At 54.2% G+C, this 114,770-nt stretch carries 109 protein-coding genes, 1 other RNA gene and 1 riboswitch (2 of these 111 only partly in view); of the genes, 38 read left to right on the forward strand and 72 right to left on the reverse strand.

Annotation, left to right across the window (positions count from 1 at the left end; genetic code table 11):
• Both P8S54_RS03895 and P8S54_RS03900 read left to right on the forward strand, forming a co-directional pair.
• Nucleotides 1-335, forward strand: partial view of an agmatine deiminase family protein gene (locus P8S54_RS03895; protein ID WP_281443308.1) — the end only. It extends 736 nt beyond the left edge of the window; 335 of the gene's 1,071 nt are visible here — the last part of the coding sequence; the start codon falls outside the window, past its left edge; the stop codon is at nt 333-335.
• 9 nt (nt 336-344) lie between these two features.
• Entirely contained in the window at nt 345-1,247 is a 903-nt protein-coding gene (locus P8S54_RS03900) for a carbon-nitrogen hydrolase (protein ID WP_281443309.1), read from the forward strand.
• Nucleotides 1,248-1,332: 85 nt separating this feature from the next.
• On the opposite strand, the gene P8S54_RS03905 is transcribed toward P8S54_RS03900, so the two are convergent.
• The 4 genes from P8S54_RS03905 to P8S54_RS03920 form a co-directional block, all read right to left on the reverse strand.
• Nucleotides 1,333-2,289: a Nudix family hydrolase gene (locus P8S54_RS03905; protein ID WP_281443310.1), complete on the reverse strand. Its 957-nt coding sequence runs from the start codon at nt 2,287-2,289 to the stop codon at nt 1,333-1,335.
• Between the two features lie 78 nt (nt 2,290-2,367).
• Nucleotides 2,368-3,597, reverse strand: a complete 1,230-nt coding sequence (gene argJ, locus P8S54_RS03910; RefSeq protein ID WP_281443311.1) for a bifunctional glutamate N-acetyltransferase/amino-acid acetyltransferase ArgJ — start codon at nt 3,595-3,597, stop codon at nt 2,368-2,370.
• Nucleotides 3,598-3,635: 38 nt separating this feature from the next.
• Nucleotides 3,636-6,368 carry a preprotein translocase subunit SecA gene (gene secA, locus P8S54_RS03915; protein WP_281443312.1) on the reverse strand — a complete coding sequence of 911 codons (2,733 nt, stop codon included), beginning with the start codon at nt 6,366-6,368 and terminating at the stop codon, nt 3,636-3,638.
• Between the two features lie 69 nt (nt 6,369-6,437).
• Entirely contained in the window at nt 6,438-6,806 is a 369-nt protein-coding gene (locus tag P8S54_RS03920; RefSeq protein ID WP_009099260.1) for a hypothetical protein, read from the reverse strand.
• Nucleotides 6,807-6,929: 123 nt separating this feature from the next.
• Here P8S54_RS03920 and P8S54_RS03925 point away from each other — a divergent pair, with 123 nt between their 5' ends.
• Complete coding sequence (locus P8S54_RS03925) at nt 6,930-7,403, forward strand: DciA family protein (protein ID WP_281443313.1); 474 nt, start codon at nt 6,930-6,932, stop codon at nt 7,401-7,403.
• Nucleotides 7,404-7,502: 99 nt separating this feature from the next.
• On the opposite strand, the gene lpxC is transcribed toward P8S54_RS03925, so the two are convergent.
• The 17 genes from lpxC to rsmI form a co-directional block, all read right to left on the reverse strand.
• The gene (gene lpxC, locus P8S54_RS03930; protein ID WP_281443314.1) at nt 7,503-8,414 is read right to left on the reverse strand and encodes a UDP-3-O-acyl-N-acetylglucosamine deacetylase; all 912 of its coding nucleotides are present in this window, start codon (nt 8,412-8,414) and stop codon (nt 7,503-7,505) included.
• A 156-nt stretch (nt 8,415-8,570) separates the two neighbouring features.
• Nucleotides 8,571-9,746 carry a cell division protein FtsZ gene (gene ftsZ / locus P8S54_RS03935; RefSeq protein WP_281443315.1) on the reverse strand — a complete coding sequence of 392 codons (1,176 nt, stop codon included), beginning with the start codon at nt 9,744-9,746 and terminating at the stop codon, nt 8,571-8,573.
• A gap of 34 nt (nt 9,747-9,780) precedes the next feature.
• The gene (gene ftsA / locus P8S54_RS03940) at nt 9,781-11,070 is read right to left on the reverse strand and encodes a cell division protein FtsA (protein WP_009100088.1); all 1,290 of its coding nucleotides are present in this window, start codon (nt 11,068-11,070) and stop codon (nt 9,781-9,783) included.
• 313 nt (nt 11,071-11,383) lie between these two features.
• Complete coding sequence (locus tag P8S54_RS03945) at nt 11,384-12,097, reverse strand: cell division protein FtsQ/DivIB (protein ID WP_281443316.1); 714 nt, start codon at nt 12,095-12,097, stop codon at nt 11,384-11,386.
• A 10-nt stretch (nt 12,098-12,107) separates the two neighbouring features.
• Nucleotides 12,108-13,049 carry a D-alanine--D-alanine ligase gene (locus P8S54_RS03950; RefSeq protein WP_281443317.1) on the reverse strand — a complete coding sequence of 314 codons (942 nt, stop codon included), beginning with the start codon at nt 13,047-13,049 and terminating at the stop codon, nt 12,108-12,110.
• Entirely contained in the window at nt 13,046-14,458 is a 1,413-nt protein-coding gene (gene murC, locus P8S54_RS03955; RefSeq protein ID WP_281444060.1) for a UDP-N-acetylmuramate--L-alanine ligase, read from the reverse strand. Before murC ends, P8S54_RS03950 begins: the two co-directional genes overlap by 4 nt.
• A gap of 53 nt (nt 14,459-14,511) precedes the next feature.
• A complete protein-coding gene (gene murG / locus P8S54_RS03960) occupies nt 14,512-15,609 on the reverse strand; it encodes an undecaprenyldiphospho-muramoylpentapeptide beta-N-acetylglucosaminyltransferase (protein WP_281443318.1) in 1,098 nt (365 codons plus the stop codon).
• Between the two features lie 18 nt (nt 15,610-15,627).
• Nucleotides 15,628-16,809 (reverse strand): putative lipid II flippase FtsW, encoded by a 1,182-nt coding sequence (ftsW, locus tag P8S54_RS03965; protein ID WP_009100078.1) that lies wholly within the window; start codon nt 16,807-16,809, stop codon nt 15,628-15,630.
• Complete coding sequence (murD, locus tag P8S54_RS03970; RefSeq protein WP_281443319.1) at nt 16,806-18,185, reverse strand: UDP-N-acetylmuramoyl-L-alanine--D-glutamate ligase; 1,380 nt, start codon at nt 18,183-18,185, stop codon at nt 16,806-16,808. The genes ftsW and murD overlap by 4 nt, the downstream gene beginning before the upstream one ends.
• 54 nt (nt 18,186-18,239) lie before the next feature.
• A complete protein-coding gene (mraY, locus tag P8S54_RS03975) occupies nt 18,240-19,322 on the reverse strand; it encodes a phospho-N-acetylmuramoyl-pentapeptide-transferase (protein ID WP_009100075.1) in 1,083 nt (360 codons plus the stop codon).
• A 14-nt stretch (nt 19,323-19,336) separates the two neighbouring features.
• A complete protein-coding gene (gene murF, locus P8S54_RS03980) occupies nt 19,337-20,686 on the reverse strand; it encodes a UDP-N-acetylmuramoyl-tripeptide--D-alanyl-D-alanine ligase (RefSeq protein ID WP_281443320.1) in 1,350 nt (449 codons plus the stop codon).
• A complete protein-coding gene (locus P8S54_RS03985) occupies nt 20,683-22,197 on the reverse strand; it encodes a UDP-N-acetylmuramoyl-L-alanyl-D-glutamate--2,6-diaminopimelate ligase (RefSeq protein ID WP_281443321.1) in 1,515 nt (504 codons plus the stop codon). Before P8S54_RS03985 ends, murF begins: the two co-directional genes overlap by 4 nt.
• Nucleotides 22,198-22,213: 16 nt before the next feature.
• Entirely contained in the window at nt 22,214-23,920 is a 1,707-nt protein-coding gene (locus P8S54_RS03990; RefSeq protein ID WP_281443322.1) for a penicillin-binding protein 2, read from the reverse strand.
• The gene (gene ftsL / locus P8S54_RS03995) at nt 23,917-24,252 is read right to left on the reverse strand and encodes a cell division protein FtsL (protein ID WP_009100067.1); all 336 of its coding nucleotides are present in this window, start codon (nt 24,250-24,252) and stop codon (nt 23,917-23,919) included. The genes P8S54_RS03990 and ftsL overlap by 4 nt, the downstream gene beginning before the upstream one ends.
• 14 nt (nt 24,253-24,266) lie before the next feature.
• The gene (gene rsmH, locus P8S54_RS04000) at nt 24,267-25,223 is read right to left on the reverse strand and encodes a 16S rRNA (cytosine(1402)-N(4))-methyltransferase RsmH (protein WP_281443323.1); all 957 of its coding nucleotides are present in this window, start codon (nt 25,221-25,223) and stop codon (nt 24,267-24,269) included.
• A gap of 53 nt (nt 25,224-25,276) precedes the next feature.
• Nucleotides 25,277-25,648: RNase P RNA component class A (gene rnpB, locus P8S54_RS04005), an RNA gene on the reverse strand.
• 32 nt (nt 25,649-25,680) lie between these two features.
• Nucleotides 25,681-26,538, reverse strand: a complete 858-nt coding sequence (gene rsmI / locus P8S54_RS04010; RefSeq protein ID WP_281443324.1) for a 16S rRNA (cytidine(1402)-2'-O)-methyltransferase — start codon at nt 26,536-26,538, stop codon at nt 25,681-25,683.
• A 113-nt stretch (nt 26,539-26,651) separates the two neighbouring features.
• Between rsmI and P8S54_RS04015 the strand changes: the two genes are divergently transcribed.
• Genes P8S54_RS04015 through P8S54_RS04030 form a run of 4 tightly spaced genes read left to right on the forward strand, consistent with a single transcriptional unit; the run spans nt 26,652 to nt 29,752 of the window.
• Nucleotides 26,652-28,157 carry a penicillin-binding protein activator gene (locus P8S54_RS04015; RefSeq protein ID WP_281443325.1) on the forward strand — a complete coding sequence of 502 codons (1,506 nt, stop codon included), beginning with the start codon at nt 26,652-26,654 and terminating at the stop codon, nt 28,155-28,157.
• Nucleotides 28,147-28,518 carry a YraN family protein gene (locus P8S54_RS04020; RefSeq protein ID WP_009100060.1) on the forward strand — a complete coding sequence of 124 codons (372 nt, stop codon included), beginning with the start codon at nt 28,147-28,149 and terminating at the stop codon, nt 28,516-28,518. Before P8S54_RS04015 ends, P8S54_RS04020 begins: the two co-directional genes overlap by 11 nt.
• Before the next feature lie 22 nt (nt 28,519-28,540).
• Nucleotides 28,541-29,134, forward strand: a complete 594-nt coding sequence (locus tag P8S54_RS04025) for a phosphoheptose isomerase (RefSeq protein ID WP_009100058.1) — start codon at nt 28,541-28,543, stop codon at nt 29,132-29,134.
• A gap of 45 nt (nt 29,135-29,179) precedes the next feature.
• The gene (locus tag P8S54_RS04030; RefSeq protein WP_009100057.1) at nt 29,180-29,752 is read left to right on the forward strand and encodes a BON domain-containing protein; all 573 of its coding nucleotides are present in this window, start codon (nt 29,180-29,182) and stop codon (nt 29,750-29,752) included.
• Between the two features lie 104 nt (nt 29,753-29,856).
• On the opposite strand, the gene P8S54_RS04035 is transcribed toward P8S54_RS04030, so the two are convergent.
• From P8S54_RS04035 to zapE, 8 genes are all read right to left on the reverse strand, one after another.
• Nucleotides 29,857-30,360 carry a ClpXP protease specificity-enhancing factor gene (locus P8S54_RS04035; protein WP_009100055.1) on the reverse strand — a complete coding sequence of 168 codons (504 nt, stop codon included), beginning with the start codon at nt 30,358-30,360 and terminating at the stop codon, nt 29,857-29,859.
• Nucleotides 30,361-30,421: 61 nt separating this feature from the next.
• A complete protein-coding gene (gene sspA, locus P8S54_RS04040) occupies nt 30,422-31,048 on the reverse strand; it encodes a stringent starvation protein SspA (protein ID WP_009100052.1) in 627 nt (208 codons plus the stop codon).
• 150 nt (nt 31,049-31,198) lie between these two features.
• The gene (locus P8S54_RS04045; RefSeq protein WP_281443326.1) at nt 31,199-31,966 is read right to left on the reverse strand and encodes a cytochrome c1; all 768 of its coding nucleotides are present in this window, start codon (nt 31,964-31,966) and stop codon (nt 31,199-31,201) included.
• Nucleotides 31,966-33,225: a cytochrome bc complex cytochrome b subunit gene (locus P8S54_RS04050; protein ID WP_009100048.1), complete on the reverse strand. Its 1,260-nt coding sequence runs from the start codon at nt 33,223-33,225 to the stop codon at nt 31,966-31,968. Before P8S54_RS04050 ends, P8S54_RS04045 begins: the two co-directional genes overlap by 1 nt.
• The gene (gene petA / locus P8S54_RS04055) at nt 33,225-33,815 is read right to left on the reverse strand and encodes a ubiquinol-cytochrome c reductase iron-sulfur subunit (protein WP_009100046.1); all 591 of its coding nucleotides are present in this window, start codon (nt 33,813-33,815) and stop codon (nt 33,225-33,227) included. The genes P8S54_RS04050 and petA overlap by 1 nt, the downstream gene beginning before the upstream one ends.
• Nucleotides 33,816-34,023: 208 nt before the next feature.
• A complete protein-coding gene (gene rpsI / locus P8S54_RS04060) occupies nt 34,024-34,413 on the reverse strand; it encodes a 30S ribosomal protein S9 (protein ID WP_009100044.1) in 390 nt (129 codons plus the stop codon).
• Nucleotides 34,414-34,426: 13 nt separating this feature from the next.
• A complete protein-coding gene (gene rplM / locus P8S54_RS04065) occupies nt 34,427-34,855 on the reverse strand; it encodes a 50S ribosomal protein L13 (protein ID WP_009100042.1) in 429 nt (142 codons plus the stop codon).
• 248 nt (nt 34,856-35,103) lie between these two features.
• On the reverse strand, nt 35,104-36,285 hold the full coding sequence (zapE, locus tag P8S54_RS04070; RefSeq protein ID WP_281443327.1) for a cell division protein ZapE: 1,182 nt from the start codon (nt 36,283-36,285) through the stop codon (nt 35,104-35,106).
• Between the two features lie 217 nt (nt 36,286-36,502).
• On the opposite strand from zapE, the gene P8S54_RS04075 reads away from it, so the two are divergent.
• Nucleotides 36,503-36,958, forward strand: a complete 456-nt coding sequence (locus P8S54_RS04075) for a DUF1043 family protein (protein WP_281443328.1) — start codon at nt 36,503-36,505, stop codon at nt 36,956-36,958.
• A gap of 112 nt (nt 36,959-37,070) precedes the next feature.
• On the opposite strand, the gene P8S54_RS04080 is transcribed toward P8S54_RS04075, so the two are convergent.
• Nucleotides 37,071-37,832, reverse strand: coding sequence for a Nif3-like dinuclear metal center hexameric protein (locus P8S54_RS04080; RefSeq protein WP_281443329.1), 762 nt, complete (start codon nt 37,830-37,832; stop codon nt 37,071-37,073).
• Nucleotides 37,833-37,970: 138 nt separating this feature from the next.
• On the opposite strand from P8S54_RS04080, the gene P8S54_RS04085 reads away from it, so the two are divergent.
• The gene (locus tag P8S54_RS04085; RefSeq protein ID WP_281443330.1) at nt 37,971-39,215 is read left to right on the forward strand and encodes a Do family serine endopeptidase; all 1,245 of its coding nucleotides are present in this window, start codon (nt 37,971-37,973) and stop codon (nt 39,213-39,215) included.
• A gap of 23 nt (nt 39,216-39,238) precedes the next feature.
• On the opposite strand, the gene hisD is transcribed toward P8S54_RS04085, so the two are convergent.
• The 9 genes from hisD to P8S54_RS04130 form a co-directional block, all read right to left on the reverse strand.
• On the reverse strand, nt 39,239-40,555 hold the full coding sequence (gene hisD / locus P8S54_RS04090) for a histidinol dehydrogenase (RefSeq protein ID WP_281443331.1): 1,317 nt from the start codon (nt 40,553-40,555) through the stop codon (nt 39,239-39,241).
• A 13-nt stretch (nt 40,556-40,568) separates the two neighbouring features.
• Nucleotides 40,569-41,222, reverse strand: coding sequence for an ATP phosphoribosyltransferase (hisG, locus tag P8S54_RS04095; RefSeq protein ID WP_009100028.1), 654 nt, complete (start codon nt 41,220-41,222; stop codon nt 40,569-40,571).
• A gap of 28 nt (nt 41,223-41,250) precedes the next feature.
• Complete coding sequence (murA, locus tag P8S54_RS04100) at nt 41,251-42,513, reverse strand: UDP-N-acetylglucosamine 1-carboxyvinyltransferase (protein ID WP_281443332.1); 1,263 nt, start codon at nt 42,511-42,513, stop codon at nt 41,251-41,253.
• Nucleotides 42,514-42,524: 11 nt separating this feature from the next.
• Nucleotides 42,525-42,776, reverse strand: coding sequence for a BolA family protein (locus P8S54_RS04105; RefSeq protein ID WP_281443333.1), 252 nt, complete (start codon nt 42,774-42,776; stop codon nt 42,525-42,527).
• 86 nt (nt 42,777-42,862) lie between these two features.
• The gene (locus P8S54_RS04110; protein ID WP_281443334.1) at nt 42,863-43,201 is read right to left on the reverse strand and encodes an STAS domain-containing protein; all 339 of its coding nucleotides are present in this window, start codon (nt 43,199-43,201) and stop codon (nt 42,863-42,865) included.
• Nucleotides 43,198-43,857 carry an ABC transporter substrate-binding protein gene (locus P8S54_RS04115; protein ID WP_281443335.1) on the reverse strand — a complete coding sequence of 220 codons (660 nt, stop codon included), beginning with the start codon at nt 43,855-43,857 and terminating at the stop codon, nt 43,198-43,200. The genes P8S54_RS04110 and P8S54_RS04115 overlap by 4 nt, the downstream gene beginning before the upstream one ends.
• 67 nt (nt 43,858-43,924) lie before the next feature.
• Nucleotides 43,925-44,389 (reverse strand): outer membrane lipid asymmetry maintenance protein MlaD, encoded by a 465-nt coding sequence (gene mlaD / locus P8S54_RS04120; protein WP_009100017.1) that lies wholly within the window; start codon nt 44,387-44,389, stop codon nt 43,925-43,927.
• Nucleotides 44,390-44,405: 16 nt separating this feature from the next.
• Nucleotides 44,406-45,206, reverse strand: coding sequence for a lipid asymmetry maintenance ABC transporter permease subunit MlaE (mlaE, locus tag P8S54_RS04125; protein ID WP_009100015.1), 801 nt, complete (start codon nt 45,204-45,206; stop codon nt 44,406-44,408).
• Nucleotides 45,207-46,028, reverse strand: coding sequence for an ATP-binding cassette domain-containing protein (locus tag P8S54_RS04130; protein ID WP_281443336.1), 822 nt, complete (start codon nt 46,026-46,028; stop codon nt 45,207-45,209).
• Between the two features lie 305 nt (nt 46,029-46,333).
• On the opposite strand from P8S54_RS04130, the gene P8S54_RS04135 reads away from it, so the two are divergent.
• From P8S54_RS04135 to P8S54_RS04180, 10 genes are all read left to right on the forward strand, one after another.
• Entirely contained in the window at nt 46,334-47,320 is a 987-nt protein-coding gene (locus tag P8S54_RS04135) for a KpsF/GutQ family sugar-phosphate isomerase (RefSeq protein ID WP_009100012.1), read from the forward strand.
• A 29-nt stretch (nt 47,321-47,349) separates the two neighbouring features.
• Nucleotides 47,350-47,892: an HAD hydrolase family protein gene (locus P8S54_RS04140; protein ID WP_009100010.1), complete on the forward strand. Its 543-nt coding sequence runs from the start codon at nt 47,350-47,352 to the stop codon at nt 47,890-47,892.
• On the forward strand, nt 47,892-48,464 hold the full coding sequence (lptC, locus tag P8S54_RS04145) for an LPS export ABC transporter periplasmic protein LptC (protein ID WP_281443337.1): 573 nt from the start codon (nt 47,892-47,894) through the stop codon (nt 48,462-48,464). The genes P8S54_RS04140 and lptC overlap by 1 nt, the downstream gene beginning before the upstream one ends.
• 8 nt (nt 48,465-48,472) lie before the next feature.
• Nucleotides 48,473-48,964, forward strand: coding sequence for a lipopolysaccharide transport periplasmic protein LptA (lptA, locus tag P8S54_RS04150; RefSeq protein ID WP_281443338.1), 492 nt, complete (start codon nt 48,473-48,475; stop codon nt 48,962-48,964).
• A gap of 11 nt (nt 48,965-48,975) precedes the next feature.
• The gene (gene lptB / locus P8S54_RS04155) at nt 48,976-49,743 is read left to right on the forward strand and encodes an LPS export ABC transporter ATP-binding protein (RefSeq protein WP_281443339.1); all 768 of its coding nucleotides are present in this window, start codon (nt 48,976-48,978) and stop codon (nt 49,741-49,743) included.
• A 105-nt stretch (nt 49,744-49,848) separates the two neighbouring features.
• Nucleotides 49,849-51,264, forward strand: coding sequence for an RNA polymerase factor sigma-54 (locus tag P8S54_RS04160; protein ID WP_281443340.1), 1,416 nt, complete (start codon nt 49,849-49,851; stop codon nt 51,262-51,264).
• An 87-nt stretch (nt 51,265-51,351) separates the two neighbouring features.
• On the forward strand, nt 51,352-51,660 hold the full coding sequence (raiA, locus tag P8S54_RS04165) for a ribosome-associated translation inhibitor RaiA (protein ID WP_009100000.1): 309 nt from the start codon (nt 51,352-51,354) through the stop codon (nt 51,658-51,660).
• A gap of 4 nt (nt 51,661-51,664) precedes the next feature.
• On the forward strand, nt 51,665-52,135 hold the full coding sequence (gene ptsN / locus P8S54_RS04170) for a PTS IIA-like nitrogen regulatory protein PtsN (RefSeq protein WP_281443341.1): 471 nt from the start codon (nt 51,665-51,667) through the stop codon (nt 52,133-52,135).
• 77 nt (nt 52,136-52,212) lie between these two features.
• Entirely contained in the window at nt 52,213-53,130 is a 918-nt protein-coding gene (gene rapZ, locus P8S54_RS04175; protein WP_281443342.1) for an RNase adapter RapZ, read from the forward strand.
• 61 nt (nt 53,131-53,191) lie between these two features.
• Nucleotides 53,192-53,461 (forward strand): HPr family phosphocarrier protein, encoded by a 270-nt coding sequence (locus P8S54_RS04180; protein ID WP_009099995.1) that lies wholly within the window; start codon nt 53,192-53,194, stop codon nt 53,459-53,461.
• A 40-nt stretch (nt 53,462-53,501) separates the two neighbouring features.
• Here P8S54_RS04180 and pmbA read toward each other — a convergent pair whose 3' ends face one another.
• The gene (gene pmbA, locus P8S54_RS04185) at nt 53,502-54,842 is read right to left on the reverse strand and encodes a metalloprotease PmbA (RefSeq protein ID WP_281443343.1); all 1,341 of its coding nucleotides are present in this window, start codon (nt 54,840-54,842) and stop codon (nt 53,502-53,504) included.
• A 97-nt stretch (nt 54,843-54,939) separates the two neighbouring features.
• On the opposite strand from pmbA, the gene yjgA reads away from it, so the two are divergent.
• Nucleotides 54,940-55,461 carry a ribosome biogenesis factor YjgA gene (gene yjgA / locus P8S54_RS04190; protein WP_009099990.1) on the forward strand — a complete coding sequence of 174 codons (522 nt, stop codon included), beginning with the start codon at nt 54,940-54,942 and terminating at the stop codon, nt 55,459-55,461.
• A gap of 7 nt (nt 55,462-55,468) precedes the next feature.
• Here yjgA and tldD read toward each other — a convergent pair whose 3' ends face one another.
• The 7 genes from tldD to P8S54_RS04225 all read right to left on the reverse strand — a co-directional run bounded on the left by tldD (nt 55,469) and on the right by P8S54_RS04225 (nt 65,512).
• Nucleotides 55,469-56,923 carry a metalloprotease TldD gene (gene tldD, locus P8S54_RS04195; RefSeq protein WP_281443344.1) on the reverse strand — a complete coding sequence of 485 codons (1,455 nt, stop codon included), beginning with the start codon at nt 56,921-56,923 and terminating at the stop codon, nt 55,469-55,471.
• Nucleotides 56,920-60,780 carry an AsmA-like C-terminal region-containing protein gene (locus P8S54_RS04200; RefSeq protein WP_281443345.1) on the reverse strand — a complete coding sequence of 1,287 codons (3,861 nt, stop codon included), beginning with the start codon at nt 60,778-60,780 and terminating at the stop codon, nt 56,920-56,922. Before P8S54_RS04200 ends, tldD begins: the two co-directional genes overlap by 4 nt.
• Nucleotides 60,780-62,243, reverse strand: a complete 1,464-nt coding sequence (gene rng, locus P8S54_RS04205; protein WP_009099987.1) for a ribonuclease G — start codon at nt 62,241-62,243, stop codon at nt 60,780-60,782. Before rng ends, P8S54_RS04200 begins: the two co-directional genes overlap by 1 nt.
• A 57-nt stretch (nt 62,244-62,300) precedes the next feature.
• A complete protein-coding gene (locus P8S54_RS04210; protein ID WP_281443346.1) occupies nt 62,301-62,939 on the reverse strand; it encodes a Maf family protein in 639 nt (212 codons plus the stop codon).
• A gap of 82 nt (nt 62,940-63,021) precedes the next feature.
• Nucleotides 63,022-63,510 carry a rod shape-determining protein MreD gene (gene mreD / locus P8S54_RS04215; RefSeq protein WP_009099982.1) on the reverse strand — a complete coding sequence of 163 codons (489 nt, stop codon included), beginning with the start codon at nt 63,508-63,510 and terminating at the stop codon, nt 63,022-63,024.
• Nucleotides 63,510-64,451: a rod shape-determining protein MreC gene (gene mreC, locus P8S54_RS04220; protein ID WP_281443347.1), complete on the reverse strand. Its 942-nt coding sequence runs from the start codon at nt 64,449-64,451 to the stop codon at nt 63,510-63,512. The genes mreD and mreC overlap by 1 nt, the downstream gene beginning before the upstream one ends.
• A 23-nt stretch (nt 64,452-64,474) precedes the next feature.
• The gene (locus tag P8S54_RS04225; RefSeq protein ID WP_009099980.1) at nt 64,475-65,512 is read right to left on the reverse strand and encodes a rod shape-determining protein; all 1,038 of its coding nucleotides are present in this window, start codon (nt 65,510-65,512) and stop codon (nt 64,475-64,477) included.
• A gap of 229 nt (nt 65,513-65,741) precedes the next feature.
• Here P8S54_RS04225 and gatC point away from each other — a divergent pair, with 229 nt between their 5' ends.
• The 3 genes from gatC (at nt 65,742) to gatB (ending at nt 69,037) form a co-directional block, all read left to right on the forward strand.
• Nucleotides 65,742-66,029, forward strand: a complete 288-nt coding sequence (gene gatC / locus P8S54_RS04230; protein ID WP_009099979.1) for an Asp-tRNA(Asn)/Glu-tRNA(Gln) amidotransferase subunit GatC — start codon at nt 65,742-65,744, stop codon at nt 66,027-66,029.
• A 93-nt stretch (nt 66,030-66,122) separates the two neighbouring features.
• Nucleotides 66,123-67,583, forward strand: a complete 1,461-nt coding sequence (gene gatA / locus P8S54_RS04235; protein ID WP_281443348.1) for an Asp-tRNA(Asn)/Glu-tRNA(Gln) amidotransferase subunit GatA — start codon at nt 66,123-66,125, stop codon at nt 67,581-67,583.
• Nucleotides 67,583-69,037, forward strand: a complete 1,455-nt coding sequence (gene gatB / locus P8S54_RS04240) for an Asp-tRNA(Asn)/Glu-tRNA(Gln) amidotransferase subunit GatB (protein ID WP_009099976.1) — start codon at nt 67,583-67,585, stop codon at nt 69,035-69,037. The genes gatA and gatB overlap by 1 nt, the downstream gene beginning before the upstream one ends.
• 91 nt (nt 69,038-69,128) lie before the next feature.
• Here the strand turns inward: gatB and sixA are convergent, their stop codons facing one another.
• The 4 genes from sixA to P8S54_RS04260 form a co-directional block, all read right to left on the reverse strand.
• Nucleotides 69,129-69,623, reverse strand: a complete 495-nt coding sequence (gene sixA, locus P8S54_RS04245; protein WP_281443349.1) for a phosphohistidine phosphatase SixA — start codon at nt 69,621-69,623, stop codon at nt 69,129-69,131.
• The gene (locus P8S54_RS04250) at nt 69,616-70,683 is read right to left on the reverse strand and encodes an NAD(P)H-dependent glycerol-3-phosphate dehydrogenase (protein WP_281443350.1); all 1,068 of its coding nucleotides are present in this window, start codon (nt 70,681-70,683) and stop codon (nt 69,616-69,618) included. The genes sixA and P8S54_RS04250 overlap by 8 nt, the downstream gene beginning before the upstream one ends.
• 99 nt (nt 70,684-70,782) lie before the next feature.
• Nucleotides 70,783-72,687, reverse strand: a complete 1,905-nt coding sequence (htpG, locus tag P8S54_RS04255) for a molecular chaperone HtpG (protein ID WP_281443351.1) — start codon at nt 72,685-72,687, stop codon at nt 70,783-70,785.
• Between the two features lie 100 nt (nt 72,688-72,787).
• A complete protein-coding gene (locus P8S54_RS04260) occupies nt 72,788-73,135 on the reverse strand; it encodes a YkvA family protein (RefSeq protein ID WP_281443352.1) in 348 nt (115 codons plus the stop codon).
• Nucleotides 73,136-73,235: 100 nt separating this feature from the next.
• Between P8S54_RS04260 and P8S54_RS04265 the strand changes: the two genes are divergently transcribed.
• Nucleotides 73,236-75,185 (forward strand): transglycosylase SLT domain-containing protein, encoded by a 1,950-nt coding sequence (locus tag P8S54_RS04265; RefSeq protein ID WP_281443353.1) that lies wholly within the window; start codon nt 73,236-73,238, stop codon nt 75,183-75,185.
• Nucleotides 75,186-75,222: 37 nt separating this feature from the next.
• On the opposite strand, the gene P8S54_RS04270 is transcribed toward P8S54_RS04265, so the two are convergent.
• Entirely contained in the window at nt 75,223-75,879 is a 657-nt protein-coding gene (locus tag P8S54_RS04270) for a LysE family translocator (RefSeq protein WP_281444061.1), read from the reverse strand.
• Between the two features lie 134 nt (nt 75,880-76,013).
• Here P8S54_RS04270 and P8S54_RS04275 point away from each other — a divergent pair, with 134 nt between their 5' ends.
• On the forward strand, nt 76,014-76,217 hold the full coding sequence (locus tag P8S54_RS04275) for a cold-shock protein (protein WP_009099969.1): 204 nt from the start codon (nt 76,014-76,016) through the stop codon (nt 76,215-76,217).
• A 135-nt stretch (nt 76,218-76,352) separates the two neighbouring features.
• Here the strand turns inward: P8S54_RS04275 and P8S54_RS04280 are convergent, their stop codons facing one another.
• The 4 genes from P8S54_RS04280 to P8S54_RS04295 all read right to left on the reverse strand — a co-directional run bounded on the left by P8S54_RS04280 (nt 76,353) and on the right by P8S54_RS04295 (nt 81,453).
• Nucleotides 76,353-77,192, reverse strand: a complete 840-nt coding sequence (locus tag P8S54_RS04280; protein WP_281443354.1) for a hypothetical protein — start codon at nt 77,190-77,192, stop codon at nt 76,353-76,355.
• Between the two features lie 65 nt (nt 77,193-77,257).
• Nucleotides 77,258-78,217 carry a lipid kinase YegS gene (yegS, locus tag P8S54_RS04285; RefSeq protein ID WP_281443355.1) on the reverse strand — a complete coding sequence of 320 codons (960 nt, stop codon included), beginning with the start codon at nt 78,215-78,217 and terminating at the stop codon, nt 77,258-77,260.
• Between the two features lie 39 nt (nt 78,218-78,256).
• Entirely contained in the window at nt 78,257-80,887 is a 2,631-nt protein-coding gene (pepN, locus tag P8S54_RS04290; RefSeq protein ID WP_281443356.1) for an aminopeptidase N, read from the reverse strand.
• A gap of 80 nt (nt 80,888-80,967) precedes the next feature.
• Nucleotides 80,968-81,453: a YajQ family cyclic di-GMP-binding protein gene (locus tag P8S54_RS04295; RefSeq protein WP_009099961.1), complete on the reverse strand. Its 486-nt coding sequence runs from the start codon at nt 81,451-81,453 to the stop codon at nt 80,968-80,970.
• A 211-nt stretch (nt 81,454-81,664) separates the two neighbouring features.
• On the opposite strand from P8S54_RS04295, the gene cobO reads away from it, so the two are divergent.
• Complete coding sequence (gene cobO, locus P8S54_RS04300) at nt 81,665-82,264, forward strand: cob(I)yrinic acid a,c-diamide adenosyltransferase (RefSeq protein WP_009099959.1); 600 nt, start codon at nt 81,665-81,667, stop codon at nt 82,262-82,264.
• A gap of 105 nt (nt 82,265-82,369) precedes the next feature.
• On the opposite strand, the gene P8S54_RS04305 is transcribed toward cobO, so the two are convergent.
• From P8S54_RS04305 to P8S54_RS04355, 11 genes are all read right to left on the reverse strand, one after another.
• Nucleotides 82,370-83,665: an adenylosuccinate synthase gene (locus P8S54_RS04305; RefSeq protein ID WP_009099957.1), complete on the reverse strand. Its 1,296-nt coding sequence runs from the start codon at nt 83,663-83,665 to the stop codon at nt 82,370-82,372.
• A complete protein-coding gene (locus P8S54_RS04310) occupies nt 83,665-84,858 on the reverse strand; it encodes an ATP phosphoribosyltransferase regulatory subunit (protein ID WP_009099956.1) in 1,194 nt (397 codons plus the stop codon). The genes P8S54_RS04305 and P8S54_RS04310 overlap by 1 nt, the downstream gene beginning before the upstream one ends.
• Before the next feature lie 199 nt (nt 84,859-85,057).
• The gene (hflC, locus tag P8S54_RS04315; protein ID WP_009099954.1) at nt 85,058-85,942 is read right to left on the reverse strand and encodes a protease modulator HflC; all 885 of its coding nucleotides are present in this window, start codon (nt 85,940-85,942) and stop codon (nt 85,058-85,060) included.
• Entirely contained in the window at nt 85,943-87,217 is a 1,275-nt protein-coding gene (gene hflK, locus P8S54_RS04320; protein ID WP_009099952.1) for an FtsH protease activity modulator HflK, read from the reverse strand.
• Between the two features lie 164 nt (nt 87,218-87,381).
• Nucleotides 87,382-88,692, reverse strand: a complete 1,311-nt coding sequence (gene hflX / locus P8S54_RS04325) for a ribosome rescue GTPase HflX (RefSeq protein WP_281443357.1) — start codon at nt 88,690-88,692, stop codon at nt 87,382-87,384.
• A gap of 36 nt (nt 88,693-88,728) precedes the next feature.
• Nucleotides 88,729-88,977, reverse strand: coding sequence for an RNA chaperone Hfq (gene hfq, locus P8S54_RS04330; protein ID WP_009099947.1), 249 nt, complete (start codon nt 88,975-88,977; stop codon nt 88,729-88,731).
• Nucleotides 88,978-89,114: 137 nt separating this feature from the next.
• The gene (miaA, locus tag P8S54_RS04335) at nt 89,115-90,053 is read right to left on the reverse strand and encodes a tRNA (adenosine(37)-N6)-dimethylallyltransferase MiaA (RefSeq protein WP_281443358.1); all 939 of its coding nucleotides are present in this window, start codon (nt 90,051-90,053) and stop codon (nt 89,115-89,117) included.
• A gap of 37 nt (nt 90,054-90,090) precedes the next feature.
• Nucleotides 90,091-92,007, reverse strand: a complete 1,917-nt coding sequence (gene mutL / locus P8S54_RS04340; protein ID WP_281444062.1) for a DNA mismatch repair endonuclease MutL — start codon at nt 92,005-92,007, stop codon at nt 90,091-90,093.
• A 46-nt stretch (nt 92,008-92,053) separates the two neighbouring features.
• On the reverse strand, nt 92,054-93,532 hold the full coding sequence (locus P8S54_RS04345) for an N-acetylmuramoyl-L-alanine amidase (protein WP_281443359.1): 1,479 nt from the start codon (nt 93,530-93,532) through the stop codon (nt 92,054-92,056).
• Nucleotides 93,523-94,020 (reverse strand): tRNA (adenosine(37)-N6)-threonylcarbamoyltransferase complex ATPase subunit type 1 TsaE, encoded by a 498-nt coding sequence (tsaE, locus tag P8S54_RS04350; protein ID WP_281443360.1) that lies wholly within the window; start codon nt 94,018-94,020, stop codon nt 93,523-93,525. The genes P8S54_RS04345 and tsaE overlap by 10 nt, the downstream gene beginning before the upstream one ends.
• An 11-nt stretch (nt 94,021-94,031) precedes the next feature.
• Nucleotides 94,032-95,525 (reverse strand): NAD(P)H-hydrate dehydratase, encoded by a 1,494-nt coding sequence (locus P8S54_RS04355; RefSeq protein WP_281443361.1) that lies wholly within the window; start codon nt 95,523-95,525, stop codon nt 94,032-94,034.
• 140 nt (nt 95,526-95,665) lie between these two features.
• On the opposite strand from P8S54_RS04355, the gene queG reads away from it, so the two are divergent.
• Nucleotides 95,666-96,778: a tRNA epoxyqueuosine(34) reductase QueG gene (gene queG, locus P8S54_RS04360; RefSeq protein WP_281443362.1), complete on the forward strand. Its 1,113-nt coding sequence runs from the start codon at nt 95,666-95,668 to the stop codon at nt 96,776-96,778.
• Between the two features lie 5 nt (nt 96,779-96,783).
• Here the strand turns inward: queG and orn are convergent, their stop codons facing one another.
• Nucleotides 96,784-97,377: an oligoribonuclease gene (gene orn / locus P8S54_RS04365; RefSeq protein ID WP_281443363.1), complete on the reverse strand. Its 594-nt coding sequence runs from the start codon at nt 97,375-97,377 to the stop codon at nt 96,784-96,786.
• A 146-nt stretch (nt 97,378-97,523) separates the two neighbouring features.
• On the opposite strand from orn, the gene rsgA reads away from it, so the two are divergent.
• The 3 genes from rsgA to asd all read left to right on the forward strand — a co-directional run bounded on the left by rsgA (nt 97,524) and on the right by asd (nt 100,294).
• Entirely contained in the window at nt 97,524-98,543 is a 1,020-nt protein-coding gene (gene rsgA / locus P8S54_RS04370) for a small ribosomal subunit biogenesis GTPase RsgA (protein WP_281443364.1), read from the forward strand.
• Between the two features lie 64 nt (nt 98,544-98,607).
• Complete coding sequence (locus P8S54_RS04375; protein WP_281443365.1) at nt 98,608-99,450, forward strand: sulfurtransferase; 843 nt, start codon at nt 98,608-98,610, stop codon at nt 99,448-99,450.
• A 10-nt stretch (nt 99,451-99,460) separates the two neighbouring features.
• Nucleotides 99,461-100,294 (forward strand): archaetidylserine decarboxylase, encoded by an 834-nt coding sequence (gene asd, locus P8S54_RS04380; protein WP_281443366.1) that lies wholly within the window; start codon nt 99,461-99,463, stop codon nt 100,292-100,294.
• Between the two features lie 3 nt (nt 100,295-100,297).
• Here the strand turns inward: asd and epmA are convergent, their stop codons facing one another.
• Together epmA and efp are read right to left on the reverse strand one after the other, a co-directional pair.
• The gene (gene epmA, locus P8S54_RS04385) at nt 100,298-101,278 is read right to left on the reverse strand and encodes an EF-P lysine aminoacylase EpmA (protein ID WP_281443367.1); all 981 of its coding nucleotides are present in this window, start codon (nt 101,276-101,278) and stop codon (nt 100,298-100,300) included.
• Nucleotides 101,279-101,378: 100 nt separating this feature from the next.
• Nucleotides 101,379-101,945, reverse strand: coding sequence for an elongation factor P (gene efp / locus P8S54_RS04390; protein WP_009099922.1), 567 nt, complete (start codon nt 101,943-101,945; stop codon nt 101,379-101,381).
• A 151-nt stretch (nt 101,946-102,096) separates the two neighbouring features.
• On the opposite strand from efp, the gene epmB reads away from it, so the two are divergent.
• The 8 genes from epmB to atzF all read left to right on the forward strand — a co-directional run bounded on the left by epmB (nt 102,097) and on the right by atzF (nt 113,244).
• Complete coding sequence (epmB, locus tag P8S54_RS04395) at nt 102,097-103,119, forward strand: EF-P beta-lysylation protein EpmB (RefSeq protein WP_281443368.1); 1,023 nt, start codon at nt 102,097-102,099, stop codon at nt 103,117-103,119.
• A gap of 237 nt (nt 103,120-103,356) precedes the next feature.
• Nucleotides 103,357-103,476: riboswitch (guanidine-I (ykkC/yxkD leader) on the forward strand.
• A 57-nt stretch (nt 103,477-103,533) separates the two neighbouring features.
• Nucleotides 103,534-104,622 (forward strand): putative urea ABC transporter substrate-binding protein, encoded by a 1,089-nt coding sequence (locus tag P8S54_RS04400; protein WP_281443369.1) that lies wholly within the window; start codon nt 103,534-103,536, stop codon nt 104,620-104,622.
• Between the two features lie 57 nt (nt 104,623-104,679).
• Nucleotides 104,680-105,507, forward strand: a complete 828-nt coding sequence (locus P8S54_RS04405; RefSeq protein WP_281443370.1) for an ABC transporter permease subunit — start codon at nt 104,680-104,682, stop codon at nt 105,505-105,507.
• Nucleotides 105,504-106,298: an ABC transporter ATP-binding protein gene (locus P8S54_RS04410; protein ID WP_281443371.1), complete on the forward strand. Its 795-nt coding sequence runs from the start codon at nt 105,504-105,506 to the stop codon at nt 106,296-106,298. The genes P8S54_RS04405 and P8S54_RS04410 overlap by 4 nt, the downstream gene beginning before the upstream one ends.
• Nucleotides 106,295-107,032: an urea amidolyase associated protein UAAP1 gene (locus tag P8S54_RS04415; protein ID WP_281443372.1), complete on the forward strand. Its 738-nt coding sequence runs from the start codon at nt 106,295-106,297 to the stop codon at nt 107,030-107,032. Before P8S54_RS04410 ends, P8S54_RS04415 begins: the two co-directional genes overlap by 4 nt.
• 12 nt (nt 107,033-107,044) lie before the next feature.
• Nucleotides 107,045-107,683, forward strand: a complete 639-nt coding sequence (locus P8S54_RS04420; RefSeq protein ID WP_281443373.1) for an urea amidolyase associated protein UAAP2 — start codon at nt 107,045-107,047, stop codon at nt 107,681-107,683.
• A 75-nt stretch (nt 107,684-107,758) separates the two neighbouring features.
• The gene (gene uca / locus P8S54_RS04425) at nt 107,759-111,385 is read left to right on the forward strand and encodes an urea carboxylase (RefSeq protein ID WP_281443374.1); all 3,627 of its coding nucleotides are present in this window, start codon (nt 107,759-107,761) and stop codon (nt 111,383-111,385) included.
• A 41-nt stretch (nt 111,386-111,426) separates the two neighbouring features.
• Nucleotides 111,427-113,244, forward strand: coding sequence for an allophanate hydrolase (gene atzF, locus P8S54_RS04430; protein ID WP_281443375.1), 1,818 nt, complete (start codon nt 111,427-111,429; stop codon nt 113,242-113,244).
• Here the strand turns inward: atzF and P8S54_RS04435 are convergent.
• Both P8S54_RS04435 and leuA read right to left on the reverse strand, forming a co-directional pair.
• Complete coding sequence (locus tag P8S54_RS04435; protein WP_281443376.1) at nt 113,241-114,359, reverse strand: hypothetical protein; 1,119 nt, start codon at nt 114,357-114,359, stop codon at nt 113,241-113,243. The two genes, atzF and P8S54_RS04435, sit on opposite strands and share 4 nt — an antisense overlap.
• A 35-nt stretch (nt 114,360-114,394) precedes the next feature.
• On the reverse strand, nt 114,395-114,770 hold the 3' portion of the coding sequence (gene leuA / locus P8S54_RS04440) for a 2-isopropylmalate synthase (protein WP_281443377.1). It continues 1,331 nt past the right edge of the window; the window shows 376 of its 1,707 coding nt (coding positions 1,332-1,707); its start codon lies off the right edge, out of view; the stop codon is at nt 114,395-114,397.

Consider the following 114,770-nt stretch of genomic DNA (forward strand, 5'->3'; position numbering starts at 1 on the left):
CGATGGAGCAGGAGCTTAAGGCATTTCGTCAACGCAACGGCGCGCCTTATAACCTTGTCCCTTTACCCTGGCCGCAAGCATGTTTTGACCCGGATGATGGCCATCGTTTACCGGCGACCTACGCTAACTTTTTAATCATCAATCAGGCCGTTTTGGTACCTACTTACGGCGACCCCGCCGATATGGTCGCGCTACAGGCGCTAACCCAGGCATTCCCTGACCACACGCTGATACCCATTGAGTGCGCAAGCGTGATTCGTCAGCATGGCAGCCTGCACTGCTTAACCATGCAACTGCCGAAAGGCACCCTTACTCCAGTCACCCTTGAATCGTAAGGAGCTATTATGACGCATACGCTTATCGTGGGTGTCGTCCAACAGCCCGCGTGGCCTGATAAAGCACGCAGCCTTGCCACAAGCGAAGCGGGTATCCGCGACGCTGTTGCGCAAGGTGCCCAGTTAGTGCTGCTACAAGAGCTTCACGCTACCCACTATTTTTGCCAATACGAAGACCCAGCACTGTTTGACTTGGCCGAGCCGCTTGATGGGCCGACGGGTCAACGCTTAGCGGCGCTGGCGAAAGAGCTGGATATTGTGCTGGTGGGTTCGCTGTTTGAGCGTCGCGCACCTGGGCTATATCACAATACCGCAGTGGTCTACGATCGTGCCCAAGGGCGCGTTGGTCAGTATCGCAAGATGCATATACCCGATGACCCAGCATTTTATGAAAAATTCTACTTCACCCCAGGTGATGTAGACGACGCCCGGGGAGAGGGTTTCACCCCTATCGACACCTCGGTTGGCCGGTTGGGCGTTCTGGTGTGCTGGGACCAATGGTACCCGGAAGCCGCTCGTTTAATGGCACTAGCAGGTGCAGATTTGCTGCTCTACCCCACGGCTATTGGCTGGGACCCTAACGATGACGACGCGGAAAAAGCCCGCCAGAAAGACGCTTGGACCCTTATCCAGCGAGCACATGGTGTCGCTAACGGCTTGCCGGTATTAGTCGCTAACCGAGTAGGCTTTGAAGCTGATCAATCGGGTGTTGGTGACGGTATTGCGTTTTGGGGTGGCAGCTTTGTATGCGGCCCCCAAGGGGAACTACTGGCCCACGCGGGCGAAGACACCCAACAGCTCGTGGTCGAGATTAATATGGCACGCAGCGAGCATACCCGTCGCATTTGGCCCTACCTGCGCGACCGCAGGATCGACGCTTACGGGGATTTAACCCGCCGCTACCGCGACTAGCACAGCGTTTCCCTAGGCTAAGAAAAACGCCTGCTCCATCTCTGGAGCAGGCGTTTTGTTTAGCTAACCCATTAGAAAGGTTAGCTTATTTCCAAAAATCACGAATCGAGGCAATCCCTTGGGCACCTACAGCGCGGGCGTGGTTAGCATCAAAGCGCGTCATGCCGCCCAGCGCAAACACCGGCATGCCCGCGCGCTCAACGAGCTGCTGGAAATCGTGCCAGCCGAGGGGCGCCACTTCAGGGTGCGAGGGCGTGGTGCGCAGCGGCGAAAGGGTTACGAAGTCGCAGCCTAGCACCGCCGCTTTAGAGAGCTGCGCCTGATCGTGGGTCGAGGCCGAGAGCCACTTGCTCTCGGCTATCGGTCGACGATCAATATTCATTAAACGCTCACTGGTCAAGTGAATGCCATCGGCGTCCACCTCATCAAGGAGCGCGGGGTCCGCATTAAGCACAAGACGGGCACCGTGCTGACGGCAAAGCGCTAAGGCACGTTCTGCCCGTGCAAGGTAAGCGCCTGTATCTAGCTCCTTGGCACGCAGCTGAACAAGGCGTATGCCATCTTCTCGTAGTGCCCGCTCTAGAAGGGCCTCAAAGCGCTCTTCATCTGCCTCTTCACCGGTAATTAAATAGTCAGTGGGCAGCATGACTGCCCGTAAAATCGGCAGATTAGCCGCAGGGAAGGGATAGTTTGCCAACTCCTCCATGGGTACCCAGCGCACCGCCTGACCTTCGCGCCCAAAGGGTTCGCCAGCAAACTCCTGAACTTGCCAAACATCCAGCAGGATATGCTTATCAGGGTACTCGTGGTGAATACGAATCAGCGGCCGAGCGCGTACAATTTCAACGCCTAGCTCTTCATGTAACTCACGTTTAAGCCCTTCCAGCCCCGTTTCATAGGGCGCCAGCTTGCCGCCGGGAAATTCCCACAGCCCGCCGTGATCGACGTTTGAAGGCCGACGCGCTATTAACACTTGCTTTTGATCGGCGCTAATCATTGCAGCCGCCGCGACATGAACTCGTCGTTTTACCATTACACTCATTACGTCTTATCCACTTTGTACGCGCCGCCCTCATTAAAGACGGCGCTTTATCACTGCATTAGCACCCTACTACTGAGGCTAGCTGCGGTAATCTGCGTTGATGGTCACATACTCATGAGAAAGATCCGAGGTCCATACAGTGGCACTCTCTGCTCCCCGCCCTAAGTTAATCCGGATAGTAATTTCATCCTGCGCCATCACCGCACTACCTGCTGCCTCTGTGTAGCTGGCCGCACGACCGCCGCTCTCAACCAGCCGCACATCATCAAGGTCAATTACAACACGGTTAACATCAAACGCGTCTATGGGAGCCCGGCCTACTGCAGCTAAAATACGCCCCCAGTTAGCATCCGAGGCATACAACGCTGTTTTGACCAGCGGTGAGTGCGCAACGGTAAACGCCACGTCCAGTGCTTCTTGACGGGTCGCAGCATCGTTAACCTGCAGTGTGATGAACTTTGTCGCCCCTTCCCCATCGCGAATAATTGCCTGGGCAAGCTCAGTCATCACACGCTGTAGCGCGTTACGAAATACCGCAATCTGCTCATCGCTTTCGATACGCGCACCGCTGCCTGTCGCCGCTAGCATGCAGGCATCATTGGTCGACGTATCGCTATCAACGGTAATACAGTTAAACGAACGATCAACAGTTTCGCGCAGCAGTGTTTCGAGAAGCGTTTGCTCTATAGCGGCATCGGTAACCACAAAGCCCAGCATGGTAGCCATATTGGGCTTAATCATGCCGGAACCTTTGGTAATGCCGTTAATCGTGACCTGCTGCTGACCAATGGCCACCGATACCGTAGCACCTTTCGCACGGGTGTCCGTGGTTAGTATCCCTTCCCCTGCGTGCTGCCATGCGAGGCTAGAGTCAGCCAGTGAACTGACAGCAGTTGGCAGACCTGCCAACAAACGCTCCATGGGCAGCGGCTCACCAATCACCCCTGTTGAGAAAGGCAGTACCTGGCTTTCTGCCACACCCAACTGGGATGCTAAAGCGGCGCAGCTTGCATAGGCATCCTGCAAGCCCGTTTCACCCGTTCCAGCATTGGCGTTACCGGTATTAATTAGCCAGTAACGTGGCGCGATGCCTTCACTTAAACAGCGCGCTATATGTGCTTTAGCCACCGATACAGGTGCTGCACAAAATGCATTTCGAGTAAAAACCCCAGCGACAGTGGCGGACTCAGGCAGCTCAATTACCACCGTGTCACGGCGATCAGGTTTCTTAATACCCGCCATTGCAGTGCCTAGGCGCACCCCCTTTATAGGGGGTAGCTCAGGAAAGGGAACGTTTCCCACCGCCATAATTTTCTCCTTCACATTAGCTCAAGAGCGCTGAGCGATTAGCTTAACTTACCGCAGCACTGCTTATATTTTTTGCCTGAACCACAGCTACATGGGTCGTTGCGACCCACTTTGGGCCCTTCCCGACGCAGCGGGCGGCCGTCAGCACCAGGTAGCTCCTGAGCGCTCTCGCTATTTTGCGCGGCAGGTTCGTCGTGTCGGCTATCTGCGGTCGCTTTTTCACGGGCTAACTCTTCACGGCGCTTCTGTTCTAGGGCATCAACCTCTTCAGGCTGGCGCACCTGTACATGGCTTAGAATGCGCGTGACGTCTGCTTTTATGTTGGTTAGCAGGTTTTGGAACAGCTCAAACGATTCACGTTTGTACTCCTGCTTGGGATTCTTCTGAGCGTAGCCGCGCAGGTGGATACCGCGGCGCAAATGATCCATCGACTGAAGATGCTCTTTCCAGCGAGTATCCAGCACCTGCAGCATCACCTGCTTCTCAAAGCGACGAATCAACGCAGCGCCTGCTGCCTCAACTTTGGCTTCATAAGCTTCGCGGTGCATAGCTTGCAGGCGTTCACGGAGAATCTCTTCGCTGAGTCGCTCATCTTCTGCTGACCACTGCACCACAGGTGCGTCAAGGTTAAACTCTGTCTTCAGGTGCGCTTCTAAACCCGGCAGATCCCACTGCTCCACCAAACTTTGCGGCGGCACAAAATCGCTGATCGCTTCTTCCATGACCTCTTCACGAATACCCAGCACTGCATCAGAGATATCATCAGACGCCAGAACTTCATTACGCTGATCATATATGACACGACGCTGGTCGTTGGCCACATCATCGTATTCAAGCAGCTGCTTACGAATGTCGAAGTTACGCCCTTCCACCTTTTTCTGAGCGCGCTCAACGGCGTTGGAAACCATTTTATGCTCAATGGCTTCACCCCGTTCTAAGCCCAGCGCCTGCATCAACCGCTTAACGCGATCAGAGCCAAACAACCGCATCAGGCTATCTTCCAAGGAGAGGAAGAAACGTGTGGAGCCAGGGTCACCCTGACGACCGGCGCGGCCACGCAGCTGATTGTCAATGCGGCGTGATTCGTGACGCTCGGAACCTACTACGTGCAAACCGCCCGCTTGTAAGACGCCATCATGGCGCTTTTGCCACTCAGCTTTTAATGCGTCAATTTGTTCCTGGGTGGGGTTTTGCAGCTTCGCCGCCTCTGCTTCCCAGTTACCCCCCAGCATAATATCGGTACCGCGCCCGGCCATGTTGGTGGCAATGGTAATCGCCCCTGGACGCCCTGCCTGGGCAATAATTTCCGCTTCGCTCTGGTGCTGCTTGGCGTTCAAGACATTAAATTTCAGCCCCGCCTCGCGCATTAAGCGGGCAAGAAACTCAGAGGTTTCAATTGAAGCGGTACCTACCAGTACAGGCCGACCGGCTTCTGTTTCGGCTTTAACATCCTTAATAATGGCTTCGTACTTCTCTTCCGCACTAAGGAAGACCAAATCATTCAGATCTTTCCGAGCTAGCACACGATTAGTCGGAATCACTATCACGTCTAGGCCATAGATCTGACGGAATTCAAAGGCTTCTGTATCAGCCGTACCCGTCATACCCGCCAATTTTTCATAAAGGCGGAAATAGTTCTGGAAGGTAGTGGATGCAAGCGTTTGGCTTTCGCGCTGAACGGTAACGCCCTCTTTGGCTTCAACGGCCTGGTGAAGCCCCTCAGACCAGCGGCGACCCGGCATTGTACGACCGGTATGCTCATCAACAATAACGACTTGGTCTTCAGCGACAATATAATCAACGTCGGGGTGATAAAGGTGGCGGGCCCTTAGGGCAGAGTGCATGTGCTGTAAAAGATTAAGATTTTGCGCAGCGTAGAGTGAGTCCTCTTCACCCAGTAGCCCCTCTGCACGCATCAAGGCTTCTACTTTGTTATGGCCCTGTTCGGTGAGCTCAACCTGTTTTTGCTTCTCATCCAGCAGGAAATCGCCGGTTACAGTGGCCTCTTCATCTTCTAAGACCTCGCCTTTTTCCAACTGCTGGGCAAGACGGTTTACGATGCCATAAAGGTCGGTATTTTCATCGACCGCGCCAGAAATGATCAGCGGTGTACGCGCCTCATCAATGAGGATTGAGTCAACCTCGTCGACAATGGCGTAATGCAGGCCGCGCTGCACTTTATCCTCAAGCGCGAACGCCATGTTGTCGCGCAGGTAATCAAAACCAAACTCATTGTTGGTGCCGTAGGTGATGTCGCACTGGTAGGCATGACGCTTCTCTTCACCACTTTGACCAGCAAAAATCACGCCGATGGAGAGGCCCAAAAACTCATACAACGGACGCATCCACTCAGCATCCCGGCGCGCCAGGTAATCATTCACGGTAACAACGTGCACACCCTTCTCAGGTAGCGCGTTTAAATAAACCGCCAGGGTCGCTACCAGCGTTTTACCCTCGCCAGTTTTCATTTCCGCAATGCGCCCGCGGTGCAGTGTCAAACCACCGACCATTTGCACATCAAAATGACGCATGCCCATTACCCGCTTACTCGCTTCACGCACTACCGCAAAGGCCTCGGGCAACAGGCTGTCGAGCGTTTCACCATCGCTTAGCCGTTGGCGTAGATGCGCTGTTTTACCCTGCAGATCGGCATCGCTTAATCCTTCCAACTCCGGTTCTAACTTATTCACACTAAGCACATTTTTCTGCATGCGCTTTACTTCGCGATCGTTTTTAGAGCCGACTACTTTACGTAACAAATTATTAATCATGAAAGTTCCAAATCATCATGAGCGCCCTACACCCAGGCGCCCTTTTTATATAAGGCAAATAAATTAGTTCTAACGTAGGAAGGAGTAAAAAGGAGGGCCGCGCTGGGTAAGCACATCTTTAGCCGCCACTAGGCGGCGCTTCACCACCGGTAATAAACGAGTGCGCGCAGGTAGTCGTGTTAACTGGCGAGTAAGGGTGCTAGCCCAGTAGCGCAGCGCGCGACGCTTTTTGGCAATCCACCTAGATTGTGCGCGTAAAATAGCTGGCACCCAAAAGCAGATACTGACGCTACGCTCACTGCCACGAAACGCATCTGCCGAGTGTAAACTTGCAGGCAACAAGCAACTTACCAGAAGCCCAGCCAACCACCAGCGCGCTAGGCCATGTCGGCGCTGCCGCCGTGGCGAAGCGGTTAAGATATCTGGCGTTAACGACATGCTGTGGGCTAGCTCCTGGGCGTGTTAGGCTCTTCTGATCGGCGCTCGATCAAGTAGACTATTAATGGTCGCCCACTATGGGCTGCCAACGGTTTAGATTAAGAGATCACGGGAATTAAGCGTATGAGTATAAAGGTTAAGCGATCTCACGCACAGCCCATCACCCAACTGCTGTCTAAGTCTGGCGATGTTGGGCAACTAATGCGTCAGTCTCGCTTAATTGACCAAGCACAGCGGCACTTACGCGCTCACCTACCCGAAGAAATGCGTGAGCATATTTTCGTAGGCGGGTTTCGTGATGGGCGCTTAACGCTGATTAGCGGCCAAGCCAGCTGGCTAACGTGGCTTCGCTACGAGCAACGTCATCTACTTACCCTGCTCCACCAGTTACCTGGGTTTGAAAGCGTCAGCGCTTTTACTTTAAAAGTGCGCCCTGTACGGCCAGTAGAGAGCCCCAAACGCTATACGCGATCGCTCTCCAACAGCGCCGGAAAAACCTTAGCTGAGTGTGCTAAAGATACCGACAACCCAGCGCTCAAAAAAGCACTAGAGCGCCTAGCCTCCCACGCCCCACACCACTCTGAACCTGAAAACTAAAATGCATACCCGAAATGCATAAAGCACCGCCTAAGCGGTGCTTTATAAGATGGGGCACACATCAGATTTTTCAACCAACCATGCGTTCCACACGATTTACTATGCCATGGCAGGCGCCGCGTAGGAGATAGGCGCAACGGCTTTCTCTTCTTCGAACGTCACAATCTCATAGGCATCAGGCTGTGCCATTAGCTCACGGCAAAGCTGATTATTAAGGGCATGACCCGACTTTATGCCACGGAACTCACCAATCAGGCTATAGCCTAGCTGGTAAAGGTCGCCAATAGCGTCAAGCACCTTATGTTTGACGAACTCGTCTTCATAACGTAGCCCGCCTTCATTAACAATACGGTAGTCGTCAACCACGATAGCATTATCAAGACTGCCGCCGAGGGCTAGATTGTTAGAGCGCAAAAACTCTAAATCGCGCATAAAGCCAAAAGTTCGCGCGCGGGAGACTTCTTTAACAAACGACGTGGTCGAGAAATCAATAAGCGCAGTTTGCTTTTGCTGATCAAATACGGGGTGGTCAAAATCGATGGCAAACGCAACTTTGAAGCCCTGATGCGGCAGAAAAACGGCCTCTTTATCGCCATCGCTCACCGCGACGCGACGCTTAATGCGAATAAACTTCTTAGGCGCATCCTGCTCAAGAATGCCCGCCGATTGGATCAGAAAAACAAATGGACTAGCACTGCCGTCCATAATGGGCACTTCAGGAGCACTAACGTCTACATATGCGTTGTCGATACCCAATCCCGCAAAAGCTGACATTAGATGTTCAACCGTTGCCACTTTTACACCTTCGTTAGAAAGCGCGGTGCACAGCGTTGTATCTTCGACCAACTCTGCGCGAGCGGGCACATGCACCGCGGGATCTAAATCGGTTCTGACGAACACAATACCCGTATTTACCGGCGCCGGACGCAAAGCCAAGTGGACTTTTTTGCCTGAGTGCAGACCCACTCCAGTGGCGCGGATGACGTTTTGTAGTGTGCGTTGTCTGATCATGGGCAGTGGTCGAGCTCTAATGTCGGCGGTTATCGGCTCAAAAAAAAGCAAATACCGCAAAAGGAAAGTTATCAAACAGTGTTCACTTTAACAGCAAACAAGCGCTTTAACCAATAAAACTCTCGTTTGCTGTAGCAGCGATACATTCAGTGCGGCTTAATCCGCCTGACGGCGCAAAAAAGCAGGGATGTCCAGATAATCGTCTGCTTCTGAGGCGCGACGCTTTTCTGGCCGAGGCTTAGCAGCCGGTGCAGGTGCTTCGGCGCGAGCCGTCGCCTGCTGACGCATAACGGTTGGTTGCTGGAGCTTGCGGTAATCAGATGATTCAGCTGCTGAGCGACGTGCAGGCTCACGCGTGGCCGCCTTTGCCTTGCTGCCATCCAAGCCAGCTGCAACAACCGTTACCCGCAGCTCATCAGACATTTCCATATCAATGGAGGTCCCGACGACGATAGTGGCTTCCTGTGAAGCAAACTCTTGAACGGTAGCCCCTACATCGTTGAACTCACCAATCGATAAGTCAGGGCCTGCCGTAATATTTACCAGGATGCCGCGAGCGCCGTGCAGATCGATATCTTCCAGCAACGGGCTACGGATAGCTTTTTCAGCCGCTTCACGCGCACGGTTTTCACCGGTAGCACCGCCGGTACCCATCATCGCCATGCCCATTTCAGACATAACAGTACGCACGTCAGCGAAATCGACGTTAATGATACCCGGGCTGGTAATCAGTTCGGCAATACCTTGTACCGCGCCCAGCAATACATCGTTGGCGGCACTAAACGCGGTGAGCAGTGTGGCATTTTTACCGAGCACTGAAAGTAGTTTTTCGTTAGGAATAGTGATTAGTGAGTCAACGTGCTCGGAGAGCTCTTTCATGCCCTCTTCTGCCGCGCGCATTCGCTTAGGCCCTTCAAACGGGAAGGGGCGGGTCACCACAGCCACCGTCAAAATGCCCAGCTCTTTGGCCACCTGAGCAACGACCGGTGCCCCGCCAGTACCTGTACCACCACCCATGCCAGCGGTAATGAACACCATATCAGCGCCATTTAACAGCTCAGCAATTCGGTCTCGATCTTCCATGGCAGCTTGGCGCCCAACCTCTGGATTGGCGCCAGCGCCTAACCCTTTGGTTATTTCACTACCAAGCTGCAAAACCGTTTTTGCGGATACGCGTTTAAGCGCCTGGGCATCGGTATTGGCGCAAATAAACTCTACGCCTTCGATGTTGCTCTCGACCATGTGGTTGACAGCATTACCGCCGCCGCCGCCAACGCCGACCACTTTGATGACCGCACTGCTCGAGGGTGCGTTATCTACCAATTCGAACATAAGCCCCGTCTCCTGAACCGCGCTTGCGGCCCTGTCAGAAATTTCCTTTGAACCAGCCTTTAATTTTCGCCAGCGCTGGATTGCCTTCCTTGCTATCACGCCGGGCAAGCTCGTTACGCCCTTTGTGCGCGGCAACGACTCCCCCATGGCTTTCTAGGCCTTGCCCATGTCGCATTTCCTGCAAGGCATAATGCAGCAAGCCAACGCCCGTTGCATAAATAGGATTACGCACCACGTCCGCCAGCCCCCTCACATTTTGCGGGCAGGCAATACGAACCGGCATATGAAAAATCTCTTCTGCTAGTTCGCTAACGCCTTCCATGCGCGAGGTGCCACCGGTAAGCACAACCCCTGCGGCCACCATGTCTTCATAACCACTACGGCGTAATTCGTCTCTTACCAGTGTAAAGAGTTCTTCGTAGCGCGGCTCTACCACTTCGGCTAATGCCTGGCGTGATAAATCTCGCGATGGACGATCCCCTACACTGGGTACTTTAATCATTTCATCACTTGCTGCGAGGTGAGTCAGCGCGCAGGCGTATTTTACTTTGATTTCTTCAGCATGCTGGGTAGGCGTACGCAGCGCCATTGCGATGTCATTAGTGACTTGATCACCGGCAATGGGTATCACGGCAGTATGGCGAATTGCCCCTTCGGTAAATATAGCCATATCAGTGGTACCACCGCCAATATCGACCATACAAACGCCCAGTTCGCGCTCATCTTCAGTGAGCACTGCCATACTGGAAGCAAGCTGCTCAAGAATAATGGCATCAACATCTAGGCCACAACGGCGCACACATTTTTCAATGTTTTGCACCGCGTTTAATGCAGCAGTGACAAGATGCACCTGCGCCTCTAACCGAACGCCCGACATACCCAGCGGTTCACGGATGCCACCTTGCGCATCGATTGAGAATTCTTGAGGCAGAACATGTAATACCCGCTGCCCTTCCGAGACAGCTCTGGCGCGAGCTGAGTCAATCACACGCTCAATATCCGATGGCGTTACTTCACGCTCTTTGATGGCTACCACGCCATCTGAGTTCATCGAACTAATATGGCTACCGGCAACGCCAACATAGACAGAATGAATATCGCAGCCAGCCATCAACTCAGCTTCCTCAACGGCTCGTTGAATAGACTGGACCGTTGATTCAATATTAATGACTACGCCGCGTTTCATACCACGCGATGGATGAGAACCGATTCCCGCAATTTCGATCCCGCCATCATCGGTGGGTTGACCGACTATCGCGACGACCTTGGACGTTCCAATGTCCAGCCCGACAACCATATTGGATGCATTGGGTGAGCCTGCCATGAGTCGGAAAATCTCCTTATCGTAATTTGAAAAGTCGTCTTATTAATGGATGACGCTAGCTCGGCAAAGATTCCAATGGGCGTCAACCAAAACAGTGTTAAATGTTGATCGATAAAATGCAGCTAAAAAGCCAAAAGGAATAAATAAAACCCACAAAATTACCGATAGGGACATAGTATAGAAACAATAGTCGCAATACGACTAGTCCATGCCCACGATAATGGGCTTAACGGGCAATTAAAACCCTATCAGTGAGTTTCAGCGTTGGTAACCGCTCACATTTACCTGCTTTTTGCACATTGTAGACAGCCTATTACTCTGCATTATCTTCAAAATCGCTCTCGCCATGCCAAGCTACAGCGACGCCATTAGGGTAACGCAGGTCGATATAACGAATATGTTCGCTAAGCTGGGATAACTCCCGCTGCCAGGAGGCAGATAAGCGCGCCAGGCGTACTTCATGCTGACGCCTGCCCAACATCACCCACGCCCCATTATCTAACTGTAATCGCCACGCCCCTCGTGGCTCCAAACGTAGTTGCGCCAGCGATAGTGATAAGTTCGCAAAATGCGGGGTTAGCCGATGATAAAAAGTAAGCACCTCTTCACTGCTGCCTACCGGGCCCGCAAGATCGGGCAACCCTGAAGGAGCTGTCAGCGGGGCAAACGCAAAGGGTTCCCCCTGAGGATTAAGCAAAAAATCGTCATTCCAGCGAGCCACCGGCACTTGTTCAACCAGTTCAAAAACCAACGCATTGGGCCACTCTCGGGAAATACGCACTTCGTTTAGCCAGCCAATGGTTAGGGCACGACTGCGAAGATCGCCCAAATCGGCGGACAGCCATGTGGAGTTTTGCACAAGCGGCGCTAACTGGGTGCGTAAGTAATCAGCACTGACATAGTCCCACTCCCCCCGAATCGAGACCCGCTCGATAGGGCGGTCTAGCCAGAGCCAAAGCGCGCGACTGCCAGCGCCAAGTAAGAGCGCCAGCAGAATGATACCTAACCACGCATTACGCCTTTTCATAAGGCCATCTTCATGATGAGCTCTGTTTGCCGGCAGTCTGCAGTATCTGCACTACCAGCTGATCAAAACCAATCCCAGCATGCGCAGCCGCCTGAGGTACCAAACTATGGTCGGTCATTCCTGGCACGGTATTGACCTCGATTAGCCAGAATTTGCCATCAGCATCCCTCATAACATCGACACGCCCCCAGCCCTCTCCACCAATGGCTGCAAATGCTTGTTGGCAAAGCGATGCTAGCGCTTGTTCATCCTGGGCTTCTAAACCACAAGGAAGATGATACTGGGTAGTATTGGCAATGTATTTAGCCTCGTAATCATAAAAACCTCCCGGCACCTCGACGCGTATCGCAGGGAGTACTTCATCACCCAGCAGTGCAACGGTGTACTCTTCACCGACAATAAACCGCTCCGCCATGACGCGGGCATCGTACTTGGCTGCAGCATGGTAGGCTGACACCAAGTCTTCTTGGCTTTTAACGATACTGATACCCAGCGTGGAGCCTTCGTGGACGGGCTTTACCATCATCGGCAGCCCTAACTGGGTGACCACCGACGCCCAATTTGACTCAGCATTCAACATAATGCTTTCTGGTGTTGGCAAACCCACCGCTTGCCAAACCTGCTTGGTGCGCTGTTTATCCATACCCAGAGCGGAGGCTAAAACACCGCTGCCAGTGTAAGGGATATTTAAAAGTTCCAGCGCTCCCTGGAAAGTACCATCCTCACCACCACGACCGTGCAGAGCAACAAATACAGCCGTGGGAGCCAATTGTTCAAGGCCAACTAAGCCATTTTCTCGCAGGTCGTAGCCGATTGCCTGAATCCCTTGCCGCTTCAAGGCATCCAAAATAGCGGCACCGCTTTTAAGCGATACTTCACGCTCGGCGGATCGTCCACCGTAGACCACAACCACCCGCGCTAAGCGATCTGCCTGGGATACTTGGGCACTCATAGCTCAACCTCGTCCAACACCAGTTTGGCCTGCGCTAAACGCAGCGATATGCCGCCCACGTCGCCAGCCCCTTGGGTAATTAAAATATCGTCCGGACGCAATACATTGCCCAGCAACGCAGGAAGCTCTTGCTTGTGTTCTACAAACAGCGGGTCAACATCGCCACGTTGGCGGATAGAGCCGGCTAACGTGCGCCCTTCGGCTCCTGGGATTACCGCTTCACCAGCGCTATACACGTCCAGCAAAATAAGTGTGTCCACTTGCGAGAGCACCCTAACAAAATCTTCATAGAGATCGCGGGTACGGCTATAGCGATGTGGCTGGTATAGCATGACCAAGCGGCGCTTCGGCCAGCCAGCGCGAACAGCCTGAATAACCATATCCACTTCACGGGGATGGTGCCCATAGTCATCTACCAGCATGACTTCGCCGGTGCTCTTAGGCGTCGGGAAATGACCATGGACTTGAAAGCGCCTACCCACCCCGGCAAAACTGGCAAGGCCACGCAAGATAGCCTCATCGCTAACACCCGCATCAGTGGCGACCACAATGGCCGCCATGGCGTTTAATGCGTTATGCCGACCTGGCATGGCCAGCCGAACAGCTAGCGGTGCCGCGCCACCTGGCCGCAAAGCAGTAAATGACACTTCACCGGCCTGCTGGCTAAAATCAACAATGCGGTAATCGGCATCGCTATCAAACCCGTAGGTCACAAACTGTCGCTTCACCCTTTCAAGCAGGCCGCGCACATGCGGGTCATCTATACAGAGCACAGCTAGCCCATAAAACGGCAAGTTGTGCAAAAACTCGATAAAGGTATTTTTCAGCCGCTCAAAGTCGCCGCCATAAGTAGCCATATGATCAGCATCGATATTGGTAACAATCGACACCATCGGCTGCAGGTGTAAAAACGACGCGTCTGATTCATCGGCTTCAGCGACCAGGTAATCTCCCTCTCCCAGACGCGCATTAGCACCTGCACTGGTGAGCTTTCCGCCGATAACGAAGGTTGGATCTAAGCCACCTTCCGCCAGCAGCGTGGCAGTAAGGCTTGTGGTGGTAGTTTTTCCATGAGTCCCCGCCACAGCAATGCCATGACGAAAGCGCATAAGCTCAGCCAGCATCTCTGCACGACGAACCACGGGCACACGGTGCTCATGGGCCCAGCGAATTTCGGGATTGGTTTCGTCAACTGCGCTAGACACTACAACAACGTCAGCACCTTGGACATTCTCTTCGGCATGCCCAATCGCCACACACACACCGCACTGACGCAAGCGCTCTACCACAGTAGACGCTTTCACATCACTGCCGCTGACGCTATACCCTTGGTTTGCCAACACTTCTGCAATACCACACATGCCTGCGCCACCGATGCCCACAAAATGCAGCCGCTTAATGCGGCGCATACCTGGACCGCTTGGGCGAACATCTCGTAAAGACGTACTCTTAGCTATATCGGTCACGCAGTTTCTCCTTGATTTACTAACGACAGACAGCCATCTGTTAAGCGCCGAGTGGCATCCAAATAAGCAGCCTGACGGGCTTTGGAGGCCATCTCTGCTAACCTGTCTGGGGTTAATAATTCATTTAAATAGTCAGTTAAGCGCTGTGGCGTGAGGTCTGCCTGCACAACACAAACGGCAGCCCCCGCCTTCACCAAAACCTCAGCATTGACACGCTGGTGATCGTCAACAGCAAAAGGAAACGGCACTAAAAGGGCAGGCTTTGCAGACGCTGCAAGCTCTGCAACCGTGAGCGCACCTGCTCGACAAACCACAAGATCAGCCCACTCATAGGCCGCTGCCATATCATCAATAAACGGACTTACTTCTGCTTCGACGCCCTGTTCGGCGTATGCTTTTGCCGTAAGCTCATCGCGCTCCTTACCCGCTTGATGGCGCACGTTTGGGCGCAACTCTGGCGCCATCGCAGCCAATGCCGACGGCAATCGCTCATTTAGCGCCACGGCACCCAGCGACCCCCCGACCACCAGTAAGCGAAGCGGCCGGGCACTCATGGTGGCAGCAGCGCGGGGTTGCTCTCCTATGACAGCAATATCCTCCCGCACTGGGTTGCCGATCACCTCAGCACGGGGCCCAAACGCCTCAGCGAAAGCCGCATAGGTGCGCGTTGCCAAGCGGGAAAGAACCCGATTGGTCAAACCAGCAACAGCATTTTGCTCATGAATCACTAACGGAACGCGAGACAACCATGCAGCAAGCCCGCCTGGCCCGCTAGCAAAACCGCCCAACCCAACCACCACATGGGGCTTAAAGCTATTTATTACACGGCGCGCCTGCATTACAGCCCGCGAGAGATTAAGCGGTGCTTTTAGCCAACCACTTGCCCCGTTACCACGCAACCCGCTAATAGCAATCGTGTGCAGCCGAATACCCGCTTCGGGAACTAGGCGATTCTCGATGCCTCTAGGGCTACCTAACCACTCAACGTCAACATCATGGGCTTGTAATGCACGAGCCAACGAGAGCGCGGGGATAACATGGCCTCCGGTTCCCCCAGCCATAATTAAAATGCGCCGACGTGAATTCGTTGTCACACACCACTCCTTAAATAATTACGATAACCGTGGTTCATGACGAGGCTTGTAAGGCGTAGGCGTACGGCGCGGTCGATGACGTGTTTCCGCATCCACTCTAAGCAGCAACCCCACCATTAGGCCGGTAACCAATAAACTTGAGCCGCCATAGCTAATCAGCGGAAGCGTTAAGCCTTTGGTGGGTAGTAACCCAGCACTGACCGCCATGTTAATAAAGGCTTGCGCAGCAATAATAAAACCGATGCCATAGCTAACGTAGGCACCAAACATATGACCTGCCAGCTCTGCTCGGCGTGCAATCCACATCGTCCGAGTAATAAAGACCGTGAACAGCAGCACAACAATAATGGCACCAATCATGCCCAGCTCTTCTGCGACCACAGCAAAAATAAAGTCAGTATGCGCTTCTGGCAAATAGTGAAGCTTTTGAACGCTATTACCTAACCCCGTCCCGGTAACATGCCCTCGACCAAACGCAATGAGCGCCTGAGTTAGCTGATAACCAGTGGCAAACTGGTCAGCCCAGGGGTCTAAAAAACTTGTCCAGCGGGCTAAACGATAAGGCTCCATCACCACCATCATGACAGCGCCTGATGCCAATACGCCGCCACTGCCCAACAACAGCGTCAGCGATGCGCCGCTCATCATTAGCATGCCAATAACACAGACGGTGTAAACCACCATGCCACCAAAATCAGGCGCCAAAAAAAGCAGCCCCGCTGGTATTGCCAAGACGGCTAACGGGCGCCACATACTAAAAGCGCGCTGACGAAGTTCGTAGGTAAAGCGCGACATGAACGCCGCCATATAAAAAATCAGGCCCAGTTTGGCAAACTCGGAAACCTGTAAGCTTGGCAGCGGCCCAGGTAATGAAATCCAGCGCTTACTGCCATTGACCTCTTGGCCGATAATAAGCACTAAAACAAGCATAAAAATACTGGCGAGCAGTAGTAGCGCCGCATTTTGGCGCCAAACCTCCAGCGGCACGCTAATCATAACCAGGCATGCCAGTATGGATATCACTAAGAAAATACCGTGCTGGCGAGAGTAGTAATAGCTGTTTTCCAATAAGCCTATGGAAGCGGAGCTAACCATGACCCACCCCAGCCCCGCCAGCCCAATGACCGATATGATGAGCCAAATATCGCAGGGGTAGTGGCGCGTGGTTAGCGATTCCCGCAGACGCTCTAGCCGACTCATGGGTTCACCTCAACCTGCCTGCCTGCTAACCAGCCCCGAAATGCATCGCCGCGTTCTTGGTAGTTGGCAAATTGGTCAAGGCTTGCACAGGCGGGGGAAAGCAACACGCAATCACCTGGCTGGGCTATTTGCCAAGCAGCCTCCATAGCCTGGAACAAATTATTGACCTGACGAACGTTATTAGAGGCAGAGAGCGCAGCAGATAAACGTGGCGCATCTTCACCAAACAGCAATACCGCCCTGGCACACCCTGCTAGAGGCGCCGCCAGTGGTGTAAAGTCTGCGCCTTTGCCAACACCACCGGCCAATAAAATCAGCTTTCCTGTCAGCGTCGCACTAATGCCGTTGATCGCAGCAAGGGTGGCACCTACGTTGGTGCCTTTTGAATCGTTTACCCACGTCACCCCGTTGATGTTAGCCACAGTCTCACTGCGATGGGCTAACCCTTTAAATGCACAAAGCGCTTCACACATTGACTGCTTGCTAAAGCCAAGCGCTCTGCCCATTGCCAACGCAGCCAAAGCATTCATATAGTTATGCTGACCTGCAACGGTTAGTGCGTCGGCGCGGAGCCATGGGTCACTTCCTTGAACGAGCATGAAGTGCCCATCTATATTTACCAGCCCCCACTCATCTCCTTTCGGCGGCGCTGAGGTGAAGCTTTCCAGGCTTGCGACTTCATCTTGTGGCCAAGTAAGAGGGTCATCGGCATTGATAATGGCGTGCTTCGCACCTAAGAAGATCCGCTGTTTAGCGGCCTGATAGCCCGCCATATCACCATGGCGATCCAAATGATCTTCACAAATATTTAAAAAGGCTGCTGAGGCAGCGCCTAAATAGGGCGTGGTTTCCAACTGAAAGCTGGAAAGCTCCAAAATATAGAGATCGGCATCAGGGTGTTCCGCCAACAAGTCCAGAGCAGGCGTTCCTAAATTACCTCCAACCGCTGCATATACACCCGAGCAGGCGGCCATCTCGCCTAACAGAGTGGTTACCGTAGATTTCGCATTAGAGCCAGTAATCGCGGCGACTGGGGCGTTAACAGCACGGGCAAAAAGGGCGATCTCACCTATCAACACTGGCTCATCGGTAGCTGTGTTACGGCGCGTCAATAACCCCTCAAGGCCAGGTGTACGGGGGTCTACCCCTGGGCTTATTACCACTTCATGGACATGAGTAAAATCGATAGCGGTTAGAGGGCCGCAGTGCACTGTGATGCCTGGGTGAGCAGCATAAAAGTCATCCAACCCCGGTGGGGCTTTACGGGTATCAGCCACCATAAAGGGGGTATTGTTACGCGCTAGATGGCGGCAGATAGCCCGCCCTGATATTCCCAGGCCAACCACGACGGTCATTCCATGTGCTACTTGCACCATTGATCTGGCTCCTTTACACATCACGCCATTAGCACTCTGTTACTACTCGACTCATCAACGGACTTTCAGCGTGGCTAAACCGAGCAGTACCAGCACAACGGTGATAATCCAGAAGCGCACAATAACCCGGGGCTCTGGCCAACCTTTAAGCTCATAGTGGTGATGCAGCGGCGCCATGCGGAAAATACGCCTGCCTGTCATTTTATAGGAAGCAACCTGGAGAATGACCGATACCGTTTCCAGTACAAAAATCCCGCCCATAATGAACAAGATGATTTCTTGGCGAACAATTACCGCCACCACACCCAACGCTGCACCAAGGGCTAGTGCACCAACATCCCCCATAAATACTTGGGCGGGATAGGTGTTAAACCATAAGAACCCTAACCCTGCGCCTGCGATAGTGGCGCAAAATATTGCCAGTTCGCCGGTGCCATTAATAAAGGGAATATGGAGATAGTTGGCAAACACCGCATTACCACTGGCATAGGCAAACACGGCAAGCCCCATGGCCACCAGCACCGTTGGCATAATGGCCAGGCCATCTAGGCCGTCTGTCAGGTTAACTGCATTAGAGCTACCCACAATCACAAAGTAGGTCAGCACGATGTAGAACACACCCAGAGGGAGGGCAACATCTTTAAAGAGGGGCACTAGCAGACTGGTTTCCACTGGCGTTGACGCCGTGACGTAAAGCACGATAGCAGCGCCCAAGCCGACGACCGATTGCCAAAAATATTTCCACCGTGCAGGCAGGCCTCTGGGATTTTTTTCAACCACTTTACGGTAGTCGTCCACCCAGCCAATCGCACCGAAGCCCAGGGTTACTGCCAACACCACCCACACATAATGGTTGGTTAAATCTCCCCACATTAGTGTGCTGATCGCGATGGCAAGCAAAATCATGGCGCCACCCATGGTGGGCGTACCTGCCTTAGAAAGATGCGACTGAGGGCCATCATCGCGAACCGCTTGCCCGATCTGACCTTCTACTAATCGTCGAATGACCCACGGCCCTAGCCATAGGCAAAGCATCAAGGAAGTCAGTGCGGCCAAAATAACGCGTAACGTAAGGTAGTTAAAAACCTGAAAAGCAGTTTGATATTGGGCTAAAAAATTCGCCAGGTGAAGTAACATGAACGGCGTTTACCTTATTTATCCGAACGCAGCGCGGCGATGACATTTTCCATGCCCGCGCTCCGCGACCCTTTCACCAGCAGCGTGGTGTCAGGCGGCAACGTATTAATAATATGACGCACAAGCGTCTCGTGGTCGTCAAAATGCAGCCCGCGACCAAAGGCCTCACTGGCTGAACGCGCGGCATCACCGTACGTCAGCAGCGTTTCGATGCCAAGCGAGGCAGCAAAGCGGCCAATCTCAGCATGCAGTGTTTCAGATGCCTGCCCAAGCTCCCCCATCGCCCCCAGAGCACACCAACGCGGAGCAGGAAAGCTTGCCAGCGTCTCTAATGCCGCTTTAACCGCACCAGGGTTGGCGTTGTACGTGTCATCTAGCAGCGTGGCATTACGTAAACCCGGCACACTGCTCAAGCGCCCTGGCAGGCAGGGCAAGCGCGACAGGCCCGACACCACTTTTGCTGGCGCCACGCCAACCATAAGTGCCGCAGCGGCGGCCGCTAGGGCATTGCTAACATTGTGCTTACCCATCAGCGGCAAACAGACATTACCAAGCGCCTGCCCTTGATAAACAAGCGTGAAAGCATACCGCCCCTGTGGGTCACAGGAAAGGGCATCGGCGTACACATCTGCATGACTGTCCCAGCCGTAGCTGATAACGCGACGCGGGGCAGCGCAAGCTGCCCAAAAAGCGAAATAGCGATCTTCTCTATTGAGCACTGCCACGCCGTTGGCGCTTAAGCCCGATAAAATTTCACTTTTCGCCTGGGCAATCTGGCCCATACCGCCAAATTCGCCTACATGGGCTCCGGTCACATTCGTAATAATGGCAACATCAGGCGCCGTTAGTTGGCTGGTCCAGGCAATTTCACCTAGATGGTTCGCCCCAAGCTCCACAACTGCCGCCTGGTGAGCCGGAGTAAGCCGCAATAGCGTCAACGGCACACCAAAATCGTTATTTAAGTTGCCCTCTGTTGCCAGCACTTCGCCCAGAGGCGCTAACAGCGCAGCGGCCATCTCTTTGACGGTCGTTTTACCACTATTACCCGTCACTGCGACGACAGGCAGCTGATAGCGATGACGCCATGCCCGCGCCAGCAGACCTAGCCCCAGGCGGGTATCAGCACACACTAATTGCGGTAAAGCGCTGCTCGCCGCTTGCTCTACTAACGCGGCCGCCGCACCCTGCGCGTACGCTTGCTCAAGAAACTCATGGCCATCAAAACGAGGCCCTTTGAGTGCGACAAACAAGCAGCCCGGCACAATCTGGCGAGTATCCGTCACCACCGCAGTTAGCGGTAGCTCGGGCGACGATGGCGGCAAAAGATTAAGTGCCGCCGCAACATCCCCCAGCGCCCAACTCACTGCCCAGCACCGCTGGCCGCTAAATCTTTTAACGCCAAAGCTTTTATCACCTGCTCTTCATCTTGATAAGCATGGCGAACTCCCGCTATTTCCTGATAGGCCTCGTGACCTTTACCTGCTAACAGCACCACATCCTGCGGACCTGCCTGCTGAATTACATGGGCAATGGCTGCGCGGCGATCACCCTGCTCGGTAAAAGGGGTATCCGGTGAGAGGCCCGTAATAATTTGGCGGCGAATTTCCTCGGCAGACTCAAAGCGGGGATTATCGTCGGTGATGACGATATGGTCTGCGATGCGCTCGGCAACCGCAGCCATTTCAGCACGCTTGCCCGCATCACGATCGCCACCGCAACCAAAAAGACACCACAACTTGCCTTCGCTTCCGCCTAGGTGCGCTTTAAGTGCGTCCAGTGCATTGTGCAGGGCATCGGGGGTGTGGGCATAATCGATCACGACACTTGGCCCGCCAACTGCTCGATAGAGTTCCATTCGCCCTGGTACTGGTGCGAGCGTTGACGCCACTTCAAACAAGCGATCAAGCGACTCCCCTAAGCCATAGAGCACAGCCATTGCCAACAGCACGTTGTCTAAGTTAAAGCGCCCCATGAGACTAAGATCAAGGGCCTTTTCACCCTCAGGCGTAGCAATGAGCGCTTGCTGCCCATGCTCATGGGGATGCCAATCAAGTACACGTAGCGTCACTGCCTCATCACGACCCGCAGCCAGTACACGCACGTTACTCTCGCACCCTGCTAGCATCAGGCGTGCTAAAGGATCATCGGCGTTTACCACGGCAAGCGTTAGCTCGGCGCGGCGAAAAAGCTTGGCTTTAGCTGCGGCGTACGCGGCCATACTGCCGTGATAATCCAGGTGATCGCGGGTTAGATTGGTAAAAACGCCTACATCAACATTAACCGCCTCTAATCGATATTGATCCAATGCATGGGAGGAAGCTTCAAGCGCAACGCGCTTCACCCCTTGCCGCACTAAATCGCCTAAAATATGCTGAAGTGCCAGAGGGCCAGGCGTCGTAAGCCCGCTTTCTGCTAATTGACCAGGGCGGCCAACGCCTAAAGTGCCGACAACCCCAGCGGGCGTGTTTAACAATTCGCTCAAGGCCGCAATATAGTGGGTAACTGAGCTTTTACCGTTAGTGCCAGTAACCGCAATGACTTGTAAATCGTTAGGCACCTCAAACAGCGCCTTGCCTAACTCACCAAGGCGCAAAGAGAGATGTGGCAAGTAGAGCACGCGGTCCTCTAAGGTGACGCTGCTCTGCTTGGTGTGCGCCAATACTAACGATGCGCCGGACTCAAGCGCATGCTCAATAAATGCTCGTCCATCCTGCTGGCTTCCCGGCACTGCCACAAACACATCACCGGCTTTCAGCTGGCGGGAATCCGTTATTAAATGAAATTTTTCAGGCAATCGCGCCTCAATCTCAGGCAATACGGCACTCGGCCACACCTGTTTTAATGCCCGCCATAAATTGTCTGGGTGCAACGTCATGCAATCTCCTTCAACGCTATTCGACCTCATGATCAGGCGGTACGTCCAGCAACCGCAACGCATTGCCCGTTACACTTGAAAATACCGGTGCTGCCACTGCTCCACCGTAAAAATCACCTGCCTTGGGGTGGTCGATCATCACCACGGTAACAATACGCGGGTCTGAAATCGGCGCAATGCCTGCAAAGACACTGCGATAGGCATCGGCAATATAGCCCTGCTGACCCGTTTTGCGCACCGTGCCAGTTTTGCCGCCCACACGATATCCTTCAACTCGTGCGCGACGGCCGCCCGAGTAGGCACCTACCGACGTCTCTAAAACGTCTAAAAGGTCATTCGCCACACTAGGTGAAATAGCAGGAATTCCTTGGGGAGGCTCTGACAGCCTTAACAATGAAGGGGGTAAACGCTCTCCACCATTCGCCAGAGCTGTATAGGCGCTGGCTAGCTGTAGTGCTGATGTCGAAAGCCCGTAGCCATAGGATAATGCGGCCCGCTCGCTACGCGACCAGCGAACCGGCGCGGGCAAGCTACCCGTCGACTCGCCTGGAAAGCCAGTGCCGGGGCTTTGCCCCAAGCCTAGCTGGTTATACTTTTCCCAAATGGCCGTATCGCTCAACTGAAGCGCCAGACGAGACATACCAATATTGGACGATTTCTCTAAAATCCCAGCCAGATCCAGGTCGCCGTAGTTACGAAAATCGCGGATGGTAAACTGGTCGATTCGCATCCAACCCGGCGAGGTGTCAACAACTACATCTCGGTCCACTAGCCCGCTTTCCAGAATAGCCGCCATCGCTAGCGGCTTCATGACCGAACCGGGTTCGAACACGTCCACTAACGCCTGATTCCGCAAACCTCGGGGGTCGAGCCCTGCCCGGTTGTTAGGGTTGTAAGAAGGCAAATTCGCCATCGCCAACACTTCACCTGTGCGGGCATCGAGCATCACCAGCACACCACCATCCGCCTCATGTTCGGCAACAGCGGCACGCAACTCTCGATACGCCATATACTGGATGCGCTGATCAATCGCGAGCGTTAGCTCACCACCTGGTTGGGCATCACGAATCACCCCAAGCTCACGCACCAGCCGCCCCCTGCGGTCTTTAATTACCCGACGCTGGCCCGGACGCCCAGCTAAATAAGGCTGATAGGCAAGCTCCAAACCCTCCTGGCCAACGTCATCTACGTTGGTAACACCCAACACTTGAGCGGCCACTTCGCCGGCGGGATAGTAGCGTTTATATTCCCGCTGGGGATAAACCCCTGGCGTTCGCAGATCAAGAATGCGCTGCGCCGCTTCTGGCGTCATTTGGCGGCGCAGATACATAAACTCTCGGCTGCTAAAGCGTGCTACCCGAGACTCAAAGTCATCCGGCGTCCACCCTAGCGCCTGGGCCAGCATAAAGCGCTGAATGCCATCACTGGGCAATTCTTGGGGGTTAGCCCAAAGCGTGACGACGGGCGTCGAGATAGCCAGGGGCTCGCCATTGCGGTCGGTAATCATCCCCCGGTGGGAAGGAATTGCCTCATGACGCAGGGTGCGTGCATCCCCCTGACTCTGAAGGAAAGGACGGTCGATAACTTGCAGAAGCGTAATTCGCCCGATCAGAATACTCGACGCTAAAATCACGATAATCAATATGAATAGGAAACGCCCGCCAGCCAGTGGAGGCGCAACCGGCAGTTGCCGGGACATCCCACCCCGCCGCTGCCGATTCATGGCCGGATGACCTCGACATCATTTACATCGGGAATACGCATATCTAGCCGTTCCGTGGCAATTTGTTCGATCCGCGCTGGGGTTGACCAAGCGCCCTCTTCAAGCAGCAGCTGCCCCCACTCCGTTTGCAGCTGGTTTTTCTCCTGCTCCAGCTGTTGAAGTTGAGCAAACTGAACCCTCGTCATATGTGTGGTCGTCACGACAGCTAGCCCCGTCGCCATACAGCATAGGAACAGTACGCCGATAACAAGTGGCCACAAGCGCATACGCAGCTTGAATGGCCATTCAGTGCGTAACGTTGAGACCCAATGCTGAATCCGATCCATGCTCATGAATACATCCGTGATCACATCCGTTTGCGGGCGGCTCGCATCACAGCGCTACGTGCTCGAGGATTGGCATCTACCTCAGCATCACTTGGCCTTACGCCTTTGCCTAGCGCCTCAAGACGGCGATTTAACTGGTCATCGCGGATGGGGACTCCTCGCGGCAAATGGGTATCTCCCCGCACGTGGTGGCGAATAAACCGCTTAACCCGACGATCTTCTAAAGAGTGAAAACTAATCACGACCAAGTGTCCGCCGGGAGCTAGCGCTTCAAGCGCCGCGTCAAGCGCCGCGTCAAGCTGTTCCAACTCGCCGTTTAAATAAATACGCAGACCTTGAAACGCTTTCGTCGCAGGATGCCGGCCCTTCTCCCAGGCTGGGTGGGCGGTTTTAAGCACCTCAGCTAAATCCACGGTGTGGGTAAACGGCGTTTCGCTCCGCCGCGTAACCACCGCACGGGCTAAACGTTTGGCGTAGCGCTCTTCGCCAAATGTTTTAAAGACATGGGCTATATCGGCTTCGCGGGCACGCGCTAAAAACTCAGCGGCACTCTGCCCTTTGGTAGGATCCATGCGCATATCCAGCGGGCCGTTGCGCATAAAGCTGAAACCCCGTTCCGGATCATCCAGTTGCGGCGATGAGACCCCCACATCCAGCAGTACGCCCGACAACTTGCCGTGCAGCCCTTGTTCTTGGGCAAACTCAGCTAAACGCGAAAACTCACGCTGGGTAATTTGAAAGCGGGAATCGTCAATATCAGCGGCAGCAGCAATGGCCTGTGGATCACGATCCATGGCCATTAAGCGCCCCTGCTCGCTTAACCGCGAAAGAATAACGCGAGAGTGCCCACCGCGACCAAAAGTGCCGTCTATATAGATACCGTCGGGGTCGTGAACTAGCGCATCAACCGCCCCTTCTAACAACACGCTGGTATGGCGAAAGCTAGGAGCGACCTGGTCAGCGTCAGGAGAAGGCATGTTACTCTCACACAAAATTTAGGAGGGTGTGCTGAGCACACCCTTTAATGGAAATGGGGAGTCGGCCGATAAGCCGGGTTCTGTCGTGGACAGTCATTCCTCTAGGCGCTACGTCACCGCAGCGCTCAAGCAACCTACCCGGACCCAGCGCGGGCCACGCCATTGGGTCCCTATTTGGTCTTGCTCCGAGTGGGGTTTACCATGCCACGCACTGTTGCCAGGCGCGCGGTGCGCTCTTACCGCACCCTTTCACCCTTACCGGCCCCTGAGGTTTATGTCAGAGGCTTAGGCGGTCTACTCTCTGCTGCACTTTCCGTCGGCTTACACCGCCCAGGCGTTACCTGGCACTCTGCCCTATGGAGCCCGGACTTTCCTCCCCTAATAGCCCTTACGGGAATATTAGCGGCGACTGTCTGGCCAACTCCGGCGGCAAGCATAACAGCGCCATGCGTTTGCCTCAATGCTCACCTTTAATTGCTTGTAATCTGGCATACCACTCTTGCTTACGCCCACCTAACATTCTGGCTGCAACCGCTGCTCCTTGCTTAACCCCCACCCCTTCCGCCAACAGCGATTTGAGCAACTCATCTGCATGAATCGCTTGATGATCGCCCAGCGCCACCGCCGGTGCCCCGGAGATAATCACCACAAACTCTCCCCTTGCCTGATTGGGGTCGTCCGTCAAACAGTGAATCAACTCTTCAGGTGAACCATGAAGAAATGTTTCAAATGTTTTGGTTAGCTCCCTGGCCAACACGACGTTTCGCGCAGGCATTTGCTCTCGCAACGCCTCTAGTGTGTGCAAGATGCGGTGAGGCGACTCATAAAACACCAACGTCTCTTCCCGCGCCTCCCACTGCTCTAATGCCTGGCGGCGCGCTCCTGGTTTAGCGGGCAAAAAACCACCAAACGTGAACCGATCAGTGGGCAAGCCCGCTCCCGATAGAGCGGTAACCAGGGCACACGCACCAGGCAACGGCACTATTTTGCGCCCTCGTGCGCGCAGCTCTCTTACCAACACAAAGCCCGGGTCGCTAATTAACGGCGTACCTGCATCACTGATCAGCGCAATATCCTCGCCTGCCTGAAGAAAGGCATCCAGCGTATCTACTCGCCGCGCTTCATTATGATCATGCAGTGACAGCATTGGTTTATTAACCCCAAGATGGGCTAGCAGGCGCCCGCTATGCCGCGTGTCCTCGGCGGCAACCCGCGATACCTGCGCTAATACCCGGGCAGCTCGTGGCGTTAAGTCTTCCAAATTCCCAATTGGGGTAGCAACCACGTACAATGTACCCGGATCTTGGTGTGTCATCGTGACTCCCGATTTGTTAATGGCTTGCCCTGGCGACGCGCTATGCTGATGCAATGGCCTATTCACCTGCTTGCTGAGCGGCGACAGCGCAAATGGAAACTAAGGAAGGATACATGAAACAGTCATTACGTGGCTTACTCGCCACTGCCTTCATGGCACTTCTCATCACAGGGTGTGCCATGCAGCCGCCCAGCGTGGTAGATCGAGTACCCGACCAGGATGCTAACCGCTTACTTAGCCAAGCTGAACAGCAAGCTCCTGAACAAGCGGCACAAACACGCTTAGAAGCAGCAAACATACTTGCCCAGCAGGGACAACGCGAAAACGCGTTTGAGGCGGCAGATTCAATTGATGAAAGCCTGCTTTCTGATACAGATAGAGTTCGCTGGGCAATGCTTTACTCTGAACTTGCCCGCGGCTTAGACAACCCTCGCGCAGTGCTACGTGCAACGCAGGTGCTTGATGATGAGCTGCCGATGCAGGCCAATCAGCAAGAAACACTGGCTGAACGCCAGCAATGGGCACGAGAAGCACTTGATCAACCGGGCGTTTCGACTGTTTTAATACCCGAACTTGAAGGTGCCAACATTCAGCGTATTCTCGTCGCGCTGCCGGAATCTGGCCCACTAAGCAGCGTTGCCTCCACGATCGCCACCGCTATGCGTAACCATAACGAGATTCGTGGTAACGGCGTACAGCTTAGCTTTCTAGATACCTCCCAATACTCGCTGGATGAGATTTACAGCCGTGCCGCGCAGATGAATGCACAACTGGTTATTGGCCCGCTCGACAAAGACCAGGTTACCCAGCTTGAGCAGCGCGACAGCGTACCAATGCCCACCCTAGCGCTGAACTATGGCAATAGCGATCGTAACCGTGCCAGCCGCCTGCTCCAATACGGTTTATCCGCTGAAGATGAAGCACGCCAAGCCGCTCGACGTGCCTATCAAGACGGCCACCGCCAAATGTCCGTTATGGTGCCAGACAACGACTGGGGTCGACGTGTAGGGGAAGCCTTTTGGAACGAATACCACCGCCAAGGGGGCGAAGTCACTAACGCAGTACGTTACAACCCCAGCAGCTCTGTTTCTAACGCTGTCCAAACCGCACTTAATGTGAGTGGTGAGCGCGCACGCCTTGGCAACATTGATGCACTGTTTTTATTAGCACTACCTGATTACGCACGGCAAGTACCTCCCACGATGGATTATTACTACGCGCCAAACCTACCCATTTATGCAACATCGCACCTGCATGAAGGACGTCGGCAAATACGCCTGGATCAAGACCTTAACGATGTGATGTTTATGGATATTCCTTGGCAAATTCCTGACGCAGCCGTTGGCGGCGAGGAAGTCTTACCCTTCTACAGCACCTATCAGCGTCTTCGCGATGAAACCGATGCTTCTTCGTTTCGCCTAATGGCGATGGGCGTTGATGCCCTTGAACTTGCCACACGCTTATCGGATCTTTCATCCCTTGAGGGGCTGAGTGGAAGCACTGGCACGCTCCGCCTCGCCGATGATGGCCGCATATACCGCGAACTACCCTGGGCGAAGTTCCAGAACGGCACTCCTTCGCCGATTTTGATTCCTGGCCTGATAGGAAATGACGAATAACGCTCGCACAGCCCGATTCCGCGGCGCAGCCATTGAGCAACTTGCTGCTCAATGGCTGCAACAACATGGCTTAATACTGGTTGCCAGTAACCATCATGTTAAGGGTGGCGAACTGGATCTGGTGATGATGGATCAAGACACTCTAGTCTTCGTTGAAGTTAAACACCGAACCACAACCCGCTACGGCCACCCCTTAGAAACAGTTAATGCACAAAAGCGGCAGCGACTGATCCGCGCAGCCAGTTTATATATTGCTCGATACGCTGTTTCCAGCCCTTGCCGCTTTGATATTCTAGCGATTGTTGGCACGCCACCCTCTCTTGAGTTTCACTGGGAAAAAGCAGCCTTCGACGCTTACTGACTCTTTTAACTAGGAAGCCCTAATGGACTTTCAATCACGCATACTCGACCATTTCAATGCCAGCATTGATACTAAGACTTACGCCAGTGAAGTGCTGCCGCCTTTCATCGAGGTCGCCAGTCAAATGATGGTGCAGTGCTTGGTCAACGAAGGAAAAATCCTTGCATGCGGCAATGGCGGGAGTGCGGGAGATAGCCAGCACTTCTCCTCCGAACTACTTAACCGCTTCGAACGTGAGCGCCCTAGCCTTCCGGCCCTAGCCCTAACGACAGACACCTCAACACTTACCTCTATTGCTAACGATTACAGCTATAACGAGGTATTTTCAAAACAGATCAGAGCCCTTGGCCAGCCTGGTGATGTGCTGCTAGCCATCTCAACCAGCGGCAACTCAGCCAATGTGGTACAGGCAATTCAGGCTGCCCACGACCGAGACATGACCGTTGTAGCACTTACCGGACGCGACGGTGGCAATATGGCATCACTTTTAGGTCAAGATGATTGTGAAATCCGCGTTCCCGCCACCTCCACGGCCCGCATCCAAGAAGTCCATTTGCTCGTCATTCACTGTTTATGTGATTTAATTGATGAACAGTTGTTTGGTGGCGCTGCCTAAGCAGCTACACATGCCTACTTACCTCTTTTTATAGGAATCACCGCCATGGCCCTGGGTTTCTCTTCTCGAAAACTTATTTTGGCTGCCCTGTGCAGCGCTGTAGTACTCAGCGGCTGCGCCAACAACGCGGCGTCAAACCCTGCCAACTACGGCCAACGCAGCAATGATGTTGAAGCGGTAGACGCGACCATTGAGCGCGAAGCCGAACGTGCGCTTGCGCGCGCTGACGCCCGGCTTGGCGACGCTCGTATTCGCGCGCACAGCTATAACGGCTCTTTACTGCTGGTTGGCCAAGTACCTAGCGAGGAACTTCGCTCAAAGGCAGGTAACGTTGTCAGCTCACTTAGGGGCGTCAACGAGGTTCACAACGAGCTTGCCATTGCGGCACGCCTTCCCGCCAGTCAGCGCTTAACTGATACTTGGTTAACAACGAATGTTATTAGCCATCTAGCAACTAACGATCGCATCGACTCTTCTAAATTGAAAGTGACCACAGAAAACGCCAGCGTTTACTTAATGGGTATGGTGTCTCGTGAAGAAGCTGACCGTATTGTAAATGCAGCCTCCTCGGTGGGCGGAATTCAGCGAATCGTCAAAGTATTCGATTATATTGATTGATACAGGCTATCGGCATTGCCAAAAAAGCCTCACACGGTTAACCCGTGTGAGGCTTTTTTATTAGCCATAACCACCCTTTGCAAACAGCCAGCTAAGTCAGGGCGCTACTTAACCACTCGCAGAGTAGGCTTTTTCTTGGGCTTCTCTTTCTTTGAAGCCGACTTGCCGTCCTCTTTATCAGAAAAAGATTCGGTGACAGTGAGCTCAGGCTTAGTAGTTTTAGCGCTCTCGCCCGACGCTCCGCCATCAAGTTCGGCATTCTCAAGATCGATATCATCGAATTCCGATGAGCCTAACTCAGGCTCATGTCCAAACACCATGCCTGCGCCATTTTCACGTGCATAAATGGCAATTAGCGCAGGTGTAGGAATCATTACCTGCATAGGCTGACCGCCAAAACGCGCGTTAAAACCAATCGCTTGGTTTTCCATAAATAGGTCACGCACCGCCGTTGGCGCTGCATTGAGTACTATTTGGCCATTTTGCACAAACTGCCGCGGAACTTCGACTCCCGGCTGTGTTGCATCAACAACAAAATAAGGCGTCAGCTCATTATCCAGCAGCCACTCATAAAGGGCACGGGCGAGATAGGGACGGCTCGATTTCATAAGACTCCCACCTCCTAACAAGTAGCCCCCACCACTAGCTAAGCGGAGGGGTTATATGAATTCAAGCGCGCATCTCTTTTTCACGCTCATTTAAAGAGGCCTTAAACGCTTCACGCTCAAACACTCGCGACATATAGCTTAAAAGTGGCTTCACCTGCTTTTCAGGTAGCTCAATATTCAGCTCTGGCAAACGCCACAAAATGGGCGCAAGGCAGCAGTCTACCAAGGTAAACTCTTCGCTCATAAAGAAGGGCATATCTTCAAAAATCGGCGATATACCAATCAGGCTTTCGCGGAGTTCTTTACGTGCTTTGTCAGCCTCTTTTTTCCCACCGCTACGAATCTGCTCCAGCATCGGGCACCACTCACGCTCAATACGATGCATCCAGAGGCGACTTTGAGCACGTGCCACCGGATAGACAGGCAGCAGAGGAGGATGTGGAAAGCGCTCATCCAAGTACTCCATCATGACTTTAGATTCGTACAGCACCAAGTCACGATCTAACAGTGTAGGCACACTGTTGTACGGGTTGAGGTCTGCTAACTCTTCGGGTGACTGCCCATCAATAACTTCAACGATATCGACAGCTACCCCCTTTTCAGCCAGAACAATGCGTACACGATGACTGAAATGATCATCACTACCTGAGTAAAAGATCATTGACGACCGCTTGGCCACAACACCCATGAAAGCATCCTCGCATCAAAACAATCTAGAATAATAACACGCCAGCCCTACCTTAGGGGAAGATAGCCTGCTGCGTATAACGATTGAACAGACAAACAAAAGGCGCACGGCTTTTGCCGTGCGCCTGCCTGCCTATCTTAACGCTACTGATTAGTGGACATCTCGCCAATACTCACGCTTGAGCAGGTAAGCAATCACACCAAAGATAAAGATAAAGATAAGGACTTTAGGTGCCAGCGCCTGAGCTTTCAGCTTAGAAGGCTCACCCACATAGGCAAGGAAGTTGGTTAGATCGTAAACCGCTTCCTCAAACTCAGCAGGTTCCATGGAGCCTGGCTGAGTCACCTGCAGCACATCACAGGACTGATATTTACCTGACAAAGGATCTGGCGACTGACCGCGTACGGGCTGATCCGTTTCAGAGCAAACCATCTCCTGCACGCCCTGCAGCGGCTCCAGCACGTTAGGCATCGCTGACGCTTCAAGCACCATATTATTAACACCCAGCGGCTGACCAGGATCACGATAGAAGGTCAGCAAATAGGAGTAGATATAGTCTGAACCCCGCAGACGGTTAAACAGCGTAAGGTCTGGCGGCGCAACGCCAAACCAGCCCTCGGATTCACCCGACTGCATAGCGATATGCATTTGATCATTGAAAGCCAAACCGCTGGAGAAAATCAAATTTTCTTCTACCAGCTCTTGAGGCATATCAAGATCTGCAGCCGCACGAGAGAAACGCTGATGCTCAAGCGAGTGACAGCCCATGCAGTAGTTCACATACATCTGCATCCCACGCTGGAGCGACTCTTTATCATGCAGATCAGGCGTCATAGAGAAGGGCTGCTCCGGAAGCGGCGCTGCCATGGCCGTAAAAGGCAACAACGCGAAGAGCAGTACGAATAGTTGCTTTTTCATTAGCCAGTCACCCTTTCTGGAACGGGTTTAGTTTTCTCCATGCTGGTGTAAATCGGCATCAGAATGAAGAAGGCGAAGTAGAGCACCGTACAGATCTGTGCAACCAAGGTACGCATCGGCGTTGCAGGAATCGCGCCTAGGACCCCTAAAATCACGAAGCTGATGGCAAAAACGGTAATGGCGATACGTGATAACCAGCCCTTATAACGCATAGACCTAACCGGGCTTCGATCAAGCCAAGGCAGCACAAACAGAATAGCAATCGCACCACCCATTGCTAATACACCTAAGAACTCGGCACGCAGACCCAGGAAGTCAAAGGTAATAGCACGCAAGATGGCGTAGAACGGCGTGAAGTACCATACAGGTGCAATGTGGTCAGGTGTTACCATCGGGTTGGCAGGCTCAAAGTTAGGCCGCTCTAGGAAGTAACCCCCCCCCTCAGGGAAGTAGAACAACACCACAGCAAACACAAACAAGAACACCGCAATGCCGACAAGATCCTTCACCGTATAGTAGGGGTGGAAAGGAATACCATCCAGCGGTTTACCCGACTCATCTTTTTTGGCTTTTATATCAACGCCATCAGGATTGTTCGAGCCCACTTCGTGCAACGCAATGATGTGCAGCACAACCAGCGCCAGAATAACAATGGGCAATGCGACTACGTGCAGCGCAAAGAAGCGGTTAAGCGTAATACCCGAGATCAGGAAGTCACCGCGAATCCACTGGGCAAGCTCAGGGCCGATACCAGGGATAGTGGCAAACAGGGAAATAATAACCTGTGCACCCCAGTAAGACATCTGACCCCACGGCAGCAGGTAGCCCATAAACGCTTCTGCCATGAGCAGAAGATAGATGGCCATACCAAAGATCCACACCAATTCACGTGGTGCTTTGTAGGATCCGTACAGTAAAGCACGGAACATATGCAGATAAATGACGACAAAGAAGGCAGAGGCACCGGTTGAGTGCATGTAGCGGATGAGCCAGCCATACTCCACATCGCGCATGATGTATTCAACAGAGCTGAAGGCGCCCTCGGCAGACGGGTTGTAGCTCATGGTAAGCCATACGCCCGTCAATATCTGATTCACCAAGACCAAAAGCGCTAATACGCCAAAAATATAGAAGAAGTTGAAGTTCTTCGGGGCGTAATACTGCGTCAAGTGCTCCTGCATCATCTGAGTCGCTGGGAAGCGGTCATCAATCCAACGCATGATGCCACTTTCAGCTTTGGCTTTATTTGGATTACCCATTAGGCAGCCTCCTCATCTTCACCCACTATGATGTCCTCGCCCTCAAAACGATAGGGCGGCACCTCAAGGTTGGTAGGCGCAGGTACGTTACGGAATACACGACCAGCCAGATCAAAATAGGATCCATGGCATGGACAGAAGAAACCACCCGGCCAGTTATCCGTTACCGCTGCCTCAGGCTCCGGACGATATAGTGGAGAACAGCCTAGGTGAGTACAGACACCTACCATTACCCCCACCTCAGGACGTATAGAGCGCAGCGGACCCGTAATATAACTAGGCTGTTGCTGCTCACTGGAATCTGGGTCGGCAAGACGACCTGGATCCAAGCTTTCTGTACGCTCATTCATTTCAGGCGTTCGATTAATGATCCACACCGGACGCCCACGCCATTCGATGGTGACACGCTGCCCCGGTTCGAGCTTAGAAAAATTAGCTCGAACCGGCGCACCGGCCGCCAACGCTCTGGCACTAGGCTGCCATGAAGCCACAAAGGGTACCGCAACCCCGACAGCGCCCACCGCCCCAACAACGGAGGTGGCACCCACGAGGAAACGGCGCCGACCTTTGTTTACGCCGTTATCTGCCATTTCTGGTTTCTCCCATCAGCTTACCCGTTCCGTCGCAAAGGCGTCTTGCGACGACGAATATCAAATACGCTCTATGTTAAAAAAACAAAGCGCTAGACACAAGAACAACCACCCGTGACCATGGTGGTAGGAGCTTTCTAATATTATGTTTTTTCAATAAAAAACGCCCAGGTCGACGACCTGGGCGTTTTTGCCGCATAGCGTGAAATTAACGCTTAGAGAACTGCGGACGACGACGTGCTTTACGCAGGCCGACTTTCTTACGCTCAACTTGACGCGCGTCACGGGTTACGTAGCCAGCGGCACGCAACGAAGGACGCAGGTCTTCATTGTAGTTCATCAGTGCACGGGTAATACCGTGACGGATAGCACCCGCTTGCGAGGAGTTACCGCCACCTGCAACCGTGACAACAATGTCAAACTGGTTGAGTGTCTCGGTCAGCTCAAGCGGCTGGCGAACAACCATGCGACCTGTAACGCGACCAAAATATAGATCGAGATCCTGGCTGTTGACAGTAATTTTGCCAGAGCCCGGCTTCATAAACACGCGAGCGGTGGAAGTCTTGCGGCGCCCGGTACCGTAATACTGCTGTGTCATGGCGAAGATTTCCTCAGATGTTCAGTTCAAGCGGCTGTTGGGCAGCATGCGGATGCTCGGGACCGGCGTACACTTTTAACTTAGAGTACGTGGCACGACCTAACGGGCCTTTCGGTAACATGCCTTTAACAGCAAACTCAATGATACGCTCAGGCGCATGATCAAGCATTTTGTCAAACGTCATGGAACGCAGACCGCCCGGGTAACCAGTGTGGCGGTAGTAGGTTTTAGCCTTCGCCTTGTTGCCGGTCACTTGGACTTTCTCGGCATTGATAACAACGATATAGTCGCCAGTATCAACGTGAGGGGTAAATTCGGGCTTATGCTTACCACGCAAGCGGCGAGCAATCTCGGTTGCCAGACGACCGAGCGTTTTGTCCGTAGCGTCGACAACATACCAGTCGCGCTGGACGGACTGCGGCTTAGCACTGAACGTCTTCATGGATGAAATCACCAGATTAAGTGTGTTGGGTGACAAACACCGCTAGGCGGTGGTGCACCATCCCTATTTTTTTTGGTTGCCAACTAACGCTGGCAACATGTAGCGAGGCGGCATTCTACAACATGGCTTCCGCCAAGTTAAGTACCACCGCTACTTTTATCGGACTTTTCTCGTTACTCAGTAACGACGCCCTGCATCACTAGGCAGTGCTTAAACCAATATCGACACACCCCGACACCATTAATCTTTTAGGGCTTGTGAGCCAAGGCAAGATATTCGTGGGACTGCATTTCCTGAAGGCGTGAAAGCGTACGCTGAAATTCAAAGGTTAATTTGCCATCAGTATATAACAGTTCCACAGGTACTTCCGCCGACATCAAAAGCTTGACGCCTCGGTCGTAAAACTCATCAACCATATTAATGAAGCGGCGCGCCTGATCATCGGTTTTGGCATTCATCTGAATCACGTTGGACACTAAAACCGTATGAAACTCACGAGCCAGCTCAATATAGTCGTTTTGACTGCGCGGGCCGTCGCAAAGCTCAGCGAATTCAAACCATGCCACATCATCATGCAATCGGCGCGTTTTCAGAACACGGTGATTGACTTCTAATGGCGCGCCCTCTTCACCAACATGCCCTGAAATCTCACGAAAGCTGCGCGATAGCTCCTGCTCCGCCGCAGCGTCAAGGGGCGCATGAAAAATCTCAGCACGCTCAAGTGCTCGCAAACGATAATCCACCCCCGAATCCACATTGACGACATCGCAGTGCCGGTTCACAAGCTCAATGGCCGGGATAAAACGCGCGCGTTGCAAGCCATCTTTATAGAGCTCGTCCGGTACGATATTAGAAGTGGCAACCAGCACAACGCCGCGCTCAAACAACGCTTCAAGCAAAGTGGCCAAAATCATGGCGTCGGTAATATCTTTGACGAAAAACTCATCAAAGCATATAACCCGAGCCTCGGTAGCAAATTTACCTGCTATTAGCGTTAGTGGATTTTTTTCCCCTTTATAATGGGTGAGCTCGTTGTGCACCCGTTGCATAAAACGGTGAAAGTGAGTGCGCATTTTATCGGGGAAAGGCAGCGCTTCATAAAACGTATCAACTAAATAGGTTTTTCCACGCCCTACTCCCCCCCAAAAATAGATCCCCCGCACCGCCGGCAATACCGGCTCGCTAGGTGAGCTTTTCTTACCCATCAACCCAGCCATTTTGGCCTTAAAGCCTTTATTGGCCACCATCGCTTTGGGTGCGGCGGCGGGTGCCGCTACCAGCTCATCGTAAAGCCTTTGCAGGTGCTTAACGGCAGCCTCTTGTGCTGGATCGTATTGGAAGTCGTCACGCACTAAATCAGCGCGATAACGCTCCATCGGCGTTTGCCGCTGAGCCTGACCTGATACCTGCTGTGCAGATGATGATGGCATCTGATTCGCCTCCCTCAGCGCTTAGCGTAGCCCATGCACCTCACGCGAAGCCCATGCCCTACCCTACGAAAAGAGGCTAATTATACGCTGCTCGATCGCTAAGCGCATGAGCAGATTGACCTAACCGCCACGCAGACGCCTATAATGGGCTTTGTTTCGTTGGTGCACCATCGGCACATGCCTTTGGTGGTGCAACTCAACTTTCAGGGAGAACATCGTGGAAGCAAGCTCGCCATTTACCTTTGCGATCATTGGCATCATCATCGGTTTTATTATCGGCATGGTGTGCTATCGCCTGTTTAGCAAAGGCCAACGCCAAACCTCAATGCTTCAGCAAACGCTACTAGAACGTGAACACCACATAGCCGAACTTAAAAAAGCCATGGGCGGACTGAGCCTGGACGTTCGCAAGCGACTTGAAAACATTCGCGCCGAAGCCGACCTGCTAGAACAGCAGCTTGAAGACGAGGCCACTCAATGGAAGTTAGACAAAGCAGCCGCCAAAACTTTGGCAACAGGTACGCCAATTCAGAGCCTCTCAGGCATTGATGAAACCCTCGACATGCCTAGAGACTACGCGGATGGCAAAAGTGGCACCTTGTCTGAAGACTTTGGCCTAAAAGAGAGTACTAACGAACAAGACCTTACACCGCCACAGCCGCCTCGCTACTAATCACTGAAGCATAATTTACAAAAAACACTTCCACTAATTAACGGCGGTATCAACTTACTGATACCGCCGCTTTCATGTTAGCCCCCAAAACCAAACGCCCTAAAACAGCTTGCTATGCCGGATTATCAATATCCACAAAGCGATGCTCCACACCATACTCACCTGCCAACCACTCGCCTAGCGCTTGCACTCCATATCGTTCGGTAGCATGGTGCCCCGCAGCAATGTAGTGAATACCCATTTCCCGAGCCAGGTGAGTCGTGCGCTCTGATATTTCCCCTGAAATGAATACATGCGCACCCGCTTCGCAGGCAGCGGAAATCATGTCCTGCGCGCCACCTGTACACCACGCGATCTTATCCACGCCCCCCACTCCTGGCGCTTCAATAACTAACGGCGTACGGCCTAACACGCTAGCGATCTGCTGCGCCAACTCGCTGAGGGATTGAGGCTCAGCCACCCGACCCGACCACAACAAGCCCTCTCCTAGCTCACCGTCCAGGCACCCCTCCACTTTCCAACCTAAGCGCCTGGCTAATTCTGCGTTATTTCCAAGCTCTGCATGGGCATCAAGCGGCAGGTGGTACGCTAATAGATTAATCTCATTCTCTAACAGCGTTTTAATTCGCCTCTGTTTCATGCCTGTAATAGCAACTGGCTCATTCTTCCAAAAGTAGCCATGGTGCACCAATACTAAGTCAGCTTGCCAAGCCACCGCCTCATCCAAAAGTGATTGGCAGGCAGTAACCCCCGACATCACACGTTTAATCGTTTCCCGCCCCTGAACCTGAAGACCATTAACGGTATAATCTTTAAATTGTGAAGCCCGCAACTGATGGTCGCACGCTGCTACTAGTTGGTCGCGATGGATCACGCTGACTCCTTGACTGATTTATTAGGTGCGCTAAGGAACTAAGCAATAAAGTGTTACCATACGCGCATTGTAAAACTCGCTTCGCGCTTACGCGAACCTCGCGACCGTTAAGACTGCCACCCGCTGAGGAATTTACGCATGCACCGTTTTGTGCTGCCCTACTTATGGCCAATTATAACTGGGCTACTACTTGCTGCTCTTTTGCTGTTTGCCTTTCCTGAAAAACTGCCCAATCCCTTTCGGCAGTCACCGCCCGCCTCTGTTGAGACGCAGCCTTCGCTGGTTTCCACCAGTAGCGAACAGCCAGCAAATCGGCCGCCTCCAGAAATACGGCAGGCCGAACCACTGACTCGCAACCAGGGGCCAGCCAGCTACTCCAACGCCGTGAATCAAGCGGCCCCTGCGGTCGTTAACATCTATTCATCACGTATAGTGGAGCGTGACCAGCACCCGCTAATGTCGGACCCCTTTTTTCAACAGTTTTTCAGTGGAGACGACGCAACGACTCACCAGCGTATGCTGTCCAGTCTTGGCTCTGGCGTCATCGTGAGTCAAGATGGCTATGTACTGACCAACCACCACGTCATTAGTGGTGCCGACCAAATTCAAGTTGCCCTACGCGATGGCCGCGAAACACTGGCTGAAGTCGTCGGCACTGATCCAGAGAGCGATCTGGCGGTGCTGCGTATTAACCTCGACAACTTGCCTGTTATTGAGCTGACCAACTCTGAAGATGTCGCCGTGGGTGATGTCGCGCTAGCCATCGGCAACCCCTTTGGCGTCGGCCAAACCGTTACGATGGGCATTATTAGTGCCACTGGACGAAGCCATCTTGGACTAAATGCCTACGAAGATTTTATTCAAACCGATGCAGCCATCAACCCCGGCAACTCTGGCGGCGCATTAGTAAACCCTGATGGCGCTTTGGTAGGTATTAATACCGCTATCTTTTCACGCTCCGGTGGGTCACAGGGAATAGGCTTTGCCATCCCAGCCAACCTAGCCCACAGCATTCTCAATGAACTGGTAACGCAAGGACGTGTTATTCGCGGCTGGCTGGGCATTGAGGCACAAGCACTCTCCCGGGAGCTTGCGGCATCATTTGGCCTGCGTACGCCGCAGGGGGTAATCGTAGCTGGGGTGGTGAGTGAAGGGCCGGCAGCAAAAGCCGGCTTACAGCCTGGGGACGTACTGCTGTCGATTGATGGTCAGGCGATACTCGATGCACGAGCAACAATGAGTGATATTGCTTCCATCCCGCCCGGAACCTCGTTACCACTGACTATCGTTCGCAGCGGTGAGCGTATGGAAATGACACTGGAAGTAGGCGAGCGCCCGGTACCCGATAATGCAACGCTAAGCGAGCGCCAGAGCGGCTCTTGAGCCAGCTCTGGCGTTAAAGCCGATCACTCTAGAATACGATACTCCGCTGACCGCGCATGAGCGGTCAGTGACTCACCCCTTGCCAACACCGATGCCACCTTACCTAGCTCCGATGCTCCCTCGGCAGAACAGTGAATAATGGATGAGCGCTTCTGGAAATCGTAAACACCCAGTGGCGATGAAAACCGCGCGGTGCCAGAGGTAGGCAACACGTGATTAGGGCCAGCACAGTAATCGCCCAGGGCTTCTGCAGTATAGCGTCCCATGAAAATTGCCCCTGCATGACGGATATCATCAAGCCAAGCTTCCGGTGATGCCACTGACAGCTCAAGGTGTTCCGGCGCGATACGGTTAATCATCTCAACTGCTTCGGCTTGGTCTTGGCAAAGAACCAACGCGCCACGGCGGCTTAGCGACGCCCGTACGATCTCCTCTCTTTCAAGCGTGGGCAGGAGACGTTCGATAGCGGCTTCTACGGCATCAAGATGGTCGGCATCCCAACTCACCAGTATCGACTGAGCATCTTCATCGTGCTCCGCTTGGGAGAAAAGGTCCATCGCCAGCCACTCAGGATCGGTTTTGCCATCAGAAACCACCATAATTTCCGACGGCCCCGCAATCATATCAATGCCTACTTGACCAAAGACTGCCCGCTTGGCCGTTGCAACATAGATATTGCCAGGGCCTACAATCTTATCAACCCGTGGAACACTTTGAGTACCATAAGCGAGGGCAGCCACCGCCTGAGCCCCGCCAATAGTGAAAACGTAATCTACACCCGCTAAGTGAGCAGCGGCCAACACCAGATTATTCAACACGCCGTCAGGAGTTGGCACTACCATAACAATTTCACGCACCCCCGCCACATGAGCGGGAATAGCATTCATTAATACTGAGGAAGGGTAAGCCGCTTTACCGCCAGGCACATAAATACCCGCACGATCAAGGGGCGTTACTTTTTGACCCAATACAGTGCCATCGGCCTCTTCATACTGCCATGAGCTGGGCTTTTGGCGCTCGTGATAGCGCTTGATTCGCTCAGCGGCAACAGCTAGCGCGTCACGCTGATGATCGGGTAGCCCATCAAAGGCTGCTTTTAGCTGTTCAGCAGAAAGCCGGAGCTGATCGATATGCTGCACATCCATCCGATCAAAACGGTTCGTTGCCTCAATTACAGCCGCGTCACCGCGCTGTTTAACATCGGCCAATATCTCCTCAACCCGCGTCTGCACTGCTTTATCAGACACGCCCTCCCAGTCCAACAGGGCATTAAGGCGCTGATGGAACGCCGTATCAGCCGTTGAGAGGCGGGCTATTGTGGCTATGGACTTATCGCTCATGGAGAACCTCGCGTCATTCAGTCAACTGCGTCTGGCGCTGCTTAACCGCACTGTCCAAACGGGCCAGCAATGGCTTAATTCGGTCATGCTTCATCGTCATGGACGCTTTATTAACAACCAGGCGCGTGCTGATATGGGCAATCAATTCACGGGGCTCCATACCATTAGCACGCAGGGTATTTCCCGTATCGACAATATCGACGATTTCATCGGCCAAGTTCATTAACGGGGCTAATTCCATCGCGCCATAAAGTTTGATGACTTCTGCCTGTATCCCCTGCTGCGCGTAGTAACGGCGCGCCACGTTAACAAACTTGGTGGCTACTCGGCGGCGGGCGTGGGCTGGAGGCTGACCCGTGACGCCAGCAGTCATCAACTTACACCGCGCAATCTCAAGATCCAGAGGCTCATAAAGCCCTTCTGCGCCGTGCTCTAACAGCACGTCCTTACCTGCAATCCCTAAATCGGCCGCACCAAGCTGAACATAGGTAGGTACATCCGTTGCGCGAATTACCACGAGCTTCACATCAGGCAGGTTGGTATCGAACAACAGTTTACGACTTTTACTTAAATCTTCTGCGGGAGTAATGCCCGCATCCGCTAAGAGCGGCAGCGTTTCGTCCAGAATACGCCCCTTTGAAAGGGCTAAGATTAATTGCTTGCTCATTGTGTCGGCCAATGGTTAATAGCATGGCTTAGCCGGGTATGCGGCGAATTTTCGCACCCAGCAGCTGTAATTTTTCTTCAATGCACTCGTAACCACGATCGATATGATAGATGCGGTCAACAAGCGTTTCGCCTTCCGCCATCATAGCTGCAATTACTAGCGATGCTGAGGCGCGGAGATCCGTCGCCATTACCGGGGCACCTGAAAGTTTATCGACGCCTTTGATAAGGGCCGCATTACCTTCCAGCACAATATTAGCCCCCATGCGGTTCAGCTCCTGCACGTGCATAAAGCGGTTTTCGAAGATAGTCTCCACTACCCGAGAGTCCCCCTCAGCCACCGCATTCATAGCCACAAACTGCGCCTGCATATCGGTAGGAAACGCTGGGTAAGGCGCTGTCCGAATATTGACCGGCTTAGGACGTTTGCCATGCATATCCAAGGCAATCCAGTCATCGCCCGTGGTTATTTCAGCACCGGCCTCTTCGAGCTTGGCGAGCACTGCTTCCAGAATATCCGCCCGGGTACGCTTTACTTTAACTCGGCCACCCGTCATCGCTGCCGCGACTAAAAAGGTGCCGGTTTCGATACGGTCAGGCATTACGTCATGCTCGCAGCCATGCAGCGATTCAACACCTTCAATGACAATCGTATCGGTGCCATGGCCGCGAATGTTAGCGCCCATCTTGATCAAGCATTCGGCAAGATCCACTATCTCAGGTTCGCGTGCCGCATTTTCTAGAACGGTTTTACCCTCAGCAAGGGTCGCGGCCATCAATAGATTTTCAGTACCGGTTACCGTTACTGTGTCGAAGTAAATGGTGGCGCCTTTTAAACGGCCATCTACAGTGGCACGTATGTAGCCGCTTTCGACATGAATCTCAGCGCCCATGGCTTCCAAACCGCGGATATGCAGGTCAACCGGACGTGAACCAATAGCACAGCCGCCAGGCAGTGACACATCTGCTTTGCCAAAATGCGCAAGCAATGGACCCAGCACCAAAATAGACGCCCGCATTTTCTTAACAAGCTCATAAGGCGCATGACACTGGGTAACTTGAGAGCCGTCTAGCTGGATACTGAGCTTCTCGCCCATTACTGGCTCAACGCCCATGCGCCCGAGCAACTCTAACGTTGTGGTAATATCTTGAAGGTGGGGCAAGTTACCAATGACCACGGGGCCATTAGCAAGCAAGCTAGCGCATAAAATTGGTAATGCCGCGTTTTTAGCACCGCTTGCCCACACTTCACCGTCAACCGAACCGTTTCCGGTAATAAGTAATTTATCCATGAGCGCGCCCGTTATCGGGCGTTCTCCGGGGCAGTTTGCCACTGCACCGGAGTAAACGTTTTGATGCTAATAGCATGAAGCGCGCCGGAAGCGATTTCATCGCTTAATGCTGCGTAAACAAGCTGTTGACGCTTAACAGGAGAGAGACCTTCAAAGGCTTCGCCAACCGCAATCACCTGAAAATTACAGCCTTCACCCTGGATATGAAAATCACATCCTTCGATGCGGGATTCGAGCAGTGCTTTTACTTCATTGGGTTGCATGGGACAGGAAACTCCTTGGGGGCCATTTGGATAGTTTGAAATAGGCAAACATGATAAAGAAAAGCAGCGCGCTTGGCGATGTTGGTCTACGCGCTTAGCGCCGCACTTGGGTGTGCAATCAGTTCATCAAGCTCTGCTAACGATGCGAGCCGCATCAGAGGTGCCGACAGTACAATGGATTCGATGGCAATTTTTTGACGGCTACAGGTTCGCATCCACTCAAAGAGAACGCTGATAGCCACGCTGCTGGCCATTGAAACAGCAGTAAAGTCAAAAGCTGCTTCGTCCACGCCACTGGCTTTCAGCCATTTCACGCCCGCAGCGGCCAACTCGGCCGCTGCGCTTACATCTACATCTCCACTTACCTTAAGCGTTCGCCCCTGTACTTCAAGGGAAACGCTGGGCTGTGACAGTAGCAGCGTCACGCATCACCCCCCTGCTCTAGCTCGTCAACCCCAATCTCAGGGGACCACCCGCGAATAACCGCATCGTAGTCGCGATTATTTTCGCGCATGGCTTGATCAAACTGATTACGGAACGTTAAGCCCAGATTAATGCCATTAACGATCACGTTCACTACACGCCATTCACCATCGGAAAGCCGCAGGCTGTAGCTTACCGGGTAAACCTGACCATTATTAGCAACAACTTCCATATCGACACTAGCCTGGTCTTCATGGCGCTGACCACGCTGGTTATCCAGCACACGAAGTTCATCGTAATCAAAAGTTACTAACCCGCGAGTATAGGTATCAATCAGCGTTTGACGAAAGACGTTAGCGAATCGACTACGCTGTTCTGGCGTCGCATTGCGGAAATAGCCTCCCATTACGCTGGCACCGATATAGCGAAAGTCTGCCACTTCATCAAGGCTGTCGTTAACTAAGGCTTTTAACTCATCAAGATTATTCGCGAAGTACTCTTCTCTCCCTTCAAGTTCAGCCATGAAAGCGCTGACATTTTCACGAATAAGCGCTTCAGGCGTTTGGGTCTGCGCCTGGGCACTCATTGGCAACAACATGACCATCGTCATTACAACGGCAAACAGCCAGCGAGCAGTTACTTTATCGGTATATTTCATTATCTCTTCACCTCATCATTCTAAGTGTCGTATGTCCAGGCTGTGTATAACGGGTCGTCTTCAGCCGTTAGTTGCTAACCATATTGGATATAAATTGCTGGATTAGTTCTTCTAATACCAATGCAGACTGGGTGTCGCGGATAGTGTCACCGTCTTGCAAAACATCAGGATCTCCCCCAACACTTAGCCCTATATACTGCTCACCTAGCAGGCCAGCGGTTAGAATGGCTGCCGTAGTGTCCCGGGATAGCTGGCCTTCCAAATCGCTATTTAGGCTTAACACAACGCGGGCATCGTACCACTCAGTATCCAGCTCAATAGCCTCAACCCGCCCAACGGTTACCCCCGCCATGGTGACGCGGGCACGGGGCCTTAAGCCACCTATGTTGGAAAAGTTGGCCTCAAGCCGAAATGTCTCGGAAGGAGCTGAAAGCGTAAGCCCGCTGACTCGCAAGCCCAGAAACACAAGCCCCAAAATACCTGCCAGCATAAAGAGGCCAACGCCAAACTCCATGGTTTTAGTGCGCTTCATGAAACTGCTCCACCCATTAAAGGCCGCCGAACATGACGGCGGTTAGTACAAAATCAAGCCCCAAGACGGCTAGCGATGAATACACAACGGTGCGCGTAGTGGCACGGGAAATACCTTCAGAAGTAGGTATAAGATCATAACCTTGGAACACCGCAATCCAGGTTACGACCACGGCAAAAACCATACTTTTGATCATGCCGTTACCAATGTCATTTATAAATGACACGCTGGCCTGCATATTGCCCCAGTATGAGCCTTCAAAGACGCCCAGCCATTCAACCCCTACTAGATAGCCACCCCAAATCCCCACCACGCTAAACCCAACGGTGAGAATGGGCAGCGCTACAAAGCCCGCCCAGAGTCGCGGCGCCACTACACGGCGCAGTGGATCGACGCCTATCATCTCCATACTGGTCAACTGCTCGGTTGCTTTCATCAGCCCTATTTCAGCCGTCAATGCAGACCCAGCCCGCCCAGCAAATAGCAATGCAGCTACTACAGGTGCTAACTCACGTAATAGCGAAAGCGCCACCATCTGCCCTAACGCCTGCTCAGCCCCAAAATCGACCAGGATGGTATAGCCCTGTAGCGCCAGCACCATACCGATAAACAGGCCCGACACCAACACAATGGCAAGCGATAGAACACCGACGAAATGCACCTGCTTAAGCCATAACCCCCACCCCTCCCGGGACGGGATGCCCACAGCAGACTGCGCTAGAAAAACGCCTGCCCGGCCCAGCGCTTCCATAGCATCACACCCTTTACGACCTAAACGGGCAATATGAGCGGTGCCTTGCTTGAGTTTTGACTGCATTTATCCTGCCCTTGTGACCGAAGCTTGCCCAAGAATATCGCGATAGAAACTCTCAGCGGGATAATGAAACGGCACAGGCCCATCGGGTTCGCCGTGAATAAACTGACTAACTCGCGGATCCTGGTTAGTATCCAACGTTTTGGGGGTGCCATGGGCAACGACCTGACCATCGGCAATCAAGTATAGGTAATCGGCAATGCTCAGCGTCTCTTTTATGTCGTGAGAAACGACCACCGACGTAAGCGCTAACGCCTGATTTAGCCGCTTGATTAGCTGCACTAAAACGCCCATGGAAATGGGGTCTTGTCCTACAAACGGTTCGTCATAGAGGATTAACTCTGGGTCTAGCGCCACCGCCCGCGCCAGCGCCACGCGACGCGCCATACCGCCCGAAAGTTCTGCGGGCGTTAGCTGACGAGCACCGCGAAGCCCAACGGCCTGAAGCTTGAGCAACACAAGGTCACGAATCATCGCATCAGGTAAGTCCGTATGAACCCGCAGAGGAAACGCAACGTTTTCAAACACATCAAGATCAGAAAAAAGCGCGCCACTTTGAAATAGCATGCCCATCCGTTTACGCAGCGCGAACAGGGCCTTGCGTGACAAACGATGGACATCCTGACCATCAATCAAAACTCGACCCCGGTCTGGCGTCAGCTGGCCGCCAATAAGCTTAAGCAGCGTTGTTTTACCTGTGCCGCTTGGCCCCATGATAGCCGTCACCTTCCCCCGCAGGATCGTCATGTTGATCCCCCGGAAAATATCGAGATCGCCCCGAGAGAAGTACAAATCTTCAATTTCTATGAAGGGAACATCTGTCATAGGCTGATTGACCTTCATTGTCGCCTCGCCGTAGCGGGTTAGTATAGGATCACCGCACACCGCTTAGTGTAGAATTCATCGCTAAAGAAACAGTGTTTTCTAAATATTATCGAACATCGTATCCTAACACTATCTTTAGTAACAGCGTGCAGTAACAGCACCTCTCGTTGTCACTATCTCAGGCCACTGCAACGGATCCTGCCGCTTTTTTAAGCGGCTAAGCGACGAAGCGCTTTACCTATAAAGCGCAACGAGATGTTATTCTTACCTATTCATTTTTGAACGCTAACGAGACTATCAACATCATGCGCCAGCCACCCTCTACACCCAGCCAGCTGCGTGAAAGTGCGCTGCGCACCCTGCAAATTGAGCAAGCCGCTATTGGGGGCCTGCAGGCGAAGCTTGACGAAGGCTTCGATCATGCCTGTCAATTGATTCTTGCCTGCCAAGGCCGGGTAGTGGTCACCGGCATGGGGAAATCTGGCCACATTGCTGGCAAGTTAGCCGCTACCCTTGCCAGTACTGGAACACCTGCTTTTTTTGTCCACCCAGGGGAAGCTAGCCACGGTGACCTTGGCATGATTACCCGTGCCGATGTGGTATTAGCGCTATCGAACTCTGGCGAAACGGCCGAAGTAACCGCTCTTTTACCGCTACTTAAAAGACTCGGCACCCCCCTGGTAAGCATGACCGGCCGCCCCGGCTCCACGCTGGCTAAACATGCTGATGCCCACCTGGACAGTGGTGTTGAGCGAGAAGCTTGCCCGCTCGACCTTGCGCCTACCAGTTCGACTACCGCAGCGCTAGCGCTAGGAGATGCACTTGCCGTCGCACTTTTAGAAGCTCGCGGCTTCACCGCTGAAGACTTTGCCCTCTCTCACCCTGGCGGCAGCTTAGGCAAACGTTTGCTACTGCGTGTTAAAGACGTCATGCATGACGGTGCTCGCCTTCCCCAAGTTGCGCTGGGTAGCCCACTTCGGGATGCCCTGTTGGAAATCACCCGGCAAGGCCTTGGCTTCACCTGTGTCGTCGATAGCGATGGACGCTTAGCCGGCGTGTATACCGATGGCGACCTACGCCGCACCCTTGATCAATTTCATGACCTGCGAGAGGTGTGTGTTGACGATGTCATGACACGGCCTGGGAAACGTATTGGGCCTGATGTGCTTGCTGCAGAAGCTGTTCGGATCATGGAAGATAGCCGTATCACTGCGCTTGCCGTGGTCGATGAACAGCAGCGACCTATCGGCGCTTTACATATGCATGATCTTTTGATTAGCGGCGTTATCTGAAAACTATTGAACACTTACAAGGAGGCTCTATGGCCCTACCTGATGCTCTACTTGATCGCATTCGTCGTGTACGTCTACTCGCTCTTGATGTCGACGGCATATTGACAGATGGCCGGCTCTACTTCCAAGCGGATGGCATTGAGATTAAGGCGTTTCACACCCAGGACGGCCACGGCCTAAAGCTATTAAAACGCGTTGGTATTCATGTGGCGCTGATTACCGGCCGAGACTCTACCATGGTCAGTCAACGCGCCGCGTCTCTGGGCATTACCCATGTCCATCAAGGCTGTGAAGACAAGCTCGCCACACTCAAAGACCTTTGCAAGCGCCTTGACATCACTTTAGAGCAAGTTGCCTACTGCGGCGACGACTTACCGGATTTGGCCCCTATCAAGCGCTCTGGAGTAGGCATTACCGTTCCCAATGCACCCGACTACATGCACACCCACGCGGATTGGATCACCGATCGCCTTGGTGGCCACGGCGCGGTTCGTGAGATCTGCGATACGCTGCTCATGTCCCAAGGCCACTGGGATGCCGTGATGGACACCTATCTACACAGGCATTCGTAATGACTCGGCGGGTTAAAAAGCGCGTCTGGCTAACCGGGGTTGTGGTTGCCCTGGGCACCCTGCTGGTATGGATAGACCCCCGCGGCCCGCAAGACATCGCTCCAGACCCAGATGCTCAAGCCGATGAGCCTGGCCATGTGCTAGAAAACGCTGAAATCACTCTGTTTGGCGAAACGGGTGCTATTCAACAGTCGCTGGTCACGCCCTATTTAGTTCATACCCCCCAGCGGGCCATGACGCAAGCCACCTCGCCCCGAGTAACACTATTTGATGGTGAACAGCGAGAGTGGCTAGCTACCGCCAACGCAGGCACGCTCAATACGGACACACACGCGCTGACATTAACCGGCGCAGCCAGACTATTGGCACCGGATGAAGGCTGGCAGTTGGATACAGAGTTATTACACTATAACGGCATGACACGCCATGCATGGAGCGACGTGCCGGTACTTCTGCAGCAACCGCCACAGCGGATCAGCGCTTCACGCATGGATGTGTGGCTTGACACTAGCCAGGTTCGCTTAACCGATAATGTGCGCGGCATCCACCCGCCCGCCCCCCAGACGCCTTAGGAGTCGCTATGAAAGTTTTAATCTGCACCGCGCTTTTAGCCCTAGCGGTGCCGCTCTCAGCGGCTGCCCAAACAACGCAAGCGCCGGTTGAAGTTGAAGCAGACCGCTTAGATCTTGATCAGCTCGCTGGCACGGCAGTCTATAGCGGCAATGTTAATATTCGCCAGGGTGAGATGCAGCTTCGCGGGGAGCGTGTCGAAATTCAGCGCAATGATGCTGGCGAACTTGCCCGCGCAATCGCCACGGGTGAGCGCGCTTACCTACGGAACCAGCTAGACGGTGAAACAACACCCATGGAAGGCTGGGCACGTCGCATTATCTATCATGTCGCCGAACGCCGGGTTGAGCTCATCGATCAGGCAGAGCTTACCCAACGAGGTGATCGTTTCCAGGGGGGGCGCTTGGAATACTTCATTGACCGAGAGGTCGTGCAGGCCCGCTCAGAAGTCGACGGAAGCGAATCACAGCGTATTCGCATGACCCTACAGCCCGCGCAATAGGGAGTTCATTTGTGACAACCCCCAGCACCACAGCAACTAACGAAACTGCTCCGGTAAAAACGCTCTATGCTCATCACCTGGCTAAAAGCTATAAGCGTCGCCGGGTGGTGAAAGATATTAACCTAGAGATTACCCAAGGCAGCGTTGTGGGGCTACTCGGCCCGAACGGAGCGGGTAAAACCACCTCGTTTTATATGATCGTTGGGTTGGTTAAGTCTGACGCAGGCAGCGTCGGTATTGATGATCTAGACCTCACCCGCGCACCCATGCATGAACGGGCTATTGCAGGCATTGGCTACCTGCCCCAGGAAGCCTCTATTTTTCGTAAGCTTTCGGTCGCCGACAACATCATGGCAATACTTGAAACTCGAAAGGAGCTTGACCGTAGCGCCCGTGAACAGCGTCTAGAGTCGCTACTTGAAGACTTCCACATTACCCATATCCGCGACAACCTGGGCATGAGCCTATCCGGTGGCGAGCGTCGGCGCGTTGAAATTGCCCGCTCACTGGCAACCGAGCCTGTGTTTATTCTGCTAGATGAACCGTTCGCAGGCGTAGACCCTATTTCAGTGGGTGATATCAAAACGATTATACGCGCGCTCAAACAGCGACATATCGGTGTCCTCATCACCGACCATAACGTACGAGACACGCTCGATATCTGCGATATCGCCTATATCGTTGGCGATGGCCAAATCATTGCTAGCGGCGACCCACAGTCTATCCTCGATAACCAGAAGGTGCGCGACGTCTATCTCGGGGCTGATTTCCGCCTATAAACAGGCGCCTACCGACTAATTACTTTTAATGGCATGCTTATTGCACTTGCACCTGAGGATAACTCGCACTAGGGTGGAGCTTTCTGATTAACGAGTGGTTCTCAGATGGTCATGAAAGCTTCTCTTCAACTGCGTATCGGCACACAGCTGACCATGACACCTCAGCTGCAGCAGGCAATTGCGCTGCTCCAGCTCTCAACACTCGACCTGCGGCAAGAAATTCAGCAAGCGCTCGACGCTAACCCAATGCTGGAACAAGAGGATGAATTTGGCGAGCAGGCGGTCACCGAGACGCCGGAAGCAGAATGGGCTGAAAGTATCCCTAGTGAGCTTTCTGTGGATAGTGACTGGTCCGACACCTACCAAGATATGGGCAGCACGGGCGGTAGCAGCGAAGGGCCTGATTTTGAGCGCCAGGCAGCAGGACAAAGCCTGCACGGTCACCTGCTTTGGCAACTTGCCATGACCGACTTCACGCTACGTGAGCACACTATTGCCGAAAGCTTGATCGATGCCCTCGATGCCAATGGCTACATCACTCAGCCGCTTAACGACATCCGCGAAGGCTTAAAAGCTCAGGGCCTGGACGGCCTAAGCCAGCGTGAAGTAGAGAACACCCTGTTGCGCTTGCAGCAGTTTGAGCCCACCGGGGTCTTCGCGCGGGACTTACGCGAGTGCCTAATGCTTCAGCTAGCCACGCTCCCCGAGGAGACGCCGCTTTTAGTACCTGCCAAACGGCTGGTGCGTCAATTTCTTGAGGCACTCGGCAAAGACGATATACGGCTGCTTAAACGACGCTTGAGCCTGGATGATGAACAACTCGATGATGTTATTCGCCTCATTCGCAGCCTTGACCCGCGCCCCGGCAGTGCCTACGGCGACAGCGATGATAGCTATATAACCCCAGATTTGGTCGTGCGGCACGATAATGAAGGCTGGCACCTGGAACTTAATCCAGAAGCGTTGCCCCGGCTACGCATTCAGCCTGACTACGCAAGCTTGATAAAGCGTGCTGATAAAAGCCAAGATAACCAGTTCCTTAAAGAGCACCTTCAAGAAGCCCGCTGGCTAATTAAAAGCCTTTCGAGCCGAAATGATACGCTGCTGCGAGTGGGTCGAGAAATTATCGCGCGCCAGATTGGCTTTTTAGAGCATGGTGAAGAGTCGATGAAACCGTTAATTTTAGCGGACATAGCCGAAGCCGTGGAGATGCATGAGTCCACCATCTCCCGGGTGACCACTCAAAAGTATATTCATACGCCCCGAGGAGTATTTGAACTCAAGTATTTCTTTTCCAGCCAGGTCAGCGGCCAAGATGGTGGCGACAGCCACTCCAGCACCGCTATCCGCGCGCGGATTAAGAAGTTGGTGCAAGATGAGCCACCGGGCAAGCCGCTTTCCGACAGCCGTTTGGTGACGCTCTTGGAAGCAGGCGGAATTAGTGTTGCAAGGCGCACAGTCGCCAAATATCGAGAGTCAATGGGCATTCCCTCTTCAAGTGAACGGCGCCGTTTACGTTAGCGAACAAGGAAACACCGCTATAGGGCTTTGCAACAGCGTAAAAAGGGTTACAATCGAAGTACAGTCCCATGGATAAGGAGCACGTCAATGCAAGTAAATATCACTGGTCATCATGTAGATCTGACTGACGCCTTGCGTGACTACGTAAATGAAAAACTAGCGCGCGTTGAGCGCCACTACGACAACATTACGACAGTACAAGTGACCTTATCTGTTGAGAAAGAGCGACAGCAAGCTGCCTGCACTCTGCACGCAGCCGGGGCTGATCTTCACGCCGAAGCATTAGATAATGACATGTACGCCGCTATTGATGCTTTAGCGGATAAGATCGATCGTCAACTCGTTAAACACAAGGAAAAAGCACAAGCTCGCGCCCAAGGCGCTGGTGTGCGTTAATTCAATGACGTTGGAAACCATACTCCCCCCGGAGCGCGTGCTATACGACGTGCCCGGGGGCAGCAAAAAAAGGGTGCTGGAGTTTTTCAGCACCTTTATTGCCCAAAACACCCCTAGCCTGGATAGCCAGGAAGTCTTTAGCCGTTTAATTGGTCGCGAACGCCTGGGAAGTACTGGTATAGGTAATGGCGTTGCCATTCCCCATGCTCGAAGCCCCCACTGCATCGCCCCTATTGCCGGCTTTTTAAAGCTTGCCGAGCCAGTCGATTTCGATGCCATTGATGGCGACCCTGTCGATCTGGTGTTTGTCTTGTTGGTGCCGGAAGAAGCTGACGACACGCACTTAGCATTACTTGGGCAAGTTGCCACCATCATGAACGAGGCTGATACGCGACAACAGCTTCGGAAAAGTACTAGCCAGCGTGAACTTCTTGAGCTTATCACCTCAAAAATCCGTGAAAAATCGGCGCACTAAGCGTCTACCTCGACGCTAGCCGCTACCTTTCTTCATTTTAAGCCTCATTAATTTTTTGGCAGCCCAAGAGAAACTCTATGCAATTGGTGATCATTAGCGGCCGTTCTGGGTCCGGTAAATCTATCGCCTTACAAGCGTTAGAAGATCTTGGCTACTACGCCATCGACAACTTACCCGCGATGCTGCTTGGCTCTTTAGTAGATGAGCTGCGTGTTCAGGGTGGGCGTACCCATTTAGCGGTAAGCATTGATGCCCGTAACCTGCCAGCAGCTCTTGAGCGCCTGCCAACGCTACTTGAAGAGCTCAATCAGCGGCAGATTCGTTTCCAGGTAATTTACCTGACCACCGATGCAAGAATTTTATTAGAGCGCTACTCCGCTACACGTCGTCGACATCCGCTAACTCGCGATAGCGACATGACGCTTGAGGAAGCCATTAACAAAGAAGAAGAAACGCTGCTTGAGATACGCGACCTTGCTGATCTCATGATCGACACTTCACGGCTTTCGGTGCACGACTTACGTCGCCGTATTACCGATCAAGTCGCCCATCAGCATAGCGACCAGCTAACCCTCACCTTTGAGTCATTTGGCTACAAGCGGGGCGTACCCCTAGATGCCGATATTGTGTTTGATGTGCGCTGCTTACCTAACCCCTACTGGGACCCAACGCTACGTCAGTACACTGGCAGAGACGCTAACATTGTGGCTTTTCTCAGCAGCTACCCCATTGTCGATGCGATGAGCAACGACATTTACAGCTGGTTAGAGAAGTGGCTGCCGGCTTACCAAAACAGCCAGAGAAGCTATATGACCATTGCAATCGGTTGTACCGGCGGCCAGCACCGCTCTGTTTACATGGTGGAGGAACTCGCGCAACGGCTCGTAAAACACATAGGGGAAGTACAGCTAAGGCATCGAGAACTGGGACTTCAGTACACTCTCAGTGAACAACCGGCGCAACCATCACCTTCAGAACCAGTCGAACCTGAGTAGCTTTAACACCTTAGATGCACGTATCCAACAAGACGACACCACTCGGCAAAAAGGAACCAGGGTGCCAGAACGAAATTTAACCCTTACCAATCAGCGCGGCTTACACGCGCGAGCGGCGACTAAACTGGTCAAATGCGGGCAACAGTTTTCAGCCAACATTTTCGTTTACAAGCAACAGCAAAAGGCCGACGCGGCTAATATTATGTCGCTACTGATGCTAGCAGCACCTTGTGGCACCGAGTTAAAGGTTATCGCAGAGGGCGATGACGCTGAACAGGCGCTGGAGGCCATCCAAAGCCTGTTCGACGCGAGATTTGATGAGGATCAATGATGGTACTAATCAGCTAACCGCTATCCCCAAACATGAGTTGCTAGCTGCCTGCGACCGTCATGGCATCAATTAACCAACTGCCGGTGTGAATACTGCCACGAGTGTCTATGTCATCAGCAACACCGACCAAGCCCGCAAACATGGTGTTGAGATTCCCAGCAATGGTGAACTCTTCTATAGGGTACTGCACTTTCCCATTTTCAACCCAAAAACCCGCGGCCCCTCTTGAATAGTCACCGGTAACGCCATTAACGCCCTGCCCCATTAGCTCGGTTACCCAAATCCCCCGACCCATCTCTTTCAGCAGCGCGTCCCGGCTCGTGGCAGGGTTTACCAATCGAATATTACGCGCACCGCCAGCATTAGCCGTGGTTTGCATCCCTAAACGGCGAGCGCTGTAGGATGAAAGCATATAGCTTGCGATATTTCCCTGGTCAATAAAGCGGTTATTGCGCGTTTGCACGCCTTCGCCATCGAAGGGAGAGCTTGCGGTTGCCCCCACTTCCATCGGTCGCTCTTCTAGGCTAAACCAGTTGGGAAAAAGTGGCGTTCCTAATCGGTCGCATAAAAAAGATGCCTGACGATAGAGCGCGCCGCCCGCTAACGCGCCCATCAGGTGGCCAATTAGCCCACTGGCAAGCGTAGGATCAAAAAGTACGGGGAAGGTGCCTGTCGGTGGGCGCTTCGCGCCTAAGCGCCTAAGTGTCCGAGCAGCCGCCTCTTGCCCCACGCTTTCAGGATCACGAAGCTCGCTCGGATTTCGCGCCGAGGTGTAGTCATAGTCCCGCTGCATGCCATTTTCATCCTGGGCGATTAACATGCAGGAAAGCGAGTGACTGCTACCCTTTTGCGTTCCCAAAAAACCGTGGCTATTGGCATAGACACGCACGCCTTCACCACTAGAGAGCGATGCCCCCTCCGACTGGTGAATCCCCGCCACGCTGCGGCCAGCCTGCTCGCAGGCCAAGGCTATCTCAATAGCCTCATCGGTGGTTAGCGGCCAAGGGTAATGCACTTTTAAATCGGGCAAATGCGATGCCATCAGGGCAGCATCAGCCAACCCTGCAGCGGGGTCTTCCCCTGTGTAGCGGGCAATCGCCAGGGCCTTTTCCACCGTCGCTTTAATAGAGGCACTGCTTGCATCGGACGACGACGCACTGCCTTTACGCTGCCCCACATACAGCGTCACGGCGATTCCTTGGTCGCGTGAAAGCTCTACCGTTTCCACCTCGCCCAAGCGCACGCTGATGCCCACGCCTTGGTCGACGCTTGCACCTACTTCAGCTGCATCTGCACCGAGCTGTTTTGCCAGCGCCAACGCCTCTTCTGCACGTGTAGTTAACAGCGCCTGCTGTGAGGTTGCGTCAAATGCCTGTGCCATGTTGTGGCCTCCTTTTCGCCAGAATCGCATTGGCGAATCAATGTTGTTGTCGCAGCTGATATAATGCTGCAAACGAATCTGATCAGTGAGTTCTAGTATGCCTAAGAAACGCCCCGAACCCTTCGATAGTGATGAACAGGAAGAACGCCCGAGCAAATCTCAGCTAAAACGAGAAATGCATGCGTTACAGGCACTTGGCGAAACACTTATTGCCATGAAGCCCGCAGAACTGGCGCGCTTTCCGCTCTCTGATGACATGCTGCGAGCCATTGAGGAAACCTCCCGCATCCGCTCCCATGAAGGGCGTCGACGCCACATGCAGTACGTGGGAAAACTTATTCGCAAAGAAGACCTCGTCGCTATTCAAGGGGTATTTGACGGCATTGAACAAGAGAAAGAGCAGCGTGACCATGCCTTTCATCGCCTTGAGAAATGGCGTGACCGTTTAATCGACGAAGGCGATGACGGTGTTGACTTATTTCTTGCCGAGTACCCTGACGGCGACCGCCAGACGCTGCGCCAGCTAGTGCGCAATGCACGAAAAGAGCGCGAACAAAGCAAGCCACCCACCAGCTCGCGTAAGCTTTTCAAGCACCTACGCGAGACGCTGGCCCTCTAAGTTTGGGTTAAGACGACTGGGTGCCACCAACGGTCAGCTCATCTAGCTTCAAGGTGGGCTGACCAACGCCGACCGGTACGCCTTGCCCCTCTTTGCCACACACCCCAATACCTGTGTCCATTTCCGCATCGTGGCCAATCATAGAGACTCTTCCCATGGCTTCTGGCCCATTACCGATAAGGGTAGCGCCTTTTACAGGCGCAGTAATTTTGCCATCTTCGATGAGATAGGCTTCGCTAGCCGAGAACACAAACTTGCCCGACGTAATATCCACCTGCCCGCCACCAAAACTCACCGCATAGATACCGCGCTTGACGCTCTTAATAATGTCGCTCGGCTCATCCTGGCCAGCTAACATGACGGTATTGGTCATCCGCGGCATCGGCAGGTGGGCGAATGACTCGCGCCGCGCATTGCCGGTCGGCGCCATGTTCATTAAACGGGCGTTAAGCTTGTCCTGCATATAACCCGTTAAAATACCGTTTTCGATGAGCGGCGTATTTTGTCCAGGCGTGCCTTCATCATCAACGCTGAGCGACCCACGCCCATCTGATAACGTAGCATCGTCGACAATAGTCACGCCTTTGGCAGCAACACGCTGACCCATTCGCCCAGCGAACGCCGAGCTACCTTTACGGTTAAAATCCCCCTCCAAACCATGGCCAACCGCTTCGTGTAGCAGGATGCCTGGCCACCCGGCGCCGAGCACTACTGGCATTTGCCCTGCAGGCGCGTCCACTGCATCTAAATTTACCAAGGCTTGGCGCACCGCCTCTTTGGCGTAACGCGCGGCAACGCCCTCATCTCGCAGCCTTGCCATGGAGTAACGCCCACCACCCCCTGCACTGCCGCGTTCGCGACGGCCATTTTTAAAGGCAATAACGCTGACATTAAAACGCACTAGCGGGCGGATATCTGCTGCTAAAGTGCCATCGCTGGCACGTACCAGCACTACTTCGTAGGTACCGGACAGTGAAGCGCTTACTTGACTGATACAAGGGTCAGCCGCACGCGCCACGCGGTCGGCCTCTTTCAGTAGCGCAACCTTATCTTCTGCTGTGAGGCCTGCCAGCGGGTCAATGCCTGCATAAAAGGGCGCTACAGAAACAGGCCTTACCGCCTGCCCAGAGAGCTGCTTGCCGCTACGTACAATCCCCGCTGCGGTGCGGCCAGTGTCCACCAGCGCATCGGCGGTAATCTGGTTTGAGTAGGCAAAGCCGGTTTTTTCGCCTGCTAGCGAACGTACACCCACCCCACCATCAATGTTGTAGCTGGCTTCTTTTACCTCGCCATCTTCCAACACCCATCCCTCTTGCCAGGTGCGCTGAAAATAGAGATCGGCGTAGTCGATGCCTGCCCCCATGGCATAGCCAAGCCCTGTGTCCAACGCATCTAGGTCAAGACCACTCGGCGTTAACAGAATGGAAACAGCGGTATCTAAATCGCTTTTAAGTGCGGTCATTGAGGGCCTTCTAAGGTAACCTGCGGCGATGTCCAGGGACCTCGCACGCGATAGTGAATAGTCGTCGCTCGATCAAACGCATCGCCAAACAGCTGGTCGGCGAGGAATAAGGCGCCCCCCACAATGGGGGCGCCCACGGCAATGGCCGCGATGGGTAAACTTTGGCTAACTGGCAGTGTGACGCCTAAACGCTGATCGAGTTCACGCTGCGCTAGGTTGATGTTGCCGGTAAGCGTCATTGAGGCTGCCGGGGCTTCAATATGCAACGGCCCGCGCATCATTAACTTCCCACCAGCCACATCCGCTGTGCCATATACCCTATCAAAAGCGGTGCCTTGACCCGTAACATCAGAAAAATCCAGACGTAATCGGCGTAATATGTTGTCAAAATTAAGCAGCCCAACCAACCTTGCGGGCGCGGACTCCAATGTCACAAAACGGCCATCACGGATATCGATATCAATCTCGCCGCCCGCTCGGCTCAAGTCAAGCTGCCAGGGTGCGCCAGGCCATGCTAGCTCAGCGTTGATGTCCGTTGAACGGCTACGCATCGCCACCGGCTGGCCAAGCCGCTCTAGGGCAGTACCCACATCCCCTCCGAGGATTGAAATATCGGCCCGCGTTTGACTGTTCACCGCACTGCCTTCCCAAAATAGTTCGCCCCGAGCCGAAAGCTGGCCAAGGGTCAACCCAACGGGTGACAGCGAAAAGCGTCGATCATCGGTTTGCCAATAGGCCGTTAGCGGGCCAAACCGCCCCCCACCCAAGCTGATTTCTGCAAGTCGTAACCGACCACTGGGCAGCTCGGCCAGCCATGAAGGAATGGGTGCCGACGTTGAGTATCGTGTTTCCACTGCCTCTACCCATGAGGCGGGTGAAGCTTCACTGCTACTATGTTCTTTAGAGGGCATGTCGAACAGTCGCTCGGCCTCCAGCGAAGTAATCATTATATCCAGAGGCCGCGCGGTCTTGGGGCGATACTCAACCCGACCCGAGATTAAATCACCGCTAAGCAGCATTCCCATCTGCTGCCCATGGATATCGCCCGACATGTTAATTTCACCAAAGCATTCGCTGCGGTAGCGTAAACACGGGGTACTTACCCTTAGCGAGATAGGTGCTTCGCTCTCTTCGTAATCAATATCTACCGGCGACTGGCTTTGCATCAGCGGCGCAACCGCTGCATGCCATGCCATTGGGTCTATTTCAGGTAGTTCGGCGACGACGTTAAAGCCTGGCTGGCGCAGCCAGCCTTGCGGCAACGACGCAGCCCCCAGCGCCAACTCGCCGGCTAATTCGCCATTTGCTAACGGCTGCCCACGCGCATGAATAAGCTCGGCTAGCTGGGTTTCCAGTCGCCCGCTCTCTATATCGGCCGTAAAGCGCCAGGGCCAGGGCTGCTCAGCGGTTTTAGCGAAGGGTTCAGGTAAGTGACTCACCACGCCCAGCCAACGGCTTTCGAGAGTTACCTTAGGCGTCGGCTCAAGGCGGACCTGACCACGCCACTCAGCACTGCCCTCAAATACTTGGCGAGCCTGTTCAGCAGGTATGTCTGCCAAGCGGAACAGCGCAGCGGTATTAACATCGCCACGTAAGTCGATTCGGTCTTGCTGGCTATTAACATCCGCCACAATTCGGCCACCTAGCAGCCGACCGCTGGCATTACCTGACAAAACATAGTTTTCGCCATGCTGCTGCCAGGTCAGCGCGCCCTCAACATTGGTTAAGGGTAATTCTAGGGGCTGGTAGGCGATGCTTGAAAACTGCGGGCGGGCATTGACCTCTACCTGCAAGGTGTCAGGCGCATTAAGCGGTAGCGACAGGGCAATATCTCCCTCTACATGGCCTTCAGCACGCACATCGTCAAGCAACGACATATCGACATTAGGAATAGCCTTGAGAAACTGAAGTAGCGATTGGCCATCGCTCTTTAATTGCCCAGAGAGCCTTAGCTGCTCATCGGCCATTATCAACTCACCTTCAGACGCCTGCACACCGTGGCTCTCGGCATACTCAATGTGGGCCTCAAGCACTTGCTCTTTCCAGGTCAACCGCCCCTCCACGTGCTCTAGCCGTGGCCAGTCGGGCGCGATAGGCATATGCCCCTGTGTTACCGACAGAGCCAGCGTCGCAGAGAGCTCATCGGCTGTTTGGTCGGTAGCTAAGGGCAGGCTAAGCTGGAGAGACCCGTTGGGCACATAGCCTCCGATATCGTTGAGCAGCCATTCACGCATTCCGGGTTCAAACGCGTAGATGGGCAGCCAGTGAGACAAGGGGTATTCCACAGCATCGACGTTGGCAAAATCGATATCTAAACCAAATTGACCACTCTCTTTATCCCTAATTAACCCAAAGCCACCGCTAACCTCTGCACCATCCCACTGCACGGCTAAATCACGACCACTAATCATTGTATTGGGGCCATCATAGACCCACTCCACCACGCCTTGGGCATGACTAAGCTGCATGGGGGCAATAAATAACCCAGGAAAATGTAGCGAACTCTCTCCCGCGCTACTGAAGGTCACTCGGCCGCGAAAATCCCGCGCTTGTACCCAGGCATCCAGTGGGCCGCCGCCGGGCGCCTGCTGCCAGGGCAAAACGGCAACATTGGTCAGCGCCGCATCAACCCCCCAGCGCCCCTCATGCTGGCCAACACTTAGCCCTTGAACTTGGCCACTGGGGGAAAGGGTTTGAAGCACCCGGGTTACTGATTCAGGCAACAGCACATAGTCGCGCCAGGCGGTCAGTGAAGAGAGTTCAAAAGCACTTGTGCGAAGCTCCCAAAAATCAGCCTGATGCGACAAATACCAGTGGTTCGGTAGCGCTGGGCCATCACTAATGCCAGAGGGGCGCGCCCACTCAACACTGTCAGCGTCGGCGCTTAGCCACGCTTTGCCACCCTCACCATCACGCTGCCAAAGGCCAGTTGCCTCAATATCTTGTAATACCGCGTATTGAATTTCATGGCGCAGAGTAAGCTCGGGGATATCCACCGCCAGGCGCGCTTCATCGAGCCGACCGCTATGCCATCGTCCCCACAGCTTAACTTCGCCCCCTGCCTGTTCTAGGTGGGGCATATAGTCCGGCCGAAATACCGCCGCTAATGACAGCAAGTGATCAAGCTGCATATCGAGCTGTAGTGCCGCCGAGAAGTCGCTAAACCCTCGCTGCCCTGGCTGCATTTCCACCTGCATATTCAGCGCAGGAAGGGCCTCTTCATCACTTAGGTCGGGGGTTTCTAAAATATTCACTACCCCCTCTAGCCGTGTGCGCCGCTCGTCACCGTTGAGCAATAAGGTAGGCGCATGCATGGCCACCTCATCTTCTTCTCCATGCAGCACAACGCGTGTGTTATCCACCCACAAGCGCTGACGCAGGATAATGCCTGCCCACTTATCAATTTTGGCTAAATCCAGCGTAGGCTCTGGCGCTATAAACTCGGGTAGCTCGGCAGGGTTTGGCCAGCCCCAAGCAGCGTCTTGCTGCTGGTAAAGATGAAACTCAGCCCCAGTAATACGGGCATCGTTAAAAATGGGGGCAACACTTAGGAGCGAGGCCCAGCTATCAAGCCGCAGGTGGGCCTGCTCAAGGGATAGCAGCCGTTGCCCTTGCGGCGTTGCTGCTTGTAAGCCCTCTAAGCGCAGAAATAAATCGTTGCGCTCAAGGGAGAGAGAAAGGTGCTCAATAGTCACCGGTACGCCGATACGCGCTTCAAGGAGCGCTTCAATGTTGGGCGTTAGCGCCCCTACTTGGCTAATCAGCAGCCTTATTACCAAAAGCAGTATGGCCAGCATGCCAAGCAGCCACGCAAATGCAATCAGGAGCCACCGCCCCCACGAACGTAGCGCTATCATTACATCAGCACAATATCGTACTGTTCTTGGGAGTAGTGCTGCTCAACCTGAAAACGGATCGTTTTGTTGATAAAGCTCTCCAGGTCAGCCACTGCTGCGGACTCTTCATCCAACAAGCGGTCTACCACTGGCTGGGATGCGAGTACCATATACGTCTCAGCGCTGTAAGCTCGCTCTTCGCGCAGTATTTCACGAAAAATTTCATAGCAAACAGTTTCAGGAGTTTTCAATGTGCCGCGTCCGCTACACGTAGGACACGCTTCACACAATGTCTGCTCCAAGCTTTCGCGCGTACGCTTGCGGGTCAACTGAACTAAGCCAAGCTCGGTTACCCCGGTACACTTGGTTTTAGCGTGATCCCGCTCTAGGGCTTTTTCCAGTACGCGCAGCACCTGACGTTGATGCTCAACATCTATCATATCGATAAAGTCGATAATGATAATACCGCCCAAGTTGCGCAACCGCAGCTGACGCGCTATCGCCGTCGCCGCTTCAAGATTGGTTTTAAAAATGGTTTCTTCGAGATTACGGTGACCGACATAGCCCCCGGTATTGACATCAATGGTGGTCATGGCTTCAGTGGGGTCAATCACTAAGTAGCCGCCCGACTTTAACTGCACTTTACGCCCTAACGCTTTTTGAATTTCATCCTCAACACTGTAAAGGTCAAAAATAGGGCGCTCGCCGGGGTAGTACTCAATACGATCCACCGCCTCGGGCATAAACTCTTCGGCGAACTCCACGAGTTTGACAAAGTTTTCCCGGGAGTCGATACGCACTTTTTCAATATCATCACGCATCACATCGCGTAACGTGCGCATAAAAAGCGGTAGGTCGTCGTAGATGACGCTAGGCGGAACAGCCGTGATTTTACGCTCACTTACTTTGCGCCAGATGCGCAGCAGAAAATACATATCCCCTGCCAGCTCTTCTTCGCCCACGCCTTCAGCCGCTGTGCGGACGATAAACCCCCCGGTCACATCGATGGTTTGCTCTTCTATACCCTTATCCAGCAGGGCTTTAAGCCGCTCCCGCTCGCGATCATCTTCAATACGCTGGGAGACGCCATGGTGTGGCGAGTCAGGCATGTAAACAAGGTAGCGTGAAGGAATTGAAAGGTGCGTTGTCAGTCGCGCACCTTTGCTGCCAATCGGGTCTTTGGTGACCTGCACCACCAGCGCCTGCCCCTCATGGAGTAACTGACCAATCGTTTGCTGCTCATCACTGGGCGTACCCGGCGGCATCACTTCATGGGCATGAATGAATGCTGCACGCTCTAAGCCAATATCAACAAAGGCAGCCTGCATACCAGGCAGTACCCGCACTACTTTACCTTTGTAGATATTACCTACGATGCCGCGCCGGCGTGAGCGCTCAATTAGCGCCTCTTGTAGTACGCCATTTTCTACCAGCGCAACGCGGGTCTCCATTGGCGTTAAATTTATGAGGACTTCACCGCTCATGCAAAATTCCTTATTGGGTCATAATCCTTGCCAGCACAGCAGGCGGTGAAACAGCGGTCACGTACTTCGATAACGCCCCGCCCATATAGGCACCCCTTGCTGGCACAACAAGCGCGTTGTTTCGAATAGCGGCAGCCCCACGACGGCGGAGTGACTACCGTGAATTTGCTCAACAAACACCGCCGCTAGGCCTTGAATCGCATAGCCACCGGCCTTATCCACTGGCTCGCCGGTTTGCCAGTAGCAAGCTATTTCATCCTGATCAATTACACGCATCTTCACTTGCGTGGTGACACAGCAAGAGAGTACACCCTGGGGGCCCACCACCGCGACCGCCGTTAGCACCTGATGGGTTCGCCCAGAAAGCGCTGAGAGCATTGCGGCGGCGTCTTGTTCGTCGCAAGGCTTGCCCATTATGGTGCCATCAATCACAACCGCCGTATCCGACCCTAACACCGGCAACTTGGTTTGCGGCACTGCCGCTTGTGCTTTGGCAATCGCCAGCCTCTCAACATAAGCGCTAGGCATCTCGCCAACTAAAGGCGTTTCATCTACGTCACTGGGCAACACACTCACGGGAACACCGATAGAGGCCAGCAGCGCTTTGCGCCTTGGTGACGCAGAGGCCAGGCACAGCAACGGCGCAGGCTCTTTACGCGGTGCTGTGGTAGCGTCTAATCGCTGTGGCTTACTCATCAGAGCCTCTCTGTATGCGGTTAGTTCGCACCGGCATATAGGCCTGTAAACACCAGATACTCATCATTACTCAACGCCTATATCAGGCACCTGCTAAGCGGCGCTCCAATGCGCGCAGCATGGTCGCAAGCCATGGCCATAGCAACGCGCTAATTATAGAGGGAATTAAGAAGGATAAGTGGATTGAAAAATCACCCGTTAGCGTGCGCAACCACTGTTCAATCAACTGCACAATGCCCAATAAAACCAGCACTAATACCGCTTGTTGAACTAAGGAATAGGTACGAAAGCGCGGGTAAACCAACGCACATAAAAAAGCCAACAGCGAAAGTATGACCGCATGTTGGCCGAGCGATGTTCCCTCAATTAAATCCATCAAAATACCAATCACAAAACCGTGAAACACCCCTACCCGACTAGGCGCCCGCATACACCAGTAGACCAACATGAGGCCAATCCACTCGGGTCGATATACCTGCCAACCATCAGCCAGAGGCATTACTTGCAAACACAGCGCCAGTAAAAAGCTCAACCACACCACTACCAGTGGCACCGCGGGTGCTCGTGCCATTAGGGCACCTCCTGAGTCACTGGTTGATTGGGTAGCCTAAGACGCTGCGCCGCGTGGATCGCACTGGCTGATATATCCATGTCCTCATCCCAATCCGCATCACCTAACTCCTCGGGCGGAGGGGGAAACAGCAACAGAAAATGCCGCGAACGCTGCAGCTGGGCGGAGGGTTCAGCGGTTACCTGGGCAAACGGCTGGCCCGGGTCATGATACACCTCGGTTACTCTCGCTACTGGATAGCCGGGCGGAAAGCGCTCGGCCAGCCCAGAGGTAGTCAGCAAATCACCCTCGCGAATATCCGCAGTATCCGGCACATGCAGTACGCTAACGCTGCCATAGCGTCCAGTACCCTGCACGATAAAACGCAGCCCATTCCGATTCACCTGAACAGGAAGCGCATGACTTGCATCTGCGAGTAAAAGGACGCGACTAGAGTACGCCGACACGGCTGTCACCTGCCCCACTAGACCAAATGCGTCAATGACTGGTTGGCCAACATAGGCACCATTGCGATGCCCGCGGTCAACCACCATCTGGTGGCTAAAAGGATCGTTATCCAGGGAGAGTAGCTCGGCGGTCATGTAGGGAATTTCATGTCGCTCTGCGGCCTGTAGCAGGCTACGCAGCTCAGCATTTTCAGCGGTTAAGCTGGCTAAACGCTGACCGCGGTGAGAAAGCGTTAGAATCTGCTCACGTAAGCGGCGATTTTCGTCCACCAACGCTTGCTGATCGGAAAGCGCAAGCGCCCCCCAATTCAGTAGATCGCTAGGCACGCTAACTACCCACTGAATAGGGGCCACAATCATGGTCATTTGGGCGCGAACATCTTCCATGCGCGTAAATCGCTGGTCAACAAACATTAAAACGCTTGCTGCCAACACGCAGAAGAACAGCCGGTAACCCGGCAACGGCCCGTGCGAAAACAGCGGTTTAATAGGCAATCCCCCGCGATAAACCGCTCTTATCAGTCGCTAGACAGCAACTCAAAGGTATGCTGATCAATCATTTCAAGCGCCTTACCGCCGCCTCGCGCGACACAGGTAAGCGGATCTTCCGCCACAATCACGGGTAAGCCTGTTTCTTCAGCAATCAACTTATCAAGATCGCGTAACAAAGCCCCACCGCCAGTTAGCACCAAACCACGCTCAGCGATGTCAGAGGCAAGCTCTGGCGGAGACTGCTCAAGTGCGCTCTTCACCGCCGCCACAATAGAGGCGAGCGTTTCCTGCAGCGCCTCTAGAATCTCGTGGGAATTAAGTGTAAAGCTCCGCGGAATACCCTCAGCTAAGTTACGACCGCGCACATCGATCTCGCGCAGTTCGCCGCCGGGGTAAGCGCAACCAATCTCTTCTTTGATGCGCTCTGCAGTGGCTTCGCCAATTAGACTTCCGTAGTGACGGCGCACGTACGCAGTGATTGCTTCATCGAAACGGTCACCACCGACGCGAATAGACTCTGAATAAACCACGCCATTAAGCGAGATAATGGCAATTTCAGTGGTACCACCACCGATATCCACCACCATCGAGCCTTGAGCCTCTTCTACCGGAAGCCCAGCACCAATGGCCGCTGCCATTGGCTCTTCAATCAGAAACACTTCACGAGCGCCAGCGCCTTCCGCTGATTCGCGGATTGCACGCCGTTCCACTTGGGTGGACATACACGGCACACAGACCAGAACCCGAGGGCTTGGTGTGAGGAAAGTGCTCTGATGGACTTTACGGATAAAGTGCTGAAGCATCTGCTCGGTAACGGTAAAGTCGGCGATAACGCCATCTTTCATCGGGCGGATGGCGGTAATGTTGCCTGGCGTGCGGCCAAGCATACGTTTGGCATCGGTGCCTACCGACGCCACGCTGCGCATATTGCCAGACTGGCGGATGGCAACCACGGACGGTTCATCGAGAACGATGCCACGACCGCGTACATAAATCAGTGTGTTGGCCGTACCCAAGTCGATCGATAGATCGCTGGAAAACAGCCCCCTCAGACGTTTGAACATGGATGTTGTTACCTAGTGCAGACCGGGAACCCTGTGCGGATGCAAACGGTATCACCGCAACCCCTTGGCAGCAAGCGCGAGTCTCGCCTAACACTGCCCGCAAGGGCCAATATGTGGTACCTTTTGCGGCTATTTTCTACGTCTGCAACACAAGACGAATTTAAGATGACCGTATGTATACCGCTGAACGCGGAATATGTTCCATCACATTTGCGAGGAAATCTCGATCATGGCGCTTGAAGACTCTCATGTGCGCCGGGCCGCGCACTTGGCCCGACTCGCCGTTAGCGATGACCAAGCCAGTGGCTTTGTGGACGACCTAAGCCGCATCCTGGACATGGTCGATCAACTGCAAAGCGTTGATACAGAAGGTGTTGTGCCACTTGCACACCCGCTGGATGCCACCCAGCGCCTGCGTGCCGACGAGGTAACGGAAACCAACCAGCGCGATAACTTCCAACGCTGCGCCCCCGCGGTGGAAGAAGGCCTCTACCTTGTACCGCGCGTCGTGGAATAAATAGTGGAATGAGTGGAACCCCCCGCCCACCCAGCGGGCGGCGCTGTTTTCTCTCCGCCTCTCCTTTTCGCCCCCGAACGGAGCTTCCGGGTCATGCATGACAAAACCGTTACCCAACTGGCCGCCGCGCTTAAAAGCGGCGAGTTTTCCAGCCGCGAGCTTACCTCGCACTTTTTACAGCGCATTGAGCAAGCCGATGGGACGCTCAATAGCTTTATCACTGTGACCGCTGAGCAAGCGCTCAATCAGGCCGACGTTGCCGACCAAGCACGCGCAGCGGGCAACGCCGGAGCGCTGGCAGGCATTCCCCTGGCACTGAAAGATATTTTCTGTACCCACGGGGTGAAAACCACCTGCGGCTCAAAAATGCTCGATAACTTTATCGCGCCCTATGATGCCACCGTGGTAGAAAAACTCAGCGTGGCCGGCACCATCAGCCTGGGCAAAACCAATATGGATGAGTTCGCCATGGGCTCATCCAATGAAAACAGCTACTTCGGCGCAGTGAAAAACCCCTGGGATTTATCAGCAGTGCCCGGTGGCAGCTCAGGTGGTAGCGCCGCTGCCGTAGCAGCAGGGCTAGTACCCGCCGCCATGGGCACTGATACCGGTGGCTCTATTCGCCAACCCGCGGCATTTTGTGGCATCACAGGCCTGAAGCCTACCTACGGACGCGTCTCCCGCTACGGCATCATCGCCTACGCCTCAAGCCTTGACCAAGCAGGCCCCATGGCGCGCAGTGCAGAAGATTGTGCCCATCTGCTCAACGTGATTGCCGGGCATGATGTGCGCGATTCCACCAGCGTTGCCCGCGGCGTTCCTGACTACACCGAAACCCTTAATGCACCGCTGTCAGGACTTAAAATCGGCCTGCCAAAAGAGTATTTTGGCGACGGCCTTGACCCTGAGGTTGAGAAAGCCGTCCGCGAAGCGGTGAAGGTCTATGAATCGTTAGGTGCCACGGTGAGAGAAGTTAGCTTGCCGCACACCCATTATGCGATTCCCGCTTACTACGTCATTGCTCCGGCCGAAGCGTCTTCTAATCTCTCCCGCTATGACGGTGTGCGCTTTGGCCATCGCTGCGATGCGCCGGCTGACTTGATTGACCTTTACACCCGCTCGCGGGCAGAGGGGTTTGGTGAAGAGGTTAAACGCCGCATTCTGATCGGCACCCACACGCTGTCCGAAGGCTTTTTTGACGCTTACTACACTAAAGCGCAAAAAGTACGCCGCCTGATACGCCAGGATTTCTTAGACGCTTTTGAAGATGTGGACGTACTGATGGGGCCAGCCTCGCCTACGCCTGCTTTTGATCTTGGCGCTAAAAAAGACCCAGTATCAATGTACTTGCAAGATATCTACACCATTGCCGTCAACCTTGCAGGCATTCCAGGTATTAGCGTACCGGCGGGCTTTGCGGGAGGTCGTCCTATCGGCCTACAAATTCTGGGCACCCACTTTGCCGAGGCGCAGCTGCTTAACGTGGCACATCAGTTTCAGCAAGCCACCGATTGGCACTTAAAACTTCCTGCTTTTGCCGAGGAGAACGCCTAATGCAATGGGAAACGGTGATTGGGCTTGAAGTCCATGTTCAGCTTGCAACACGCTCAAAGATATTCTCCGGCGCCTCGACTGCCTTTGGCGCAGAGCCAAATACACAGGCCTGCGCCGTTGATTTAGGCTTGCCAGGCGTCTTGCCAGTACTTAACGAGCAGGCCGTCGCCATGGCGGTGCAGTTCGGTCTTGCGGTTCATGCCGACATTCCTGAAGTGTCAGTGTTTGACCGCAAAAACTATTTTTACCCGGATTTGCCCAAAGGCTACCAAACCAGCCAGATGTATCATCCGATTGTGGGTGCCGGTGAAGTTGAGATAACCCTGGACGACGGCACCACTAAACGTATTCGCATCCACCACGCTCACCTTGAGGAAGACGCAGGCAAATCGCTGCACGAAGACTTCCACGGCATGACCGGTATTGACTTAAACCGAGCAGGCACGCCGCTGCTGGAAATAGTCTCTGAGCCAGACATGCGCAACGCGAAAGAAGCCGCGGCGTATCTCAAAGCAATCCACTCCATCGTGACCTATCTGGGCATTTCCGACGGCAACATGGCCGAAGGCTCCATGCGCTGCGACGTTAACGTGTCGGTGCGCCCGAAAGGCCAGGAAGCCTTTGGCACCCGTGCGGAAATTAAAAACGTCAACTCGTTTCGTTTTGTCGAGCGGGCCATCGCTTTTGAAGTTGAGCGTCAAATCGAGCTGATCGAAGATGGCGGTAAGGTGGTACAGGAAACCCGCCTGTTTGACCCCGAACGCGATGAAACTCGCAGCATGCGTACCAAAGAAGAAGCTAACGACTACCGCTACTTCCCCTGCCCGGACCTACTCCCGGTGGTGTTAGATCAGGCTTACCTTGAGCACCTGCGAAGCCAACTGCCCGAGCTACCCGCTGACAAACGGGCGCGCTTTCAAGCCGCGCTTGGGCTATCTGCTTACGACGCAAACGTACTCTCTGCCAGCCGTGAAATGGCTGAGTTTTTTGAGGAAGTACACCGGGTATGCGGCGATGCTAAGCAGGCCGCCAACTGGGTGCAAGGCGAGCTGTCAGGCGCGCTAAACCGCGAAAACTTGAGCATTACTAACAGCCCAGTTTCTGCGCGCCAGCTAGGCGAACTGATCAGCCGCGTACTGGACGACACCATTAATGGCAAGGCCGCTAAAGAGGTCTTCCAGGCGCTGTGGAATGGTCAGGGTGAGTCGGCCGATGAGGTCATTGAAACCAAAGGCCTTAAGCAGGTGACTGACAGCGGGGCCATTGAAGCAATGATCGACCAAGTGATCGCTGAAAGCCCGGCCCAAGTGGCCCAATACCGTGATTCTGAGCCAGAAAAACGCGGCAAGATGATTGGCTATTTTGTGGGGCAGGTGATGAAAGCCTCTCGGGGCACCGCTAACCCACAGCAGGTAAACGGCTTGCTCAAAGAGAAACTGGATGCGCTGTTGTAAAAAACCGAGTGCAACGGTCTAAAGCACCCTTAATATTGACGCATATTGTATGGATCATAGCGGCTGCCTTGGCAGCCGCTTTTTTGTATCGCTATAACAACTCACCAGGCTGAGTAAAACGGGTTAATCGCGCGCAGCCTGCGGCCCAAACGTCAGCGTCCAGCTCCGCGATTGCCGCAGTAGGAAACCCTACCCCTTGGCTAGCGGCCCCTTCTACTAAAAGCCCCGTCAAATCGCCCACTAGCGGCATATGACTGACCAACATAATCGCGTCACCTTCAGGCTGACTCAGCAGCCAATCACTCACGGCAGCAGGCGAATCATCAGGCGTAATAAAGTCCAGGGTATGAAGCGCCACGCCTAAGGCATCGCTAAAGCGCTGGGCCGTTTGCTGGGCACGCACATAAGGGCTTGCATACAGTATGGGTAGCGCTAATTCGCCCTGTTCAATTCGCACTGCCAGCCAGCGCGCCATGCTATCGGCTTCTTGTTCGCCACGTGGTGTAAGCAACCGAGCGTGATCAGGAAAGCCAGGGGCGGCTTCCCCATGGCGCATAATCAGCAGCTGGCGCGCTCCGCTACTCATGCCAGCCTCCGCTGTTGCGGTGCGCCTGCTGAACGGCCTCGCGGGGCAAGATAAACTCCACGTCGCTGCTTTGCTCGCCCATCATCAGCGTTCCCGCCATCTCCTGAGCAGGCACACCCTCGAACAGCACGCGGTTTAACCCCTCCGCCAGCGGCATGTAAACGCCCATTTCGCGAGCCTTTTCACACACCAGTTTAACCGTGTTCACGCCCTCTGCGACTTGCCCAAGCGCCGAGACAGCTTCTTCTAGGCTGCGCCCTTCACCCATAGAAAAGCCTACTCGGTAGTTACGAGACAAGTTAGACGAACAGGTAACAATTAAATCACCCACCCCGGCTAAGCCCAAGAACGTCATAGGGTTAGCTCCCTGAGCGACCGCAAAGCGACTCATTTCAGCCAGCGCACGGGTCATCAGCATACTGCGGGTGTTTTCGCCCATGCCGAGCGCTGCCGCCATACCAGCGGCAATGGCGTAAATGTTTTTGAGCGCGCCGCCCAGCTCAACACCGTGGCGGTCATTGCTGGCGTACACACGAAAATAGCCACAGCCTAGCGCTTGCTGCACTCGTGTGCGGGTAAGCGCGTCGGCACTGGCAATCACCGTAGCGGTTAGCTGCTTGTCAGCTATTTCAGATGCCAAATTAGGCCCAGCAATCACGCCAATATGCGTAAAGCCTGTCTCTTGCTCAAGCACTTGGCTCATCAGTAAAAAGCTGTCTTGCTCAATACCCTTGGTAGTACTGACCAAAATTTGCGTAGACGTCAGCCAAGGCTTTGCAGCCTGCACAACGCTACGAAAGGCCTTGGAAGGTATTGCAATTAATACCAACTCGGCACCTTCAAGCACGGCCTGCATATCCGTAGACGCCTGTACCACCGGGTTAATGGCGTAGTGCGGCAAATAGCGCCCGTTGCGATGTTCGTGGTTAATTTGCGTTACCAGCGCCTCATCGCGCATCCACTGGCGCACATTAGCGCCGTTATCTGCGGCAATGCTGGCCAGCGCAGTCCCAAAACTGCCGCCGCCAAGTACCGCGACATTGATCTGCTGTTCAGCCATAACGATATCCTGGTAGTTGTTCACTCGTATGCGGCATACCTTACCAAACTAAACGGCCCGCTTGGGTTTCAAGCGGGCCGTAGCAGCGTTAGCTGTTCATTAGGCAGTTAATACACTGTTGAGTCGTTTAACGTAAGCAGCCGGGTCATCTAGCTGGCCACCTTCAGCGATAATGGCCTGATCCAGCAGAATATGGGCTAATTGACCGAACAGATCGCCTTCGGCGTTTTCCAAACGCGCCACCAGAGCATGCTCAGGGTTCAATTCTAAAATAGGTTTTACTTCCGGCATTTTTTGGCCGGCGGCTTCCATAATGCGGCGCATCTGGTAGCCCATTTCATGTTCCGGCAGAACAACGCAGGCCGGCGAGTCTGTTAAGCGATGGGTGATTTTTACATCCTGCACGCCGTCGCTTAGCGCTTCTTTAACGCGCTTCACCAAGTCTTCCTTCGCTTTAGCGGTCTCTTCCTGCGCTTTTTTCTCGGCCTCGTCTTCCACGTCGCCAAGGTCTAGCTCACCTTTTGCCACATCGGCAAAGGATTTACCGTCAAACTCAGTCAGGTGGCTCATTAACCATTCATCAACACGGTCAGAGAGGAGCAGCACCTCAATACCTTTCTTACGGAAAATCTCCAAGTGTGGGCTGTTTTTTGCCGCATTAAAGCTGTCCGCCACCACGTAGTAGATCTTCTTCTGGCCTTCCTTCATGCGCTCAACATAATCTGCCAAGGCGTGCTCTTGGGCAGCAGAGTCTGTATGGGTAGAAGCAAAGCGCAGTAGACCGGCAATTTTTTCACGGTTAGCGAAATCCTCTCCCGGCCCCTCTTTCAGCACGCTACCAAAGGTATTCCAGAACGTCTGGTACTGCTCACTGTCTTTGGACAGTTTTTTGAGCATATCCAAGCCGCGCTTAGTTAATGCACCCTTAATTTTATCAACCTTGGGATCTTGCTGAAGCAGCTCGCGGGACACATTCAGCGATAGATCACGGGTATCCAGCACGCCTTTAATAAAGCGCAGGTAAAGCGGCAAGAACTGTTCGGCGTCGTCCATAATAAACACGCGCTGAACGTAGAGTTTGACGCCACGAGCGCCATCACGCTCGAACATATCAAACGGCGCACGACCAGGCACATAGAGCAGGCTAGTGTATTCGAGCTTGCCCTCAACCTTGTTGTGGCTCCAGGTTAGCGGGTCGCTGAAGTCATGGGCAACGTGCTTGTAAAACGCTTTATATTCGTCGTCGGATACCTCACTCTTCGGGCGAGCCCAAAGCGCGGTGGCTTCATTGACGGTTTCCCAGGTAGTCACTTCACTACCTTCTATCTCGTTGCCCTCGTCGTCTTTTGCCGTTTCGATTTTCGGCATGCGCACCGGCACTTCGATGTGATCTGAATACTTACGCACTAAGCTCTGCAGGCGGTAGTCATCTGCGAACTCTTTAGCATCCTCTTTAAGATGCAGAGTAATTTCGGTGCCATGAACCTCACGCTCAATATCAGCAACCGTGAACTCACCCTCGCCTTTCGAGCGCCACTCAACTCCATCAGAGGCGGCTGTGCCCGCTTTGCGGGTGCGTACCGACACTTCATCAGCGACAATAAATCCTGAGTAAAAGCCCACACCAAACTGGCCAATTAACTTGGCGTCTTTTTGCTGTTCACCGGAAAGCTGTTTAAGGAACTCGGCCGTTCCCGAACGCGCAATGGTTCCCAGGTTAGCAATCACGTCTTCACGATTCATACCAATGCCGTTGTCGCGCAAGGTAATGGTGTTAGCGTCGCTATCGTGCTCAATTTCAATACGCAGCTCACTGTCGCCTTCGTACAGCGCATCGTTGTCTAGCGCGGCGTAGCGTAATTTATCGCAGGCGTCAGCGGCGTTAGAAATAAGCTCGCGTAAGAAAATTTCCCGGTTGGAGTACAGGGAGTGAATCATCAAGTTTAGGAGCTGCTTAACTTCCGTTTGAAAGCCAAGAGTTTCTTCGTGGGTCGCAGTCGTCATGCGCTTAGCCCTCATTGTTCACGTTTTACTGGATGCTTCCGCCTACAGAAGACGGAAGCGAAAAAGATGTGAACTCAATATGGGGTTAGGCAGCGCGATTTCAAGAAGCTGAATGTGGAGAAGCATAAGTATCGACGCTGGCGTACTTCCAAGCCCGGTAGTCAGCGAGGCGCTGATCAATGCGGTTTAACAACCAACCTACAATTATTACATCGTCGACAAGGCCAATAATCAGCAGAAAGTCGGGAATGAGGTCGAAGGGCATGATCAAATAGGCCAGGGCAAACGCCATCATGCCAAATGCAGACCAGGGTACCGGACGGAAATCGCCGCGCAGTACATCACGGGTCATCGGCACAAATGTCTTTAATGCACGACCAATGCGTCTAACTGCCCATACGCGGGTTTTTAGTCGACGTAATAACCACCAAGTGGATAATGGGGTCATCGCAATTGAATCCTCTAAGTGTCACGATTGTCAGAACACTGTTTACGCTTTAAGTTCACTATAGCGGCTGTTAGCCCGCTAGCCAGCAAGAGGACGTGTCATGCAGGCTTCGCCATTTCGTTCCACCCTTCGCAGCCTCTGTACGGCTGTATTGGTAGGGTTACCGGTTGTCTCTTGGGCAGCCTCAGACGCCGCTATGCGCGATGCCCTTGAAGCAGCGCGTCAGCAGCAGTGGCAGCAGGTTGATGAGCGCGCAATTGAGGGGCATATTCTTAATGGCTACGTTGAGTATCACCGCTTGCGTGGCCAGTTGCCGAATGTTTCGTCTAGCCAAATACAGCGCTTTATAGACCAGCATGCCGACTCTCCCTTATCCGAGTGGATGCGGGGTCAAGCCATCGCCAAGTACGGCCACGCAGGCCGCTTTGGCGATCTGCTAGCAGTCGCTGACGGCGAGCCCGCAGGCACCGCTCGCCAGTGCTATTACTATACGGCCCTACTGGACAGAGAGCCTCAGCAGGCTAGAGAAGCAGGCCTTGCGCTATGGCGGGTCGGCAGCTCACAGCCTGATGCCTGTAACACACTATTTAGCCGCCTAAGATCAGATGGAACGATTAATGCCACGGCTATTTGGGAACGAAAAATGCTTGCATGGCAAGCGGGCGAGGAGCGTTTAAGCAGCTACCTAGGCGGGCTTCTAAGTGGCCAATGGCAAACGGCCCGCGAGACGGTTGAGTCTGTTAGCAATAACTCCCGCGCACTCACCTCAGCACCCGCCTGCCTTGGCCCTGAATGTGCCGCTACATCCGCCTTTTACAAAGCCGCCATGCAGCGCTACACGCGGGAAAATACCCCCGCTGCCTTTTCGGCTTGGCAGGAGATCGGGCCACGCTTGAGCTTAGCAGCCGCCGACCGACAGCCGATTGAAGAAGAGCTAGCTTTTTATGCCTTAGTACGCGATGTGCCAGGCACCCTAAGTTGGGTAGACAGTGTATTACCCAGCCTGGAAAGTGAGCGCGTACTGGAACTTCGGGTTCGCCGCGCCCTGGCCGAGCGTCAATGGACAGAGGTCATGCATTGGATTACAGAAATGCCAGCCAGCCAGCAAGAGAGGAGCCGCTGGCAGTATTGGCTGGCACGGGCCAACCATCAGCTCGGCAACCACGATGCTGCCGAAGCACGTTATCGTCAGGCGGCTACTGACCGCAGTTTTTACGGCTTTGCCGCTGCCGAACGGCTTAATCAGCCTTATCAGCTCAACTTAGAACGCAATCATTTTGATGAGGCATCCAGAGAACTAACGGCGCAGCTGCCCGCCGTACAGCGTACCGAAGCGTTACTGCGTATTGGTGAAGAGGGGCTTGCCAACAGTGAGTGGCTACACGCTGTGCGCAATGGCACTCCTCAGCAGGCGCGCGCCCTTGCTGACTACGCCGCACACCAGCAGTGGCATGCGCGCTTAGTGCAAACCACCATTGCTGCTGAGATGTGGGATGCCCTTGACTGGCGCTTCCCCCCCGCTTATCACGACAGCTTTATGCACTGGGGGCGTTTAACCGGCGTCGACCCGTTCCTATTAATGGCCATTACCCGTCGTGAAAGCGCTTATAACCCTGTTGCTCTTTCGCCAGCAGGTGCACGGGGCCTCATGCAGCTAATGCCAGGCACAGCAAGCCAGGTCAGCCGCCAGTTAGGTCTTAACGACCCAGGCCCCTATGGCGTACTAGATCCAGAACTCAATATCCGCTTGGGTAGCACTTATCTACGCGACAAAATTGAGCGCTACCAAGGCAATCGCCTAGCCGCGGCAGCTGCCTATAATGCAGGCCCCGGGCGGGTAGACCAGTGGTTGGGTAGCGGCGTGGAGTCATTTGATTTGTTCGTGGAGAGCATTCCGTTCCGAGAAACCCGCGATTATGTTCAAGCAGTCCTTAGCTACCGCGTTATTTTCGAAAGCTTAGCCAACGGCGGGAATAGCGACGGCGTATCTCTACTCAGTGAGAATGAGAAAGCCGTACACTATGACCGGGCCCTCCTCGTTCGCCGCTAATCACTTAACGGACTTAATTGCTTGAGCTAGCGCCCGGTTATACCGGGCGCTGCTCTAGGGCTAAGCGCACACCAAACATTATCAACACAGCCCCAGTGGCTGCATTTAATGTTTGCGCAAAACGAGCGCTGGCCAGCCATTTACTTGCCCCACCTACCATTAACACAACGCTAATTTGCCAAATATTGGCAATCACAAAATGAACACCGGCTAGCCACAGCGACTTTAATAAAGCGGGGTCTGTTGGCGCGATAAACTGTGGCAAAAAAGCCATATAGAACACGACCGTTTTGGGGTTAAGTACGTTAGAGAGCAACCCTTCTTTAACCGGTTGCCAGATAGATACTGGCGATGCAGTTTGCAAAACACTTTGGACGGGCAATGCGGTGCCTCGGCGAGCCGCCAGCAGGCTAGCCACACCAAGCCAAATCAAGTAAGCCGCCCCGGCAAGCTTAAGCAGATGAAAAGCCCATGCTGACTGCAGCAAAATTAAAGAGATACCCAGCGCTGAAATAGTGGCATGCACAAATAGCCCGCAACAGATAGCGATACTCGTTACTACGCCATCTCGAACGCCACCGCGAGCGGTATTACGTATTACCAGCAGAGTATCCACTCCAGGACTTATTGAAAGCAGCGTAATCGCAATCAAAAAAGAAATAAATTGCCCATCTATAAAGGTGATTTGCACCATCATATAAGCCCAATAGGTTAAAAAGCGTTACTCATTCGTCGCTGGACGCGCTGTTTTTTTGCTTCTAAAGTGATCTTGGCGAGCACACAATAACTCTGCTCGTTACTTCATTAAGCATGTTAAGGATACGAGCAATGGCAACGGGCACTGTCAAGTGGTTCAACGACACCAAAGGTTATGGCTTCATCGCACCTGATGACGGGGGCGATGATCTATTCGCACACTTTTCTGAAATCCAAGCGGAGGGTTTTAAGACCCTGCCTGATGGTCAAAAGGTTAGCTTTGACGTCACCCAGGGTAAAAAAGGTCTTCAGGCATCAAACATCCGCCTAGCCTAGCCATTAACAATTGGCGACGGTTGGAGTGACCAACGACAACACCCCGTCTTAAAACAGTCAAAACAGCGCCAACCACGAATATCCCAAAGGCCCGAAGTGCGGGCCTTTTTTGTGGGCAGATTCTCGCGTGAGGGCTTATTGAGTGGCGTTTAAGCTCTCAAGCTCTGCCTCTGTATCATCAGCGTTTTCTTCTGTGTCCGCTTCTTCTGAGCCATCTTCTTGGCTATTAGCCGCCTCTGAACTATCCATTTCGGAACTGTAAGGTTCTAAGCCATCGATACCTGCACCATTGGTACGTTCCCGTTCAATCTCTTCAAACTGCTCGTTTAATCGCTGCTGAGCTTCTTCAAAACGACGCTCAGTATCTTCGATTAGCGCATCAACATCGGTAGCTTCCAGGTCATCCTCTAAACGAGGACTCTCTGGCAAACTGCTCTCCGTTTCCCAGCTTGAGGAAAAGTCGTCACTCTCCATCGGCTCCAGAGCAGTGGACTGCTGCTCTACTTCCTGGAACTGTTGATCCAAGCGGCGCTGGGCCTCTTCAAAACGGCGCTCTGTTTCAGCAATAACATCATCGACATCTGAACGTGTTGTTTCCCCAGGCATTGCGCTTGCTTCATCTAATGCATCTTCTGGGTCTGCAGCTAAGGTGTCTTCTCCAGCCTGTATCTCTTCAGCGCCTTGGGGCTGCTCTTCATCCAACTCATCTTCGCCCTCAGCGCGTAACGCTTCGGCCTGCTCAAGCTCTTCAGCGGCTTGACGCGCTTCTACATCATCCTCAATTTCTTCAGGATCGGGCATTTCTGCGGCGTTCTCTGCTGCTGCAGGCGCATCCTCCTGTTGAACCACCTCATCATCCGATACCGATGATGCACTCTCTTCAGGGGCGACAGTAGGCTCTTCCTGGCTTTCACCACAGGCACTTAGCAGCAGTGCTAGGGCAGCAAGCGCAGGTATCCATAAACGATTTACCATCGAACCATTCTCCTCAGGTGGCTATATTTTAAAATTGTAGCAGCCGCTAAAAATAGCAGTCGCCTTTAGCATCGATCATTCGCTGCCAATAGCGGGCACTCATCAGGTAGCAGCACCTTCAATGCCAGTGGCACAATCTCAACGCAGAATCGGTCATAATGCCGCGCTTCTCCATCCAGCGTTAACGGCCAGGGAGGATCATCTTGTTGGGTGGTCACCGTTAGCTGGCTGACGGTGAAGTAGCTCACATAGCGACCTTCTTTAGGGAACTGCTGCAACTCGCTGATTAACGTTGGCAGCTCTAAAACAGAGGTGAAATCCTTAACCACCAGCACATCTAAGCGGCCGTCATCTAACTTAGCGCTGGGGGCTAATACTTGCCCTCCACCCGACTGGCGCCCGTTACCTAGTGCTAATAGCAGTAATTCCGCACTGCGCTCCTCATCGCCCCAGTGCAGCGTGCCGCGATAGCTTCGGTGCCGCCATGCCTTTAATGCGCCCATCAGCGAATAAGCCCCTCCACCCAGCATGCGCTTTAGCGTTTTAGGGGTGGATGAGGTAATTTCAGCTCCGAAGCCACCTGTCGTCATGTTGACATAGTAGCTGGTGAAGTCCTCGCCCTGCGCTTCTGCTGTTACGCGCACCACGTCAATGGGCGACGCTGAAAGCGTCAACGCCGCGGCTAGTGCAGGCCCTGGCTCCAGTGGCAAGCCAACGGATGTAGCGAAATCGTTGGCGCTGCCAAGGGGCACAATCCCCATTGCAGGACGCTGATCATGCGCTAGCTGCATCAAGCCATTAACCACTTCGCTGACAGTTCCATCGCCACCGCAGGCAACCACACAGGTTGCCCCCAGTTCAACCGATTGAGCAGCAAATGTAGCCGCGTCCCCCCCCTCCCAGGTTGAACGAACGATAATCTGCTTCCCTGCTTCTCTTTGCTCTTCAACGGCTTCGCGAAGTTCCGGATTACCGGCAGACTTACCATTAATAATGAGTAAATAACGTTGCTGTGAATCGTCCACCTAGGTTTTCCCTTTCCATGGTTAATTCGCTAGCACCTATCAGGCCAGCGCTTTCTCGACCACCTCAAACACATTTGATGATAGCGGCTCGCGCTTAATGCGCTCAAGCTGCTCACGCATCATCTGTTGGCGCACGTCATCAAAGCGCTGCCAGCGAGTTAACGGCGTAATCAGTCGCGCGGCTATTTCAGGATTTATCTGGTTAAGCTCAATCACCACATCCGCTAGCAAGGCGTAGCCTTTGCCGTCTAAGCGATGGAAATTGACTCTATTCTGAGCAAAGGCCCCTATCAGCGCACGCACCTTATTGGGGTTTTTAATTGAAAACGCCGGGTGCTGCATTAAATACTCGACTCGTTCCAGAACATCTGGCTGCGGCCGCGATACCTGAATCGTGAACCATTGATCCATAACAAGCGGATCATGCGCCCACTTCTGCCCAAATGCTTTAAGCGCTGGGGAGGCAAGGTCATCGCGGTCGCTATGCACCAGCAGCGTTAACGCGTGACGCACATCGGTCATATTATGATCCGCAGCAAATTGCGCTTCACACAGTGCCAGCCCCTGATGATCCTCAATCGACATTAAATACGTCAGCGCTACATTTTTAAGGCTCCGCTGAGCAATTTGCTCTGGCGACGGGGCATAGCGTTCTTCACTTACGTTGTCATTGTAGATAGTAAGAAATTCATCGCGTAGCGCCATCGCTAGCGATTGGCGCACGAACTCGCGGGCAGCGTGAATCGCATCAACATCAATAATAGGCTGCTGCTCAGCAATGTATGCCTCTGAAGGGAGTGTCAGCATTTCAGCCAGCACGGCTTTGTCGCTCATTTGCCCAGTTAACAGCGTTCTAAACGCTTCAACGACACGTCCATCCATGACTTTTTCGACGCCGTTACGATGAGCGGCAATTAGATCATCCAGCGCCAGCATAGCCAAACGCTGCCCTGCATCCCAACGGTTAAAGCCATCACTATCGTGGGTAAGCAGGAAGGCTAGGTCTTCACGGGAGTATGGAAAGTGCAGTTTTACGGGTGCCGAAAATTCGCGCAACAATGAAGGAACCGGTGCTTCTGCCACATCGGTAAATACAAATGTTTGCTCATCTTCACGCAGGTGAATAACTGCGTCTTTACCTAACTTCTCGCCTTCCAGAGTCAGCATTAGGTCTTGCCCTGACTTGGTACCCACCAAGCCCATCCGCACAGGAATATGCAGCGGCAGCTTATCAAACTGGCCCGGGGTTGAGGGCGTGCGCTGGCGTAGCGTGAGGTGATACTCGCCATGGGCATAGTCATACTCGCCACGGGCATCAATTTCCGGCGTGCCTGCCTGGGCGTACCAACGCATAAACTGGCCTAAATCAGCGCCTGAGACTTCCGCCATGCAGCCAACGAAATCTTCAATAGTGACCGCTTGGCCATCGAAGCGCTCAAAATAGAGATCAGAGCCGCGACGGAACGCTTCCCAGCCCAATAGATTACGCAGCATCCGCACCACTTCTGCACCCTTTTCATAAATCGTCAGGGTGTAGAAGTTGGTGATTTCAATGAAGTGGTCGGGGCGGATCGGGTGTGCCGTTGGCCCGGCGTCTTCAGCAAACTGCGCTGTACGGAAAAATGATACGTCTTGAATGCGTTTAACCGGTGCTGAATTGGTATCCGCTGAGAAACATTGGTCGCGAAAAACCGTAAAACCTTCTTTCAATGACAGCTGGAACCAGTCACGGCACGTTACCCGATTGCCGGACCAGTTATGAAAATATTCATGGGCAACAATACCCTCAACATTTTGATAAGCTGAATCTGTTGCAGTGTTAGGGTGCGTAAGTACCGCCGCAGAGTTAAAGATATTAAGCCCTTTGTTCTCCATGGCCCCCATATTGAAGTCGTTTACTGCCACAATCATAAATAGATCTAGGTCGTATTCACGGCCATAGGTCTGCTCATCCCAGGTCATGGCACGCTTAAGCGATGCCATGGCATGCTCTGTTTTATCGAGATTATCCTGCTCTACCCAAAGCTGAAGCGTCACGTCACGCCCACTCATGGTCGTAAAGTGGTCTTCAACTTTACGCAGGTCACCGGCTACCAACGCAAATAAATAGCACGGCTTAGGGTGCGGGTCTTCCCAGGTCACAAAGTGACGGCCGCCCTCCACTGTACCTTGATCAACGGGATTGCCGTTGGCTAAAAGCACTGGCTCGCTCGTAGCGTCGCCAATCACGGTGACCTTAAAGGTCGCCATCACATCGGGACGGTCAGGATAGAAAGTAATCCGCCGAAAGCCCTCTGCTTCGCATTGGGTGCAGTACATACCGTTGGACTGGTAGAGCCCTTCTAACGCGGTGTTACTGCTAGGCGCAATTTCCACTTCGCTTTCCAAGCTAAACGTTGCGGGTACGCGCTCAATACGTAGTGTGTCGGTATCACGCTGATAATCTGTATCGGTGAGAGGTTTGCCATCAATAGCGAGCTTAACTAGTGTCAGGTGTTCGCCATTTAGCACCAGAGGAGCATCAGCACTTGCCTCAGCGTGGCGCTCAATCATTAATCGCGCTTTAACGCGAGTCGCGGCGGGGTCAAGATCAAACGTCAGCTCGGTATGGGTAACGTGGTAGGCGGGCGGCTGATAGTCGCTTAAGTAAACCGGCTGCGGATCAGACATAGTGCGTGACTCCTGTAAGCTTTTAAGTGGGAGGATAGCGCCGCATCGGGCGCTATCGCATCAAATGAGTAGCGCGCAAATTAATCGCGGAAGTTATCAAACTGCAGCGGCAACTCAGGACCTTCTTCGCCACGCAGCAGCGCCATCACGTTTTGCAAATCGTCGCGCTTTTTACCCGTCACACGTACTTTTTCGCCCTGGATCTGAGCCTGTACTTTTAATTTGCTAGCTTTGATGCGCTTCACCACATCTTTGGCTTCTGCCGGATCAAGCCCTTGCTTAAGCACCACTTCCTGGCGTGCTTTAACGCCCGAAAGCAGCGCGTCTTGAATATCCATGCAACGGGCGTCAATACCACGGGCAATCAAACGGTTGCGCAGCACTTCGATCATCTGTTTGAGCTGAAAATCGACTTCCGCTTCCAGCTGAACTTTCTCGCCTTCGAGAGTAAAGCTTGCATCGACCCCTTTAAAATCAAAACGGGTTTGGACTTCGCGATTTGCTTGGTCAACGGCGTTAGATGCTTCGTGCTGATCAAATTCGGACACAATATCAAATGAGGGCATGGTGTAATTCCTGACAAGACATGACCCACTATTCTAGAGCAGCAAGCCCCTGCCCGGCTAATCCTCTTCCTAAACAGCGAGATTTTTAGTTAGGCAAACATTTATCCAAGCAACAAGCAATTTTATACAAACCTTATGCGCAATGGTGTTAATTCCTTAAAGATCGCTTACCCTAACCAACGTCAAGCTAACCAAGTACCCAGGAGCCACCATGAGTGATCGCGATGCACGCCACAAGGCGTCCATGGAAAAACTGAAAGCCCGCGTAGATGAAAAAGTGGCCAATGCCACTGAGCAGCGCGGGCTGCTGCTGGTAAATACTGGCAACGGCAAAGGCAAAACAACGGCGGCCTGGGGCACCGTTACCCGGGCGCTAGGGTACGGCTATAAAGTAGGTGTCGTGCAGTTCATTAAAGGCCAGTGGGAGTGCGGTGAGCGCAACCGTCTGGAGGAAGACCCAAATTTAAGCGTTGAAATTATGGCCACTGGCTTTACCTGGGATACCCAAAACCGAGAGGCCGACACCCAGGCTTGCCAAGCGGTATGGCAAGAGGCGGAGAAAATGCTCGCCGACCCTGACACCTACTTAGTTGTGCTAGATGAAATCACCTACATGCTGAAGTTCGGATATTTAGACATTGCCACCGTTAAGCAGGCGCTCATCAATCGTCCTGCGGAACAAACTGTGATTATGACTGGGCGTAATGCCCACCGTGAGCTGGTGGCCATGGCAGACACAGTGACTGAAATGCAGGAAGTGCGTCATGCCTTCAACAACGGCCTACAGGCACGCCGCGGTATCGATTTCTAACGTTCTGTGCCGCTAAAAAACAAGGGAGAGGCGATTAAATCGCCCCTCCCTTTGCTTACGCAGCTTAACGCGACTTACTTTATACTGCTAAACCACAACGTACTCTTAGTCGTGAAATGGGTTACGCAGCACAATAGTTTCGACACGATCAGGTCCGGTGGAAATAATATCAATGCTGGTGCCTACCTGCTCTTCTAAGAAGCTGATATACGCACGAGCGTTAGCAGGCAAATCCTCTACGCGTTTAGCGCCCAGCGTAGACTCTTTCCAGCCTGGTAGATCATGGTAAAGCGGCTCGATTGCCTCGTAGCCTTCCGAATCAACCGGATTATCCAGCACTTCACCATCTTTACTACGATAGCCAACGCACACGCGGATATTTTCCAAGCCGTCCAGTACATCAAGCTTAGTTAAACAGATACCTGATACCGAGTTGATTTGCACCGCGTGACGCAGCGCTACGGCGTCAAACCAGCCACAGCGACGTGGGCGGCCAGTGGTGGCACCGAACTCATGCCCACGCTCGGCTAGGTGGCGTCCGTCAACATCAAATAGCTCGGTAGGGAACGGACCGGAACCAACGCGGGTGGTGTACGCCTTAGTGATACCCAGCACGTAATCCAGGTATAGCGGGCCAACGCCTGATCCGGTTGCCGTACCACCTGCGGTGGTGTTGGAACTGGTTACGTAGGGATAGGTGCCATGGTCGATATCCAGCAGCGAGCCCTGGGCGCCTTCAAACAGAATATTATCACCCGCTTTGCGAAGGTCATGCACCATGCTGACCGTATCGGTCACCATCGGGCGAAGCTCTTCAGCCATTTGCATGGCGCTGTCCAATACTTCCTGGAAGTCTACCGCCTCTTCACCGTGGTAGTTCACCAGGACGAAGTTGTGGTAATCCAGCACTTCGCCAAGCTTGGAAGCAAAACGTTCACGGTGAAGCATATCGCCCAAACGCAGGCCACGGCGCGCCACTTTATCCTCATAGGCAGGGCCAATGCCACGCCCGGTAGTGCCAATTTTGGCCACGCCGCGGGCTTTTTCACGCGCTTGGTCCAAGCGAACGTGATAAGGCAGAATTAGCGGACAGGCAGGCGAAAGGCGCAGGCGCTCACGCACCGGCACACCTTTGGCTTCCAATTCGCGAATCTCTTTGATGAGCGCTTCGGGCGATAGCACCACACCGTTGCCAATTACGCAGGTTTTGCCGGGACGCAACACGCCTGAGGGAATCAGGTGAAGAACTGTTTTTTCACCGTCAATCACCAGCGTGTGACCAGCATTATGGCCGCCTTGGAAGCGAACAACCGCTGAGGCTGACTCGGTAAGCAGGTCGACAATTTTACCTTTACCTTCATCGCCCCACTGGGTACCCAGGACTACGACATTCTTACCCATTATGCACTCGTCTCTTGTGTCAGGGCCGTTGTCTGCCAACGGCCATCAATAAACTCAAGACGGCGGTCACAACTGTGCTCCGCCGGCCCAGTACGCTGCCCAGGCAGCGCTTGAATAACGCGTTCACCCTGCTCGCGTAGCGCAGCAATGGCCGTGTTAAGCGACTCCTCTTCTTGGGCAGGCGCCCAAACAGCCCCACCGCTAGGTGATGCTAACGACAACGATGCCAGCTGTTTTAAATCCATTGAAAAGCCAGTCGCTGGTCGCGCTCTACCAAAGGCACGGCCCGTATCGTCGTAGCGTCCACCTTTTGCGAGCGCATGTCCATAGCCTGGTACATAAGCCGCAAACATCATACCCGTGTGGTATTGATAGCCGCGCAACTCTGCTAGATCAAAATAGAGCGATACATCAAAACGTGCCAACACTCCTTTATAGAGCGCCTCTAACTGATCAAGCGCTGCGGTCACTGAGGCAGGCGCACCAGCAAAACGCTCGCGGGCCTCGCCCAGAACGCTTGCATCGCCATGCAACTCGCCCAGCGCCATTAGCATATCGGCCAGCACGGGGTCACTAACACTAGCACTGACCTGCTCAGCCAACTGCCCGGGCGACTTTAACGCCAGCGCTGCAAACAGCCCTCGCTCTTGCTCATCACTCAACGCAGCTGCTTCTACCAAACTCCGGTAGATGCCAATATGGCCTAGCGCTAAGTGAACCTCTTCAGCCCCAGCGGCTTTTAGGCTAGACAGCGCCAAATGAATAATTTCGCCGTCAGCCTCCAAGCCTGCATGACCGAACAGCTCAACGCCTACTTGAACCGGGCTACGCCCGCCTTGGTGCTGGTCAGCCTTGGCACGTAGCACATTAGTGCAGTAGCACAGACGCACCGGCCCTTGACGCTTTAGCGAATGAGCGTCCATACGCGCTACTTGTGGGGTAACATCAGCAGACGCCCCCATCATGCGGCCGGTTAATTGATCTGTCAGCTTAAACGTCTGGAGATCTAAATCGGTGCCGGTACCGGTGAGCAAAGAGTCCAAAAACTCCACCGGCGGCGGCATTACTTGGTCGTAGCCCCAGCAATGGTAGAGATCAAGCAGCGCACGGCGCAGCTCTTCCATGCGGCTTGCCTGAGGCGGCAGCACCTCATCCATGCCGTCGGGCAGTAGCCAGCGGTCAGCGATGGTCATGTGAACAATCCTGCGAGACGATGAAGGCCCTTCTACCCAACCCCTCTGCTACGCGTTAGATGCGCATCCAGGAGAGCATTAGTGAAACGAGGGCCACAAAAAAACCGGGCGACGCCCGGTCAATAAAGTCTATCACGTTTGTGCCCCAGATGAACCCCAGCAGTCATGCATCATGCCTGCTGGGGTTCCGGCAGCAAACTTACTCGCCGGTGTTGGGCGCTGCGCTGCGCAGGTAGCGGAAGAAATCGCTATCTGGCTCAAGCACCAGCAAGTTGTTATCGCCCGCGAAGCTTTCACGATAAGCGTTCAAGCTACGCCAGAAAGCGAAGAACTCCTGATCCTGGCTATACGCCTGGGAGAAGATAGCGGCCGCTTCGGCATCACCCTCACCACGCAGCGTTTCGGAACGCTCGTTAGCTTGGGCTAGCAGTACCTGACGACGGCGATCCGCATTGGCGCGAATCCGCTCGGCCTCTTCTTGACCCTGAGCACGCCACTCACGGGCTTCACGCTCACGCTCAGAGCGCATCCGCTCAAATACCGCCGCCGAAACATCTTGCGGGAGGTCAATACGCTTGATACGGATATCACGTATCGCCACACCCAGCTCTTCACGCATTAGCTCGTCAAGTTCAGATGTTGGCCCTGTCATCAGGTCATCACGACGTTCTGCAATGATTTCCTGCAAGTTAAGTCGACCAAACTCGTTACGTAGGCTCTCGTCGACACGCGGCTGAATTAGGCGAATAGCCATCAACTCATCGCCTGCTGTGGCTTCGTAGTAACGTGTCGGGTTGATTACCTGCCATTTTACGTAGGAATCAACGATGACAGCTTTCTGCTCAAGGGTCAGGTAACGACTTGTGTCGGTATCCAACGTAAGCAGACGGGTATCAAACTTACGGATTGTTTGAGCAATCGGTATTTTGGTGTGCAGACCCGGCTGGATATTCTCTTCAATAACCTCACCAAAACGGAGCTTAACAGCACGTTCGGTTTCATCCACCACATACAGGCTGTTACTGGCCAACCATGCCACGGCGGCAAGGCCACCTACGATTAGCAGGGATCGATTATTAATCATTTAGCGGCCCTCCCTGCGAATGGAGCTATTACCTGAGGACGATGAACTACCTTGACCACTGCGCAGAGAATCTAATACGCGCGGATCAATCGCCTCACTGCTATTACTGCTGCTGTTACTACTGCTAGAGCTACCGCCACTTGAACCGCCTCTCATTTGATCTAAGGGCAGATACATCAGTGGTGCATTTTCACTAATATCTAGCAAGACCTTAGGTGTGTTACCGAAGACCTCTTCAATAGCATCCAGGTACATACGCTCGCGCATAATCGCGGGCGAATTTTGATACTCGGTTAACAGCGCATTAAAGCGGTTAGCCTGACCCTGTGCTTCAGCAACTACCGACTCGCGATACCCCTGCCCCTGCTCTACCACACGCTGCGCCTGACCCTGTGCAGCTGGAATAATAGCGTTGGCATACGCCATACCTTCGTTAATCGTACGCTGACGATCTTCACGAGCACGAATAACGTCATCAAAGGCATCAATAACCGGTTCGGGCGCTGAGGTTGACTCAATGTTGATGGTTTGTAGACGAATACCTGCTCCATAGGCGTCTAGATAAGACTGAAGACGGCTTGCCACCGAGCTACCTAGAATTTCACGACCCGATGTCAAAATATCAATCATGTCGGTGCCACCCACTACGTGACGCAGTGCGGAGTCCAGAGCATTCTCGATAGAAAGCCCTGGATCTCGAACGTTAAGTACGAAATCACGCGGGTTAGCCACTTGGTACTGAGCGGAAATTTCCACTTCGACGATGTTCTCATCGCGGGTAAGCATTGATTGGGTTTGCGATACTGAACGCACCCGCGTCACGTTTACCATGCGCACATCATCAATAAGCGGTGGGTTCCATTGTAAGCCAGGGTCGACAATGCCCTGGTATTCACCAAAGCGTAGCACGACACCGCGTTCCGATTGGTCAACCAAATAGAAGCCTGACGCAGCCCAGATAGCCAAGGCAACGATAACCAGCAGACCGGGTAGGGCCAAGGAGTTGCGGGGCTTACCACCATCTCCTTTACCACTCCCTTTACCACCACCCCCTTTTTTGCCACCGCCCAACATACCGTTAAGCTTGTCTTGGAATTTCTTTAGCGCTTCGTCAAGGTCGGGAGGCCCTTGGTTATTGCCGCCGTTGTTACCTCCGTTATTGCCACCATTATTACCGCCGTTGCCACCACGATCTCCGCCGCTGTTATTACCGCGTCGGCCACCGCTGCTCCAGGGGTCGTGCTGGTTACCACCACCAGGCTCGTTCCAGGCCATACTTCGTCTCCACTAAGGTGTTCACCTACACGCGGCCTTGTTCAGAAAGGGCCGTCGTGCTTTTTAATATTATTGCTATATCAATCTTGTACCATTTTTCTACAAACAAGTAGATAAAAACTGATAGCAGGCGTGTTGCTAGAGCCTACTATCAGCGTCAAAAGCTACCATTCATCAGTTTCGCGCAGCGCTTGCGGTAAATAGGTATTAGCGCGCTCGCCTAGCTGGGCCATTAGCTGATTAAAGTCTCGTCTTGGCAAACGCACATCTAATACTGAGTGCCCCTGCTCGTCAAAAGACTCTTCCCGCACAGCGTTTAATTCATGCAGTCCCGCTCTTAATTTGCCCTGCTCAGGCGAAAGCGTCAGCGAAAAGCCAATAACATCATTTGCCAGGCGCTCGGTTAGCGCTTCATGTAGCAATTCTAACCCTTGACCTTGCTGAGCAGACAGCCAAACAACTTCAGGTGAACCGTGGCCATCGCGCTCGATGCGTGGCGCACTATCCAACCTATCAATTTTATTCATGACCTTAAGAACAGGCACACTGTCGGCGCCTATTTCTTCTAGAACGCGATTCACTTGCTCTACGTTCAAGTCTCTGTCTGGGTCAGCCGCATCAATCACATGCACCAACAGCGATGCTTCGGCCGCCTCTTGCAAGGTGGCACGAAACGCCTCGACCAACTTATGCGGAAGATGACGAATAAAGCCCACCGTATCGGCCAACACAACAGGGCCAACATCTTCAATTTCAAGGCGTCTAAGCGTTGGATCGAGCGTCGCGAAGAGTTGGTCAGCCGCGTATACCTCAGCGTTCGTCAACGCATTAAACAACGTTGACTTACCCGCGTTGGTATAGCCTACCAGCGATACACTGTGGATTTCTGCCCGCGATCGAGCGCGACGGTTCTGCTCGCGCTGGCTGCGCACTTTATCCAGTCGCTTATGGATCGATTTAATGCGAACACGCAACAAGCGACGGTCGGTTTCAAGCTGAGTTTCACCAGGGCCACGGAGGCCAATACCGCCTTTCTGGCGCTCAAGGTGAGTCCACCCGCGAATAAGGCGCGTAGACATGTATTCAAGCTGGGCAAGCTCTACTTGCAGTTTGCCTTCGTGAGTTCTTGCCCGCTGCGCGAAGATATCAAGTATCAAGCCAGTACGGTCAAGCACACGACACTTAAGCTCACGCTCAAGATTGCGCTCTTGGGAAGGTTTTAACGTGTGGTTGAAGATCACCAGTTCGGCTTCGTGAGCAGCGAGCATTGCCCGCAGCTCCTCCAACTTACCTGTCCCTATGAACGTGCGGGAATCAGGACGCTGGCGGCTAGCTGTGAGCAATGTCGCGGGCTCTGCACCAGCAGAGCGCACGAGTTCCAAGAACTCACCCGGGTCTTCACGTGCTTGTTCATCGTGGAAGTCAACGTGAACAAGTACAGCCGTTTCACCGGCATCTGGGCGTTCAAAAAACAATCAATACCTCATAGACTCTCTTGCTATCCAGCGGGCTTAGATGTCCGCGTCAGGCGCGGCAGGATCTTGTGCTGGCAAGCGCACATTGCGCGAGGGCACTACCGTAGAAATAGCATGTTTATAAACCATCTGACTGACGGTATTACGCAACAAGATGACAAACTGGTCAAACGATTCAATCTGGCCTTGCAGCTTAATGCCGTTTACCAGGAAGATAGAGACCGGAATGCGCTCCTTGCGCAAAATATTCAGGTACGGGTCTTGAAGGGACTGCCCTTTGGACATGTTGCTCTCCCTAAAACTGTCGTTGGGGTTGGTTATTAATGGCGTGCCCTACTGGTGCTACGCCGCAATCTTGTTGCCCGAAAGGCCTGGTCAACCGGCCACTCGAAAACACTTGCTTACGAACTGACTATCTTACGCTAAGGACTGCTTTCACGCACGAATTTCAGCACCTTATCCAAAGCGTCTGGCTGCTGCGAATCTACCCATGTAAGCGATGGCCAACTTCTTAACCACGTTAACTGTCGCTTAGCAAGCTGGCGGGTGGCAATAATTCCGCGCTCTAACAACGCTGCTTGGTCATACTCGCCGTCTAAATATTCCCACACCTGTCGATAGCCCACGCTTTTCATAGCGGGCAAATTAAGATGAAGCTCGCTGCGCTTTCTGAGGGCAGCCACCTCATCTATCAAGCCCTCTTCCAGCATTGTTTTAAAACGTCGGGCAATTCTGCTGTGTAAAACAGAGCGATCATTAGGCGCTAAAGCTATCGACAGCACCCGCCAAGGAAAGGTTTCCGGCTCCTGCTCTGCCCATAGCACACTCATTGGCCTTCCGCTGGCGTAGAACACCTCTAACGCACGCATTAAGCGCTGCGGATCATTGGGATGTATGCGCGCAGCCGAAGCGGGATCCACCTTCATAAGCGAGCGGTGCAGCCCTTCAAGCCCCTCTGCTTGGCGTTGAGCCTCTAAGCGCTGACGAATGGAAGCATCGGCGGCAGGTAAATTAGCCACGCCTTCAACCAAACGTTTGTAGTACAGCATGGTACCGCCTACCAGAAGGGGAACCTTACCTGCCGCGCTAATTTGCCGCATCTCTTGCAGCGCATCTTCACGGAAATCCGCCGCGGAATAGGGCTGAGCGGGGTCACGAATATCAATTAAACGGTGCGGCGCCCGGGCAAGTTCTGCGGCATTAGGTTTCGCACTGCCAATATCCATGCCCCGATACACCATGGCTGAGTCGACGCTGATTATTTCGTGCCCTAATTTTTCATGCAATGCGATGGCGGTATCTGTTTTTCCGGCCGCCGTAGGCCCCATTAAAAAAATAGCCAAGGGGCGTGTATCCGCCATTAGCTCGCTGCCCTCCATTTAAATACCACCCCTTTTTTCATTGACCACGCAGAAACAGCCGATCGAGCGCTTTCATGCTCATTTGCGTCCAGGTCGGGCGGCCATGGTTACACTGGTCACTGCGCTCTGTACGCTCCATATCGCGAAGTAACGCGTTCATTTCATCGACGGTTAACCGCCGGTTGGCACGTACGCTGCCATGGCAAGCCATGGTCGAAAGCAGCTCATGGATGCGTGCTTCCACTTGGTGAGTTCGGCCAAATCGCGAAAGCTCTTCAAGCATTTCACGCACCAGCGCTTCGGGGTCCGCCTGGGCCAGCAGAGCAGGGAGTTGCCGCACTAGCAGGGTTTCAGGCCCGGCTACGTCTAACTCAACGCCTAGCTGGATAATGGCATCGCGCTCGCTCTCTGCGGTGGCCACTTCCGTGCGGCTTGCGGCCAGAGAAACAGGCACTAGCAACGGCTGGGCATCAATCCCCTTGGCTGCCGCCAGCTGATTTTTCATACGCTCATAAACAATCCGTTCATGAGCGGCATGCATATCCACTAACACTAAACCTTTCGCGTTTTGCGCCAGAATATACACGCCATGCAACTGACCTAGGGCGAAGCCCAACGGGGGCGCCGCGGTGGCATCGTATTCAGGCATGCTTAACGGCGCTTCTCGTACTTCATTGGCCTTTGCGGGATTAACACCTGGGCCACTTGGCTGTGGTGTTAATAGGGTCTCTTCGTGGCCGGGGTGCAGCGCTTGATAGCCTTGCATAAAGCGGCGCACCCGCTCGGCACCGGGGTGGCGCTCAGGGCTATCTGCCAGCGGCATGCCCTGCTGCTGCCAGCGCGGCGCAGAGGGCTGATTTACCGACTCACCCGGCGCTTCATCGGCGACAGCACCACTCTGCTCGGGGTTTTGCGTGCCTTGAGCATGACCCTGCTGCTGCTCATCATCCGGCTTAGAAGCAGCCAGGCAGTGGTGCAGGCTAGAGTAAAGAAAGTCGTGCACCATGCGGCCATCGCGAAAGCGAACTTCATGCTTGGTAGGGTGCACGTTGACATCCACCACATCTGGATCAAGCTCAAGGTAAAGCACAAATACAGGATGGCGGCCGTTAAACAACACATCACGGTAGGCTTGGCGTACCGCATGCGCCACCAAGCGGTCACGCACCACACGGCCATTCACAAAGAAATACTGCTGATCCGCTTGGGAGCGGGAGTGCGTCGGCAGGCCTACCCAGCCGCTTAATCGCAGCCCCCCCGCTTCGCGCTCGATATAGCGGGCGTGTTCGATAAAGCTTTTGCCTAGCAGCGAGGCAATGCGCCGCTCACGAGCGGCAGGCGTAGCGCCCGGCGGCAGTTGGTGAACCACCTTCTGGTTATGGCGCAGCACCCAGGCAATATCGTAACGGGACAGCGCTTGGCGCCGAAATGCCTCCTCAACGTGGGCAAACTCGGTTTTTTCAGTGCGCAAAAACTTGCGCCGCGCTGGCGTATTAAAAAATAGGTCGCGCACCGCGACACTGGTACCACGAGGATGAGGAGCAGGTGTCACCCGCGCCTCCATACCACGCCCCTCAGCCACGACTCGCCAGCCTTGGCGCGGGTCATCCTCGGCATTCGAGACTAATTCTAGCCGCGATACCGAACTGATTGAGGCCAATGCCTCACCACGAAAGCCCAGCGAGCTAACCCCTTCTAGATCCTCAAGGCTGTTGATTTTGCTTGTAGCGTGACGCGCCAACGCTAACGGCAGGTCTTGCTCGCCAATACCAATACCGTCATCGCGCACCTTGATCAGCCGAGCACCGCCCTGCTCAATCTCCACCTCAATGCGCTGGCTACCCGCATCAATCGCATTCTCAATCAGCTCCTTGGTCACCGATGACGGACGTTCAACAACTTCCCCCGCGGCTATTTGGTTAGCCAAACGGGGGTCAAGCACATGAATACGCATTGGCGTAGCGATCAATTCAGTCAACCGGCACCTCAGAAACTCATCATCATGAACTAGGAATGCGTAGCACTTGGCCAACACGAATCACATCGCCATTTAGGTCGTTGGCCTGCCGGAGCTGGTTAACGGGCACTCCATGGCGAATTGCAATCGCCGATAACGTATCCCCCGACTGGATTCGATACTCATTACCACTGGGTCGGCGATGGTTGTCACGCTGCCAGGCCAGCAGGCTTGCCGGAGGCGGGTTGCGTTCGAAATGCTCGCGCATGCCCTTAAAGATAGCAGTGGATAGCCCCTGCTGATGCACTGGGTCACGAAGACGTCGCTCTTCATCGGGATTAGAAATAAATCCAACCTCGATCAGCAAAGAAGGAATATCCGGTGACTTAAGCACCATAAAGCCCGCTTGCTCGACTCGCGACTTATGCAAACGATTAACGCGCCCCAGTTGCTCTAGCACCTGCCCCCCAATAGAGAGCGAGTCGTTTAATGTGGCGGTCATGGTGAGGTCAAGCAGCACTCCGCGCAGTACCTGGTCTTTATCGCGCAGGGAAAGATTGCCATCAACACCGCCGATTAAATCTGCACGGTTTTCGCTATCGGCCAACCACTGAGCAGTTTCTGACGATGCACCCCGCTGAGAAAGCGCATACACCGAGCTGCCCTGGGGGCGTGGGCTGGTAAAGGCATCAGCATGAATAGAGACAAAAAAGTCAGCCTTCTGGTCCCTGGCAAGCTGCGTGCGCTGACGAAGCCCTAGATAGTAATCACCATCGCGAATCAACACCGCTTTAAAGCCAGTGGCACTATTTATCTCTGCCGCTAAGCGCCGAGATATCTCCAGCACGACATCTTTTTCTCGGGTGCCTGCAGGGCCAATTGCGCCTGGGTCTTCACCACCGTGCCCTGGATCAATGGCAATGATAATATCGCGCTGCGGGTGCGCCTGGGCTGGCTGAACTTCCGCTGGACGCTGCTCAGCGGGCGGCGCTGCTTGGCTAACGGGCACCTGCGCATCCGCCTGTACATTAGCGCGCTGGGCCATTATCTCTTGATCGCGGATCATCGCCTCAATAGGGTCAATGGGATTTTCTACCGCACTCTCACCCGGGTACTCAAGGTCGACCACCAAGCGATGGCCGTACTGATCATTAGGGGGAAGCGTAAAATGGCGCGGCGATATTTCACGGTTAAGCTCCAACACAACCCGCAGGCCACCGCCGTCTCGGGTTCCAGTACGGACAGCATCAATAGCGCTGCCGTCCAGTGGCAAGGTGGAGGCGTCGGTGTCCATTCGACTCTCGTCAAGATCGATCACCAGGCGCGCAGGGTTATCCAGCGAGAAAACATTGGCAGTGGCCGCTGCAGAAAGGTCAAACACCAGGCGCGCATGATCAGGGGCTGACCATAGCCGCATACTTTCAACCGTTGCCGCTTGTAACGATGAAACGCTTGCTGTGAGGGCTAAACACCCAGCTAAGAATATGCGAGCCAGGTGCTTTAGCGTGCCGTTCATATCCATTGAGTCACACCATGCTCCTGTTGCATGTTATCTGCTTGCTTGGCAAGGGCTTCCACAACGCTCTCACCGAAGGTACTGCCTGCCGTCAACAGCGCCCGTCGCCCTTGGCCTGCGACGCTAAGCTCAATGCGTAAATCTGCCGCAGGCAACCAACCTTCACCGCGGCTTGGCCACTCGATAAGACAGAGCGCGTCGTCGGCCAGTACATCTCGACCACCAATAAACTCAAGCTCTTCAGGGTCAGAGAGGCGGTATAAATCCAGGTGATAAATACGCTGCTCGACTAGCTCATAAGGCTCAACCAGGGTGTAAGTTGGGCTTTTCACCGCTCCTTGATAGCCGTAAGCCCTCAACACCCCCCGTGTTAATGTGGTTTTTCCAGCGCCTAAGTCGCCCTCTAAATAAACACGCCCGTGGCCTTTTAGCGCCAGTCCCAACGCCTCTCCGAAGGCAACGTGGGTCACTTCATCTTTCAATTGCACTTGCATGTTGGACGCCTTCACGGGTTGATTAACGCTCGTGCATAGGATGCCAGATCACTCGCTAGTAGGCCACGCTCCCCCTCTGCTTTTGCAGCTTCGTCTCCTGCCAATGCATGGGTCATTACTCCCAACCACGCAGCTTGCTCACGACTACTGCACTGGGCCACCAATGTGCCTAGCATGCCACTCAGCACATCGCCCATGCCACCGCTGGCCATGCCGGGATTGCCGTAAGGACAAACGACTAGGCCCGTTGGCCCAGCCACTAAGCTACCCGCGCCTTTTAATATAACAACGCCACCCCGTGCGCGTTGAAGTGCCTGCGCTGCAGCGGGCCGGTCTGACTGAACGTCTGCCACCGTGCAACCCAGCAGCCGCGCGGCTTCGCCAGGGTGAGGGGTTAAGATCCAGTCATCGCGGCGCAGATCCGGCCAATGACTAGCCAGCAGATTAAGTGCGTCGGCATCAACAACAAGCGGTGCCTGTGACTGGAGAGCGCATTGTAGCACTGCCTGACCCCACGCCCCCTGCCCTAACCCTGGGCCTACCACCACAACATCGGCCTGTGCAGGCAGTTCACTGGCCTCCGCGGCGCCGCGTACAGCATGAGCCATTACTTCCGGGCAACGCACTAAGCTCGCCGTTATATGGTCAGGAGAGGTTGCTAAACTGACCTTACCAGCGCCTAAACGCGCCGCCGCATGGGCAGCAAGCAAGGCCGCTCCTCCAAATCCCGGAGCGCCCCCCATCACCAGCACATGCCCCAAGCTACCCTTATGGCTGGTTCGAGAACGCGGCGTAAACGTTTCCTGCAGCAGCGAGTCGTCTAACCGCCAAGCAGTCGGCGGAATGTCAAAAAACACCTGGGCTTTCACCCCTAACGGGCGGAAGTCAATATCGCCGGTATAGGCAGGGGCATCGCCAGTGTGTAAGCCGATTTTATCGCCAATAAACGTAACCGTGCAGGAAGCCTCAACCGCCAGCCCCAGCACGGCCCCGCTATCGGCAGCGATACCCGATGGAATATCTAACGCCAGCACCGGTTGATGGGCAGCATTGATCGCCACGATAGCGCGGCGCATGTCACCTTCCACATCTCCTGCGAGCCCAGTACCAAGAAGCGCATCAACAATGACTTCGCCTACCAGCGCGGTAGCCGCCTGCCACTCCTCGCAGCCCACGCCTGCAGCAGTCGCAAGCTCTGCCGCCCGGGCGGCATCCTCTTTTAATGCGTGCAGAGGCTTAAGAGTGATGCGCTGCACCTTTAACCCCGCCTGCATCGCTAGAGCCGCTAGCACGTGGCCATCACCACCATTATTACCACTGCCACACAGTACCGTTACGCTGCGCGCCTGGGGCCAGCGAGAACGAAAACTGTGCCATGCACTAGAGGCAGCCCGCTGCATCAGGGCAAAGCTTTCAATCCCCCCTGCAATCGTCCGGCGATCGAGCTCACGCACTTGAGCCGCTTTATAAAGGGGGCGAAGCGAAGAAGTACTTAACGTGGGCACGATCTCTCCTTGAATCTGGTAATGGGGCTAGCCGATAAACGGCAATATCACAGTGTTACGGCGTAGATGTTTCGTCGACATTTTGCGATGGCAACTAATGCGGTAGCATAGCGCGCTTAACGCGCCAACGTTGACTTACCATGCCAAGCTCCACCACCTTTGCATTATCTAGTAATGAGCTGCTGCGTCTTGCCAACCTAATCAAAACCTGGGGACGAGAACTCGGTTTTCAGCAGGTAGGCATTACTGATACCCAGCTTGCCGCCCACGAGGCCCATCTTAATAGCTGGCTTGAGCAGGGCTATCACGGCGAAATGGGCTTTATGCAAAAGCATGGCACTAAACGCACGCGCCCAGAAGAGTTAGAGCCAGGCACCCGCCGCGTGGTCAGCGTACGTATGGATTACCTGCCTGCCGAGGTTGAAAGCGCTAAGGTGCTTGGCCAACCTCAGCGAGCCTATGTCTCCCGCTACGCCCTTGGCCGCGATTATCACAAATTAATGCGTAAACGCTTAGCCCAATTGGCAAAAAAAATCGAGCAGGAAGTCGGCGACTTCGGCTACCGGGCGTTTGTGGACTCAGCGCCAGTCATGGAGCGTGCATTAGCACAAAAGGCCGGACTGGGCTGGTTTGGCAAAAATGCCATGCTGCTCAACCCGAAAGCGGGCTCGCTATTTTTTTTAGGTGAGCTCTACACCGATCTGCCGCTACCGGTAGACGCACCGTTTGAACAGGAGCACTGCGGGAGCTGCAGTGCTTGCCGCACGGCTTGCCCAACGGGCGCCATCGTTGACGATAAAGTGGTCGACTCGCGCAAATGTATTTCCTACCTCACTATCGAGCTACACGGCGCGATCCCACTTGAATTTCGCCGCGCCATGGGTAACCGCGTTTACGGCTGCGACGACTGCCAACTGGTTTGCCCTTTTACTCGCTTTACCCGCACGACCCAGGAGGCTGACTTTGCGCCGCGCCATGACCTGGATCGTGCCGACCTTTGCAGCCTCTTCGCCTGGGGCGAAGAGGAGTTTTTAGACAAAACGGCGGGCAGCCCCATCAGACGCATTGGATATGAGCGCTGGCTGCGCAATATCGCCGTTGGCCTGGGCAACGCGCCCTGGAGCGAGGCCGTGGAAGCCGCCCTATGGGCGCGTAGGGCCTATCCAAGCGAACTCGTGCGTGAGCACGTCACCTGGGCTCTTGAAGAGCAGCACCTCAAGCGCAATGCGCGCATTACCAGTGAGGCTTATTAACCGCCTTACTCTTCTTCATCATTTCCAGAGTCAACGCGTAAAAATGTACTCCGGTAGTGGGCCAGTTCAGCAATCGACTCTTTAATATCATCCATGGCTAAATGCACGTTTTGCTTTTTAAAGCCTACCAAAGCACCAGGATTCCAGCGTTTTGCTAACTCTTTTAGCGTCGAAACGTCCAGGTTGCGGTAGTGAAAGAAATCGAGCAGCGCAGGCATTTCGCGTTCCAGAAAACGACGGTCCTGGTGAATGCTGTTACCACACATCGGCGACGACCCCGCCACCGCGTACTGCTGCAAAAACGCTAGGGTTTGCTGCTCGGCTTCGGCTGTTTCCACCTGACTTGCTTTGACACGGGCGACTAAGCCAGACTCGCCGTGGGTTTTCTGGTTCCAGTCATCCATTTGTGCCAGCAGGCTATCAGGCTGTTTCACCGCAATCACCGGCCCTTCCGCCACCACGTTTAAATCCGCGTCGGTAATGAGCGTCGCCACCTCGATGATGCGCTCTTTGTTAGGGTCCAGGCCGGTCATTTCCAAATCAATCCACACCAATAAGTCATCACGGGGTGTGACACTGTCAGCAAGTTGCTTGCTCATTACGTTCATTCCTTGGCCGGTATCGCCACTCGATAAGGCGATTTGAGTAAAAGTGTCGCTTATATTGTCGTCACCAGCACCCTATACAGGACAGTCGAGTGCCCAGGTGGGTACAATGCCCCTATTGTACCGAGCATCGGGTGGTCATGAGCAAACGTAAATTAAGTCGCCAGCAGCAGTGGCGAGTCGATAAAGTCCAGGCGGAACGTGCCCAGCGTGCAGAAAAGCGCGATGTAAAGGACGCAGAGAAACTTGCCGCTGGCGAATACGGTGCCGAACAGCCGGGCCGGGTAATGGCACACTTTGGCCGCACGCTAGAAGTGCGCGATGCCGACGGCACGCCCATTCGCTGTCATCTGCGCGCCAATTTAGATGGTTTAGTGACCGGTGACCGAGTGATTTGGCGGGCAGGCCAGGATGGCTCCGGCGTGGTGGTAGCACGAGAAGAGCGCGACAGTGTGCTTAAACGCCCTGATCCTCGCGGCCAGCTTAAACCCGTGGCGGCTAATATCGACCAGCTGCTGATTGTATTTGCCGTTGAGCCAGCCCCCCACCCCAATCTAATTGATCGCTACTTGGTCGCCGCCGAGGCGACGGGTATTGCGCCAGTGTTAGTGCTTAACAAAACCGACCTGCTGCCTGAAGATGGCGGTGAGCTAGGTAAGCTGTTGGAGCGCTATCGCAACCTAGGCTACCCGGTAGTGCGAACCACTATTGCCAACGATGCCGGCCTTGAAGCGCTGCGCCAGCAGCTGGAAGGGCGTACGTCGGTATTTGTTGGGCAAAGCGGTGTCGGCAAGTCATCGCTTATCGACCTCCTGCTTCCCGATGAAACCCTGCGCATCGGCGCGCTGTCGGAAGACTCGCGTAAAGGCACGCACACCACCACCACAGCCAGGCTCTACGCCATGCGCAGTGATGAGGTGAGCGACGGCGAGCTAATCGACTCCCCTGGGATTCGTGAATTTGGATTGATTCATCTTAACGAGCAGGAGGTCACCGACGGGTTTATTGAATTTCATCCGTATATTGGCCACTGCCGCTTCCGTGATTGCCGCCACCGAAATGAGCCGGGTTGCGCTTTACTTGAAGCCGTTGAGGCAGGCAAGATTCATCCAGAACGCTTTGCTAGCTACCGACGTATTCTCGATAGTCTGAACGCTTAACGCTAACGCTTAGCGCTATCGCCTTAAATTTTAATGCCTTAAGTTCAAGGACAGGGAGCCGTACATGAGCACCGTCAGTCACTCATCGGAAACCAATGTACTGCCGTTAATTGTTGAGCCAGAGCAACTGCATGAGCATCTGGGCGACGAACAACTATTGATCATCGACGTACCAGCGAACGGCGATAGCTATCGCCAGGGCCACGTGCCCGGCGCTATTTACCTAGATTTTCGCTATCTAATGCGCGGCGAAGGGCCAGTACCCAACGATGTGCCCAGCACTGAGTTTCTTTCACAGTTATTTAGCGCGCTGGGTCTCACCCGTGATACCCACGTGGTCGCTTACGATGATGAAGGCGGTGGCTGGGCGGCACGTTTGCTGTGGACGCTAGAGCTGATTGGCCACACCCGCTACTCCTATTTAAATGGCGGCATTCACGCTTGGCGAGACTCCGGTTTAAAAGAGAGCACTGAGTCAGCCGCTCCCACGCCAAGCAGCTACCACGCCGAGATGCTTAATCCGCTCGCGCTGATCACCTGTGATGAAATCAAACAGAAGCTGGATGATAAACAGTTCGCGGTGTGGGATGCTCGCTCCAAAGCGGAGTACGACGGCGAGAAAGGCAATAACAAGCACCTTGGCCATATCCCGGGCGCGGTAAATATGGACTGGGTTAACGCCATGGACCACAACCGCGCGTTGCGTATTCGCGATTACGCCGAGCTGATCACGGAGCTACAAGCCATGGGACTGACACCCGATATGGAAGTTGCTACCCACTGCCAGAGCCACCACCGCAGTAGCTTTACGTGGCTGGTGGGTAAGGCGCTAGGCTTCAACATTCGTGGCTACGCGGGCTCCTGGGGTGAATGGGGCAACCGCGACGATACACCGATTGAGAAGTGAAGATAATACTGTGACATTTTCCCAAAAAGCCTTTTCGCTACTCCAATACCCATTGCCCCACCACGCGCTTTCGCGCCTGACCGGCAGGTTCGCCCAGTGCGATAATCCCTGGGTAAAAGACCCCCTGATTAAGGCGTTTATCAAACGCTTTAAAGTGGACATGAGCCAAGCGCTGGAGCCAGACCCGACAGCCTACGCTACCTTTAACGACTTTTTTACCCGCGCCTTAAAGGCAGATGCCCGCCCACTGGGCGAAGGCCTGCTAAGCCCAGCCGATGGCACGCTTTCCCAGTACGGCCACTTAACCGCAGGCCAGCTGGTTCAGGCTAAAGGGCACACCTTCTCTGCACAAACCCTGCTAGGCGGCGACAGCGCGCTGGCGGAGGAGTTTATGGGCGGGAGCTTCGCCACCGTTTATCTCTCACCTAGCGACTACCACCGGGTGCATATGCCGGTTACCGGGACGTTGAGGGAGATGATCTACGTGCCGGGGAGGCTTTTTTCAGTGAATCAAGCAACGGCCAACTACGTGCCAGGCTTGTTTGCCCGTAACGAACGTTTGGTATGTATTTTTGATACCGAAAATGGCCCCATGGCCATGGTGCTGGTTGGCGCGATGATTGTCGCCGCTATTGAAACCGTTTGGTCGGGCCAAGTAACACCACTTTCTGGTCACCCCCAGCGCATGCAGTTTGGGCAGCCTATTGTGCTGGAAAGAGGTGCTGAAATGGGCCGCTTCAAGCTCGGCTCTACCGTGGTTATGTGCTTTGCCAAACCCATCAACTTTGACAACAACCCGCTCGGCGCCAAAGTAGAAATGGGGCAACACCTGGGTTCACCTTAATGGCTAACAGTTAGGCGTTGAAAATGCGAGCACGTCTTCCAGGCGTGCTTTGCCCATTGCCAGCTGAATCAAACGGTCAATCCCCAGCGCCACACCCGCGCTTTCTGGCATACCACGTTCAAGTGCGGCCAGCAGTCGCTCATCCACATCTACTTCTGGCAGGCCCAATTTACGCCGTTCCGCGTTATCTTCGTCAAATCGCTGGCGCTGCTCTTCAGCATCAATCAGCTCATCATAGCCATTTGCCAGCTCAACACCGTTTAAGTAAAGCTCAAAACGGGAGGCGACCCACTCGCCGTCGGCATCCTGATGTCGGCGTGCCAGCGCCGCTTGGCTAGCCGGGTAATCAAGCACAACACTTAGCTCCTGTTGACCTAGCTGCGGCTCAATCACCATGCTCATCAATAGATCCAGGCAGGTATCACGCCCCTCTTTTGCTAGCGTTTGAGCAGACATATGACCACGCTCTGCAGCCAAGGTCCGCAAGGTCTCTAGCGAGGTAGTAAATGGATCCACTGCTAAGTACGTATGAAAAAGTTCCCGATAGCGATAACGCACCACCGGACCTGCAAAGCTTGGTAGCACATTGGCAACCAGCGTGGTGGTCTCATCAATCAGCTGCGCCAGCGTAAATGCAGGGCGGTACCACTCCAGCATGGTAAATTCGATATTATGCCGCGCCCCCACCTCCCCATTACGGAAGCTCTTGGCAAGCTGAAAGATTGGCCCACTTCCTGCCGCCAAAAGTCGCTTCATATGAAACTCTGGAGAGGTTTGCAGCCACAGCTTGCGCTGGCCCTTATCGGTGCGCGCTAACGTAGAAAGCGACGCTAGGTGCACATCTGTGCTGCCCCCCTGCCCTAAGATCGGCGTCTCCACTTCCAGCACGCCTCTCTGGGCAAAAAAGGCCCGCACAATAGCTATTAAGCGAGCACGCTCGTGCAGTGTTTCAATCGTCGCTGTTGGCTGCCAGTTAGCTCTCATTTAAGTATCCTCAGCGTAATAAAGCCACGCATGACTCATCGCGTGGCTTTATAAAACAGATGCTTCCCGGCTAACTGACCGCCGTGCCCTAAAGCGGTGTTTATGCTCGAGACACGTAGTCACCAGAACGCGTATCAATCTTTAATACTTCACCCTGGTTGATAAACAGAGGGACACGAACCACAGCACCGGATGAAAGCGTCGCAGGCTTAGAACCGCCTTGTGCTGTATCACCTTTCAAACCAGGATCAGTCTCAACGACTTCTAGTTCAATAAAGTTAGGCGGCGTAACGGAAATCGCTTTGTCATTCCACAGCGTAATCGTGTAGGGCACCTGCTCTTTCAGCCACTTGATGGTATCGCCTAGCGCTTTTTTCTCTACTGCATACTGCTCAAACGAGCCATCAGTCTTCATGAAGTGCCACATATCTCCATCGTTGTAGAGATACTCCATCTCCAAATCCATGACGTCAGCGCCTTCCAGCGAATCACCAGATTTGAACGTCTTCTCACCCACACGGCCTGTCATCAGGTTACGCAGCTTAACGCGGTTAAACGCCTGGCCCTTGCCCGGCTTGACCAGTTCGTTTTCAACGATTGAGCAAGGATCTCCGTCGAGCATTACTTTCAGACCGGCCTTGAATTCGTTGGTAGAATAGTTCGCCATAAATGTCTCTCAATTATCCATTTCAGTTATTTGTTTCAACAGGTGGTGCGCGAAGCCACACTATGCCGCCGTCAGCTTGCTTATGTGCCAGCAGCGTTGCAAATGGCGTCGTTAAATAAGTGCGCGCATGATAACCCGAAGGAGGGCTTTTTTGCAGGAGAACATCATTATTGCCGCTAAGCAGACGCCTGCCCAGGTATCTCTTTCATGGCAGCAGCAGCTTTCCCAAGCGATCCGCGACCCAAATGCGCTTTGCAAACGCCTTGGTTTGAACAGCCAGTGGTTGCCCGGCGCTTCTGCTGGGCACGCGCTGTTTGATATCTGCGTCCCTGAAGCATACCTGGCACGTATCGAGCCAAATAATCCGGCAGACCCACTACTGCTCCAAGTGCTGCCTGTTAGCGATGAAACCCTAACACCAAAGGGCTACGTATTAGATCCGCTAGAAGAGGCCGAACACCGACCAGCCAAAGGGCTTATTCACAAATACGCTGGCCGTGTGCTGCTTATTGCAAGCCCTAACTGTGCTATCAACTGCCGCTACTGCTTCAGGCGTCACTTCCCTTATAGCGACAACGCGCCTTCACGCGCCCAGTGGCAGGAGGCCCTCGACTATATCCGCAACGACGCCTCCATCCACGAGGCGATTCTCTCTGGCGGCGATCCACTGGCCGCCAGCGATCGTCAACTGGCGTGGCTAGTGGCACAACTCGAAAGCATCCCACACCTAAAACGGCTGCGCATCCATACACGCTTACCGGTGGTTATACCCGACCGTGTGGATGATGCCCTGCTTGGCTGGCTCGCGGCGACTCGCTTACAAAAAGTGGTGGTACTGCATATTAACCACGCCAATGAAATTGACCAACCTGTGGTCGATGCTTGCGCCCGCCTAAAACACGCAGGCGTGACACTGCTTAACCAAAGCGTGCTGCTCAAAAGCGTTAACGACAACGTGCCAACCCTGGCAACTCTCTCCGAGCGGCTGTTTGAAGCTGGGGTACTGCCCTACTATTTGCATGTGTTTGATCCCGTGCAAGGCGCAGCCCACTTTGATGTTCCCGACGAAGACGCACAAGCACTGGTAAAGCAGCTGCTCGACCACTTACCCGGATTCCTGATGCCCCGGCTGGTCAGAGAAGTACCTGGCAAGGCCAGTAAGACGCCTCTGTAAGTGTAACGAACGGGTTGTCCACACTCATGTTTCATGGCGGTGCACCGGAGCCGTCTACGCACCAATATAAAGCAGCTTAAGACTATGGAACGCTCATCCAGTCGCCTGCCCATTCTGAATAAAAAAATATAACCACATGTAAAATATGTATTTTTTATCTATCGGCCAATATCTTGCTATGTATAAACAGGTAACACACGGGGTATTGGCCGCTAACGCTGCCGCACAATAGAGTTTCCAATAGAACGCTAGGGTTCCGACACCATCAACGATACGCCCCTGATGAGTGTGACTGGTCCGAGAGCGATCGACCTTGTGAGCCACAAGGTTACACGGCGGGATAAAAGCCCGGGAGGATAAGGCACAGTGATGCGCCGATGCCCCTTGAGTTTTTTTTAGCCGCTGGAGGCTCCCATGACTCGCTCTACTCGCACTCCTTCAAAACGTCTGCTGCTCGCCCCACTTTCTGCTGCCCTGCTGGCATCGTCGCTCGCGGGCACATTTACCTCCCCTCAAGCACATGCTCAAGAGCGTGATACCTTTAGCGTTTGTTGGTCGATTTATGCCGGCTGGATGCCTTGGGCCTATGCCGATGTGGAAGGCATCGTCGATAAGTGGGCCGACGAATACGGTATTAGCATCGATGTGGTGCAGGTCAATGACTACGTTGAGTCGATCAATCAGTTTACCTCAGGCAACGTTGATGGCTGCGCCATGACCAACATGGACGCCCTCACCATTCCCGCCGCGAGTGGTGTTGACTCCACCGCTCTCATCGTTGGCGACTACTCCAACGGTAACGATGGCATCGTTCTAAAAGACAGCGACACGCTTGCTGACATCGAAGGCCGTCGCGTCAATCTTGTGCAATTTAGCGTTTCTCACTACTTATTGGCACGAGGCCTTGAAAGCGTTGGCCTAACAGAGCGTGATGTTGAAACGGTCAATACGTCCGATGCGGATATAGTTGGCCTGTTTTCCAGTAGCAGCACGGAAGCCGTCACCGCTTGGAACCCACAGCTAAGCGCCATCGCCGACATGCCAGATGCCAACGTGGTCTACACCTCTGCAGAAATCCCCGGTGAAATCCTCGACCTGATGGTAGTCAACACCCAAACACTGGCAGATAACCCTGCGCTTGGCCACGCCCTGGTGGGTGCTTGGTACGAAGTGATGGGATTAGTCGACGCTAACGACGAAAACGCCCTCACCATTATGGCCGACGCTGCAGGCACCCACCTAGAGGGCTATCTTGAGCAATTAGAGGCTACTTACCTTTATACCGACCCGGCAGAAGCCATTGCGCTAATGGAAAGCCCAGACCTGCTGACCACCATGGAGCGAGTTGCCGAGTTCAGCTTTACCCACGGCCTGCTAGGCGATATGGCACCCAATGCAGGTGTTGTGGGCATAGAAACGCCAAGCGGTGTCTTTGGCGATGAGAGCAATGTGCAACTGCGCTTCGACCCAAGCTTTACCAAAGCTTACCTCGACGCCCAGTAACACCTTGTATGGGAGCGGTAGTTCGCCGCTCCCCCACTCTTATCTGTGGACACCGCCATGAAGCGATTAATCAACCTTACGCCCTCGCGGGGCGGCCGCTGGCTTTTGGGGCTGCTGCCATTTCTGCTGCTGGCGATGCTCTACATGAGCCTCTCCAACGCAAGGCTGGCGGAAAACCCCAACGATCGCCTACTTCCAACGCCCTCTACCATGGCAAGCTCTTTTTACCACTTGGCTACCGCAGAAAACGTGCGCACCGGGCAGATTGTACTGTGGACCGACACCTTCGCAAGCCTAGAGCGTATTGTGATTGGGGTAGGCATTAGTGCCTTGATTGGCTTGGTGGTGGGCATTCTAAACGGTGGTATTCCGCTTATTCGCGCCAAACTCTCGCCATTGGTGACCGTCGCCTCACTGATTCCGCCCATGGCGATACTGCCAATTCTATTTATCGCTTTTGGCACCGGCGAAGCCGCTAAAATTGCGCTGATTGTGATTGGCGTAACGCCCTTTCTGATTCGCGACCTGCAAGGCCATGCCTTACGGCTGCCCGATGAGCAGTTGATCAAAGCACAAACCCTAGGAGCCAGTTCCTGGCAAGTGCTGTTAAGAGTGTTGCTGCCCCAGCTTACCCCACGGCTACTAAACGCCACCCGCTTGGCACTCGGTACCGCGTGGCTTTTTTTGATCGCCGCAGAAGCGATTGCCGCCCAGGAAGGGTTGGGCTATCGCATTTTCTTGGTACGCCGCTACCTCTCTATGGACGTCATTCTGCCCTATGTGGCTTGGATCACTCTGCTGGCGTTCCTGCTTGACCAGCTGTTGGCCTGGATTTCTCGACTGGCATTCCCCTGGTACCACTCAGGCGAAGGAGATAAGTCATGAGCCTGCTGGCGGCCAAACTATTAGAGAAGCACTACGGTAACCATGTGGTGCTCGAAAACCTGAATTTTAGCGTTGAGCCTGGAGAGTTTGTCACCCTAGTGGGTGCTTCCGGCTGCGGTAAAACCACCTTTCTGAAAATGCTATTAGGCACCGAAGCCATCTCACGCGGCAGCTTAACCCTAGATGATCAGCCCATTCCCAATGAGCCGGGGCCGGATCGCGGCGTGGTATTTCAGAAGTACTCCGTATTCCCCCACTTAACCGTGCTCGGTAACGTGATGATTGCCGATGAGTTACATAGCTCAAAACTATTGGGCAAAAGCGTTGGGACTGCCAAGCGACACGCGATAGAAAAAGCCCGCGCTCGGATTTATGAAGTGGGCCTTAGCCATGCGCTTAACAAATACCCCCATGAGCTTTCCGGCGGTATGCAGCAGCGCCTAGCCATTGCACAAGCGCTAATGATGCAGCCGCGTATTTTGCTACTCGACGAGCCTTTTGGTGCCCTAGACCCAGGCATTCGCCAGGACATGCACGTGCTGATCAATCGCCTGTGGCAAGAGCAGCAGTTGACGATTTTTATGATCACCCACGACCTAAAAGAAGCCTTTGAGCTGGGTACACGGCTATGGGTCTTTGATAAAACCCGCCACGACCCGCAGGCACCAGAAGCGTTTGGGGCCACGATCACCTATGACCTGCCTATCTCCCGAGATCGCCCATCAACAGCACTCAAAGAAGCGCTTAGCCAAGGCGGCTTGAAAACTCACACCCAGGAGACGCTGCTATGACAGACGCTGTTATGAATCGCCAACCCGCTTACACCACCCATTTACCTGGCGGGCATCACTGGTCGCTGCGCCTGCGCCGCGGCACCACGCTCACCCTGACCGCTAAAGAAGTCGATAGCAACGTGGGGATGCTCTTCTATAACCCTGAAAACCTGTTGGAACGCTTAAACCTGCCTGACACCTTAAAGTGCCAGCACACCTTTAAGCTCACTCAGGGGCACTGCCTCTACTCGGACATGGGCCGCATTTTTGCTTCTATCACTCATGACGACCTGGGCTGGCACGATAGCGTTGGCGGCAATCTCATGCCCCATCATCTGCTGAAGAAGGGCTGGCAGCCGGTCAGCTATCAACAGGCCCACAACGATTGGACGCTCACCGGCTTCGACGCCTTTCTGGTTGAACTTGCCAAGTACGGCCTGGGCCGCCGTGATATGGCCGCCAATCTCAACCTGTTTTCCCGCGTTGAGAGCAACGACGACGGCAAGCTGCGCTATGTCTCGGGCCACTGCCAGCCTGGCCAAAGCGTCACGCTGCGCTTTGAGATGGACACACTCGTGCTGCTGCACACCTGCCCACATCCCCTCGACCCCAGTGCTGACTACCCCCGCCGGGGCGTGGATATCGCCCTAGGCACCGCCGAGCCAGTGACAGAAGACGACCCCTGCTATCGCTCACGGCCTGAAAATGCCCGTGGCTTTGCCAACAATCGCCTCTACCACCTCGGCTTATAAGGGAGACGCCAGATGATTATTGAAAGCACCCTACGCCCCGAAAACGCCGTGAGCCGCACCACGGTCAACGCAGGCGATCACTACATCGGCACCGTCAAGCGCGGCCAAACCCTGCGCATTCTCGATCTAGAAGGCAACCAAGCCGCTGACACACTTTTCTTCAGCGCCGACGATACCGCCGAGCGCTACAGCGCTATGGATACGGTACGCGAACAGGGCGCGGTTTACCTCACTGCAGGCACCACGCTGATGTCTAGCGAAGGCCGCGCCATGCTAACGATTACCGCCGACACCTGCGGCCGTCACGACACCCTAGGCGGCGCCTGCGCCAGCGAAAGCAACACCGTGCGCTACGACCTGGAAAAGCGCCATATGCACTCTTGCCGGGATAACTGGATGCAGGCGATTGCCAACTTTCCAGAGTTTGGTCTGACCAAGCGCGATATCACCCACAACATCAACTTCTTTATGAACGTGCCGGTCACCGCCGACGGCGGACTGACGTTTGAGGACGGCATTTCAGCGCCAGACAAATACGTGGAGATGGTCGCCGAGATGGATGTGATCGTGCTGGTCTCCAACTGCCCCCAGCTCAACAACCCCTGCAACGGCTACAACCCCACGCCTATCGAGCTATTGGTTTGGGAATAATCGATTCGCCCTAGGGACGACCCTAGAAGGCCAAGCAACCTGCGGGACGACCCGCCTTAGTTTGCAGGCAGTGCCATGTCCATCAACAAAACGTTTAGCAAAGTCCTGATTGCCAATCGCGGTGCCATTGCCGCCCGTATTTTACGCACGCTTAAAGCCCTCGGCGTGGGCAGCGTGGTGGTTTACGCCGATGCGGATCGCGACGCCCCCTATGTTCACCAAGCCGATGAGGCCTATCCGCTAGGTGAAGGCGGTGCCAGCGATACCTACCTCAATATCGACAAGCTGATCACCATTGCCAAACAAAGCGGTGCCCAGGCGGTCCACCCCGGCTACGGCTTCTTGTCTGAAAATACCCGTTTTATCGCTGCCTGCGACGCTGCCGGGCTAACCTTTTTAGGCCCCACCGTCGAACAGATTCAGCAGTTTGGCCTGAAACACGAAGCCCGCTCCCTCGCCAAGCAGGCGGGCGTACCGCTAGTACCTGGTTCTGAACTACTCGCCAGCGTTGATGAAGCGCTCACCAGCGCCGAGCAAATCGGCTACCCGGTCATGCTCAAATCCACCGCCGGTGGTGGCGGCATCGGCATGCAGGTATGCCAAACGCCCGCTGAGCTTGAGCGTGCCTTTGACTCGGTAAAAGGCCTGGGTGAGCGCAACTTCGGCGATGGCGGCGTGTTTCTGGAGGCCTATATTGCCCGCGCCCGCCACTTGGAAGTGCAGCTATTTGGCGACGGCCAAGGCAACGTGGTGGCGCTCGGCGAACGCGACTGCTCCACCCAGCGCCGCCACCAAAAAGTGCTTGAAGAGTGCCCAGCCCCTAATCTGTCGGAAGACATTCGCCAGGCGCTGCACAAAACGGCCGTTCAGCTGGGCAAAGCGGTTAACTACCGCAGCGCTGGTACCGTTGAGTTTATTTATGACACCGAACGCGAGGCGTTCTACTTTCTCGAAGTGAACACACGTCTCCAGGTCGAGCACGGCGTCACCGAAATGGTGTATGGGGTTGATATTGTAGAGTGGATGGTCAAGCTAGGCGCGGGTGAACTTCCTAGCCTTGAGTCACTTACCAAAGATCTCGCTCCCAGCGGCCATGCGGTTCAAGCGCGCCTCTACGCCGAAGACCCCGCCCACGATTTTCGCCCCAGCGCAGGCCTGCTGACAGAAGTTGATTTCCCCCAGGCTGACGGCCTGCGTATCGACCACGCCATAGAAGCCGGGCTGGAGATCTCAGCGCTGTTCGACCCCATGCTAGCCAAAGTCATCGCTCACGCCGACAGCCGCGACGCTGCTATTGAGCAGTTAGCTGCAACGCTTGATACTGCCAGTGTTTATGGCATCACCACCAACCGCAGCTGGCTTGCCCATGTACTGCGCGCCGAGCGCTTTCGCGTCGCCGATCTGGATACGCATTGGCTGACCACATTGGCGTGGGCACCGCCTGCCATCGAGGTGATCGCCCCTGGCACAATGACGACGATCCAGGATTACCCCGGCCGCCAGGGCCACTGGGACGTGGGTGTACCGCCTTCCGGGCCTTTTGACGACTGGTCATTCCGCCTGGGCAACCGCCTGCTGAGTAACTCCACCGATGCCGCTGGGTTTGAGATCACCCTGACTGGCCCGACGCTGCGCTTTCACCGCGCCACCCAAATCGCGCTGACGGGTGCCGAACTGCCCGCCACGCTGGATGGCGAAGCGGTGGCTTTTTGGCAGGTCATCGATATTCCTGCGGGCGCTACCCTTAGCCTGGGCAAGGCCGCGGCGGGTGCTCGCGCTTATCTATTGGTGCGCGGTGGCATCGAGTGTCCGCGATATTTAGGATCTCGCAGCACCTTCACCCTAGGCCAGTTTGGCGGTCACGGCGGTCGCGCACTGAGAAGCGGCGATATGCTCAATTTACCCACGCTTGCGGCTACTTCACCCGCTCAGTTGGACGATGCCTTAATACCCACCTTCGGCCATCAAGACAGCGGCAAGACCTGGCAAGTGGCCGTGCTTTACGGCCCTCACGGCGCGCCAGACTTTTTTACCGATAACGATATCCAGCGTTTTTTTGACCACGAGTGGGAAGTCCACTACAACTCCAGCCGCACCGGCGTGCGGCTGATTGGCCCCCGCCCCGAGTGGGCACGCGCCGACGGAGGCGAGGCGGGGCTGCACCCCTCTAATATCCACGATAACGCCTACGCCTTCGGCACTATCGACTTTACCGGCGATATGCCGGTGATTCTCGGCCCCGACGGCCCTTCGCTAGGCGGCTTTGTCTGCCCCGCCACCGTGGTGCGCGCCGAGCGCTGGAAGCTCGGGCAGCTCGCTGCGGGCGATAAGATACGCTTTGTGCCGGTTAGCCTTGCCACCGCCCGTGCCCTGGAAGAGCGCCAACTTGACCAGTTGGATACTCTCAAAGCGGTGCCCCTCGAAGAGATTCAGCCAGAACGCGACACCCCCATCCTGCGCAAAGTAGCCGCTGAGCAGGCCGGTGAGCGAATTGTGTATCGGCGTGCGGGAGATGATTTTCTGCTGATCGAATTTGGCGCGATGGAGCTGGATATCGCACTACGCTTTCGGGTACACGCCTGGATGCTCTGGCTGCGAGAACATTCACTCCCAGGATTGCGGGAATTAACCCCAGGCATTCGCTCGCTTCAGGTTCATTACGAGCCACGAGAACTGAGCCTTGATGCGCTTCTGGTGCATCTGCAAAAAGCCGAGCAGGCGCTGATCGATGTGGAATCACTGGAAGTCGAATCACGTGTGGTGCATCTACCGCTCTCTTGGGACGACCCCGCCTGCCAGGAAGCCATCGATAAATACCAGCGCAGCGTGCGCCCCGATGCACCCTGGTGCCCCAGCAACCTGGACTTTATTCGCCGTATTAATGCGCTTGAAAGCGAACAGCAAGTGCGCGATATCGTTTTCAATGCCCGCTATCTGGTCATGGGACTAGGCGACGTTTATCTAGGCGCCCCTGTCGCCACGCCGCTGGACCCGCGTCAGCGCTTGGTCACCACTAAATACAACCCCGCCCGCACCTGGACAGCGGAAAACTCCGTGGGCATTGGCGGCGCTTACCTGTGCGTTTACGGCATGGAAGGCCCCGGTGGCTACCAGTTTGTCGGTCGCACGCTGCAAATGTGGAACCGCTACCGCACCACCGCACATTTTGAGAACCCCTGGCTGCTGCGCTTTTTTGATCAGTTGCGCTTTCATAACGTCAGCCATGAAGAACTTGAGCAAATACGCCGCGACTTCCCCCACGGTCGATATGACTTACCCATCGAAACCACTCGCTTTCGCTTGGCGGACTACCAAGCCGAGATTGATAAGAACGCCGCCGCCATTGACGCTTTCCGCACCAAGCGCGAAGCCGCTTTCCAGGCGGAAATGGCGGCCTGGCGGGCCAACGGTCAGTTCACCTTTGAGGATCAAGCGCCGGAAGCCACCGAAGTCACAGCGCTCAATGAAGGCGAGCTAGGCATCGAAAGTCCCGTCACCGGCAGCCTGTGGAAGTTACTGGTGGAAGAAGGTGACCCGGTAACGGCTGGCCAGCCAGTGGCGCTGGTGGAGTCGATGAAAATGGAAGTTGAGATTACCGCCCACTGTGATGGTCATGTGGTTCGCCTGCCACTTTCAGAAGGGGCATCGATTGCTCCCGGTCAGCCCGTGGTGGTGCTCGCCAATGCAACTAACATGAAGTGACGTTAGCCACTCTTCAAATGCTGATAAATAAGGAATCCAAGATGATGCAACGCGCTTTAGATATTTCAAGCCTGCAAACCGCCTATCAGCAGGGCGAGTTCACCCCTGCTGCGTTAATCGACGAGCTATTGGCGCAAGCCGAAACCCACGGCAAAGAACCCGCCTGGATCACACGCTTGACGCGTGAACAGCTGGAACCCTATTTGCAGCGCCTGGAAGGCGAGTCGCCGGAAACCCTGCCGCTTTACGGCATTCCCTTTGCGCTGAAAGATAATATTGACCTCGCAGGGATTCCCACCACTGCGGGCAGCCCGGCCTATGCTTACACGCCCTCGGAAAACGCCTTTGTAGTGCAGCAGTTGATCGATGCGGGCGCGATTCCCATGGGCAAAACCAACCTGGATCAGTTTGCGACGGGGTTGGTCGGTGAGCGAGCGCTGGACGTTTATGGCACCCCAGCCAATGCCTTCGACCCAACGCTGGTGCCCGGCGGTTCCAGCAGCGGCTCTGCGGTGGTGACAGCCGCTGGCATGGTCAGCTTTGCGCTGGGCACCGATACTGCGGGCTCCGGCCGTGTGCCTGCATGCTTTCATAACTTATATGGCGTGAAGCCCAGCCTGGGGCTGCTTAGCTCCCGGGGCGTGGTACCCGCCTGCGCCACACTGGATACCATTAGCCTGTTTGCGCTGACCGCTGACGATAGTGCCAAAGTGCTAAATGTTACCGTTGCCTACGATGACCAATGTGCTTGGTCGCGCCAGCATGATTTTGCGATACACGGCCAACGCTACGGAAAAGCGCCCGCTACGTTTCGCTTTGGGGTACCACTGGAATCCCAGTGGCAAACCGATACGGCGTATACTCAAGGCATGCACCATGCAATTGCTGAGCTGGAAGCCCTGGGCGGCGAAAAAGTTGAGCTAGATTGTTCGCCGTTACTAGCAGCAGCACGCTTGCTTTATGAAGGCCCGTGGGTGGCCGAACGCTACCATGTGATTCGTGAATTAATGGAGAGCCACCCAGATGCGGTGCATCCCGTCACTTTCCAAATCACTCAGGGAGGCGCAACGCCGCTGGCGGTAGACGCCTTTGATGCGCGTTATAAGCTCGCCGAGTATAAGCGTCAGTCCGACGCACTCATCAGCCAAGTCGATGTGATGCTAACGCCTACCACGGTTACCCACCCCAGCAAGGCCGAGGTGGCGGCGGATCCTATCGGCGTTAACTCACGCTTGGGCACTTGGACCAACTTTATGAATCTGCTCGACTACAGCGCCCTGGCCGTGCCGGTAGGCTTTAGTGAGCGGGACTTGCCGGTAGGCATCACGCTCTTTGGGCCGGTATTTGCTGACCTAACGTTGCTGTCACTTGCTCGTGCCTTGGAAGCGCGACTGATGCTGCCATTAGGCGCAACGGGTATACCACACTCGCCCTTAGCGGAACTCCCCGTTTCTTCCCAAGATGGCAGCATGGAGCTAGTCGTGTGCGGTGCGCATCTAAATGGCCTGCCGCTTAACCATCAGCTCACCCAGCGGGGTGGCGTATTGGTGAGCACCACCCAAAGCGCGCCGTGCTATAAGCTGTTTGCTCTGGCTGGCGGGCCACCCAAGCGCCCGGCCATGGTGCGCGATGAAAACGGCCAAGCGATTGAGGTGGAAGTATGGCGCCTGCCCATCGAAACCCTGGGCAGCTTTTTAGCAGGCATCCCCGCCCCGCTCGGTTTAGGCCAAGTAGAGCTTGCCGACGGTAGCTGGAAATGCGGTTTTATCTGCACGGCGGGTGCGCTCAATGAAGGGGGTAACGCGGAGGATATTACTGAGTTTGGAAGCTGGCGAGCGTGGTTAAAGCGTTCTTCTTAACGCCGCCCTTCAGATGCGCTCAGCGGCTGCTTAACCGAACCGCGGTGGGCAGCCTTTAAGCACAGCCGTGCTAGGGGTAGCAATAACCACAGGAACGGCGTGAGCAGCCAGCGATAGAAAAAGCGCGTAATGATCAGTACCGGCAATAATACGATCAGCCAGATGAGAAACTGGCCCAGCCATACCGGCCAGCCTAGCCATTTTGATAGATTAGTCCCTAGTGCGCTCACCAAGCTTGGGTGGCGAACGACTACATAGGCCGTGGTCGCCACCGCTGCCACCTTGGCCATGCGCGGCAGCGTGGCGAACCGCCCTCCGGAGGCGACAATGCCTTGCCGCAGCCCTGCACGTGCACCCTGGGCGTCAACACTTCCTACCCGTGCGGCGCGGGCAGTTCGACCCGCCTTTAACACTTTGATCGTGCTGGCCATGACTAATATGTCAACGCCGGCCCAGCCAAGGTCACTTGCGCCTATTGCCTCACCGCGCCGCCACTGGCTCTCCAGGTCGCGTAAACCACTGGTAAAGAAATCTCCCACGCCCGACACCACCCGTTCGCCTTGCAGCCACTCCACGTTACCCTCGTCACCTACCACAAACTGATTTAGCAGCGCATGGCCATTGGCATCCAACAGCGCAATCCCCATCTGGCCGCGGCGGTAAGGCGTGAACTCAGCGCCCTCCTCTTCTTCTGCATCGCTCCACCAGCGGCGCACCTGCTGATAGCGCTCGCCGACCCAGTGCTGGGCGCGCAGGGTGGCGATATCGTGATCACGGAAGTAGCTGATAGGCAGTACTGCATCCGCGCCATAGCGCACGAGTACATCCTGAAACTGAGGAGAAAGCCCGTAGTCGATTAGGGCACTTCGCGCTATATCGCCGTGGCGCATAAGCGCCAGCGAAGCACTCATCCACAGCGCCTGGTCGGCGGTATAACTGAGAAACAGCGCATTGATCTCTGGCGACTCTTGTTCAAGGGTGGGCGCTAGCGCTGGAAGTGCGCGCTGCACTTCCAAGCGCACCAGACGAGAATCAAAAAGCTCATGAGAAGCGACAGCCGATAGCAGCCCTGCGATCAAAATCGCGGTTAACACGATGAGCTGCCATGGCCGCATTATTAGCCACCCCACTTAATTGGCAATCGCTTTGATCAACCCAGCGTTTCTGCCGTCACGTTCGCTGCCACCGGTTGGGTCGAGTGGTGACGGTTAATAGCGCTAAGGACGCCTTTCATGGAAGCGCTGGTGATGCTCTCATCTGTGCCCACGCCAAACACCGCTTTGCCGTCGATACGGACTTCTACATAGGCAATGGCTTCAGCGTCAGCACCTTGGCCGCGGGAGTGCTCGTGGTAGTCGATAATCTCTACATCCTGCCCATTGGCCATCAGTGCTTTTATAAAGGCCGCGAGCGGGCCATTACCCTGCCCTGTTAACCGCTGTCGTTCACCCTCTTTCTCGACGACAGCCTCTAACATCACCTTGGGGCTATCAGGTTCAGAAGAGAGACGATGGCTCACTAGTCCA

It is taken from the genome of Halomonas sp. M1 (genome assembly GCF_029581375.1).
GTDB lineage: Bacteria > Pseudomonadota > Gammaproteobacteria > Pseudomonadales > Halomonadaceae > Vreelandella.

What these genes read in the sequence shown, in the direction of transcription:
- hflC (WP_009099954.1), bottom strand. Translation starts at nt 85,942, where the DNA reads ATGATTAATAATCGATCCCTGCTAATCGTAGGTGGCCTTGCCGCCGTG.
- hisG (WP_009100028.1), bottom strand. Translation starts at nt 41,222, where the DNA reads ATGAGCAAGCAATTAATCTTAGCCCTTTCAAAGGGGCGTATTCTGGAC.
- P8S54_RS04015 (WP_281443325.1), top strand. Translation starts at nt 26,652, where the DNA reads ATGAAACAGTCATTACGTGGCTTACTCGCCACTGCCTTCATGGCACTT.
- P8S54_RS04225 (WP_009099980.1), bottom strand. Translation starts at nt 65,512, where the DNA reads ATGTTCAAACGTCTGAGGGGGCTGTTTTCCAGCGATCTATCGATCGAC.
- P8S54_RS04375 (WP_281443365.1), top strand. Translation starts at nt 98,608, where the DNA reads ATGAGCACCGTCAGTCACTCATCGGAAACCAATGTACTGCCGTTAATT.
- P8S54_RS03950 (WP_281443317.1), bottom strand. Translation starts at nt 13,049, where the DNA reads ATGAGTGCCCAAGTATCCCAGGCAGATCGCTTAGCGCGGGTGGTTGTG.
- P8S54_RS03990 (WP_281443322.1), bottom strand. Translation starts at nt 23,920, where the DNA reads ATGAATCGGCAGCGGCGGGGTGGGATGTCCCGGCAACTGCCGGTTGCG.
- P8S54_RS04275 (WP_009099969.1), top strand. Translation starts at nt 76,014, where the DNA reads ATGGCAACGGGCACTGTCAAGTGGTTCAACGACACCAAAGGTTATGGC.
- P8S54_RS04115 (WP_281443335.1), bottom strand. Translation starts at nt 43,857, where the DNA reads ATGAAATATACCGATAAAGTAACTGCTCGCTGGCTGTTTGCCGTTGTA.
- hfq (WP_009099947.1), bottom strand. Translation starts at nt 88,977, where the DNA reads ATGTCCAAAGGGCAGTCCCTTCAAGACCCGTACCTGAATATTTTGCGC.
- rsgA (WP_281443364.1), top strand. Translation starts at nt 97,524, where the DNA reads ATGAGCAAACGTAAATTAAGTCGCCAGCAGCAGTGGCGAGTCGATAAA.
- murA (WP_281443332.1), bottom strand. Translation starts at nt 42,513, where the DNA reads ATGGATAAATTACTTATTACCGGAAACGGTTCGGTTGACGGTGAAGTG.
- P8S54_RS04200 (WP_281443345.1), bottom strand. Translation starts at nt 60,780, where the DNA reads ATGATAGCGCTACGTTCGTGGGGGCGGTGGCTCCTGATTGCATTTGCG.
- P8S54_RS04270 (WP_281444061.1), bottom strand. Translation starts at nt 75,879, where the DNA reads ATGGTGCAAATCACCTTTATAGATGGGCAATTTATTTCTTTTTTGATT.
- P8S54_RS04405 (WP_281443370.1), top strand. Translation starts at nt 104,680, where the DNA reads ATGAAGCGATTAATCAACCTTACGCCCTCGCGGGGCGGCCGCTGGCTT.
- sspA (WP_009100052.1), bottom strand. Translation starts at nt 31,048, where the DNA reads ATGGGTGTTGTGGCCAAGCGGTCGTCAATGATCTTTTACTCAGGTAGT.
- P8S54_RS03920 (WP_009099260.1), bottom strand. Translation starts at nt 6,806, where the DNA reads ATGTCGTTAACGCCAGATATCTTAACCGCTTCGCCACGGCGGCAGCGC.
- P8S54_RS04085 (WP_281443330.1), top strand. Translation starts at nt 37,971, where the DNA reads ATGCACCGTTTTGTGCTGCCCTACTTATGGCCAATTATAACTGGGCTA.
- gatA (WP_281443348.1), top strand. Translation starts at nt 66,123, where the DNA reads ATGCATGACAAAACCGTTACCCAACTGGCCGCCGCGCTTAAAAGCGGC.
- P8S54_RS04400 (WP_281443369.1), top strand. Translation starts at nt 103,534, where the DNA reads ATGACTCGCTCTACTCGCACTCCTTCAAAACGTCTGCTGCTCGCCCCA.
- ftsZ (WP_281443315.1), bottom strand. Translation starts at nt 9,746, where the DNA reads ATGTTCGAATTGGTAGATAACGCACCCTCGAGCAGTGCGGTCATCAAA.
- rsmH (WP_281443323.1), bottom strand. Translation starts at nt 25,223, where the DNA reads ATGCCTTCTCCTGACGCTGACCAGGTCGCTCCTAGCTTTCGCCATACC.
- P8S54_RS04345 (WP_281443359.1), bottom strand. Translation starts at nt 93,532, where the DNA reads ATGGATATGAACGGCACGCTAAAGCACCTGGCTCGCATATTCTTAGCT.
- petA (WP_009100046.1), bottom strand. Translation starts at nt 33,815, where the DNA reads ATGGCAGATAACGGCGTAAACAAAGGTCGGCGCCGTTTCCTCGTGGGT.
- P8S54_RS04135 (WP_009100012.1), top strand. Translation starts at nt 46,334, where the DNA reads ATGCGCCAGCCACCCTCTACACCCAGCCAGCTGCGTGAAAGTGCGCTG.
- P8S54_RS04260 (WP_281443352.1), bottom strand. Translation starts at nt 73,135, where the DNA reads ATGACCCCATTATCCACTTGGTGGTTATTACGTCGACTAAAAACCCGC.
- P8S54_RS04140 (WP_009100010.1), top strand. Translation starts at nt 47,350, where the DNA reads ATGGCCCTACCTGATGCTCTACTTGATCGCATTCGTCGTGTACGTCTA.
- atzF (WP_281443375.1), top strand. Translation starts at nt 111,427, where the DNA reads ATGATGCAACGCGCTTTAGATATTTCAAGCCTGCAAACCGCCTATCAG.
- P8S54_RS03900 (WP_281443309.1), top strand. Translation starts at nt 345, where the DNA reads ATGACGCATACGCTTATCGTGGGTGTCGTCCAACAGCCCGCGTGGCCT.
- mreD (WP_009099982.1), bottom strand. Translation starts at nt 63,510, where the DNA reads ATGGCACGAGCACCCGCGGTGCCACTGGTAGTGGTGTGGTTGAGCTTT.
- zapE (WP_281443327.1), bottom strand. Translation starts at nt 36,285, where the DNA reads ATGCCATCATCATCTGCACAGCAGGTATCAGGTCAGGCTCAGCGGCAA.
- rplM (WP_009100042.1), bottom strand. Translation starts at nt 34,855, where the DNA reads ATGAAGACGTTCAGTGCTAAGCCGCAGTCCGTCCAGCGCGACTGGTAT.
- P8S54_RS04280 (WP_281443354.1), bottom strand. Translation starts at nt 77,192, where the DNA reads ATGGTAAATCGTTTATGGATACCTGCGCTTGCTGCCCTAGCACTGCTG.
- P8S54_RS04160 (WP_281443340.1), top strand. Translation starts at nt 49,849, where the DNA reads ATGGTCATGAAAGCTTCTCTTCAACTGCGTATCGGCACACAGCTGACC.
- rpsI (WP_009100044.1), bottom strand. Translation starts at nt 34,413, where the DNA reads ATGACACAGCAGTATTACGGTACCGGGCGCCGCAAGACTTCCACCGCT.
- P8S54_RS04250 (WP_281443350.1), bottom strand. Translation starts at nt 70,683, where the DNA reads ATGGCTGAACAGCAGATCAATGTCGCGGTACTTGGCGGCGGCAGTTTT.
- orn (WP_281443363.1), bottom strand. Translation starts at nt 97,377, where the DNA reads ATGAGCAAGCAACTTGCTGACAGTGTCACACCCCGTGATGACTTATTG.
- mraY (WP_009100075.1), bottom strand. Translation starts at nt 19,322, where the DNA reads ATGTTACTTCACCTGGCGAATTTTTTAGCCCAATATCAAACTGCTTTT.
- P8S54_RS04210 (WP_281443346.1), bottom strand. Translation starts at nt 62,939, where the DNA reads ATGAGTAAGCCACAGCGATTAGACGCTACCACAGCACCGCGTAAAGAG.
- P8S54_RS04105 (WP_281443333.1), bottom strand. Translation starts at nt 42,776, where the DNA reads ATGCAACCCAATGAAGTAAAAGCACTGCTCGAATCCCGCATCGAAGGA.
- ftsL (WP_009100067.1), bottom strand. Translation starts at nt 24,252, where the DNA reads ATGAGCATGGATCGGATTCAGCATTGGGTCTCAACGTTACGCACTGAA.
- lptC (WP_281443337.1), top strand. Translation starts at nt 47,892, where the DNA reads ATGACTCGGCGGGTTAAAAAGCGCGTCTGGCTAACCGGGGTTGTGGTT.
- P8S54_RS04045 (WP_281443326.1), bottom strand. Translation starts at nt 31,966, where the DNA reads ATGAAAAAGCAACTATTCGTACTGCTCTTCGCGTTGTTGCCTTTTACG.
- P8S54_RS04265 (WP_281443353.1), top strand. Translation starts at nt 73,236, where the DNA reads ATGCAGGCTTCGCCATTTCGTTCCACCCTTCGCAGCCTCTGTACGGCT.
- P8S54_RS04035 (WP_009100055.1), bottom strand. Translation starts at nt 30,360, where the DNA reads ATGAAATCGAGCCGTCCCTATCTCGCCCGTGCCCTTTATGAGTGGCTG.
- rapZ (WP_281443342.1), top strand. Translation starts at nt 52,213, where the DNA reads ATGCAATTGGTGATCATTAGCGGCCGTTCTGGGTCCGGTAAATCTATC.
- P8S54_RS04415 (WP_281443372.1), top strand. Translation starts at nt 106,295, where the DNA reads ATGACAGACGCTGTTATGAATCGCCAACCCGCTTACACCACCCATTTA.
- mlaE (WP_009100015.1), bottom strand. Translation starts at nt 45,206, where the DNA reads ATGCAGTCAAAACTCAAGCAAGGCACCGCTCATATTGCCCGTTTAGGT.
- cobO (WP_009099959.1), top strand. Translation starts at nt 81,665, where the DNA reads ATGAGTGATCGCGATGCACGCCACAAGGCGTCCATGGAAAAACTGAAA.
- sixA (WP_281443349.1), bottom strand. Translation starts at nt 69,623, where the DNA reads ATGAGTAGCGGAGCGCGCCAGCTGCTGATTATGCGCCATGGGGAAGCC.
- lpxC (WP_281443314.1), bottom strand. Translation starts at nt 8,414, where the DNA reads ATGATCAGACAACGCACACTACAAAACGTCATCCGCGCCACTGGAGTG.
- ftsW (WP_009100078.1), bottom strand. Translation starts at nt 16,809, where the DNA reads ATGAGTCGGCTAGAGCGTCTGCGGGAATCGCTAACCACGCGCCACTAC.
- P8S54_RS04130 (WP_281443336.1), bottom strand. Translation starts at nt 46,028, where the DNA reads ATGACAGATGTTCCCTTCATAGAAATTGAAGATTTGTACTTCTCTCGG.
- hisD (WP_281443331.1), bottom strand. Translation starts at nt 40,555, where the DNA reads ATGAGCGATAAGTCCATAGCCACAATAGCCCGCCTCTCAACGGCTGAT.
- P8S54_RS04310 (WP_009099956.1), bottom strand. Translation starts at nt 84,858, where the DNA reads ATGACCATCGCTGACCGCTGGCTACTGCCCGACGGCATGGATGAGGTG.
- ftsA (WP_009100088.1), bottom strand. Translation starts at nt 11,070, where the DNA reads ATGGCAGGCTCACCCAATGCATCCAATATGGTTGTCGGGCTGGACATT.
- gatC (WP_009099979.1), top strand. Translation starts at nt 65,742, where the DNA reads ATGGCGCTTGAAGACTCTCATGTGCGCCGGGCCGCGCACTTGGCCCGA.
- ptsN (WP_281443341.1), top strand. Translation starts at nt 51,665, where the DNA reads ATGACGTTGGAAACCATACTCCCCCCGGAGCGCGTGCTATACGACGTG.
- mlaD (WP_009100017.1), bottom strand. Translation starts at nt 44,389, where the DNA reads ATGAAGCGCACTAAAACCATGGAGTTTGGCGTTGGCCTCTTTATGCTG.
- epmA (WP_281443367.1), bottom strand. Translation starts at nt 101,278, where the DNA reads ATGAGAGCTAACTGGCAGCCAACAGCGACGATTGAAACACTGCACGAG.
- P8S54_RS04410 (WP_281443371.1), top strand. Translation starts at nt 105,504, where the DNA reads ATGAGCCTGCTGGCGGCCAAACTATTAGAGAAGCACTACGGTAACCAT.
- raiA (WP_009100000.1), top strand. Translation starts at nt 51,352, where the DNA reads ATGCAAGTAAATATCACTGGTCATCATGTAGATCTGACTGACGCCTTG.
- P8S54_RS04030 (WP_009100057.1), top strand. Translation starts at nt 29,180, where the DNA reads ATGGCCCTGGGTTTCTCTTCTCGAAAACTTATTTTGGCTGCCCTGTGC.
- tldD (WP_281443344.1), bottom strand. Translation starts at nt 56,923, where the DNA reads ATGACCGCACTTAAAAGCGATTTAGATACCGCTGTTTCCATTCTGTTA.
- efp (WP_009099922.1), bottom strand. Translation starts at nt 101,945, where the DNA reads ATGGCGAACTATTCTACCAACGAATTCAAGGCCGGTCTGAAAGTAATG.
- pmbA (WP_281443343.1), bottom strand. Translation starts at nt 54,842, where the DNA reads ATGGCACAGGCATTTGACGCAACCTCACAGCAGGCGCTGTTAACTACA.
- tsaE (WP_281443360.1), bottom strand. Translation starts at nt 94,020, where the DNA reads ATGCAAGTGCAATTGAAAGATGAAGTGACCCACGTTGCCTTCGGAGAG.
- P8S54_RS03905 (WP_281443310.1), bottom strand. Translation starts at nt 2,289, where the DNA reads ATGAGTGTAATGGTAAAACGACGAGTTCATGTCGCGGCGGCTGCAATG.
- miaA (WP_281443358.1), bottom strand. Translation starts at nt 90,053, where the DNA reads ATGGCGGATACACGCCCCTTGGCTATTTTTTTAATGGGGCCTACGGCG.
- P8S54_RS04295 (WP_009099961.1), bottom strand. Translation starts at nt 81,453, where the DNA reads ATGCCCTCATTTGATATTGTGTCCGAATTTGATCAGCACGAAGCATCT.
- murD (WP_281443319.1), bottom strand. Translation starts at nt 18,185, where the DNA reads ATGGTGCAAGTAGCACATGGAATGACCGTCGTGGTTGGCCTGGGAATA.
- secA (WP_281443312.1), bottom strand. Translation starts at nt 6,368, where the DNA reads ATGATTAATAATTTGTTACGTAAAGTAGTCGGCTCTAAAAACGATCGC.
- P8S54_RS04435 (WP_281443376.1), bottom strand. Translation starts at nt 114,359, where the DNA reads ATGCGGCCATGGCAGCTCATCGTGTTAACCGCGATTTTGATCGCAGGG.
- uca (WP_281443374.1), top strand. Translation starts at nt 107,759, where the DNA reads ATGTCCATCAACAAAACGTTTAGCAAAGTCCTGATTGCCAATCGCGGT.
- rng (WP_009099987.1), bottom strand. Translation starts at nt 62,243, where the DNA reads ATGAGCGGTGAAGTCCTCATAAATTTAACGCCAATGGAGACCCGCGTT.
- P8S54_RS03945 (WP_281443316.1), bottom strand. Translation starts at nt 12,097, where the DNA reads ATGAAAAGGCGTAATGCGTGGTTAGGTATCATTCTGCTGGCGCTCTTA.
- murC (WP_281444060.1), bottom strand. Translation starts at nt 14,458, where the DNA reads ATGCGCCGCATTAAGCGGCTGCATTTTGTGGGCATCGGTGGCGCAGGC.
- P8S54_RS04050 (WP_009100048.1), bottom strand. Translation starts at nt 33,225, where the DNA reads ATGGGTAATCCAAATAAAGCCAAAGCTGAAAGTGGCATCATGCGTTGG.
- hflK (WP_009099952.1), bottom strand. Translation starts at nt 87,217, where the DNA reads ATGGCCTGGAACGAGCCTGGTGGTGGTAACCAGCACGACCCCTGGAGC.
- rsmI (WP_281443324.1), bottom strand. Translation starts at nt 26,538, where the DNA reads ATGACACACCAAGATCCGGGTACATTGTACGTGGTTGCTACCCCAATT.
- gatB (WP_009099976.1), top strand. Translation starts at nt 67,583, where the DNA reads ATGCAATGGGAAACGGTGATTGGGCTTGAAGTCCATGTTCAGCTTGCA.
- P8S54_RS04025 (WP_009100058.1), top strand. Translation starts at nt 28,541, where the DNA reads ATGGACTTTCAATCACGCATACTCGACCATTTCAATGCCAGCATTGAT.
- P8S54_RS04305 (WP_009099957.1), bottom strand. Translation starts at nt 83,665, where the DNA reads ATGGGTAAGAATGTCGTAGTCCTGGGTACCCAGTGGGGCGATGAAGGT.
- queG (WP_281443362.1), top strand. Translation starts at nt 95,666, where the DNA reads ATGCCAAGCTCCACCACCTTTGCATTATCTAGTAATGAGCTGCTGCGT.
- mutL (WP_281444062.1), bottom strand. Translation starts at nt 92,007, where the DNA reads ATGCGTATTCATGTGCTTGACCCCCGTTTGGCTAACCAAATAGCCGCG.
- lptA (WP_281443338.1), top strand. Translation starts at nt 48,473, where the DNA reads ATGAAAGTTTTAATCTGCACCGCGCTTTTAGCCCTAGCGGTGCCGCTC.
- htpG (WP_281443351.1), bottom strand. Translation starts at nt 72,687, where the DNA reads ATGACGACTGCGACCCACGAAGAAACTCTTGGCTTTCAAACGGAAGTT.
- argJ (WP_281443311.1), bottom strand. Translation starts at nt 3,597, where the DNA reads ATGGCGGTGGGAAACGTTCCCTTTCCTGAGCTACCCCCTATAAAGGGG.
- P8S54_RS04420 (WP_281443373.1), top strand. Translation starts at nt 107,045, where the DNA reads ATGATTATTGAAAGCACCCTACGCCCCGAAAACGCCGTGAGCCGCACC.
- P8S54_RS04020 (WP_009100060.1), top strand. Translation starts at nt 28,147, where the DNA reads ATGACGAATAACGCTCGCACAGCCCGATTCCGCGGCGCAGCCATTGAG.
- pepN (WP_281443356.1), bottom strand. Translation starts at nt 80,887, where the DNA reads ATGTCTGATCCGCAGCCGGTTTACTTAAGCGACTATCAGCCGCCCGCC.
- yjgA (WP_009099990.1), top strand. Translation starts at nt 54,940, where the DNA reads ATGCCTAAGAAACGCCCCGAACCCTTCGATAGTGATGAACAGGAAGAA.
- P8S54_RS03925 (WP_281443313.1), top strand. Translation starts at nt 6,930, where the DNA reads ATGAGTATAAAGGTTAAGCGATCTCACGCACAGCCCATCACCCAACTG.
- P8S54_RS03985 (WP_281443321.1), bottom strand. Translation starts at nt 22,197, where the DNA reads ATGACGTTGCACCCAGACAATTTATGGCGGGCATTAAAACAGGTGTGG.